The sequence below is a fragment of the Streptomyces sp. NPDC001852 genome (assembly GCF_042891825.1).
Classification (GTDB): domain Bacteria; phylum Actinomycetota; class Actinomycetes; order Streptomycetales; family Streptomycetaceae; genus Streptomyces.
In genome coordinates, this window is the sequence record NZ_JBIATN010000005.1 from 241,801 (window position 1) to 356,308 (window position 114,508).

Consider the following 114,508-nt stretch of genomic DNA (forward strand, 5'->3'; position numbering starts at 1 on the left):
CGGACCCCATGGGCTGGGCGCCTCGTAGAACTCGTACGTGTACTCCGTCCACGACGTGTAGACATAGCGATTCAGCGGTTTGTCGTAGACGACACCGCCCTGGCCGAGCACGCTCAGATCCCTGGCCCGCCCCGCTGTGCCGACGTTCTGGTAGATGCGGTGGTCGTCGTGGAGCACCGAGACGCGCTGGTCGATGTCGGCGGTCCACTGCGGGGTGCCTCCGCTGTCGCCGGCGTAGAACCGCCAGGCCGACCGGTCCTGGATCGAGGTGGCCGGCACCCGGGCCAGATACAGGTCGGCCGGATCCGGGTCGGGGTCGTAGGTGTCGCGCCAGTTGTAGTCCAGACCGTAGGCGTAGACGTATCCGTCGGGGCTGTTCGCGTTGTCCTTGCCGTAGTCCAGGAACATGACCGTCGTGAACTTCTGGTCCGAGAACATCGGCGTGGTCTGGTCGGACGTCCACGTGGCGCCCTTGTCCGTCGACCTGACGATCGTCGCGCTGGGCGCGTTGTCCAGCGTGCCCTGCTTGAGGTCCTGGACGGCGAGGTACAGGTCGCCGTTCACGCAGACCATGCCGGTCGGCTTGCGGTAGTACTGCGTGGGGTCGCCCCAGATCCGTCCGATCTGGTCGCCCGCGGCGAGCTGAGTACCACTCAGGTTCCCGGGCATCCCGCTGATCCGGGCCGCGCCGATGTCGTGCCAGGTGTCGCCGAAGCCCAGGCCGTCGCCGTATGCGGCATAGACGTTGTCGTCGTTCGACCAGCAGGACGGCCACAGGTCGCCGTGCTCCCGGTTGTCGCCGGTCGCGGGCGCTCCGACGGTCGCGCCGGCATCGACGCTCACGGTGGAGAAGTACGTGCTCTCGGGGGCGTTCGCCGGTCCACCGGTGTCGGCGTGAACGGCGGGTGTGGTCAGCGTCGCCACGGCGGCCAGCCCGGCCACCATGGTGATCAGGGCTCTGAGTTTTCGCACAGGCCAACTCCTCGTGGGTCGGAGGGGGAACCGGGAACCTGCTCGGAATCGCCGAAGGCCGAACCGGGCACGATGAAAGCCGCCGTGGAGCCCCCGCCACCGCGTTGCCGGACTCCTCGCCGGGCGTGGTGGGGGTGCGGCGGCGGCCGCCGCCCGTGACGCGCCCGAGAACGATGCGGCCGCCGCCACCCCCGCACCGGTTCGCTCGCTCACGTGCGCCGCCGGCGGGGCCGCGACACGGCTACAGCGTCACGTCCCCGCACAGGTGCACCTCGACGCCCAGCTCGGCGAAGAGGGCGGCCTTGGCGCGCAGTGCTTTGTCGGCCGTCTCCGCGTCGGGCGCGTAGGCCACGTTGAGGTGGTTGGCGCGGTGGCGGGCCATGAACTGGTCGCGGCTGACCCCGTGCAGCACCGCGTGCATGATCGGCCACTGCGGGGTGGTGGCCGTGAGGCGGCGTCGGGTCTCCTCCTCCGGCAGCTCGACCGCCGTGGCCCGGCCGAGGTCGACATGCAGCCGGCCCTCCATCAGGAACACCCGGGACCAGACGATCTCGCCCGGCTTGGAGACCCCGCTGAGCGTGCCGCCGCCGAGCGGGAAGTACATCGGGGGCTGCCGCATGCTGTACGACTTGTGGTAGCCGCCGTTGTGGGAGGCGGGCACCGAGCCGGAGATCTCGAAGACCCACACGAACCGGCCGTCGTACTCCTCGCCCCAGCGGATGTCGTGCAGCGTGGTGGCCGGGTCGAGGCCCATGGCCGTCCAGATGCGGTTCGTGACCAGCGAGTCGACGGCCACGCCCTCGTCCACCTCGTTGAAGTGCGGCAGCGGGGCGCCGGCGTACAGCTCGCGGGCACCGTCCCGGCTGAACACCGGGGGGCGCTGGACGTTGTTGAGCAGGCCCTCGGCGAGGTCGCTCGCCGGGACGGTGTCCTTCAGACCCTGCTGGTACTGGATGCCGACCGCGTCGAGTCCGAAGTCGTCGGCGATGCGCAGTGCCGCTATGTACATGCTGAACTGGCTGAGCAGCTGGGCGTCGGTGAGTTCGGTGGCCTCGTCGCTGCCGGTGTGGAACCGCAGGCCGGCGTGGTCGAGCCAGGCGCGGACCGCCTGCGCCTCCTCGTCGGTGACCTTCTTCATCTCGGCCACCAGCGCGCTTTGCGACAGCCGCTCCTTGTAGATACCGAGCGGGTTGAGGAACTCGTCGTCGATGATGGCGTTGTACATGCCCATGCAGCCCTCGTCGAAGACGCCGATGATCGCCTTGTCCTCGCGCAGCTGCCGGGCCAGGGCCACGCCGAGTTCGGTCTCGGGGTCCTCTGGCAGGGGCGGCAACGGCCGGACATGGCTGGTGTCGTGGGTGAGGATGCCGGTCTCCAGCCAGGTGCGCAGGCCGTCGCGGGCCCAGTCGTCGCCGAAGTCCGCGCTCCACAGCACGGAGTACGCGCGCCCGGCCTTGGTGAGGCTGCCTGCGAGGTTCAACAGGCCCACCAGGCCCGGGAATTCGCCGCTCCAGTTGGCGACGACCAGGATCGGGCCCCGGTGGTCGCGCAGCCCGGCCAGGACGTGGTGGCTGTACTGCCACACGCCCTCCACGACGATCAGCGGCGCGTCCTTCGGCAGGGTCTGGAACACCTCGATGCCGGCGCGCTGGTTGTCGATGAAGCCGTGCCCCCTGGCCGGGTCGAAGGCATGCCCTCGGCGGACACGCCACCCGAGGTCGGTCAGCGCCGCGGTGAGGTCCTTCTCCAGCTTCTCCTGGGTCGGCCAGCAGGTGACATTGGCGGCGGGCCGCAGGTCACCACTGGCCACGGTGTAGACGGTATGCGGCTCGACGGCCGCCGGCCGGCTCGGGACGGGCAGGGTGTACGTGGTCATGGGATCTCCGTTGGGGTTGCGTATGACGGGCGCCCCCCCAGCCGACAGCGCGGGGACGGCACCTTCGCAGCGGACCGAGTCGGGTCCGGTGCCTTTCCAGCCGACCGGGTCGGGTGGTGGGTGGGCAGGGGCCGGGGTCCAGGGGGCGGAGCCCCCTGGCGGGGTTCAAGGGCGGGGCCCGGTGGCCTGGACTCGGAAGGGCTCAGCGCTCCTGCAGCGGGGCAAGGGCATGCACGGTCGCCGAAGTCTCCCGGTACAGCCGCCGGTACAGGGCGTACATCTCGTCGTACCGCAGTCGATGCTCCGCACGCGGTGTCACCGTCTCCCGTACCGGGTTCCAGTCGTCGATCCCGGCGTCCCCGACGAGCTGTGCCGCGAGCAGGGCACCGCCGTAGCTCGCGCCGATCGTCGTGCTGCGAAGCTCCTGCGGCCGTCCGGTGATGTCGGAGACGATCTGGGTCCACAGCGCGCCCTGGGTGCCGCCGCCGACGGCGACCACGCGGCGGATGTCGCCGCCCGCCTCCTCGATGACCTCGATGTTGTGACGCACCCCGAATCCGGTGGCCTCCAGCGCGGCCCGGTACAGGTCGCCGCGAGTGTGGGAGAGGGTGAGCCCGGCGATCACCCCGCGGGCGTCCGGGTCCATGATCGGAGTGCGCTCGCCGGAGAAGTACGGGAGCATCAGCAGCCCGCCCGCGCCCGGCCCCGACTCGGCGGCCAGGCGGGTCAGTTCGGCGTGGTCGCCGGCGGCGAACAGATCGCGCAGCCAGTTGGTGACCGCGCCGGAGGTGGCCATGCCGCCGGCCAGGTTACGGGTGCCGGGCAGGGCGCCGACCGTGCCCCACAGCGACGGGCTGGTGAGGGGCTTGGGCACGGTGTGGATCAGGAACATGGTCGTGCCATACATGAGCATCAGGTCACCGGTGTGCTGCGCACCGACACTGAGAGCTTCCGCCCAGGCGTCGATGGTGCCGGTGGTGACGGGGATCCCGGCCGGCAGTCCCGTCGCCGCGGCGGCTTCGGCGGTCACGGTGCCGGCCGCCTCGCCGGACCAGCGCAGCGGCGGCAGCTCGATGCCGGGGGCCACCTCGGCGGCCCAGGGGGCGTACCACTCACCCGCGAGCGTGTCGTACAGCGGGGTGCACTGGCTGGCCGAGTGGTGGTCCAGCACATAAGCGCCGGTGAGCCGGTGGACCAGCCAGGAGCTGGGCATGTACAGGCGCCGGGCGCGGGCGTACGGCTCGGGCTCCTCCTCGGCGACCCAGGCGATCTTCGGACCGGCGGCCTGGGTGGTGAGCGCGGAGCCGCACCGGCGGATGATCTCCTCGGCACCGAGCCGTTCCTCGATACGGCGCATCTGCCGGACCGAGCGGGTGTCGACGCCGTAGAGGATCGCGGGGCGCAGCGGGGTGTCGTGCTCGTCGGTGAGCAGGACGCAGGGGCCCATGCCGCTGACCCCGACGGCGAGCACCGTGGTGTCGCCGGGGCCGGTGAGCTCGCGGGCGATGTCGGCGAACTCGCGCCACCAGACGGAGGCGTCCATCTCGAAGCGGCCGGGGCCCGGCCTGGTGGGGGTGTGCTCCCGCACGGCCGAGCGGATCAGGGTGCCGTCGAGGCCGACGAGGACCCCCTTGCTGCTCGATGTGCCGATGTCCAGACCGATGACTGCGTTGCGAGACTTGCGAGGCATGACGCGCAGGCTGGCAGAAATCGATTTCATCGTCAAGAGTGCGCGCGCAGTCGGGTCTTATGGCCGAGAAGAGCCGCTGTAAGTCGCACAAACCGCGCAATCCCGAAGTCGAGAAGTCGCAAACGTGCGCTCGGATCTCACCCCTTGACACCCCCTGAGGGCGGCCCTACTTTTCGCTGAAATGGATTTCACAGAGCTGAGGGCACAGACACGATGACGACCTCTGGACTCGACGGCATCTCCCGCAGGACCCGTGCCGTGAGCCGTTCCATCAGCGCCGAGAACTTCACCGGTGCCACGTCCGGCGGCGGCCGGGCCACCGAGGGCACCGGCGCGGTCGCGGCGAGCAGACTGGGGCCGGGCTGGAAGATCTCCCCGAGCATCGACATCGCCGCCGGCGAGACCGCGGTGCTCGCCGACATCGAGGGACCGGGCACCGTCCGGCACCTGTGGTGCACCACCGACCCGCACACGGCCTGGCGCGGCACCCTGCTGCGGATGTACTGGGAGGGAGAGGACAGCCCGGCCGTCGAGGTCCCGCTCGGTGACTTCTTCTGCAACGGGTGGAACACTTTCAGCCAGGTCTCGTCCGTTCCCGTCGCCGCCAATCCCAACGGCGGTTTCAACGCGTACTGGCCCATGCCGTTCCGCCGCCGCGCGCGCATCACCCTGGAGAACCTGACCGCCGACAAGGTCACCCTCTACTACCAGATCGACTACGAGCTGGACGAGGTCGGCGAGGACGCCTCCTACTTCCACGCGCAGTGGCGGCGCAGCCACCCGGTGCCGTACGGCGAGGTGCACACCCTGCTCGACGGGGTCACCGGCGCCGGCAGCTATGTCGGCACCTACCTCGCCTGGGGCGTCAACAGCCCCGGCTGGTGGGGCGAGGGCGAGTTCAAGTTCTACCTCGACGGCGACGAGGAGTTCCCGACGATCTGCGGCACCGGCACCGAGGACTACTTCGGCGGCGCCTGGAACTTCGACGTCCCCGGGCAGGGCTACACCGCCTACACCACCCCCTACCTGGGCCTGAACCAGATCCTGCGCCCCGACGGGCTCTACCGCAGCCAGCAGCGGTTCGGGATGTACCGCTGGCACGTCCTCGACCCCGTCCGCTTCTCCCAGGACCTGCGCGTCACCGTGCAGAGCCTCGGCATCGGCCCCGGCCAGGGCAACGGCCTGCCGCACCGTTACCGGCACACCAGCGACGACATCGCCAGCACCTCGCTCTTCTACCTGGACGCCCCCAGCTCGCCTTCCCGTCCGGCCACTCCCGACCTGCTGACCCTCGAAGTCGACTGACCGCACCCCCGTTCCCCGTCCGCCACCCCCCTCTTCTCTTCATCCGGCCCCATCCCACTCCGACAGGAGCGCACGCATGCTCCAGCACGGCAACGACGCCGGGCGCCCGGCCACCACGTCACGCCGGCGTTTCCTCACCGCGGCGGCGGGCACCGGCGCGGCCCTCGCCGCCCCGGCCCTGCTCACCGGTTGCGGCACGGCACAGGCGAAGGGGGGAAACCTCCAGTTCTGGAACTTCTACGGCCCCCAGCGCTCGCCCGATCCCGCGATCAACGCCCAGTCCAAGTGGTTCGTCGACATGGTCGCCACCTGGAACCGCACCCACAAGCAGCAGATCGACCTGGTCTATCTGCCGCAGCCCACCTACCTCAACGGCTTCAAGCTGCCGTCCGCCTTCGCCACCGGCGAGGGCCCGGACATCTTCCTGCTCTCGCCCGGCGACTTCCTGCGCTATTACAACGGCGGTGTCCTCGCCGACCTCACCCCGCACATGGACAAGGCCGCCATCGACGACTACGGCTCCGCGCTCGACAGCCGCAAGGTCGACGGCAAGGTGTACGCCCTGCCCATGGAGATCGAGCCGCTGGCCATGTTCTACGCCCAGGACGTGTGGGAGAAGGCCGGCCTGTCCGAGGCCGACATCCCCACCACCTGGGACCAGATGCTCGACATCGGCGACAAGCTGCGGACAAAGACCCGGGCGGGCCTCGTCTTCGAGACCCAGCCCGGCTACTACCAGAACTTCACGTGGTACCCGTGGATGTGGCAGGGCGGCGGCGATGTCATGGACCACCAGGGCAACGTGGTCTTCGACTCCAAGGCCACCCGCCAGGCCCTCGCGCTGTGGCAGGACGCCGTACGCCACGGCATCGCCCCGCGGACGGTGCCCGCCGCCGACGACGTGATAGGCGGCTTCAGGGGCGGCAACGTCGCCATGTGGCAGCAGGGCATCTGGAACGTCTCCAGCTTCAAGGCGTTCGCCCCCGAGTACCGCTACGGCGTCTTCAGACTGCCCGTCCCGGCGGGCGGCAGGTACGTCACCACGCTCGGCGGCTGGTCCTTCTGCGCCAACGCCCAGGGCCGCAACCCCGAGGCCGCGGCCGAGTTCTGCGTCTGGGCGCTCGGCTCCATGAAGGACGACTCGGTCAACCGGATGGTCGACTGGTGCGTCGGCGCCAAGTCCGACGTGGCGCCGCGCGCCAGCGCCCTGGAGCGGGGCGCCGCGAAGGGCGGCTACGACTCCGAGATCATGAAGAAGTTCAAGGACGAGATCTTCCCCGGCGGACGCGCCGAGCCGCGCTACCCCCCGGTCGTCTACAAGGCCATCTCCGACGCCATCCAGGGCACCATGCTCGCCGGCCGCGGGGTCGCCGGTGAGGCCGAGAGAGCCGCCCAGTCCATCGCTGCCTACACCAAGAGCTACAAGGGGGCGAGCCTGATATGAGCAGCGTCGCCGCACAACAGCGCCGGCGGACCGCCGCCCCGGCGGAAACGTCCGCCTCCGCGGAGAAGCCGCGACTGAGCCGCAAGCACCGCGAATGGCTGGCCGCGGGCCTCTTCCTGGCGCCCGACGTCCTCGGGCTCCTCGTCTTCGTCGCGATCCCGATGGTGCTCTCCGTCGCGCTGAGCTTCTTCCAGGTCAGCGGCTTCGGCTCGTACCAGTGGATCGGGCTCGGCAATTACCGGCGGATGATGCACGATCCGCTGTTCTGGGACTCGATGAAGATCACCGGCGAGTACGTCGTGATCCTCGTCCCCGTCCTGTTCTGCGTGAGCCTCGGCCTCGGCCTGCTGGTCAAGCAGAAGCTGCCCGGCGTCGGCGCCTTCCGCACCGCGCTCTTCCTGCCGTACGTGATCAGCCTCGTCGTGGTCGGCGTGCTGTGGAAGTTCCTGCTCGACGAGCAGACCGGTGTGGTCAACCGGGCCATGCGGGCGGCCGGTCTCGACGGCGAGTCCTGGCTCGGCAGCCCCTCGCTGGCCCTCGGCTGTGTCATCGCCGTCATGGTCTGGGTCATGATGGGCTACTACATGATCATCTTCCTGGCGGGGCTCCAGGAGATCCCCAGGGAGTTCTACGAGGCCGCGAAGCTGGACGGCGCGGGTCCGTGGACCACCTTCCGCACCATCACCTGGCCGCTGCTGCGTCCCACCAGCTTCTTCGTCCTGCTCATGTCGACGGTCGCCGCCATCACCGGAGGCCTGGACCTGATCTTCGTGCTGACCAACGGCGGCCCCGCCAACGTACTTCACTGGCGATCTTCTACATCTACCAGCAGGCCTTCGGATTCGGCGAGTACGGCTACGCGTCCGCCATGGGCTCGTTCCTGGTGCTGATCATGGTCGTGATCTCCGCCGTGATCTTCAAGTTCACGAGAGGCGGGAGGTTCGACGATGGCGAGTGAGGCCCTGACGACCCGGGCGGGCCGGGCGACCCCGACGGGCCGGCGCCGGCCGCGCTCCGCACGCGCGGGACTCACGGCCCTGGCCGTCGTCCTGTCCCTGATCAGCATCTTCCCGGTGCTGTGGATGGTCACGTCGTCCTTCAAGACCCGGGCCACGGTCACCGACGGAAACCTGATCCCGAGGGACTTCACCTTCGACAACTTCGTCTACGTCTTCACCGAGGTCCCCTTCGCCCGCTACCTCTGGAACAGCTTCTTCATCTCCGCGGTGATCACCGTGGCGGCGCTGTTCTTCCACTCCATGGCCGCCTACGCGCTCGCGCGGCTGCGCTTCCCGGGCCGTGAGAAGCTCTTCGGCGCGATCTTCGCCACGCTGCTGGTCACGGCCCCGGTCGTGCTGATCCCGCTGTTCCTGGTGGCCCGCGAGCTGGGCCTGCTCAACAGCTACGCCGGCCTGATCATCCCGGCCGTCTTCAACGCCTTCGGCATCTTCCTGCTGCGCCAGTTCTACCTGGGGCTGCCCAGGGAACTGGAGGAGGCGGCGATCGTCGACGGCTGCGGCCACTGGCGGGTGTACTGGAACATCGTCCTGCCGATGTCCCGGCCCATCCTGTCGGCCCTGGCGATCTTCTTCTTCCTCGCCAACTGGAACGCCTTCGTCTGGCCGCTGGTCGCCACCAACGACCAGTCGCTGACGGTGGTCCAGCTCGGCATCGCCTCGTTCCAGAACCAGTACACCTCCAACTGGAACTACATCCTGGCGGCTGCCACGGTCGCGGCACTGCCCATGCTGGTCCTGTTCTTCGTGTTCCAGCGGCAGATCGTGGAGTCGATCAAGACATCCGGACTGAAGTAGCTCCGGACGGGCGAAGAAACAGCCCCGGACGAACCAAAAGGGGCGCGGTACCGGCCACTTGACCGGTACCGCGCCCCTCCGCACGTTGCTGCGGCTCACGGCCCGGCGGTGCTCTCCCGCACCTGGAGCCTGGTGCGCAGCACCACGGTCTGCAGCGGCGACGGCTTGCCCTCGATGCGCTGCAGCAGCAGATCGGCAGCGGTACGGCCCAGTTCGTACGAGGGCAGTTCCACGGCGGTCAGGGACGGCCGCAGCAGCGACGCCCACGGCACGTCGCCGAAGGACAGCACACCGAGGGACGGGGGAGTGCGCCCGACCTCGCGCAGCGCGTCCAGGACACCGATCGTCATGAGGTTGTTGGCGACGAACACCGCGTCCGGCGGCTCGGGCAGCGCCAGCAGCTCGCGCATCGCGGCCCGGCCGCCCTCGACGCGGAAGTCGGCGTGCCGTACGTAGGCGTCGCCGGCCGGGACGGCATCGGGCGCGGAGTAGACCGCCATGCGGTACCCGGCCAGGCGTTCCTCGGAGGTGGAGGCGCCCCGGGGGCCGGTGATGCAGGCGATCCGGCGGTAACCGGCCTGCAGCAGATGGCGGGTGGCCACCTCGCCGCCGTGCTGGTTGTCCACCTGCACCGCGTCCACCTCGGCCTCGTGCGGCCGCCGGTCCACGGCGACCACGGGCACGCCCCGGGCGAGCAGCGGCCCCAGGTCCGTCTCGTCCTGCGAGGCCGCGGCCACGATCACGCCGGCCATCTGCTCGCCGAGGGCGACCTCGAGGTAGCGGCGCTCCTTGTCGGTGTCCTCGTCGGAGTTGCACAGGACGACCGAGAGGCTGGTGCGCTGCGCGGCGTCCTCGACCCCGCGGGCGAGCGAGGTGAAGAAGGGGTTCTCGATGTCCGGGATGATCAGCGCGATCACGCTGGAGCGCTGCTTGCGCAGCGACCGGGCCACCCGGTTGGGCGCGAAGCCGAGAGCGGCGGCGGCCTGCTGGACGGACAGGGCGCGTTCCGGTGTGACCTTGCCGCCGTTGAAGACACGCGAGACCGTCGCCGGGGACACCCCGGCGGCTCGCGCCACGTCATGGATCGTCACCACTTGAGTGCGCATCCTTTCAGCCGTGTGTGCCACCACCCTACCCCGTGTCTGAAAAGGATTTCATCCGAATCGGGTCCGCGCCAGGGAACGGTCAGCCTGCGGACATGGGGGCGCGGAGACGGATGGTGCACTGACGGCACGGCGTCCCCGAGTTCGACGTACGCAAGAGCATGCTCTCCCGGCCCGCCGCCGCCTCGGACGACAGCTTCGGGCGTCGGCCGCGGCGGATGAGGAGGAGTTGCCGATGACCTCGCACCAGCGGCCCGCTTCCGCACCCCCTGCCCGAAGCGGCCTTCCGCGACGTGTACCGCCGGTTGCGGGAGCAGGTCCCGGACGGCGAGGACGGGCGGCGCGGCGCGCTGGACCTGCTGACGCCGGAGCGGGTGGTGGCGGCCGCCGCCGAGGTCCGGTGCGGGCGCACGGTGTCGCCGGCCGCGCCCGTCGAGACCCGGTCCGGGCCCGACAGTCCGGCTGCGGCACCAACTGCAGCAGATGCTCGGCCGAGCATCGGTGCGGTCAATCCCTGCCTGACGGCCATCGCCGACGCCCTCCGCGTGGGCGACCACCTGCTGGAGCGGCTCCGCTGACCCTCCGGCCGCGCCCGGGAAGCCGACCGGGCGAAGATCCTCGGCCGGGCAGCCCAACCCGGTCCACCCCGGCATGCCGCCACCCCTCGGCGGTGCTTGTCTGATGCCCGGACCTCCGGGCGACGGGCCCGGCGGACGCGGGCACGCAGTGGAGGAGCAGGGCATCGTGAGTTCCACCGAGGGTGCACCGCAGGGCGTGGTCCCCACCCACCTGCTGCGGGGGCAGAAGGCGCTGGTGACCGGCGCGAACTCCGGGATCGGCAGGGCGACGGCCGTCGCCCTGGGCCGGGCGGGGGCCGATGTCGTGGTGAACTACGTGGCCGGCCGCGACGAGGCCGAGAAGGTGGTCGAGGAGATCACCGCGTTCGGGGTCCGGGCGGCCGCCTACGAGGCGGACGTCTCCGACGAGCAGCAGGTCGTCGCCATGACGGACCGGATGGTCCAGGAGTTCGGCACGATCGACATCCTGGTCGCCAACGCGGGACTGCAGCGGGACGCACCGGCCACCGACATGACCGTCGCCCAGTGGCAGAAGGTCCTGGACGTCAACCTCACCGGGCAGTTCCTCTGCGCCCGCGAGGCGACCAAGGAGTTCCTGCGCCGCGGGGTCGTCCCCGAGGTGTCGTGTGCCGCCGGGAAGATCATCTGCATGAGCTCGGTCCACCAGGTCATCCCCTGGGCCGGCCACGTCAACTACGCCTCCTCCAAGGGCGGCGTACAGATGATGATGGCCACCCTCGCCCAGGAACTCGCCCCGAAGCGCATCCGCGTGAACGCGGTCGCCCCGGGAGCCATCAAGACCCCCATCAACCGCAGCGCCTGGGAGACACCGGAGGCACAGCAGGACCTCATGCGGCTGATCCCGTACAGACGGATCGGTGACCCCGACGACATCGCCCACGCCGTCGTCGCCCTCGCGTCCGACCTCATGGACTACGTCGTGGGCACCACCCTGTACGTCGACGGCGGGATGACACTCTTCCCGGGCTTCGCCACCGGCGGCTGACCCACCCCATCCCGCGCCGCCCGGAGACCACCTCACATGCACACGGTCCTGCTGCCGGCGGACGTGCCGCCGCAAACGCTGCCGGCCAGGTCGATGACGGCCTTCACCCCGGCCTCGCACATCGCGGCTCGCGGACCAGGCGGGCGGGCCGCGGTCGCCCGAGGAGACCCCGGAGACGGACACGCCGTACGGGCCGCGCTCCGCCGGGAGCAGGCTGTGATCGCCGGGGTCGTCGCGGCCGTCCTGCTGCTCGCCGTCGCCGCCTACGCCTGCGGCGGCGGCACCGACTACGGAGCCGGGTTCTGGGACCTGACCGCGGGCGGAGCGGAGCGCGGTGAGCGCCCGCGCCGGCTGATCGACCACGCGATGGAACCCGTCTGGGAGGTCAACAGCGTCTGGCTGATCTTCGTGCTGGTCATCATGTGGACGGGTTTCCCGGTGCTCTTCCAGCGCGTGTTCACCACCATGTGGCTGCCCCTGGCACTGGCCGCCGTCGGCATCGTGCTGCGCGGCGCCGGCTTCGCCCTGCGGGGGCCCGTACGGCGGCCGGCCGGACGGCGCCTGTACGGTGCCGTCTTCGCCGTCTCGTCGCTGCTGACGCCGTTCTTCCTCGGCGCCGCGGCCGGGGGAGTGGCCTCGGGCCGGGTGACCGCCACGGCGACGGCGTCGACCGATCCCTGGGCCAATCCGACCTCCCTGCTGTTCGGCCTGCTCGCCATTGCGGCCACCGGATGCTCCGCGCCGTCTTCCTCGCCGCGGACGCCCGGCGCTTCAACGCGCCCGATCTGGACCGGTACTTCCGCAGGAGGGCACTCGGCGCCCCCGCCGCCGTCGCCGTGCTCGCCGTCATCACCCTGTTCGTCACCCACGGGGCCGCACCTCATGTGTGGCACGGGCTCACCCACGGCGTGGGTCTCCTCTTCGTCGTCGTCGCGGTACTGGCCACGCTCGCCACCGCATGGCTGCTGGCACGACCCTCCGGAGCCTGGTCCCGGGTCACGGCGGTCGGCGTGGTCGCGCCGGCCGTCATCGCCTGGGGCATGGCCCAGCGCCCCTACCTCGTCCCGACCTCGCTGACCGTCGCCCAGGGCGCGGGCGCGCACAGCACACTGCGCTGGCCGGCGTTCGTCATCCTGGTCGCCGTCGTACTCGTCTTCCCCGCGGTCGCCCTGCTGTACTGGCTGGACACCCGCGGCGAGCTCGAGCGCCTCACCGACACCGACCTGCGGCGCGGTGCCGTCACCGACGAGGGCTGACCCGGCGGGGGGCGGGGGGACACGCTCGTCCTCCTCGGGCCCACACCGCCGGAGGGCTGACGGGCCGGGACTACCGCCGGTTCAGAGCCTCGTTCAGGGTGATGGCCGAGTCGATGAGGGCAAGATGGGTGAACGCCTGGGGGAAATTGCCGAGCTGACGGCCCGTCGGATCGATCTCCTCGGAGAACAGGCCCAGATGGTTGGCGTACCCCATCATCTTCTCGAACACCAGCCTCGCCCTGTCGGTCCGTCCCGCGCGCGCCAGGGCATCGACGTACATGAACGTGCACAGCGAGAAGGTGCCCTCCGAGCCACGCAGGCCGTCGGGCGAGGCGTCGGGGTTGTAGCGGTAGACCAGGCTGTCGCTGACCAGTTCCCGCTCCATGGCGTCCAGGGTCGACGCCCACATCGGATCCGCCGGCGTGAGGAACCCGACCGTCGCCATGCGCAGCAGCGAGGAGTCCAGTACCCCACTGCCGTAGCGCTGGACGAAGGCCTGCCGTTCCTCGCTCCACCCCTTGGCCATGACCTGCTCGTACACGGCGTCCCGCTCGGCCTGCCAGCGTCCGGTCGCCGCCGGCCACCCGTTCGACTCCGCGAGGCGCAGCGCGCGGTCGAACGCCACCCACGACATGACCCGGCCGTAGGTGAAGTCCTGGCGACCGCCGCGGGTCTCCCAGATCCCCTCCTCCGCCTGGTCCCAGTGGTCGGCGAGCCAGTCCAGGTCCTCCCGCATCGAGGTCCATCCCCTGTGCCCGACCTGGAAGCCGTGCCGGTGCGCGAAGTAGATGCTGTCCAACGCCTCGCCGTAGATGTCCAGTTGGAGCTGTGTCGCGGCGCCGTTGCCGATCCGCACCGGCGCGGAACGCGCATAGCCCTCCCAGTGGTCGAGGATCTGCTCGTCCAGGTCGGAGGAGCCGTCGACCTTGTACATGATGTCGAGCGGGCCCGTGTTCCCGGTGCTGCCGACCCGTTCCCTGACCCGGTCGCTCAGCCAGATGATGAATGCCCGGGCCTCGTCCGTGAAGCCCAGTCCCAGCAGGGCGTACACGGAGAAGGAGGCGTCCCGGATCCAGGTGAAGCGGTAGTCCCAGTTGCGTTCGCCGCCCAGCTGCTCCGGGAGGGCCGCGGTCGGGGCGGCCACCACGGCGCCGCTGGGGGCGAAGGTCATGAGCTTCAGCGTGATCGCGGAACGCTCCACCACCTCCCGCCAGCGACCGGTGTAGCGCGACTGCGCCAGCCAGGAGCGCCAGAAGGCAGCCGTCTCGTCGAAGAGCCCCCGGTGTTCTTCGTCGACTACCTCGCGGGGCGGCCCCTCGGCGCCCATCTCCAGCATCAGCCCGCGCTGTTGGCCGGCCCGAAGGGTCAGCGAGAGGTGCAGGTCGGCATCCCGGTCCGTGAGAACGTCCATCAGCCGGTCGTCGTCCGGTTCCCGGATCGGGTGCACGGTGAGTTCGGTGCCGTCCTCCGCGACGAAGACCGCTCCGTGCTGGGTGATGCGCAACTGGTGGGACCTGCGTCCGTAGTCGAACCGCGGGGCGATCTCCACGTCGAAGGTCATGCTGCCGCGCACACAGCGGACCAGGCGGACCAGCCGGTGGCGGGAGGTGGCCGTCGTACCGGTGACGGGCATGAAGTCGAGCACCTCACCGGCGCCCGCCTCGGTCATGAACCGGGTGACCAGGATCGCCGTGTCGGGCAGGTACAACTGCTTGGTCGCATGGGTCCGGTGGGCCGGCCGGACCGTGCAGTGCCCGCCCTTGTCCTTGTCCAGAAGCGCCCCGAACACACTCGGCGAGTCGAACCGCGGGCAGCAGAACCAGTCCACCACTCCCTCGGTGGTCACCAGCGCCGCGGTCTGCAGATCGCCGACCAGGCCGTGGTTCTCGATCAGCGGGTACTCGTCCATCGGGGCGTCCCTTCCGGTGTGCGATTCACCCGAACGCCCCCTTCGATCAGCCTAGGCCGGGGCTCCGGCGAGGGCCTGCCGGAGGGCACCTCACCGAGCGCCCGTTTCGGTCCAGGACCGCGACGGCGTTCCCCACCGTGCGGGTCCGGCGGATCTGGCGGATAGTGAAGGAAGGACGACGTCCCCGGCAGCTCCCCGTACTTGAGGAGGCTCGATGCCTTCTTCACGGTCGCTGGCCGCGCTCATCGGCATCGCGTCGCTCGGCATCGCGCTCAGCGCATGCCAGGACCAGGCGTCCGGTCAGGTAGTGGCGCGAAGCGGTGTCAGGCTCGTGGAGACCGTCTCCAACCCGTCGATCCACGGATGTCACCGCTTCTCCGAGGGCGTGACCCACGTCAACAACCAGACACAGAGCAGCCTGCTCCTGTACACGACACCGGACTGCACCGTACCGCCGGGTGGGCAGAGCACCTACCTGGACATCGGTGCGACGGACCAGGCCGTCAGTACCGCGGGCCTGTGGCGCAGCTTCTCCTTCGCCCCCGAATGAGCCGAACTCCGGTCGGTACGGCGCCGGCGCGCGGTCTGCCGGTGCGTCGCGGGGGTGTGGTCAGCGGCCGGGAACGGGCAGGAGACCCTCCGTGTACTGGGCGCGCCCGTGGCCGAAGGACCAGTCCTGGGGTCCGTTGGCGATGATCTGGAACCGGTCCCGCTCGGGGGCAGGCTCGCCCTTCGTCAGAGGTTGATCATGTGTCCCGCGAGGCCGTGCAGGGCGTCCTGCACCGACTCGCTCAGCGTGGGATGTGCGTGGACGTTCCTGATCAGCTCGTTCACGGTCAGGTCCCACTTCTGCGCCAAGGTCAGTTCCGGCAGGAGCTCGGTGACGTCGGGGCCGATCAGGTGGGCGCCGAGCAGTTCGCCGTAGCGGCCGTCACCGACCAGCTTCACGAATCCGGCGGTGTCGCCGAAGCCGTGTGCCTTGGCGTTGGCCGTGAAGGGGAACTTTGCCACGCGGACGTCGAAGCCCTGGGCGCGCGCCTCGCTCTCGGTCCAGCCGAAGCTGGCGATCTGGGGCCGGCAGAAGGTGGCGCGCGGGATCATGCGGTAGTCCAGTTCCATGGTCTCGGCGCCTGCGATGCTTTCGGCGGCGACGATGCCCATCGCCTCGGCGGCGTGGGCCAGCATCAGCTTCGCCGTGACGTCGCCGATCGCGTAGATGTGCGGCCGGCTGGTGCGGCAGTGCCCGTCGACGTCGATGGCACCCCGGTCGGTGAGCCGTACCCCCGTGCTGGACAGGCCGTAGCCGCTGGTCCGGGGCTGGAATCCCGTGGCCTGCAGCACCTTCTCCGCCTCCAGGACCTGCTGCCGGCCGCCCTGTTCGACCAGCACGCGGACTCTGTCCTCGTCCTCCTCGATGGACTGCACGCGTGCCGAGGTCAGGACGTGGATGCCCTGGCGTTTGAAGCGTCTGGTGAGCTCGGCCGAGACCTCCTCGTCCTCCAGCGGCGCGATGCGGTCGAGGAACTCGACCAGCGTGACCTGAACGCCGTAGGAGCGGAGCAGGGTGGCGAACTCGAGGCCGATGGCGCCGGCGCCGGCGATGACCATGCCGGCCGGAAGGCTGTCGGCGAGGATCTGCTCCTCGTAGGTGACCACGCGCCTGCCGAGCGCCGTACCGGGGAGCAGCTTGACGGTCGCACCGGTGGCGATGATGCAGGAGCGGAAGGAGAGCGTCGCCTCGCTGCCGCTCATCCGCACCTGCAGCGTGTGCGGGTCGAGGAAGGTGCCCTGGCCCTCGAACTGGGTGATCCCGTTCTTGCGCATGAGGTAGGTGACGCCCTTGGCGCGTCCCTCGGCCACCACCCGGCTGCGCTCGTACGCGGCCCGGTAGTCCAGGGTGACGTCGCCGCTGATCTTGACCCCGAACTTCTCCGCGTCGTGCAGGAACAACTGCGCGACCTCGGCGTTGCGCAGCAGCGCCTTCGCCGGGATGCAGCCGATGTTCAGGCACACGCCGCCCCAGAACCGGGCCTCCACGATGGCGGTACGCAGTCCCAGCTGTGCGCAGCGGATGGCGGCCACGTATCCGCCGGGGCCGGCGCCCAGAACCACGACATCGAAGTCACTGTCCGTGCTCATCCCTCCACCTTAGGAGCGTCGGCCGTCGCGGTCGCGTCGGTGCCGACGTGGCCCACGTGCACACCGACGACCGGCGTGCCCGGTCCCGCAGTGGCGGAGGCGCGGCCGGCGTGAGCGCGCCTTCGCCCGAGGGCGTCAGGCGACCGTGAGTGTGATCGCTCCGGTGTGGGTCGTGCCGGACGTGACCGTGGCCGCGGTGCCGTCGACCGTCATGGTCACGGACCTGCCGGCCGGGGCCCGCACGGCCGAGTCGCCGTCGAGGGCGAGCCGGGTCAGGTACGAGTGCCGGTGACCGTCCACGTCGAGCCGCCGGTCAGCTGCGCGATGGCGCCGTTGTCCACGGCCGCCTGCACGGTCGCGTCCTCGAAGGTGAGGACCATGTTCTTGCCCTTGCGCATGGTTTCCCGGCCAGTCGACCCCTGATTGCCAAGTCCCTTGTCCCATAACGCCGGAGTGCGATGCCGGCAGCGTAGGGTGGGCCTTTGGCCGGAACAAGGAATGCGCCGGGAAAGGTCTATCGGTGCTTCACAGCCGCCGGACGCGCAGCACGCCGGTCAGCATCGGGAGAGTGAACTCGCCGCGGGCCGTCCCCGGTCTGCTCGCGAGGAATGCGCGGATCCGGCCCAGCGTGACGTCTCGTTCCCGGTCCGGCACGACCAGCACTCCCGCGCGCGTCGCGATGGTCGCGACGAGAGAGTCAGCGGTGCGGCGCTGCCCGCGCGGGAACTCGGCCTGCTCCGGCGAGCCGAATCGCGCGGCCACGCCAGTCCCGGGAAGGTGCATGCCGGACGTCTCGGCGCGCCAGGCGACAGGCGTGTCCCGTGGGCCGACGGCCGCGCTCCCGCTGACCCGCGCGAGCCCGGAATCCCAGTCGACCCGGTCGTCCATGAGGTTCCACAGGCCGGCCAGGACGCCGCTGGGCGCGAGGACCCTGGCGATCTCGGGCCCCGCGACCGCCATGTCGAAGTGCATGGAGTTGCCGGCCAGCACGGCATCGACAGAGGCGTCCGGCAGCGGTATCGCCTCGGCAATGCCCGACAGGGCACGGACGTCCGGCAGCGAGCGGCGCAGCTCGGCCGGCATCCCCGGGTCCGGCTCGACCGCGATGACTTCGGCACCCAGTGCGACCAGCGTGGCGGTCAGCTTGCCGGTCCCGGCGCCGAGGTCGAGCACGCGCGGGCCGGGCGCGGGTTCGAGCGCCCAGCGCACCGCGGCGGGCGCGTAGTCCGGTCGGTGTTCGGCGTATGCGACCGCCGCCGCGCCGAACGACGAGGCGTGAAGCAGCCGTTCATCCTGATCCACAGGGTGACGCTGGCGGTGCCGCTTGCGTTCGGCCACCCCGCCTCACCGCCTCGGCACGCCGGTGACGACAACCGGTAGTTCCTTGATGCCGGGACTCGGTGTATCGCGGGCGTATCGAAAATCGCATACGGCACCGCAACCGCCCTCCGCCTCCAATGAGAGGCATGAACCATGAGGCATCCCTGTCAGCACCGCCCCGCCGCACGGGCAGGATCGTGCTCTTCGGCCTGGCGATCCTCGGCGTGGCGAGCGCCGTGTTCGTCGTGCGACGGCCGCTCATGATGTCCGCTCCGAGGTGCATGGCCGGGCGGTGGCACGGCTGCTTCGACACGTTCAACGGTGTGGTGCTCATGACGTTGGTCACGCTGCCGTTGGCCGCACTGGTGGTGTGGGCTCTGGCGTGCCGTCGGCGTGCCGCCGGCATCACATGGGCGTGGCGGAAGTCGCTGGCCGAGGTGGGCATGGTCCACGGGACGGTGCCGTTCCTGTGGATGACCATGATGCCGGGCGCCGGGGCCGGCACCGCCCCCCGCCGGGTGAGCCTGGTGCCGCTGCGGGACCTGCTCACGATGGGCACGGGCGAGATCGTCGGCAACCTGCTGGTCTTCGCCGCGCTGGGATTCTTCGCCCCGATGCGGTTCACGGCGCTGGCCTCCCTGCCACGGGTCCTGGCGCTCGGGGCGGGCTGCTCGGTCATGGTCGAGACCGCGCAGTACGTTCTGTGGCTGGACCGGGTGTCCTCCGTGGACGACGTACTGGTCAACACCGTCGGCGCCGTGCTGGCCGCGCTGGCGTCGCGTCGCTGGTGGCGCACCACGGCACAAACGCCGTCGGACCAGCCTCGCCCCGCGCCGGCACCGGCGGGCTGAGCCGCGTGTCCGGTGCACTGCTTAGGCTTCCGACATGCGCGTACTGATCGTGGAGGACGAGCCCTATCTGGCCGAAGCCGTCCGTGACGGTCTGCGGCTGGAGGCGATCGCCGCCGACATCGCCGGCGACGGCGACGCCGCCCTGGAACTGCTCAGCGTCAACTCCTACGACATCGCGGTCCTCGACCGCGACATCCCCGGCCCCTCCGGCGACGAGGTCGCCCGGCGCATCGTCGCCTCCGGCAGCGGCATCCCGATCCTGATGCTCACCGCGGCGGACCGGATCGACGACAAGGCGTCCGGGTTCGAGCTCGGCGCCGACGACTACCTCACCAAACCGTTCGAGCTGCGGGAACTCGTCCTGCGGCTGAGGGCGCTCGACCGCAGACGCGCGTACGCCCGGCCGCCGGTCCGCGAGATCGCGGGCCTGCGCCTGGACCCCTTCCGCCGGGAGGTCTTCCGCGACGGACGCTACGTCGCACTCACCCGCAAACAGTTCGCCGTGCTCGAAGTCCTCGTCGCCGCCGAAGGCGGTGTCGTCAGCTCCGAAGAGCTGCTGGAGCGGGCCTGGGACGAGAACGCCGACCCCTTCACCAACGCCGTGCGCATCACCGTCTCCGCACTGCGCAAACGGCTCGGCGAACCATGGATCATCGCCACGGTGCCGGGTGTCGGCTACCGGATGGACACCACCCGCCCCGGAAGTACGCATGCGTAGACGCCCAGGGCTCAGTGTCCGGCTGAAGCTCACCCTCAGCTATGCCGGGTTCCTCGTCGTCGCCGGGGCCCTCCTGCTGGCCGTGGTGTGGGTGTCCGTGCTGCGCTATGTGCCCGACACCCCCAAGGGCCTTCTCGGCATCTCGCCCAACCGCTACCTGCTCGAGCACACCTTCGCCTCCGCCGCCGCTGTGGCGATGGTCTTCCTGCTCGGATTCGGCCTCCTGGGCGGATGGTTCCTCGCCGGCCGGATGCTCGCACCGCTCACACAGATCACGGAGGCGGCACGGACGGCCGGGAGCGGGTCGCTGTCCCACCGGATCCGCATGAAAGGCCGCCAGGACGAGTTCCGTGAACTCTCCGACACGTTCGACACCATGCTCGAACAACTCGAGTCGCACGTCGCCGAGCAGCAGAGGTTCGCCGCGAACGCCTCCCACGAACTGCGCACCCCCCTCGCCATCTCGCAGACGCTGCTCGACGTCGCCCGCAAGGCCCCGACGCGGGACCAGGGCGAACTCATCGAACGCCTGCAGACCGTCAACACGCGGGCGATCGGTCTCACCGAGGCCCTCCTGCTGCTCAGCCGCAGCGACCGCGGAGACTTCCCCCGTGAACGGGTCGACCTCTCCCTCCTCGCCGAAGAAGCCGCCGAAACGCTCCTTCCCCTCGCCGAACAGCGTGGGATCACGCTCGACGTCACCGGTGGGGCGGCCCGGACCAGCGGCTCCGCGGACCTGTTGCTCCGGATGGTGACGAACCTCGTCCAGAACGCCATCGTCCACAACGTCCCCGCCGGCGGCACCGTGACGGTCCACACCGAGACGCGGGGCGACGCGGGCGTGCTGCGAGTCGAGAACACGGGCCGTCGGCTCCCGCCGGAACTGGTACCGACCCTCACCGAACCCTTCCAGCGCGGAACGGAACGCGTCCGCACCGACGAGCACGCCGGCATCGGCCTCGGCCTGGCCATCGTGCACAGCATCGTCCGCGCCCATGCCGGGACCCTCGACCTCGCTCCCCGCCCCGCCGGCGGCCTCCTCGTCACGGTTCGGCTGCCCGACCCCCGTTCGTGACCGGTGTACGTCCGACGGTCACAGGTACCGGGCCAGGAACTGGACGCCCAGGCTGGTGGCGGACACCACGAGCCACAGGCAGCCTCCGAGCAGCAGGGGTGCGGGGCCGGTCCGGCGGAGCTTGGCGGGTTCGGTGGACAGGCCGATCGCGGACAGGGCGACGGTGATCAGGAAGACGGCGAGTGTGCTGAGCGGGGCGCGGGCGGCGGACGGGACGAGACCGGCGCTGTTCACGGCAGCCAGGACGAGGAAGCCGGCGAGGAACCACGGCACCAGCCGGCCGACGCGCACCGGGCCGGGCGGAACGCCGGGTACGCCGACGTCGGCCGCCGCGTCCGCCGTCCGCGCGCGTCGGCGGGCGAGGGCGGCGAGGCCCAGGCAGATCGGGATGATGAGCAGCGTGCGGGCCAGCTTGACCACCACCGCGTAGTCGGCCGCGGGGCCGCCGTAGGTGGTGGCGGCGGCCACCACGGACGACATGTCGTTGACCGCGGTGCCGGCGAACAGGCCGAAGGCGTGCTGGCCCATGCCCAGCAGATGCCCGAGGGCGGGGAAGGTCAGCACCGCGGCGATGTTGAAGACGAAGATCGTGGAGACGGCGTAGGCCACCTCCGCCTCGGCCGCGCCGATGACCGGCGTGACCGCGGCGATGGCGGAGGCGCCGCAGATGCCGGTCCCCACACCGATCAGGGTGCGCAGGTCGCGGACGACACCGAGGCGGCGTCCGATCCCGTACGCCGCCGCCAGGCAGACGGCGAGGGTCACGATCATCACCGGCAGCGAGCCGATACCGACCCGCAGCACCTGTCCCAGGGACAGCTGCGCGCCCAGTACCACCACCGCGGCCTGGAGCACTCCGCGCCCGGCGAAGGTGATGCCGGGCTCCATCCGGGCACCGGGGCGCACCGCGACCGCCACCAGTACGCCGAGCACGATTCCGCACACCGGCCCGCCGAGGACGGGGACCAGCCGGCCCAGCGCGGTCGCGACGAGGGCGACGCCGACGGCGAGGGCCAGCCCGGGCAGTCGGGCGGCAAAGCCGGGGAACCGGGCGGCGACGGCGGCGCCGGGCCTTCGAGCGGTGGCAAGGCGGGTGGTCCCCGACGGGGAGAGGCTGGCGTCCTTCATGATCACCACTTTGGTCGGCGCCCTGCCGGCCCTGTAGCCCCTGATCGGGCAAGAGGTCATAGCCCATCTGCATGAGTTGCATGAGTCGGCCATACGCTGGGGCTGTGACAGAGTCCTCCGTGCCGGATCCCCGTACCGTTTCCCTCCCTTTGCGCACGCCCGACCTGGAGTCGCTGCGGCTTCTCGTCCTCGTGGCCGACCTGGGCAGCCTCGGCCGGGCGGCCGAGCGGCTGCGGATCTCCCAGCCGTCCGCCAGCCGACGGCTGTCCACGCTGGAACGCGGGCTGGGACTGGTGCTGGTCGACCGGACCCGTCGCGGATCCCGGCTGACGCTGGCCGGACAGGTCGTCGCCGCCCATGCCCGGCGGGTCCTGGACGAGCTGGACGACCTGCTCGCCGGGGCCGTCAGGCTGCGCGACCGGCGGGAGGCCGAACTGCGCGTCGCGGCGAGCCTGACCATTGCGGAGTACCTGCTGCCCGCCTGGATCAGCGAGCTGCGCGCTCGCCGGCCGGAGCTGTACATCGGGCTGCAGGTGACCAACAGCGAGCACGTGCCCGAACTGGTCGAGTCGGGCGAGGCCGACATCGGGTTCATCGAGGGGCCGCGCCTGTCCCGTGTGATGTCCACGCGGCAGGTGGCCGAGGACCGGCTCGTCGTCGTGGTCGATCCCGCTCACCCCTGGGCACGGCGACGCGAGCCGCTGTCGGCGCAGGAGCTGTCCCGTGCGCCGCTGGTACTGCGGGAGAGCGGCTCCGGCACGCGGCAGACCCTGGACCGTGCCCTGCATCTGGCCGGGTGTGAACGCGTCCGGCCCCTGGTGGAGCTCGGCTCGACGGCTGCCGTGCGCGGCGCGGTGATCGCCGGCACCGGCCCGTCCGTCCTGAGCGAGCTGGCCGTCCGCGGGGACATCGCCGAGGGCCGGCTGATCGGCGTCGAGGTGGAGGGCGTCGACCTCACGCGGGACCTGCGCGCGGTCTGGCCGACCGGGCGGCGCCTGGTGGGCCCGGCAGCGGAACTGGTCGCGGTGGCCCGCCGGGCGGTCGCGGGCGAGCGGCCGGCCCGCCCCGCAAAGGTCTGTGCCGTCCGAGGCGGACCCTGAACCGCGGGGGTTTTCTCCCTCAGGTCGACTCTGACACCGCCGACACGGCAACCCAGGAGATCACGGCCGGCCCTCCTCCGCTCCGCGGGCGCAACCAGTGTCGACGACGCCGTCCAGGCGCTGGGCAGCGAGCAGCGGCGCGAGCGGCACACTGGGCATGGTCATCGTGACCACGTCGCCCGGCCGGACACCCCCGGTCGTGCAGAACGCCGGCGAGCCGGGCGCTCGCCTCGTCGAACTGCCCGTACGTCAGGAGTCTCAGTGGGCGCGCGGTGACGGACGGCGCAGCCCGGACCTGCCGTGCGCAGGCGCCGGGGGCGGACGACATCGCGTGGGACGACTCCCCTGCGTGTCGAAGTCCTCGTACCGCGAGCGGGCGTGCAACACCATGTGGTTGTCGAGTACCTGCAGATCACCGGGCTGGAGATCCAGTTCCAGCCGGACGGCGGGTGAGGCTGCCGTCGTGTCGATGAAGTCGTGGAGCTCCCTGTCGGCGGCGGCACGGGTGCCGTCCGGGCCACCACCCCGGGCACTGCGTGCACCGCTGTGCGCCGCGCCGGCCGTTGCCCTGTGCGGCCGCGCCGGGACACCGCTCTCACCCGCGCTGGGTGAGGCGAGAACCCCCGCGCTGCCGGAACCCTGGCCCTGGCGGGCGTGGACGCCTGCCGGGCGCACAGGCGCGCAGTCGTGGGAGGTCCCATGCACCCGTATCCCCCCATAGCGGAGCACGGCATGATCGGCGATCTGCAGACAGCGGCCCTCGTGTCCTCCGACGGAACCCTCGACTGGTGGTGCACGCCCCGCTTCGACTCGCCCAGCGTCTTCGCGTCACTCCTGGACAGCGAGCGCGGAGGACACTGCCGTCTGGCCGCCGAGCTCCCGAACGGCGACGGCATGACCACCCGGCAGCTGTACCTGTCCGACACGGCCATCCTGGTCACGCGGTTCATGGGGCCCGGCGGCGTCGGCGAAGTGGCCGACTTCATGGTGCCCATCGAAGTGCCGGCGCCCGAGGACACGCACTGTGTGGTCAGGGTCGCCCGTGTCGTGCGGGGCAGCATGGCCTTCACCTTCGCCTGCCGCCCACGCTTCGACTACGGCAGAACCCCCGGCACGCTCGCCCGCGCCGACGATCGTTCCGCGGTCTTCCGCGGACCGGGCACCGACCTGCACGTCCAGTCGACCACCGGATTCCCGCTCGTCGCCGCCGAAGGCGACGTCAGCGCCCGCTTCACCCTTTCGGCCGGCCAGGCCGCCGCGGCCGTGCTGACCAGCACGGCAAGCGGCGCTCCCGTCCCTCGCAGCCCTTCCCTCGAAGAGGTCGCCGACGCATTCGAGACATGCCGTACGTACTGGCTGTCGTGGCTGCGTGCCTGCACGTACCGCGGCCGATGGCAGGGCGTCGTCAACCGATCGGCGATCACGCTCAAGCTCCTCACCTACCGCCCCACCGGGGCGCCCATCGCCGCCGCGACGATGGGACTGCCGGAACAGATCGGCGGTGAGCGCAACTGGGACTACCGCTACACATGGATCCGTGACGCCGCGCTCTCCGTCAGGGCACTGATCGACTTGGGATTCCACGAAGAGGCGCAGGCTTTCCGCCGCTGGCTGCGCGACCGCATCGAGGCCGGGCCCACCGCCTCCGGCGACCCCCTGCAGATCATGTACCGGGTCGACGGCGACCCCCACCTGACCGAAGAGGTCCTCGACCACTTGGAGGGCTATCAGGGGTCGCATCCGGTGCGGGCCGGAAACGCCGCCGCCGGTCAGTTGCAGCTCGACATCTACGGCGAGGTCTCGGATGCCCTGGTCGTCGGTGGCGACATCGGCGCGATCCGTGGGTGGAAGGCGCTCAGCGGCGTCCTGGACTGGCTCGCCGACCACTGGGACCGACCGGACGAAGGCATCTGGGAAACCCGCGGGGGACGGGAGAACTTCACTTTCAGCCGGCTGATGACATGGGTGGCCTTCGACCGCGGCATCGATGCGGCCACCCGCTTCTCCCGCCCGGCCGACGTCGGTTGCTGGACCCGCGCCCGGGACGCGGTCTTCGAGCAGATCCTGGAGCACGGCTGGCACGACAAGCGGCGGGCCTTCGTACAGCACTACGACACCGACGTCCTGGACGCCTCACTCCTGCTCATGCCGAAGGTCGGCTTCCTCACGCCGCGAGACCCCGACTGGCTCAGCACCCTCGACGCCATGGACGAGGAACTGGTCAGCGACAGCCTCGTCTACCGGTACGACCCCGTCGCATCCCCCGACGGCCTGCGCGGTTCGGAGGGGACCTTCAACCTGTGCAGCTTCCTCTACGTCGAGGCCCTTGCCCGCAGCGGCAGGCTCAACGAGGCCCGGCACGCCTTCGACAAGATGCTCACCTACGCCAACCACGTCGGCCTGTTCGCCGAGGAGATCGGTCCCTCGGGTGAACAGCTCGGCAACTTCCCCCAGGCGTTCACCCACCTCGCTCTGGTCACCGCGGCCATGGCGCTCGACCAGGAACTGGGCAAGGCCGAGACCCGGCCCCCGACCGGCGATCACCGGCATCCGGCGACCCATGGCCTCACCACGCCCCCCGAGGACGCGACCGGGGGCACGAGTGGTTGAGACGGCCGCGCGGAAGGAGCCGGCAGGACACGGGCGCGTCCTGGCCGCCCTGGCCCTAGCCCAGTTCATCTGCAGCTTCGCCGGCTCCAACATGAACGTGATGATCAACGACATCAGCACGGACCTGCACACCACTGTCCAGGGCGTACAGGTGGCGATCACAGTCTTCCTGCTGGTGATGGCAGCGCTGATGATCCCCGGCGGCAAGCTGACCGACCGTTACGGCCGCAAGCGCTGCTTCCTGACCGGCCTCGTCGTCTACGCTGCCGGCGCCCTGCTGAGCGCGGCATCCCCAGGGCTCGGCGTCCTGATCCTCGGTAACTCGATACTCGAAGGCGTCGGCACAGCGCTGCTCATCCCGCCCGTCTACATCCTCACGACTCTTCTGTACCCGGACGTGACCTCCCGTGCCCGCGCCTTCGGGGTCATCATGGCGCTGGGTGGCATCGGCGCTGCCGCCGGGCCGCTGATCGGCGGACTCATCACCACAGGCTTGAGCTGGCGCGCGGCCTTCGTGTTCCAGGCCCTGGTCATCGCCGTGATCGTCGTTCTCAGCCGCCGCATCGACGATCCGCTCCCGCCCGATCCGACCCGCTCCTTCGACACCATGGGAGCGGTCCTCTCCGCCGCCGGTCTCGTTCTCGTCGTCATGGGCATCCTGGCCGCTGACAACAACATCTGGCTCACGATCGCCCTGCTGGTCCTCGGCGTACTCGTCCTGTGGTGGTTCCTCCGCTCCGTACGCGCCAAGGAAGCCTCCGGGCAGGAGCCACTGCTGTCGCTCACCCTGTTCCGCAACCGCACGTCCAACCTCGGGCTCATCACCCAGAACATCCAATGGCTCATGCTCCTGGGCTCGTCCTTCACGGTGGCGGCCTACCTCCAGGTCGTACGCCACTACGACGCCATACAGACCGGTGTCATCTTCACCGCGGCCACGCTGGGGCTGCTGGTCACGTCGCTGTCCGCCCAGCGACTGGCCGAGCGGCGTTCCCAGCGCACGCTCATCATGGCCGGCTTCGTCGTCTGCATCGTCGGCGTAGCGGTTCTGATCGCCCTGGCCGCCGCCTTCTCGACCGCCTGGGCCTTCGCCCCCGGACTCCTGCTGATCGGGCTCGGTCTCGGCGTCATGCTGACCCCGTCGGTCAACGTCGTGCAGTCGAGCTTCCCGGAGCAGCAGCAGGGGGAGATCTCGGGCCTGTCCCGCAGCGTGTCCAACCTCGGTTCCTCCTTCGGCACGGCCATAGCCGGCACCATCCTGGTCTCCGGGCTGACCAGGGGCGCCTACGCCGCTGCGATGACCGCACTGGCCGTCGCAGGGCTCGGCGGCCTCGCCGCGGCAGCGCTTCTCCCGCGGGGGACGAGTGCATGCCACCTCACCCGTTCCGGGTGAGGTGGCATGGGCTTTTGACGTGCGCAATCTATAGGTGGCGGAGCCGATGTCCGAGGACCGTAGGGGAGTGACGACCATGGGCTCGCAGATGAACCTGGCGTACGACTACCCGCTGCTGAGCGCCTTCTGGACCGTCCTGTGGATCGGCTTGTGGGTCATGTGGTTCTTCCTGCTGTTCAGAATCGTCCTCGACGTCTTCCGCGATGACGATCTGGGCGGGTGGGGGAAGGCCGGCTGGCTCACTTTCATCATCGTGCTGCCGTTCCTGGGTGTTCTCGTCTATCTGATCGCCCGTGGGAAGGCCATGGGCCGACGCGGGGTGGCGTACGCGCAGGCGCGGCAGAAGGAGTTCGACGCCTATGTCCGCGAGGCGGCGAGCGGTGCGCGGCCCAGCAGCGCCGACGAACTGGCGAAGCTGTCCGCGATGCGGGAACACGGCGACATCACGGAGGAGGAGTTCGTCCGTGCGAAGGAACTGGTCCTGAGCGGCGGCCGTGGTGGTGTCTGACCGCGTCACGGGCCTTTCGACACCGTTGGATCTCGCTGGTCCGACGAAGCATGCAAGGAGGCAGGTCATGAGTGCGACACACGCAGCCCGCCCGGAGTCGGCGAAGCAGCAATGGGCCAGCGGTCTCATGCTGTTCGGCGCCGTCATGCTGATGATCTGCGGAGTGCTCGACATCTTCCGCGGCATCATGGGCATCGCCCAGGACAACGTGTTCGTCACGACGTACGGATACGTCTTCCAGTACGACCTCACCGGCTGGGGCTGGATCCACCTCATTCTCGGGGCGGTCGCCTTCGTGGTCAGCCTGGGCCTGTTCCAGGCGGCGACGTGGGCTCGGGTCGCCGGCGTGGTCATCGCCGGATTCCTCATCCTCGCCGACTTCCTCGCCCTGCCGTACTACCCGTTGTGGTCGATCGTGTCGATCGCGATCTCCGGATTCGTGATCTGGGCGCTGTGCGTCGTGCGGACCGAGCGACCCACGGCCGGTTTCCGATAGGCCGAGGCGCCCGTTGCCCGGCACGTCTCCCGCAGCATGAGGCGAACGCCCGTGGCGTGGGCCCGCCTGGTCCTCCTCGCCCTCGTGGGCAGCGTGCTCGTGCTGCTCGTCACCGCACGGCTGAAAGGCCGGCTCTGGGTGCTCATCGGCGTGGCGGCTGCGGCCCTCACGGCCGCCGGTCTGTGGTGCGTCCTCGCCCACCCCGGAGTTCGCACTCACCCCGACGGGGCCCTCCGCCGCGCGCCGCCGTGAGCCCAGGCCGGTGCCGGCGGCGCTGCATCCGTGGGTCGTGATGAACCCGCGCTCCGGCGGGGGCAAGGTGGACCGCTTCCACCTGGTCGAGAAGGCGAGGGCGGAGGGCGCCAGTGTCGTCGTGCCGGATCCGGCGCGCCACCAGGACGTGGCGGACCTGGCCCGCCGTGCGGTGGCCGAGGGAGCCGATCTGCTCGCGGTGGCCGGCGGGGACGGCACCCAGGCCCTGGTCGCCGAGGTCGCGGCCCGGCATGGCGTGCCCTTCATGGTGATCCCGGCCGGAACACGCAACCACTTCGCCCTCGATCTCGGTCTCGACCGCGACGATCCGTCTGCCGTGGTGCGCGAACCCTCCTACAGGGACGCCAAGTTGCGCACGGCGCTGGAGGAGCTGCCGGCCCTCTTCACCGGCCCCCGGACACCACGGCTGCGCGTGCGTGCCGGGCACACGCGGATCGGGGGACTGCAGGCTCTGCTCGTCAGCAACAACCCCTACCGACCCGTGGCCGTCGACTCGGCGCATCCCGGACTACGGGAGAGCCTCGACTCCGGACGTCTGGGGGTGTTGTGCGTGCGCGTCGACGCCCGCCGGGCGGCCCGGCTGGCGACCCGGCTCCTGGGGTTCGGGCGGTCACCGGGCGTGACCCGGCTGACGGCCTCCGAAGCAGTCGGTTCAGCACCGGGGCTCGAACGTGTGGAGGGTGTCCTGGCCCGGGCGGACGATGCCGTAGGTGCTCTCCGGAACCCTGTTCCAGGCTCCCGGGAGGTCGCCCAGGGGCTCGGAGACGACAAGGCGGGTCTCGTCCGAGATCTCCCGCAGGAACGAGGTGTCCGGGTGGAGCGCGCGCAGGGCGTCCACCTTGGTGCTGAAGTACAACGACCGTGAGGCGCCCTCGCTGGAGTAACGGAAGGCCCACAGACTCTCACCGTCGGCCACGGCGACCGTCATCTGCAGGGGGTGTTGCACGCCGTACCGGTGACCCGTGCTCTCGACCAGACCGGCCATGCGCGCCACGGCGTCCGGCGGATCGTCCGCGAGGCCGAACGTCAGGGCGAGGAAGAACATGAGCTCGGAGTCCGTGGACCCTTCGATGTCGGGGTAGAGGACGGGGTCGACGGCCAGCGCGAGGTCACGCCTGAGCCGGTGGAACTCGCGGATCACGCCGTTGTGCATCCACAGCCAGCGGTCCTTCCGGAAGGGATGGCAGTTGGTCTGCTGCACGGCTGTTCCGGTCGTGGCCCGGATGTGGGCGAAGAACAGCCCCGAGCGGACGTGGTGGGCGACCTCCTGGAGGTTCCGGTTGTTCCACGCCGGGCCGACATCCCGCACGACAGCAGGCGTGTCAAGGCCCGGGCTGTACCAGCCGACCCCGAAGCCGTCGCCGTTGGTGGTCTCCACCCCCAGGCGGGAGTGCAGGCTCTGGTCGATCAGGCTGTGTTCCGGCTGGAACAGGACCTGGCTGAGGAGAACAGGCGTACCCGAGTAGACGATCCAGCGGCACATGTCCGAACCCACCTCCCTACGGCGGCGGACGGGCCCCGGCTGTGCGGTGTGCGCCGCAGGGGACGCTGTGGTCGGAAGAGGGTGATGCCGCCTGTGTGGTCCAGCCGGGTCACCACAAGTATGGGCTGCTCCGACGGTTGCGGCACGCCCAGGTGGTTCCGTGGATCGTCCGGGCTTGTCAGTGCTGCGAGCGAACGGCGCGATGCTTGGCGAACTCGTGTCCGACGACGGCACCGAGGTGGATGACCACACCCACCGCCACAAGCCAGGACAGAATGACCATGACGACGCCCACAGGGCCGTATTTCTGGTTGTTGGCCACGATCGTCTCGGAGAAGAAGCGAGAGGAGAACCACCCGAGGCCGGTCCAGGCGACGCCGGTGGCCACAGCCGCAGGCAGGAGGAAGCGCCAGGTGACCGCTCCGGTGAGCAGCAGTCGCATGGTCCCCCACCAGAAGAACAGCGCCAGGACGAAACCGGACAGGCTGCTCAGCTGCGGTCCGAGTGCTGCGCCGATCCCGGCCCGGGCCGCGCCGTAGGCGACCAGCACCGTCAGCCACGCGAGCTGGGCCCCCAGGTCCCGCCACCAACGCGGGGGCACGTCGAAGAGGAACTGGTACCAGCCCTGCAAGGTGCCGGCTACGGCGACCGCCCCCGCGATCAACAACAGAGCGCTCATCAGCGTGAGCGTGACCGAACCCGGACTGGGTTTGAAAAGACCGGCCAGGGCCTGCGCCGCCTGCTCGTTCAGCCCGAGCCATCCCGCCATGACCTGCGCGGCGTCCTGGCCGAACGCAGCAGTGACAAGGATCAGGAACGGGAAGAAGCAGAGGAAGGCGAGCGACGCCAGCTGGAACGAATGGCTGAAGAAGTCCGCCGCGCTGAGGCGTCCCCACAAACGTCCCGCCGCACTTGCCTCGAAGCGCCCGCCCGCCGCCTGCCATGCGCGGCTCAGCCGAGTCCAGTACGGGGGACTGCCGCGGCCTTTACCTGGTGATCTCCGCCAACCTTCCACATCAGGCAGTACACCGTGCCGAGCGGCTGGTGTCGCGCAGGCTCGATGGGCACCGGCCTGCAGGCGTCCTTACCCGCTCCCGCCGAGGGTGGCGAGCTGGGGGCCTTCCTCATCGACGCGCTCGTACGTCAGGGTGGTGTCACCGTGGCGGACGGCGACCTGTCGCTGTCCCCCCGCAGTCCGGTTGCGGCGGCCCCCGCATGTGAGAGGCATGATCGCTGAACACGGTCGGCGCGGCATCGGGTGGAGTCGCCGACGTCTCGGACCTTTGCGTCGTCATGCACCGCCGGCTTTGTCGCCCTGCAGGCGTCGGCAAGACGATCACGACAGCATGGTTCGAGGCTCAGACTTATCGGTCTGGTCATCTCTCGTCGCGCCGCACCCCTCGGCTCGTGGACGGCTTCGAGCGGATGTGTGGGCCCGTCGGTGCTACGGCGAGGTGGGCAGGTGCGGGGAGCGGAGGACGAGCAGCGTGATCTCGCTGGGGGCGAAGACGCGGAAGGGCGGGCCCCAGAAGCCGGTGCCGCGGCTGGTGTAGAGGAGGGTGCGGGTGCCGTGGTGGCTGAGGCCGGCGAGGGCGGGCTGGTCGATGCGGACGAGGTGGTGGAAGGGCCAGATCTGGCCGCCGTGGGTGTGGCCGGAGAGCTGGAGGTCGATGCCGGCGGCTGCCGCCCGGTCGACGAACTTGGGCTGGTGTGCCAGGAGCAGGACGGGCAGGTCGGGGTCGGCGCCGCTCAGGGCTCCGGCGAGGTGGGCGCGGTGGCCTGCCAGGCCGGACGACTCGGCGGTGACGTCGTCCACCCCGGCGACCACGAGGGTGTCGCCTCCGCGTTCGAGCAGCAGATGGCGGTTGCGCAGCGGTTCCCAGCCCAGCTCGTCCATCAGGTCGACCCAGCCCTGGGCCTGGCTGTAGTACTCGTGGTTGCCGGTGACGTACACGCGGGCATGCGTGGCCCGCACGGTTCCGAGGGGGACGGCCTGGGCGCGGCGGCGTTCGGCCGTGCCGTCCGCGATGTCGCCGGTGTGGCAGACCAGGTCGGCCTCCAGAGCGTTCACCGTCTCGCACACCCGCGCCGACCAGCGGGCGCGGTCGAGTGGGCCGTAGTGGGTGTCGGTGATGAGGACGACGCGGAGGCCGTCCAACCCGGCACCCAGTCGCGGGAGTTGCACGTCGAGTCGGCGCACGCGTGGCACGCGGCGGGCCTCGGCGTACCCCCAGCCGAGCAGCACCGCGGTGACGCCGAGGACGGCCCAGGTGACGATCCGGGCCCGGTCCTGGCTCTCGCCGACGCCGGCCACGGTCAGGGCGAGCCGCAACAGGACGCCGAGCAGAACGGACCAGGTGAACAGCACCCAGCTGGTGCCCAGCAGGGTGTCACCGACGATCGCCGCCCGGTCCTGCTGACGTGGGCCGTGGCCGCGCATCATTGCGAGCGGCATACCGATGAGGCCGAGGGTGAACAGCGCGGTGCCGGCCGGCGTGACGGGCAGCGGCCAGTGCTGGCCGGTGTACAGGAGCACCCAGCAGGGCACGGCCCACAGCAGGACGGGGGCGATCCGGGGGATGTAGCGCATCAAGTGGTGCAGTCGGCTCTGCCGCGGAGCTTGCGCTTCACCCTCGGCGGGCCGGGTGCTGCTGGTCTCGGTCACGCTTCCCCTCCCTGACCGGGCAGACGTCTCGCGCACTGTATCCGGTCAACCCTGGGGGCCGACCGGACGGGCGTTCACGGGCGACCTCTCTGGGCATGAACCGCCGTCAGGGTTCCGTCCGCGGGCACGCTGTTCATGCACGCGGAGAGCGGCTGTCACACATTGATTCGTCAGGTGCTCCTGGGCCGCGGGCGGGCCGTGACGCCGACTCGTACGGGTTCCGTCTCCCATCGTCGAAGGCTCCCGTGAAGACCCCGGGCGCGACCGCCGGGCCCACCAACACCTTCTCCGAGATCTCGACCCACGCGGACTGCAACAGCGGTCTCGTCTCCGGTGGTGGCATTGGCCAGGCCATCGGCACCGGTACGTCGTCCACCGGCAATCACGTGAACGGCACCGAGCCCAGCTCGGACGGTTCCACCGAGTACACCGGCACCGCTGGCCTCGTCGGCACCGACAACACCCACCGCCTTCGCCAACGCCTTGTACGACGCGACGGGCATCCGCTTCACCGGGCGAGTCCTCACTCTGACCGCGACCTTCATTGCCTCCCGCTCGACCCCTCCACCACGAACGGAAGCTCGCCCCGGACCGGGCGCGGACGCTTCCCCGAGGCGGACGAGGTCGTCGTCGACACAACGAGCGGCTGCGGAAGGCCGGCGTCACCGAACGGGAACCGGCCCGCCTGTGGTCGCCCATCGGACTCGGCCTCTGTGCCTCAAGTGACGGGGATCTCGATGCGCCCAGGGCCGCTGATTCATACCCTGATCCCATTCGCTGGTCGGGGTCGGGCGGGCGTAGACCGGGAACTTCGGTCGTTTACTGGCGCTCCGTCAGCAAAGTCCGCGAGCGGTCAGCGTAAAGCGCTCCTCGGCCGGTGGACGTCTGCCGTGGAGCGGGCTGCTGTAGGGTGCAAGAACAGCCCTTGACCTGCAATAAGCGGGCAGGGAGCGAATTTCGGGAGTTCTGAATGCTGCGTACTCTGTTCAAGTCCAAGATCCACCGCGCCACCGTCACCCAGGCCGACCTGCACTACGTGGGATCGGTGACCATCGACGCCGACCTCCTCGACGCCGCCGACCTGCTGCCGGGCGAGCTGGTGCACGTCGTCGACATCACCAACGGCGCCCGGCTGGAGACGTACGTCATCGAGGGCGAGCGCGGGTCCGGGGTGATCGGGATCAACGGGGCTGCCGCCCATCTCGTGCATCCCGGGGACCTGGTGATCATCATCAGCTACGCCCAGGTCACCGACGCCGAGGCGCGGGAGCTGACGCCGCGCGTCGTGCATGTCGACGCCGGCAACCGGATCGTCTCCCTCGGCGCCGACCCGTCGGAGCCGGTGCCCGGCTCCGACCAGCAGCGCAGCCCGCAGGCCGTCGGGGCCTGACCGACGGGCTCCGAGCGCGCGGTGGCTCCTCCTGCCGGGTGAGTGGCCGCGCGGGGGCCGGGTAGGCGGGGGAGTAGTCCAGAGGCGACGTTCAGCGACTGCCCGGAGGACGCCATGACGTACCCGCATTCCGACCCGGTCCCGCCGGGGCCGACACCGGGTCCGGGTCCCACCACACCGGACCCGTACCCGAGCCCCGTCCCGCCGCCCGAGCCGGGCCCTCAGCCCACACCGCCCCCACCGGGCCCCGATCCGACCCCACCCCCGGCACCCCCGGCCCCCGGCCCCCCGGAACCGTCACCGTCGCCGATCCCGCCGGGCCCGGAGCCGGTACCGAACCCCGAGCCAGGCCCACCCCTCACCTGACCACGCGGGGCAGCAGTGCCCCGACGAGCCGCGGGGTCGCATCGATGTGCGGCCCCGCCGCGCGGGTGCGACCAGCCACAGCGCACCCGCACACGCCGGCCGTGGGTTCCCCGCGGCCCCTCAGGCGGAAACCTCCGACCGATCCCCTCCCCACAGCGTGTGGAACGACCCCTCCCGGTCCACCCGCCGGTACGTGTGCGCCCCGAAGAAGTCCCGCTGCCCCTGCGTCAGAGCCGCCGGCAGGCGACGTGCCCGCAGCGCGTCGTAGTAGGCCAGTGCCGCCGCGAAGCCCGGCGTCGGCACGCCCTGCCGCGTCGCGGCGATCAGCACCTCCCGCCAGTCGTCCTGGGCGTCGGCGATCTCGCGCGCGAAGGTCTCGTCCGACAGCAGGCTCGGCAGATCGGCGCGGGCGTCGTACGCGGCGCGGATCCGGTCCAGGAACGCGGCCCGGATGATGCAGCCGCCGCGCCAGATCGAGGCCACCGCGCCGAGATCGATGTCCCAGCCGTACTCCTCGCTGCCCGCGGTGATCTCGTGGAAGCCCTGCGTGTACGACACGATCTTGGACGCGTACAGCGCCTGCTCCACCCGGTCCGCGAAGGCGGCCGCCTCCTCCTTGCCCAGCGGCACGGCCTGCGGGCCCGCCAGCCCCCGCGAGGCCTCGCGGAGCCCCGCGTGGCCGGACAGCGAGCGCGCGAAGACGGCCTCGGCGATGCCGGACACCGGCACGCCCAGGTCCAGCGCGATCTGGACGGTCCAGCGGCCGGTGCCCTTCTGCTCGGCCTGGTCGACCACCACGTCCACGAACGGCTTGCCGGTCGCCGCGTCCACGTGCGACAGCACCTCCGCCGTGATCTCGATCAGGTACGAGTCCAGGCGGCCCGTGTTCCACGTACGGAAGATCTCCGCGATCTCGGCGGGGGAGTACCCGGCGACCTCGCGCAGCAGCTGGTACGCCTCGCCGATCAGCTGCATGTCGGCGTACTCGATGCCGTTGTGGACCATCTTCACGAAGTGCCCGGCGCCGTCGGGACCGCAGTGCGTCACGCAGGGCGCGCCGTCCGCGGCCTTCGCGGAGATCTTCTCCAGCATCGGTCCGAGGGAGTCGTACGACTCCACCGAACCGCCCGGCATGATGCTCGGCCCGTGCAGCGCGCCCTCCTCGCCGCCGGAGATGCCCGTGCCGACGAAGTGGATGCCGCGCTCGCGCAGCTCCCGCTCGCGGCGCCGGGTGTCCGCGAAGTGGGCGTTTCCGCCATCGATGATCATGTCGCCGGGTTCGAGGAGCGGCGCGAACTCCTGGATCACCGCGTCCGTGGGCTCACCCGCCTTCACCATGATCACCAGGCGGCGCGGGCGCTCCAGCGCCGCCACGAACTCCTCGGCGGTCTCGGCCCCGATGAAGTCGCCCTCCTGCCCGAACTCCTCCACCAGCGCCTTCATCCGCGACGCCGTACGGTTGTGCACCGCGACCGTGTAGCCGTTGCGGGCGAAGTTCCGAGCGAGGTTGCGGCCCATGACCGCGAGGCCCGTGACACCGATCTGCGCTGAAGTGCTCATACCGCCTGCTCCCTAGCTGCTTCGTGACTACGGCTCCGTCAGCACGGTTCCGCGACCATCCTGACGTGCCGCCACGGCGAGTGCACATCCGACCCGCCATGCCTTCAGTACGACGCGAGACCGCCTGAAGCCTCAGCGAACGGGAGGCCCGGCCAACGAAGGTCCCTTCCCGGCCACTTGGGCGCTGCGGGAGGCCGGTTTTCCGTCTTGTCATGGCCTGTTCGGGGCGCTTACTTTTGCCCCCTCCTGACGCATGCCGAGGGGAATTCGGACATGGCCGTACGCGGCCGGCATCGCCGGTACCAGCCGAACAGGATCAACCGCGCCTCACTCACCGTCACGGCGGGCGGCGCCGGCCTCGCGATCCCGCTGGTCGCCGCCGGCCCGGCCGACGCGGCCGACGCCTCCACCTGGAACAAGGTCGCCGCCTGCGAGTCCAGCGGAAACTGGAGCATCAACACGGGCAACGGCTATTACGGCGGGCTGCAGTTCACCCGGTCCACCTGGGAGGCGTACGGCGGCACCCGGTACGCCCCGCGCGCCGACCTCGCGACCAGGGACCAGCAGATCGCCGTCGCCGAGCGGGTCCTCGACGGGCAGGGGCCGGGCGCCTGGCCGGTGTGTTCGGTGCGGGCCGGGCTGACCCGGGGGGACGCGGATCCCGGCATGCACGTCGACAGCACCACCACGCGCCCCGTGAAGGGCGCCGCGCTGAAGGACGTACAGGCGCACAGCACCCCGCAGTCGCGCGCCGGCCGGGCCGAGATGTACACGGTGGTGCACGGCGACACCCTCTCCGGGATCGCCGAGGAGCACCATGTCCGCGGCGGCTGGCGCGGGCTGTACGCCGGCAACCGCCGGACGATCGGCGCCGATCCCGACCTGATCCTGCCCGGCCAGCGACTCACCCTGCGTGGCGCGGCCACCACGGGCACCAAGTCCCCGGAGAAGAAGGCCCCTTCGGAGCACAGGCCGGCACCGCACCGGACGAAGAGCACGGGGCGTACGCTCGTCGCCCCCGTGGACGCACCCATCGGCACCGGGTACCGCGTGGCCGGCTCGCACTGGTCGAAGGGCTACCACACCGGCGTCGACTTCCTCGTGCCGACGGGCACCTCCGTGCAGGCCGCCGAGGCCGGGCAGGTGGTGGCCGCGGGGTGGGGCGGCGCCTATGGCTACCAGGTGGTGATCCAGCACGCCGACGGCCGCTACACCCAGTACGGCCACCTGTCGGCCATCTCCGTGCGGATCGGGCAGAACGTCGCCACGGGCCAGCGCATCGGCCGTTCCGGAGCCACGGGGGACGTCACCGGCCCGCACCTGCACTTCGAGGTGCGGACCGGGCCCGGCTTCGGCACGGACATCGACCCGCTCGCCTATCTGCGGGCCGGCGGGGTCAGGATCTGACGCGCGTACCGTGCCCGTGCAGGACCGGCAGTGGTGCCCCGACGCGCGTGGGCAGCGCGAGGTACGGTGCGGACAGCGAGCGGAGATCCGGCGGTTCGCCGCCGGCACCCTGCCCGCCGGGGCCCGGTCCCGGAACCCGGCGGCCGACCGGGCCCGGCACGAGCAGGTCGCGCAGCACCGGCGCGTCGGACGCGCCGCCGGCCTCGGGAAGCCCGTCCCGCTCCGGCCCGGCCTGCGCCGCCGCTCGCTGCTGGGGTACGGCGGGGAACGCTTCCGCGCCGGAGACCGGTTCCGGGCCGCCGTCCGGCAGGGCGGGCGGCTCGGCGCGCTCGATCCGCTCGGTCGTCAGCATGATCAGCCCGCCCGCCGCCACCGCCCCACAGCTCACGGCGAGGGCGGTGCCCTCGCCGCCGTGGCGGAACGTCTCGCCGAACATCAGGATGCCGACGGCGGCCGCCAGCACCGGATTGACCACGGTCTGCGTGGCCAGCGGTGCGGCCAGGCCGCCGCCCCGGTAGGAGGCCTGGGACAGCACGACACCGCCGACCGCGAACAGGGCGATCACCGCGAGGGAGGGCAGGTCGTCCCCGTCGAAGCCGTGCGTCCAGTCGACGGCGACGGTCTTGGTGAACACCGACGACATGCCGAACGCCGTGCCGGAGGCGGTGGCGAGCAGCACGCTGCGCACCGCCGGGTGCCGGTGCGCCGCCAGCCCGACGAACGTCAGCGCCACGACCGCACCCCCGGTGACCAGCGCGACCGCCACCCGCTGGCCCATGGCGAGGGAGTGGCCGTCGGAGGACCCGACCAGGGCCAGCAGACCGGCGAGGCCCACGGTGGCCATGACCGCGCCCCGCCAGGCGGTCGCACCGGCCCTGCGGCCGACGCACAGCGCCGCCATGGGCAGGGCGAAGACGATGGTCAGCGCGCCCAGCGGCTGTACCAGGCTGAGCGGGCCGTAGGCCAGCGCCACCACGTGCAGCACACCGCCGAGACCGTTGAGCGCCAGCGCCCCCCACCAACCGGCCCGCCGCAGCGGCAGGTACGCGCTGCCGGGGGAGGAGACCGCCACCTGCTCCTGCACGATCGCGCCGGCCGCGTAGGCGAGGGCGGACACGAACGACAGCAGCACGGACAACGCGAGGGCGCTCATCGGCGTCTCCTGTGCGGGCGGCGGGGGCCCTGAGCCCGGCGCGACGTACGGTCGGCTTCCATGGCCAACACTCTGCCCGGCCGCGCTCTTCCCGTCGTCGTCCCTGAGCACTCAATGCCTCCTACTGCCGATGGAGTACACCAGCCGCGCGATCATCCTTGCGATGGGTGACGGAAGACCGACACCTCGTGTCGGGGCCCGGGAACGCGCCTGATACCAGTACTGGTCGTGGACCTCGACCCTGCTCTCGCCGCCCTCCGCCCGCTCGGCGGCTTCTTCGTCCTGCGTACGCTGCCCGGCCCGGCCGGAGCCACGGACGGACCGGACCCCGGCCGACTGCCGACCCTCGCCGAGGCCTACGAACGGGTGGGTCCGGACGCGTTGGCGGTGCGGGTGGCCGTGGTCGCGGACCGGCTCCGCACCGGCGAACCACGCGTGGCCGCCTCCATCGCCCAGCAGGGCCTCGCCGCCCGGCTGTGGTCGGTGGCCCTCGGCTGTGCCGTCCGCTACGGCCGGCTGCCCGACCTCGGCCCGCACCTGCTGCGCTGGGACCCGCTCGCCGCCGCCCCCGACGACCTGTACCTGACCGAGCTGCGCCCGCGGCCCGGGGACGCCGCCGACCTCGCGGCCGCCGTGCTGCACGGACACCTGGAGCCCCTCACGCGGGCACTGACGGCCGGTTACGGCAGCGCGCCCGGACTGCTGTGGGGCAACGCGGGCTCCGCACTCGCCGGAGCCGCCCGCGAACTGGACCGCTGGGCCCGCGCGCACGGCCGTACCGATCTGGCCGACCGGGCCCGCGCGCTGACGGACGAACTCTTCGCCCAGCCCCTCCTGCGCGCCACCGGCACCCGCACCGGCACGGCGTTCCGCCGCCGCAGCTGCTGCCTGTACTACCGGGTGCCCGGCGGCGGGGTCTGCGGAGACTGCTGCTTCCCCCGGCCGCCGCGCTCTTCCCCAGGGGCCGCTTCTGGGTGACCCTGAAGGGAACCTGCCGCCGGTACAAGGGGGTTGTCGGGTGCGAGTGGGACTGCTGACACGGGAGTACCCCCCGGACGTCTACGGCGGCGCCGGTGTCCATGTGGAGTTCCTGGCCCGGGAGCTGACCTCCCTGGTCGACCTGGAGGTGCACACCTGGGGCGAGGGCCGCGGCGTGGGAGTCGTACGCCACCGTCCCTGGTCCGCGCTCGACGGCGCCAACGACGCGCTGCGCACCCTCTCCGTGGACCTGTCCATCGCCGCCGCCCTCGAGGGACGCGAACTCGTCCACTCCCACACCTGGTACGCGAACCTCGCCGGCCACGTCGCCAAGCTCCTGCACGGCGTCCCGCACGTGGTCACCGCCCACTCGCTGGAGCCGCTGCGGCCCTGGAAGGCGGAGCAACTGGGCGGCGGATACGCGCTGTCGAGCTGGGCCGAACGCACCGCGATCGAGGCCGCCGACGCGGTGATCGCCGTGTCCGGCGCCATGCGCGAGGACATCCTCGCCTGCTACCCGGCGCTCGACCCGGCCGCCGTGCACATCGTGCACAACGGCATCGACACCCGCCTCTACCTGCCCCACCACGGCACCGACGCCCTCACCCGGCACGGCATCGACCCGGCCCGCCCGTACGTCCTGTTCGTCGGCCGGATCACCCGCCAGAAGGGCGTGCCCCATCTGCTGCGCGCGGCACGGGACATCGACCCGGGCGTCCAGGTCGTGCTGTGCGCGGGCGCCCCCGACACCCCGGAGATAGACCGGGAGTTCCGCGAGCTCTTCGAGGAGCTGAGCCGGGCCCGTGCCGGGGTGTTCTGGATCCCGCAGATGCTGCCGCGCCCCGAGGTGATCCAACTCCTCACGCGCGCCGCCGTGTTCGTCTGCCCCTCGGTGTACGAACCCCTCGGCATCGTCAATCTGGAGGCCATGGCCTGCGGCACACCGGTCGTGGCCTCCCGGGTCGGGGGGATCCCGGAGGTGGTGGACGACGGCCGTACCGGTGTGCTGGTCGACGTGGACGAGGAGTTCGAGACGCGTCTCGCGCATGCCCTGGACTCCGTCCTCGGCGACCCGGAGGCGGCCCGGCGGATGGGGGAGGCCGGACGGGAGCGCGCGGCCTCGGAGTTCGGCTGGGACACGGTGGCCCGCCGCACGGCCGCGTTGTACGAGGAGATCCTCAAGCAGGCTTAGTCCCGTCCGCTCGGGGCAGCCATGGTTCAACCAGGGTGAGGGGAGCGGCCATGCGTCGTGGAGGGCCTTCCGTACTCGGGATCGTACTGGCGGGCGGCGAGGGAAAGCGTCTGATGCCGCTGACCGCCGACCGCGCCAAACCAGCCGTCACCTTCGGCGGCACCTACCGCCTCGTCGACTTCGTCCTGTCCAACCTCGTCAACGCCGACGTGCTGCGCATCTGCGTGCTGACCCAGTACAAGTCGCACTCGCTGGACCGGCACATCACCACCACCTGGCGGATGTCCAGCCTGCTCGGCAACTACGTCACACCGGTCCCGGCCCAGCAGCGCCTCGGCCCGCGCTGGTACCTGGGCAGCGCCGACGCGATCCTGCAGTCGCTGAACCTGGTCCACGACGAACAGCCCGAGTACGTGGCCGTGTTCGGCGCCGACCACGTCTACCGCATGGACCCGCGGCAGATGCTCGCCCAGCACATCGAGGGCGGCGCGGGCGTGACGGTGGCCGGCATCCGGGTGCCGCGCGTGGAGTCCTCCTCCTTCGGGGTGATCACGCCGGGGTCGGACGGCCGTACGGTGCAGCGTTTCCTGGAGAAGCCCGCCGATCCGCCGGGCCTGGCCGACGACCCCGAGACCGTCTTCGCCTCGATGGGCAACTACATCTTCACCACCAAGGCGCTCGTCGAGGCGCTGCACCGGGACGCCGAGGACGAGAGCTCCGTGCACGACATGGGCGGTTCGATCCTGCCCCAGCTCACCGTGCGCGGCGAGGCCCAGCTCTACGACTTCAACGACAACCACGTGCCCGGCGAGACCACCCGCGACCAGGGCTACTGGCGGGACGTGGGCACCGTGGACGCCTACTACGAGGCGCACATGGACCTCATCGCCGAGCGCCCCGCGTTCAACCTCTACAACCGCCAGTGGCCCATCTACACCCACTCGGGCCAGCTCTCCCCGGCCCGCTTCAACGCGGGCGGCATCGCGAGCGAGTCCATCATCAGCGCCGGGTGCCTGATCCGCGGTCAGGTCACCCGGTCGGTCCTCTCCCCGGGTGTACGGGTCGACCCGGGCGCGGTGGTCCAGGGCTCGGTGCTGCACGACAACGTGCGCATAGGCCGGGGCGCGGTGGTGCGCGGTGCCGTCCTGGACAAGAACGTCGAGGTCCCGCCCGGCGCGACCATCGGCGTCAACCCGGAGCGGGACGCGGAGCTGTACACCGTGTCCAAGGGCGGCGTGATCGCCCTGGGGAAGGGGCAGCGGGTGCCCTAGGGACAAGGCCCGCGGCATGCGGTGTGCCCGATGCGGTTCCGGCCGGATGAGCCCGGTCGGTGAGCTCGGCGCGTCGCGCGCAGCCACTGGCGCTCTGACGCCCCGTCATCATCCAGCCGGTGCCCGGCGCGACGCGTTCGCCCGATAACCGTACCTTGCCCGGTTCTGAGTCGTTCGACCTTCAGGATGCAGACATCGATGTCGAACCTGCGGAGGTCATGCGACATGAGAGGGACCCGGCGCACGCGGCTGTGCCTGGCCGGGGTGATGGCAGCGTCCACGCTGATCGCCACCCCCGCCGCACGGGCCGCCGAGCGGACCGACGGCCACCTCACCGACCTGGTCAACCCGTTCATCGGGAGCCAGGACGAGGGCAACACCTTCCCCGGCGCGGCCGTGCCCTTCGGCATGGTCCAGCTCTCCCCGGACACCGGGCACAACACCGGCTACGACTACACGCAGAACCGGATCCGCGGCTTCTCCCTGGTCCATCTCTCGGGCGTCGGCTGCCGCATCGGCGGCGACCTGCCCGTGCTGCCCACCACCGGTGACGTCACGCAGACGGACTACACCCGGTACGCGGCCGGCTTCTCGCACCAGGACGAGACCGCGAGCCCCGGCTACTACCGGGTCGACCTCTCCTCCGGCATCCGTGCCGAGCTGACCGCCACCGAGCGCACCGGCGTGCAGCGCTACACCTTCCCCGCCACCGACAAGGCCAACGTCCTGCTGAACGCGGCCCAGTCGCTGCACAAGGGGGTCTCCAGCTCCGTCGAGATCCTCGACGACCACACCGTGCGCACCGAGATCACCGGGCACGGCTTCTGCCGGGACACCGGCCCCTACACGGTCTACACGATCACCCGCTTCAGCCGGCCCTTCACCGCGTACGGCACCTGGGACGGCGCGACGCTCAGCCCCGGCTCCCGCAGCGGACCCGGCGGCGCCTACGTCCGCTTCGACACCACCAAGGACCGTAGGGTCGAGGCGACCACCGCCCTGTCGTACGTCGACGCGCGCGGCGCGGCCGGCAATCTGGCCGCCGAGGGCGGACGGTCCTTCGACGCGGTGCGCGAGCGGGCCCGCGGGGAGTGGGAGAGGCGGCTCGCCGCCGTCCGCGTCCAGGGCGGCGCCCCCGCCCTGCGCCGGACCTTCTACTCCTCGCTGTACCGGTCCTTCCTCGCGCCGAACGTCGGCAGCGACACCGACGGCCGCTACTTCGGCTGGGACCGCCGTGTCCACCGCGCCCAGGGCTTCACGTACTACCAGAACTGGTCGCTGTGGGACACCTACCGCACCCAGGTCCAGCTGCTCGCGCTCCTCGCGCCGCGCGAGACCCGGGACATGGCCCGTTCGCTCGTCGCGGTCGACGAGGACGGCGGCTGGCTGCCCAAGTGGGGGTACGGCCCGGTGGAGACGAACGTCATGAGCGGCGACCCCGTCACCCCCTTCCTGACCACGGCCTACCAGACGGGTCTGCTCAAGGGCTTCGAGGAGCGGGCCTACCGCGCGCTGAAGAAGAACGCCGACGGCGTCCCGCCGCCCACGTATCCGGGCATCGGCCGGGAGGCCAACGCCGAGTACCTCGCGCACGGCTACGCCCCGTTCGACAAGGACCGGCCGTACGCCAAGATGGGCGACTCCGACTACCACCACGGCGCCTCCGTCACGCTGGAGTACGCCCTCGCCGACGCCATGCTGGCCCAGATGGCGCGCGGCCTCGGCCACGACGCCGACGCCGCCCGCTACGCGGCACGGGCGCAGAACTACCGGAACATCTTCGACCCCGCGACCGGCTTCTTCCGCGCCCGCGACGCCTCCGGCGCCTTCACCGGCTCGGCCGATCCGGCGAGCGGCAACGGCTTCCACGAGGGCACCGCCTGGCAGTACCAGTGGCTCGTGCCGCAGGACGTGCCCGGCATGGTGCGGCTCATCGGCGGCGAGCGCGCGGCCAACGACCGGCTGGACTCGTTCTTCGCCTACGACCGCCTGCTGGCCGACCCCGGGAAGACCGCCCGCGAGGTGTGGGTGCACGGCGACGCGTACGCGTACTACAACGCCGACAAGTACAACCCGATGAACGAGCCCGACCTCATCGCGCCGTACACCTACCTGGCCACCGGTCAGCCGTGGAAGACCACCGACGTGGTGCACGCCGCCCTCACCCTCTTCACCGACGGGCCCGGCGGCATCACCGGCAACGACGACCTGGGCACGATGTCCGCCTGGAACGTGCTGTCGTCCATCGGGCTGTTCCCGATCCAGCCCGGCTACGGCACCTGGGGCCTGTCCACGCCGGTCTTCGACCGTGTCGACCTCACCCTGGACCGCCGCTACTGGCCGAGCGGCCGGCTGACCGTCGCCGCGCCGGGCACCTCCGCCACCGACCGGTACATCCAGAGCGTCCGCACCGACGGAACACCGCATGGGCAGACCTATGTGACGACGGGTGCGCTGCGCTCCCTGCGCTCGCTCGCGTTCACGGTCGGCCCGCGCCCGTCTGAGTGGGGTACGTCACGGGGGGCGGCACAACCGGTCCTGAACTGACCTCACGTATCCCTAGGTCCCGCCCCTGCCGCAGGGGCGGGACTTAATCTTCTGTTAACTGAGCGTAGCCTGATCGTACTTGACCGTAATCGGGTGACAGAGATTGACTGCGAGTGACTGCAGATCCATCCGTCGTCGACGTGAGGCACGCCCTTGACTTCCCATCTGCTCGCTCCACTCGACCTGGCGTTCTGGAACATCGAGTCCGACCGGCATCCGATGCACCTCGGCGCGCTCGGCGTCTTCGGCGCGCACTCGCCCACCGCCGGCGCCCATGCCGCCGACCTGCTCGCCGCCCGCGCCGCCGCCGTGCCCGGGCTGCGCCTGCGCATCCGCGACGTGTGGCAGCCGTTCGCCTTCGGCGGTGCCGCCCGGGAGCCCGACCCGGACTTCGACCCGCTGAACCACGTACGGCTGCACGCCCCGACCGCCGACTTCCACGCCGTCGCCGGGCGGCTCATGGAGCGCCCGCTGGAGCGCGGCCGGCCGCCCTGGGAGGCGCATGTGCTGCCCGGCGAGGACGGGATGTCCTTCGCCGTGCTGTTCAAGTTCCACCACGCCCTCGCCGACGGGCTGCGCGCGCTGAAGCTCGCGGCCGGCGTCCTCGACCCGATGGACCTGCCCGAGCGGGCGCCGCGCGCCATCGAGCCGCCGCGCGGGCTGCTGCCGGACGTGCGCAAGCTGCCGGGACTCGTCCCCGGGCTGGTCAAGGGCGCCCTGTCCGACGTGGGCCGGGCCCTGGACATCGGCGCCTCCCTCGCCCGCTCCACCCTCGGCATGCGGCCCGCCTCCGCGCTCACCTCCGCGCCGAGCGGCACCCGCCGCACCGCCGGGGTCGTGTTCGACATCGACGACGTGCACCGTGTGCGCAAGAGCGCCGGAGGCACCGTCAACGACGTGCTGATCGCCGTCGTCGCCGGGGCCCTGCGCCGCTGGCTGGAGGAACGCGGCGACTGCACGAAGGGCGTGGCACCCCGCGCCCTCATCCCCGTCTCCCGGCGCCGCCCGCGCACCGCGCACCCACAGGGCAACCGGCTCTCCGGCTACCTGATACGGCTCCCGGTGGACGAGCCGGATCCGTTCGGCCGGCTGCACACCGTGCGCACCGCGATGCTGCGCAACAAGGACGCGGGGCCGAACCGGGGTGCGGGTGCGGTGGCGCTGCTGGCCGATCACGTACCGGCGCTGGGCCACCGGCTCGGCGGACCGCTCGTCGGGCAGGCGGCCCGGCTGTGGTTCGACATCCTCGTCACCAGCGTGCCGCTGCCCGGGCTGGGGCTGCGGCTCGGCGGCCACGAGCTGAGGGAGGTGTATCCCCTGGCGCCGCTCGCACCGGGGCAGTCGCTGGCGGTGGCCATCTCCACGTATCGCGGGCGCGTGCACTACGGCCTGGTCGCCGATGCGCAGGCCGTGCCGGACCTGGACCGGTTCGCTCACGCGGTGTCGGCGGAGGTGTCGACGCTGCTGGCGGCGTGCGACGCGTGAAGCCCTTAGGGGATTCCGGGTTCCCACCCGCACCACCCGTGCGACGTTCGTCGCCGGGTGCGGGTGGCGCCTCGGGTTCGGTGCTGGTCCGTTCGGGTTTGGCGGGGAGCCGGTGCGCTCCGTAAAATTCCCCGTTCGAAGGCGGGCGCGAGTCGGAGCGCTGCGCGGTTGATCAGGGAAGCGGCAGCGCGATGACGGTGACAGAGGACGGCTCCATGGCCTCCATGGCCACGGAGGAAGTGGTCTACGGCCCCGGTATCGACCCCGAGCGGCTGGCCGTCTGCCTCAGCGTGCTGGAGGAGCTCGACACCATCGAGGTCGACCACCCGGACGCGATCAAGGTGCGCCGGGCCACCTCGCACATCTACCGGACGGTCAAGCAGCGCCGCCGCCAGGAGCGCCGGGCCGCCAAGACCGCGCACGACCGTGCCGTCACCGAGGCCACCGCAACCGGCTCCGCCGAGCGCATCGACGACGAGACCGAGGGCATCCTGCCCTCCTCCAAGGTCGAGGCGGGCAGGATCGCGGGCATACTCCAGCGCCCCCGCTCCTGCTACACCTGCAAGACCCGCTACGTCGAGGTCGACTACTTCTACCACCAGCTCTGTCCGGACTGCGCCGCCACGAACCGCGCCAAGCGCGACGCCCGCGCCGACCTCACCGGCAAGCGCGCCCTGCTCACCGGCGGCCGCGCCAAGATCGGCATGTACATCGCGCTGCGGCTGCTGCGCGACGGCGCGCACACCACCGTCACCACGCGCTTCCCCAAGGACGCCATCCGCCGCTTCAAGGCGATGGAGGACTCCGCGGACTGGCTGCACCGGCTCGAGGTCGTCGGCATCGACCTGCGCGACCCGGCCCAGGCCGTGGCCCTCGCCGAGCAGGTCACCGAGGCGGGCCCGCTCGACATCCTGATCAACAACGCCACGCAGACCGTACGCCGCCTGCCCTCCGCCTACGCCGCCCTCGTCGAGGGCGAGACCGCCCCGCTGCCCGCCGGTGAACTCCCCGCCCACCACGTCATCGGCGCCTTCAACTCCGGCGCCGTCGACGGCATCGCCGCGCTGCCCATCGGCACCAGCGGCCTGGACGCCCAGAAGGTCGCCGACCTCGCCCTCGTCGCCGGCAACGCCAGCATCGCCCGGCACCTCGAGGGCACCGCCATCGACGCCGGCGGCCTCGTCCCCGACGTCGTCGACACCAACACCTGGGTGCAGACCATCGACCAGATCTCGCCGGTCGAGCTGCTCGAGACCCAGCTGTGCAACTACACGTCCCCGTTCATCCTGATCAGCGCCCTGCGCCCGGCGATGGCGGACGCCGCGAAGAAGGCCTCCAGCGGCCGTGCGTACGTCGTGAACGTCTCGGCGATGGAAGGCGTCTTCAGCCGTGGCTACAAGGGCGCCGGGCACCCGAACACCAACGCCGCGAAGGCCGCGATGAACATGGTCACGCGGACCAGCGCCCAGGAGATGTTCGACACGGACGGCATCCTCATGACCTCCGTCGACACCGGCTGGATCACCGACGAGCGCCCGCACTACGACAAGCTGCGCCTCGCCGAGGCCGGCTTCCACGCTCCCCTCGACCTGGTCGACGGCGCCGCCCGCGTCTACGACCCCATCGTGCGCGGCGAGTCGGGCGAGGACCTGTACGGCGTCTTCCTGAAGGACTACGCGCCCGGCAAGTGGTGACCCGCCACGACCGGTGGCGGGTCGGGCACTCCGCGCAGGCCCTCCTGTGACGGACCGCCGGCCTGCCGAGGTCCCGCACCCCGGGCGTGGGAGGCCCCGCGCCCCGGGCGTCAGTCGACGGCGCCGAGCCGGGAGTGCCGGGCCGCCACCAGCTCCAGCACCGTGCGCCAGTCCTCCAGGACGCCCGCGTCAAAGCCCGCCGCACGGCCCTCCTCGTGGGCCTGCCGCAGCCGCAGCGCATCGTCGTCGGCCGGGCCCGCGCCCCCGCGCACCAGCCGGAACACCCGCTCCCCGAGCAGGGAGCGCACCGCCTCGGCCGTGGTGAGGGCCCGGTCCGGCCCGTCGCCCGGGCACAGGACCGGCCCGATGCCGCGTACCAGCCCCGCCACCTGGAGCTCCTTGTCGGCGGGGCGGCTGCGGCGCAGCAGCGCGGCGGTTCGCAGCGCGTGCTGGTGCCGTCCGGCGTACAGCAGATCCATCAGCTCCTCGACGCTGCGCAGCTCCATGCGTCAGTCCTTCCGCGAGTCAGCCGTTGCCGCTCATCAGCAGATCATGGCGAGCTTGCGACCCGGCCAACGGCACCTGAACTGCGCCACGTGTAGCCCGATCGGGTGATCGGATCCGGCGCCCGGGGGAGCGCGCCAAGGTAAATGGCCGCATATTAGGAGGCATTGGGGGGCGAAACGACTTCTGATAGTTACACCTTGTTTGCACTCCCGATCGAGCGCGAGCCCGCTCATTTGGGTAATCTGGAGGGGACGGGCAGCAGTACCGGGTCCCACCCAGACCCAGACGTCCGTACCGGCGCCACCGCGTCCGAACTGGCCTTCCATCCAGACCCGAGCGGGCGCCGAGTGCCGGAGCGCAGGCTGTCCGGCAGGCCCCCCGAGGGTGACCGACACATAAGGAGTGCGCGGTGACACCGGAGAAGACGAACAGCGATCAACGGCCCAAGGAACGCACGGAGCGCGTGGGCCGGCGCACCGGAGAACTCGGCAGCCTCGACGTGTGGGCCCGGTCCGCCCCGATCCGCCTGGCGGGCTACGAGGACGACCTCGCCGAACCCCACATCCTGCCCAGCGTGGACTGATCCCCGGGCCGGGCCCCGGCGTGCCGCGCGCATGGGCGTGACCTGACAGACCTGACAGACTCACGCCCATGCTGATCAGAGAAGCCGCGGCCGAGGACTGGCCGCGGATCTGGCCTTTCTGGCACCGGATCGTCGCCGCCGCCGAAACCTACGCCTGGGACCCCGAGACCTCCGAGGACGACGCCCGTGCGCTCTGGTTGAACCCCGCCAAGCGCGTCTACGTCGCCGAGGACACGAGCGGAGCCGTCGTCGGCTCGGCCTACCTCACCCCGAACTACGGCGGCCCCGCCGCCCGCGTCGCGAACGCCGGCTTCATGGTCGACCCCGACCGCACGGGCGAGGGCGTCGGCCGTGCCCTCGCCGAACACGTCCTCGCCGAGGCCAGGGCCCACGGCTACCGGGCGATGGTCTTCAACGCCGTGGTCGAGACGAACCCGGCCGTCCAGCTCTGGACCTCCCTGGGCTTCACCGTCCTCGGCACGGTCCCGGAGGCCTTCGAACATCCCCGGCACGGCAGGGTGGGCCTGCACATCATGTACCGGTCACTCGACCAGCCGGACGCATGAGCCGGGCGGCCGGAGCTCAGGAGCCGGACACCGGCGCCGTCCGCCGCCACGGACGCAGCGCCTCCAGTTCCTCCGCCAGCTCCAGCAGCACGGACTCCGAGCCCGGCCGCGCCACGAGCTGTACGGCGCAGGGGGCGCCCGAGGGAAGGGTGCCGAACGGGACCGACATCGCGGGCCAGCCGGTCAGGTTCCAGGGCGGGGTGAACGGGGAGTACGCGGTGTTGGCCAGCACATTGCGCAGCCAGCCGCGTTCGTGCCACGGGCCGGCCGCCGGGGAACGCCGGGCCAGGGCCGGGGTGAGCAGGACGTCGTACTCGGTGAAGAAGGGGGTCAGTCGGGCGCGCAGGCGATCACGGCTGTCCCCGGTGCGCACCGCGTGGACGAACCGCCGTCCCACCGCCGCGTGCACCCGGGTGCGCCGGGCCAGCCGCGCGGGGTCCAGGCCCTCGGCGTCCACCGCGGTCCCGGCCGTCCAGTGCCGCAGCGCGGTCACGCCGAGTGAGAGGGGATACGGCGGCTCGGCCCGCCGCACCTGGTGCCCGGCCCGCGCGAGCACCCCGGCCGCCTCCCGCACCGCGGTCGTATACGGTCTGCTCACGCCGACCCCGGCGAGCGGACTGCGCACGGCCGCGGCGATCCGCCGCCGCGGGGCCTCCGCCGTGCCCGGGAGACCCGTACCCGCCAGGACGTCCAGCATCAGTCGCAGGTCCTCGACCGTCGTGGCCAGGGGACCGTTCTCCGCCATGCCGAACCAGTCGCCGTTGCCGATGCCCGCCGGCACCACACCGTAGCCGGGCTTCAGCGTGACCAGGCCGCAGTTCGCGGCCGGTATGCGCAGTGACCCCATCCCGTCGTTGCCGAGCGCGATCGGTACCAGGCCCGCGGCCACCGCGGCCGCGCTGCCACCGGAGGAGCCGCCCGCCGTACGGGAGGTGTCCCACGGATTGCGGGCGGTGCCGTACGGCCCCTCCGTCGTGCCGAAGACACACAGCTCGGGCACGTTCGTCAGGCCCACGACCACCGCGCCGGCCGCCCGCAGCCGGGCCACCGTGACGTGATCCTCGGCGGCCGGGGTGTCGGGGGTGGCGGCGGAGCCGTCGCGGTGGGACTCGCCGCGCACCGCGAGGTTGTCCTTCACGGCCACGGGCACGCCCGCGAGCGGCAGTTCGGAGAGATCGGCCCGGGAGGCCACCTCGTCCGCCTCGGCGAGCGCCGCCCCGGCCCGCACCTTCCGGAACGCCCCGATCCGGCCGTCGAGCCGCTCGATCCGCGCGAGGTGCTCGGCGGCCACCTCCCGAGGCGTCACCCGCTTCTCGCGTACGGCGGCGGCTATCTCGGCGGCACTCCGCCCGGCCCAGTCACCCACGGGCACTCCTCGCTCGATCGTCGGCTACTCGCTGGTACGAATCACGGCGCAGGGAGAACTGTGCCCGGTCGGGCGCGATACGTCGAGACGCCGCTTCCGGCAAGGCATGCATCATCCGATCAATGCTTGAACTATGCCCTCCGGTAGGCCCGTTGACAGTCTCACGGCACCCCCACCATCATCAGACATCCGATGAATCGGAGTTAATGGGAGCCGCTCATGAGCATGTGTCCCAGACGTCTGATACTGGGCGCGGCAGCCGGCGTCACCGCTGCGGCCGCCCTGCCGCTCACCACAACCCCGGCGCGGGCCGCCGGACAGCAGGTCGCGTGGGCCACCGTCCCCGACCCGGTGCCGGTCCCGCTCGGCGCCCTCTACGACAACGACGGCATCGACACCGCCTCCGCCCGCGGCGGCGACTTCGACGGCTCCGGCTACACGTTCCCGGGCGACGAACTGCCCGCGGGCCGCATCGAGGTCGACGGCACCCCCTTCGACTTCCCCGCGTCGACGGCGGGCGCCAGGAACAACGTCGTCGCGCTCGGCCAGCGCATCGAACTGCCCCGGGGCCACTATCTGTCGGCCGCCTTCCTCACCGCCGGGAGTTACGGCGACGCGTCCGGCCAGGCCACCGTCCACTACGCGGACGGCTCCACCAGCACCGCCGGTCTCGGCGGCGCCGACTGGTACTCGGCGGGCGGCTCGCTGTCGGCGTCGTACCGCTACAAGCCGGACGGCACCAAGGACGAGCACACCGTCGGTATCGGGACGGCGGAGGTCTGGATCGACCCCCGGCGCGAGGCCGTCGCCTTGACCCTGCCGGTCACGAACCCCGCCCAGGCGAACAAGTCGTCCCTGCACGTCTTCGCCCTCTCCCTCCAACCCGTCGCCCAGGGCCGGGCGTTGGTCCTGCGCGATGCCCACGCCACCAACTCCCTGCTGGAGGCCACCGGCGCCCAGAGCGTCGAGGCCACCGTCGTCAACGCGGGCACGGTCCCGATCCTCTCCGGCGACGGCGTGTCCGTACGCGTCGACGTCCCCGGCGCCCGCACCGTAGAGCCCGCCCGTATCCACCGCCTCCACCCCGGCGAACAGGCCCGCGTCCGCATCGGCATCCGTAATGGCGCGGGCACAGCCCCCGGCACCCGGCGGGACGGCACGGTGAGCGTGCACGGTCGGGGCGCTCAAGTCGCCTCAACGCGAAGTGGGTTGACGCTGGGAGTGGCCGACTACCAGCCCACCGGGGCATCCCTCTCCGGCCACCAGGCGCCGTACTGGTTCCAGGGCGCCAAGTTCGGCATCTTCATCCACTGGGGTGTCTACTCGGTGCCCGCCTGGGCGCCGGTCGGCAAGCAGTACGCCGAGTGGTACTGGGACCAGATGCAGGACCCGGCCAATCCCACGCACGCCTACCACCGCGACACCTACGGCGAGGACTTCGCCTACGACGACTTCATCCCCCGCTTCACCGCCGAACGCTTCGACCCGCGTGCCTGGGTGGAGCTGTTCCGCGACGCCGGCGCCCAGTACCACGTCCTCACCTCCAAGCACCACGAGGGCTTCGCCCTGTGGGACACCAAGGTCTCCGACCGCAACGCGGTGAAGACGGGCCCGAAGCGGGACCTGGTGAGGGAGCTCTTCGACGCGAGTCTCCGCCACACCCCCGAACTCCACCGCGGCCTCTACTTCTCGATGCCCGAGTGGTTCAACCCCGACAACCCCTGGATGGGCCACGCGCCGCGCAATCCGTACACCCTGGAGCCCGTCCCGTACACGGGATACACGGCGGGCAGGGACTACGTGCACGACTACCAGGCCCCGCAGATGCTCGAACTGATCCACGGCTACGACCCGGAGATCATCTGGTGCGACATCGGCGGTGTGAACGACAGCCTCCATGTCCTCACCGAGTACTTCAACCACGCCAAGAACCGGGCCCGTCCGATCGACGTGACCGTCAACAACCGTTCGGGCATCGCCTTCCACGACTTCACGACGCCCGAGTACACGACGTACGCCAACACGGTCGTCGCCAAGTGGGAGTCCAGCCGGGGGCTCGATCCGTTCAGCTACGGTTACAACCAGGCAACCCCGGACGCCGCCTACATGACGGCCGAGGAGGTCGTGCACAGCCTCGTCGACATCGTCTCGAAGAACGGCAACTTCCTCCTGGACATCGGTCCGCGAGCCGACGGCACCATCGCGGAGATCCTGCAGACCCGGCTGCGGGAGACGGGCGCCTGGCTCAAGGTCAACGGAGAAGCGATCTACGACACGACCTACTGGTCGCGGATGGCCCAGCTCGGCGAGGACCTGCGGTTCACGGTCCGCCCGGACGAGGCGTTCTACATCCACTCGCTGGCCGAGCCGGGCCCGAAGCTGATCGTCGAGGCGCCGGTGCCGGTGCGGGCGGGGGACAAGGTGACCATGCTCGGCCACGACCGCCCCCTGACCTGGACCGTCACGAACGGTTCACTGGTCATCGACGTCCCGCAGGCCGCGCGGAGAGCGGGCCGGTACGTGTGGGTGTTCAAGGTGAACTGGGGGACTTGAGCGGGTGGGGCTCGGCGGTCCCGCGGACCCCGAGCCCGGTACGGGCCCCGTGCTGCCGCGCCCCGTCAGCCGTGGCACCGGTACCCCCACCGAGCGGGCCGGGGTGCCGTCCAGCAGGGCCAGCAGTTCGCGGGCCGCCGTGCGGCCGAACTCCGCGCTGTCCCGGGACAGCGCGGACAGCCGGGGGGTGACCATGCGGCACAGGGCCGAGTCCTCCCAGGAGACCACCGACACGTCCTGCGGGACCCGGAAGCCCAGTTCGGCGGCTGCGGCCACGCCGGCCACGGCCATCACGTCGTTGTCGTAGATGAGCGCCGTCGGGCCGGGCGCGTCGCCGAGAACGCGGCGGGTGACGGCGGCGCCCTGTGCGTCGGAGTAGTCCGTGGTGACCGAACGGACCTCGGTGAGCCCGCGCCGCTCCGCCTCCGCCCGTAGCGTGGCGATACGGCGCCGGGTGTGGGCCAGGTCGGGCAGTCCGGCGATGTGCACGATCCGGCGGTGGCCGAGCGCCGTCAGCTCGTCCACCACGGAGGCCATCGCCCCCGCGTCGTCCGCCCAGACCGTGGCCAGGCCGGGGTGCCGTACATCGGGTGCGCCGCCGATCACCACGGCGGGCAGCCCGAGTTCGTCCAGCAGCTCGGGGCGCGGGTCCTCGGCGCGCGGGTCGGCCACCAGGACGCCGTCCACCCGGTGCTCCGCCCACCAGCGCCGGTACACCGCGCACTCCTCGGTGACGTCCTCGGCCACCTGGAAGAGCAGGCCCAAGTGCCGTTCCGCGAGCGCCTCCTGGATCCCGGAGACGAGCTGCAGGAAGAAGGAGTCGACGCCCAGCGTGTGCGCGGGCCTGGCCAGTACGAAGCCGACCGTGGCCGCGCCCTCGCCGGACAGGGCGCGCGCGGCCGTGCTGGGGCGCCAGCCGAGCTGCTCGGCGACCCGGCGGACCCGCGCCCTGGTCGCCTCGGAGACGCCGGGGCGGCCGTTGAGCGCGAAGGAGACGGCGCTCTCGGAGACCCCGGCCCGCAGGGCGATGTCCTTCATCGTGGGCCGGCGTGCGGGGGACCGCTTGGTCGGCACGTTCCTCCCCCCTCCTGACGATGCTCGCTAATGCGCTTGAGTGTCAAGATCCTAAAGCGCATTAGTGAATGATGGCAAGACATCTTCCTTCTCTATCTGACCTGCACTAATGAAAGACCCCATTTCTTTAGTCCGGTGAATGCATTGACTTTCTTCGAACGGCGCGGGCAAGGTCTCTGGCGCCCCCCGACCGCCCGACACAGCAAGGGAGCCGTGTCACCGTGCCCATGTCCCGCAGAGCCCTCGCCGCCGCTGCCGTCGCCCTCGTCCTGCCGCTGAGCGCCTGCGGCTCGGGCGGCGCCGACGGCGGCTCGACCGACGCCTCCGGCAAGGTCGAGGGCGACATCACCTTCCAGACCTGGAATCTGCGCGCGAACTTCACGCCGTACTTCGACGGCCTCATAGCCGACTTCGAGAAGAAGTACCCCGGCACCCGTGTGAAGTGGATCGACCAGCCCGCCGAGGGCTACGCGGACAAGCTCAGCGCCGACGCCGCCGGCGGCACCCTGCCCGACGTCGTCAACGTCTCCCCGGACCTGGTCGCCCCGCTCGCCAGGGCGGGGCTGGCGATGGACCTGGACAAGGCTGCCGGCGCGTACAAGTCCGAGTATCTGCAGGGTGCTTGGGCCGGCCATCAGGTTCCGGGCATGACCGGCACGTACGCCTTCCCCTGGTACCTGAACACGGGCCCGCTCTTCTACAACAAGGCCCTGTTCGCAAAGGCCGGGATCAACCCCGACCAGCCGCCGAGGACGTACGACGAACTCTTCGCCGACGCCCTGCAGATGGCGAGGAGGAGCGGCGGCAAGGTCGCCACCCTCGCCAACGTGCCCACCATCGAGGACTTCGGCCGCTACGGCGTCACCCTGATGAACAAGCAGGGCACCGCGTTCGCCTTCAACGACACCAAGGGAGTCGAACTCCTGGCCAAGTACAAGGAGTTGTACGACGCCAAGGCCCTCGACCCGCAGGCACTGACGGCCACTCCGGAGTCCTCCGGCAAGAAGTTCCTCACCGGCGCCGTCGCCATGAACCCCGGCAGCGCCCTCGACCTCGACAACTTCAAGAAGAACGCGCCGAGCCTGTACCGGAACATCGGCATCACCGACCAGATCACCAGCACCGGGCACGTCAACATGTACGTGATGGGCGTGATGGTCAACTCCCGCACCAAGCACACCCCGGCCGCGGTCGCCTTCGCCCACTTCGTCACCGACGCGCAGAACCAGATGTCCTTCGCCAAGAAGGTCGCCATCTTCCCCAGCACCGCCGGCTCCCTGAACGACCCCTACTTCACCAAGGAGGACGGCACCGACGAGACCCGGATGCGCATCGCCGCCGCCAAGTCCCTGAAGACGGCCGTCAATTACACGCCCGTGCTGTTCAGCGACCAGATGAAGACGGCACTGCGCAACGAGGTGGCCAAGGCGCTCCAGGGCAAGGAGAGCCCCCGGCAGGCTCTTGACAACGCTGTCAACGCCGCCAACCGGCTGCTCCAGCAGGGCTGACCGGACATGGTCGCTCCCGTCCGCATCCGACGCCAGCTTCCCACCAGCCCCTGGCTGTTCGCCGCGCCCGGGCTGCTCGTCACCGGCGCCTTCGTGCTCTACCCGTTCGTCTCCACCCTGGTGAACTCCTTCACCGACCGGCGCACCCTGCTCCCGGGACACTTCGTGGGACTCGCCAACTTCCGCGAGCTGCTCCACGACGACATGTTCTGGACCGGCCTGCGCAACAGCACGCTGTACATCGCCGGGGTCGTACCCGCCCTGGTCGTCCTGCCGCTGCTGCTGGCGCTGCTGGTGCAGAGGAACATCCCCGGCATCACCTTCTTCCGCTCCGCCTTCTACACCCCGGTCGTCGCCTCGATCGTGGTCGTCGGGCTGATCTGGGTGTGGCTGCTGGACGAACGCGGACTGGTCAACTCGCTGCTGGAGACCGTCGGGATCGGCCGGGTCGGCTTCCTCAGCGACCAGTGGCTGCTCCTGCTGAGCGCGATGGCCGTCACAGTGTGGAAGGGCCTCGGCTACTACATGATCATCTACCTGGCGGCGCTCGCGAACGTGCCGCGCGAGCTCCACGAGGCCGCCGCCGTGGACGGCGCGGGACCGGTGCGCCGCTTCTTCTCGGTCACCGTGCCCGCCGTCCGCTCCACCATGGTGCTGGTCGCCGCGCTGTCCTCGGTCGCCGCGTTCAAGGTGTTCTCCGAGGTGTATCTGATGGCCGGCCCCGACGGCGGCCCAGCCGGCGAGGACACCACGCTCGTCATGCTCGTCCAGCGCACCGGCACCGGCCTGACCGGCCGCGTCGGCTACGCCTCCGCGCTCTCGGTCGTCGTGTTCGCCGTCACCGTCGCGCTCATGCTGCTGGTGCTGCGCGCCGACCGCCGGGAGGAGTCATGAGCGTCCTGGAGAAGGTACGGCCCGAGCCGCAGGTCACCGTGCGCAAGGAACCGCGCGTCACCGACGAACACGGCCGCCGTATCCGCGTCGGCGAGCTGGTCTGGCGCTATCTGCTGCTGCTCGCCGTCCTCGCCCTGACCGTCGGCCCGTTCCTGTGGCAGTTGTCCACCTCCCTCAAGGGCCCCACCGAGGACATCTACGGCTCACCGCCGAGCCTCCTGCCCGCACACCCCACCCTGCACAACTACACGCGGGTCGCCGACACCATCCCTGTCTGGGACTACGCCCTGAACTCCCTGAAGGTCGCCACCGCCAACGTCGTCACCAACTGCGTCGGCGCCTCGCTCGCCGGGTACGCCCTGGCCCGGCTGCGCTTCCGCGGCCGGCGCGTGACCACCCTGGTGTTCGTGCTGGCGATGCTCGTGCCCGTCGAGGGCATCGTCATCGCCCAGTTCACCACCATGCGCGAACTCGGCCTGAACAACACGCTCATCGGGGTCGTGCTGCCCGGCGCGATCGGCGCGATGAACGTACTGCTGATGCGGGGCGCCTTCCGCAACCTGCCGTACGAGATCGAGGAGGCGGCCTACGTCGACGGCGCCGACGTCTGGCAGCGGTTCCTGCGCGTCGCCCTGCCCTCGGTGAAGGGCACGCTGGCCGTGGTGGCGATCTTCGCCTTCATGGGTGCCTGGGACGACTTCCTGTGGCCCCTGATCGTGCTCAGCGACCCGTCCAAGTTCACCCTCACCATCGGCCTGAACTATCTGCACGGCACCTTCGCCAACGACGAACGCCTCGTCGCCGCCGGCACCGTGATCGCCGTCGCCCCGCTCATCGCGCTGTTCGCCTGCCTCCAGCGGTACTTCTTCCGCGGCGTCGGCGAGGGCGCCGTCAAGGGCTGAACACCCGTACACCACAAGGACACTCCATGCCCCCTGCCGTGCGCTTCGGCGTCAACTACACACCGAGCGAAGGCTGGTTCCACCACTGGCTCGACTTCGACCTGGACTCCGTGCGCGCCGACCTCGACGCGATCGCCGCGCTCGGCCTCGACCACATCCGCGTCTTCCCGCTGTGGCCCTACTTCCAGCCCAACCGCACCCTGATCCGCCCGCGCGCCGTCGAGCAGCTCGTGGCCCTCGCCGACGCGGCCGCCGAACGCGGCCTGCACGTCAACGTCGACGGCCTGCAAGGACACTTGAGCAGCTTCGACTTCCTCCCCGCCTGGACGCGCACCTGGCACCGGCGCAACCTCTTCACCGACCCCGACGTGGTCGAGGGCCAGGCCGCCTACCTCCGCACCCTCGCCGCCGCCCTCGCCGACCGTCCCCACTTCCTCGGCATGACCGTCGGCAACGAGGTCAACCAGTTCGCCGCCGGCCCCCACCCCGACCCCGACCGCGTCACGGCGGACGAGGCCGGGCGGTGGCTGTCGCGGATGCTGGCCGCCTGCGCCGAGGGCGCCCCGGACCGGCTCCATCTGCACGCCTCCTACGATGCCGCCTGGTACCAGGACGACCAGCCCTTCACCCCCGGACACTCCGCCCGGCTCGGGGATCTCACGGCCGTGCACTCCTGGGTGTTCAACGGCACCGCCCAGCGCCACGGGCGTACCTCCGTGCCGGCCGAGCACCACGCCGCCTACCTGGTCGAGCTGAGCAAGGCCTGGGCCGAGGAGCCGCACCGGCCCGTATGGCTCCAGGAGGTCGGCGCGCCCGCCCCGCTCGTGCCCGCCGCGCACGCGGCCGCCTTCGCCGAGGCGACGATCGGAAACGTCCTGGACTGCCCCGACCTGTGGGGCATCACCTGGTGGTGCTCCTACGACGTCTCGCGCGACCTCGCCGACTTCCCCCGACTCGAGTACGGGCTCGGCCTGTTCACCAACGACCGTGAGTCCAAGGACGTCGCCCGCGTGCTGGCCGAGGCGGCACGGCGCCCGCACACGGCCCCGGCCCCCCGCACCACGGCCCTCGTCGTCCCCGACGCCCCGGACCGCCGCTCCCTCTGCGCCCCCGGCGGAGCCGTCTTCGACGCCTTCTTCCGGCTCGTTGCCGACGGCGCCCGTCCCACCACCGTCCTCGACACCCGCGCGGACGACGAGGACCACCTCGCCGCGCGCGGCATCACCGAGGTCATCCCTCCCGACCAGGTACTCCCCACCCCACACGGAGGCACCCGCTCGTGAACCCCAGCAGACGCACCGTCCTGATCGCCGGCGCCGCCGCCGGCCTGTCCCCGCTGCCCGCCTTCGCGGCCGCCCGCCCCAGAGCCGGGGCGACCCCGCCGTACGCCTCCTACTGGTACCCGGACTCGCTCCCCGCCGGCAGCCCCGGCCCCGGCACCACATGGCGCAGCCTGAAGAGCTGGCGCGCGGCCGACGACCCCGACCTCGTCTTCAACGCCGCGTCCGTGCCGCTCGCCGCCCGCTTCGCCCCGACCCCGGCGAACACCACCGCCCGCTCCGGCCAGGCCCGCATCCAGGCCCTGGTCTCCTTCGGCCCCACGTCGAGCAACCCCTCCCAGGGCTCGGCCACCGCCGACTACTACGCCCTCACCCACTGGGCCTACCTGGACGAGCTGGTCTTCTGGGGCGGCTCGGCCGGTGAGGGCCTGATCCTCGCGCCGAACGCGCCGATCGTGGACGCGGCCCACCGGCACGGCGTCCCGGTGCTCGGGAACATCTTCCTGCCGCCGGTGGCCTACGGCGGACAGCTCCAGTGGACCCGGGACCTCGTGCAGAAGGACGCCACCGGGCACTGTCCGCTCGCCGCGCAGCTCGTCGCGGTCGCCGCGGCCCACGGCTTCGACGGCTGGTTCGTGAACGCCGAGACGGGCGGCGGGAACACCGCGCTCGGCCGGGCCATGCTCGGATTCGTCAAGGAGCTGAAGGCGCTCGCGGCGGCGCAGGGGCAGCGGGTCACCTGGTACGACGCGATGACCGTCAACGGCACGGTCGGCTGGCAGGGCGCGCTGAACAGCCAGAACCAGGCCTTCTTCCAGGCCGCCGACGACATGTTCGTGGACTTCCGGTGGAGCGCGGCCACGCTCGCCTCCTCGGGCACGAAGGCGGAACAACCGGGCCGCAGCCGCTACGAGTTGTGGGCCGGGATCGACGTCGAGTCGAACGGGTCCGACACGTCGGTGGACTGGGACGCGATCGTGCCGCCCGGCAAGCCGCACGTCGCCTCGATCGGCTTCTACCGGCCGGAGTGGACCCGCAACCACCTGCCCGCCGGCCGGCGCGCCCCGGAGGACTTCCACGCCGCCGACGACCGCTTCTGGACCGGGCGTTCGCTGGACCCGTCCCGGCCGGACGCGAGCGATCCGTGGCGGGCGCCGGCGGTGTCGGTCGCGGACCGGTCCACGGTGACCTCGCTGCCGTTCGCGACCGTGTTCAACACGGGGCACGGACTGCGCTGGTACGAGGACGGGTCCGTCACCTCGGACGCGCCCTGGAACCACCTCGGCCTCCAGGACCGGCTGCCCGCGCGGCGGTGGGTGGTGCGCACAGCGGGGGAGCGGCCGGCGGTGTCCTTCGACTTCGCCGATGCCTGGCGGGGCGGCAGCAGCGTGCTGGTGGAGGGTGAACTCGATCAACCGGTCGTGGTGGATCTGTACGCGACCCGGCTGCCGTTCGGTGTGAACACGGTTGTCGAGCTCACCTGCCGGACCGATGTCGGCGCTGTGAACGTCGAGCTGGCCGTGGCGACGGCCGAGCCGAGCAGTGCCGGGGCGACACCGCCGTACACCTATCTGGCTGTGAGCCCGGTCAACAGCGGCCTCGCTGTGAAGTCGGTCAACGGCTGGCACACCGTGACACTTCCGCTCACCGGGCTGACCGGCACGGGCGCCGGCACAGTCCACGCCCTCGGCGTCCGGCTCACCGCAACCGACGGTCCGGTGCGCTGGCGCCTCGGCGGCCTCGCCGTCCGGGACACCGTCGCCGCCCCCGCCGCCCCCACGGGCGCCCGTGTCACCGCCGCGACCGGCGGCGACCTCCGCCTCGCCTGGAACGCCGCCCCCGGTGCCGTCCGCCACTACGAACTGCACCGCATCCTCCCCGACGACACCCGCCGCTTCCTCGGCGGCACCTGCCAGCACGCCTTCTTCCTCACCGGCCTGCAGCCCGAGCAGGGGGAGAGGGCCGCACGATTCGAACTGCGTGCCGTGGGGGAGCTCTACACCACCTCGACCCCCGTCGACGTCACCCACCCCTGGTAACGACCGCACCCACCCGGAACCCGCAGGGAGCACCCCGCATGCATGACGACCGCACTCTGGTGGAAGCCCGCCTCAGGCGTGTCCTCGACGAACGCATCCGCCCCGCCGTGTACCCCGAGTCCGTCCCGCTGCAGGCCGCGGTGTGGCACGCGCCCGGCGAGCCCGTGCCGGTCGAGGAGGGACTCGCCGCCGAGCCGGAGCCCGTCGAGGTCGGCGCCCGCTGGGGTGCTCCCTGGGGCACCAGCTGGTTCCGGGTGACCGGGACCGTGCCCGAGGCGTGGGCCGGGAAGACCGTCGAGGCCCTGCTCGACCTGGGCTTCGACGAGAACATGCCCGGCTTCCAGTGCGAGGGCCTGGTCCACCGGCCCGACGGCACCCCGGTGAAGGGCCTCAACCCGCGCAACCAGTGGGTGCGCATCGGCGCCCCGGTGGCGGGCGGCGAGGAGGTGGTCCTGCACATCGAGGCCGCCTCCAACCCCGTCATCCTCGACTACCACCCCTTCCTGCCCACCCGGCTCGGCGACAAGGAGACGGCCGGCAGTGAGCCGCAGTACACCCTCACCCGCATGGACCTCGCCGTCTTCGACGAATCGGTGTGGCAGCTGGTCATGGACCTGGAGGTGCTCGGCGAGCTGATGGCCGAGCTGCCCGTGGACTCCGCGCGCCGCCACGACATCCTGCGCGCCGTCGAGCGGGCCCTGGACGCCGTCGACCTCCAGGACGTGAACGGCACGGCGGAGCGGGCCCGGCGGCAGCTCACCGGCGTCCTGGCGGCCCCCGCCGTACCGTCCGCGCACCGGATCAGCGCCGTCGGGCACGCACACATCGACTCGGCCTGGCTGTGGCCGCTGCGGGAGACGGTCCGCAAGGTGGCCCGTACGACCTCCAACATGACCGCGCTGATCGAGGACGAGCCGGAGTTCGTCTTCGCCATGTCCCAGGCGCAGCAGTGGGCCTGGGTGAAGGAGCACCGGCCCGAGGTGTGGGCGCGGGTGAAGAAGGCCGTCGCGGAGGGGCGGTTCGTGCCCGCGGGCGGGATGTGGGTGGAGTCGGACACCAACATGCCGGGCTCGGAGGCGATGGCCCGGCAGTTCGTGCACGGCAAGCGGTTCTTCCTCGACGAGTTCGGCATCGAGAACGAGGAGGCCTGGCTGCCCGACACCTTCGGCTTCGCCGCCGGACTCCCGCAGATCATCAGGGCCGCCGGATCCAAGTGGCTGCTCACGCAGAAGATCTCGTGGTCGCAGACGAACAGGTTCCCGCACCACACCTTCCGGTGGGAGGGCATCGACGGCACCCGGATCTTCACCCACTTCCCGCCCGTCGACACCTACAACTGTTCCATGAAGGGCAGCGAACTCGCCCACGCGGCCCGCAACTTCAAGGACAAGGGCCGCGCCCGGCACTCCCTGGCCCCCACCGGCTGGGGCGACGGGGGCGGCGGCACCACCCGCGAGATGGTCGCCAAGGCGTCCCGGCTGCGCGACCTCGAGGGCTCGGCCGCCGTCGTCTGGGAGACACCCCGCGCCTTCTTCGAGAAGGCCGAGGCCGATTACCCCGAACCGCCCGTCTGGGTGGGCGAGCTGTACCTCGAACTCCACCGCGCCACCCTCACCAGCCAGGCGAAGACAAAGCAGGGCAACCGGCGCAGCGAACACCTGCTGCGGGAGGCCGAGCTGTGGGCGGCCACCGCGGCCGTACACACCGGGTTCCCCTACCCCTACGAGGAGCTGGACCGGATCTGGAAGACGGTCCTGCTGCACCAGTTCCACGACATCCTGCCCGGCTCGTCCATCGCCTGGGTGCACCGTGAGGCCCGGGCGACGTACGAGCGGATCGCCGCCGGGCTGAACGACATCATCGGTGCGGCCCAGCGGGCCCTGGCCGGGGAGGGAACCCGGCACCTGGTCTTCAATGCGGCACCGCACAGCCGTCACGGTGTTCCGGCCGGCGGGGCCGCGGCGCCGCGCGTGCCGAAGGGAACGGAGGTGTCACCTCGGGCCGCGGGCGGCTACGTCGTGGGCAACGGCCTGCTCCGCGTCGAGATCGACGCCCACGGCCTGGTCGTCTCCGCGTACGACCGCGACGCCGACCGCGAGACCGTCGCCCCCGGCCGGGCCGCCAACCTGCTCCAACTCCACCCGGACTTCCCGAACATGTGGGACGCCTGGGACGTCGACGCCTTCTACCGCAACACCGTCACCGACCTCACGGACGCCGAGTCCGTCGAGACCGGCGAGGACGGGGTATCGGTGCGGATCGTCCGGAGCTTCGGCGCCTCCCGGGTCACCCAGGTGCTGTCGCTGCCGCCGGGCGAGCGGCGGCTGGTCATCGACACCGAGGTGGACTGGCACGAGACGGAGAAGTTCCTCAAGCTGGCCTTCCCGCTCGACCTGCACGCGGAACGGTACGCGTCCGAGACCCAGTTCGGGCACGTCTTCCGCCCCACGCACACCAACACCTCCTGGGAGGCCGCCAAGTTCGAGGCGTGCAACCACCGCTTCGTCCACGTGGAGGAGCCCGGCTGGGGTGTGGCGTTGGTCAACGACTCGACGTACGGCCATGACGTGACCCGCACGGTGCGCACCGACGGCGACCGCGGTACGACGACCACGGTGCGCGTCTCCCTGCTACGCGCCCCGCGCTTCCCCGACCCCGAGACCGACCAGGGCGTCCACCGCTTCCGGCACGCCCTGGTGCCGGGCGCCTCGATCGCGGACGCGGTCCGCGAGGGCTGGCGGATCAACCTGCCGGAGCGGCGGCTGACCGGCGCCCACGAGGTCGCGCCGCTGGTCACCGTCGACCATGACGCCGTCGTGATCACGGCGGTGAAGCTCGCCGACGACGGCAGCGGAGACGTGGTGGTCCGCTTCCACGAGGCCCACGGCGGACGGGCCCGGGCGACGCTCACGGCCGGTTTCGAGGTCGCGGACGCCACGGTGACGGACCTGCTGGAACGGCCGGCAGACGAGGGCGCACCGCCGGTGCGGGACGGCAATCGGATCGCCCTGGCGCTGCGGCCGTTCCAGCTGATGACCTTGCGGTTGCGCCGCCACTGACCCGAGGCGGGGCCCGCGTCGGTCCGCCGGGGGAAACGACCGGCGCAGGGCGGGGCTACTCCCCGTCCTGCCCCCCGACCTGCGCCCGCAGCCACTCCTCCACCTCGCCCACGTGGGCCGCTGCCGCCGCCCGCGCCGCCTCCGGGTCGCGGGCGGCGAGGGCGCGGTGGATGGCGGCGTGTTCGCGGCGGGTGCGGGCGAAGGCGCCCTCCTCCTGGTAGCCGCGCCAGACGCGGGCGCGGAAGGTGCGCGAGGACAGGCCCTCCAGGATGGCGGCCATGGTCGCGTTGCCCGCGGCCGCGGCGATCTCACGGTGGAAGGCGAGGTCGTGGGCGAGGATCTCCTCGGGGTCGTCGGTGGCGTTCATCGCCGCCAAGTGCTTTCCGACGGTGGCCAGTTGGTCCTCCGTGATGCGCGCGGCGGCCAGCGCGGTCGCCGTCGACTCCAGGATCCGGCGAACCTCGAGGAGCTCCACCAGGCGCGGTCCGCGGGACAGGTCCGCGACCACCCCGAAGGTCTCCAGCAGGTCGCCGGCCTCCAGCGCGGTGACGTAGATCCCGGAGCCGTGCCGGGCCTCCAGGACGCCCATCACGGTCAGGGCGCGGATCGCCTCCCGCATCGAGCTGCGGGAGATGCCCAGCCGGGCCGCCAGGTCCCGCTCGGTGGGCAGCCGCTCGCCGGGCTCCAGCCGGCCCTCGGCGATCATCGCCTTGATCTCCTCGATGGCGCGCTGGGTCACCGTGCCCTTCTGTGGGGCTTCCTCGTCCACGCCACTCCTCCTTCCCCCGGTGCGCCGAGTCTAGCCAGCGAGGTGGTCCGACCACTACAGCACGGAACCTCGAATTTCCCGTGCAGGAGGGTGTTGTCTCGGCTTATTGGTCTGATAAGTATGCGGCGTCTGCTCGAACACCCTCGACGAGGAGCCGCGAGATGCCCGCCAGCACTGTCAGGAAGCGCAGCAGGTCCCGGATCATCGGCGCGGTGGCTCTGGCCGCCGGTGCCTCGCTCATGCTCGCCGCGTGCGGCAGCACCAAGGACACCGCGAGCGCGGGCAGCGGCGGCACCGGCAGGGTCGGCGTGATCCTGCCGCTGCTGACCTCGCCGTTCTGGCAGTCGTACAACGACTACGTGCCCAGGATGGCCAAGTCCGAGGGCGTCGAGGTGCTGAAGACGGTCAACTCCAACAGCGACCCCTCCCAGCAGATCACCGACATCGACAACGAACTCACCCAGGGCGTCAGGGGACTGGTGGTCGCCCCGCTGGACAGCGCCGCCATCCAGGCCGGACTCGACCAGGCCGAGCGCAAGGGCGTTCCCGTGGTCGCCGTGGACGTCGCGCCCGACAAGGGCAAGGTCGCCATGGTGGTGCGCGCCGACAACGTGGCCTACGGCGAGAAGGCCTGTGACTACCTCGGGCAGCACGTCAGCAGCGGCAAGGTCGTACAGGTCATGGGCGACCTGGCCTCGGTCAACGGCCGTGACCGCTCCGAGGCCTTCCGGTCCTGCGTGAAGAAGAAGTACCCGAAGCTGAAGGTGCTGGAGATCCCCGCCAAGTGGGAGTCCGACACCGCCGCCGCCAAACTGGACACGCTGCTGGGCGCCAACCCGGACATCAAGGGCATCTACCTGCAGGCGGGCGGTGTCTACCTCGCGCCGACACTGCAGACCCTGAAGTCCAAGAACATGCTGAAACCGGCCGGGCAGCAGGGCCACATCGCGATCGTCTCCAACGACGGCATCCCGCAGGAGTTCGACGCCATCCGCAAGGGCGAGATCGACGCCACCGTCTCCCAGCCCGCCGACGCCTACGCCCAGTACGGCCTGTACTACATCAAGGCGGCGATGGCCGGGAAGACGTTCAAGCCGGGGCCGACCGACCACGGGTCCACGATCGTCAGGCTGCCCAGCGGCATCCTGGAGGACCAACTGCCCGCCCCGCTGGTCACCAAGACCAACGTCGACGACCCCAAGCTGTGGGGCAACACGGTCAAATGAGTGCGCCCCTCGTGGAAGCCACGGGCATCGTCAAACGGTACGGCCCCACCGTCGCCCTCGCCGACGGCCGGCTCACCGTCCGGCCCGGCGAGTCCCACGCCCTGGTCGGCCGCAACGGCGCCGGCAAATCCACCCTCGTCAACGTCCTCACCGGCCTCCAGGCCCCGGACGCGGGCACGGTCCGCTTCGACGGCGAGCCCGCGCCCCCGCTCGCCGACCGGGACGCCTGGCGCCGCAGGGTCGCCTGCGTCTACCAGAAGCCCACGGTCGTCCCGGAGCTCACGGTCGCCGAGAACCTGTTCCTCAACCGCCAGCCGACCGGCCGCGGCCTCATCAGCTGGCGCCGGCTGCGCCGGGAGGCCACCGCCCTCCTCGACACCTGGGACGTGCGCGTCGACCCCGAGGCGCGCACCGCCGACCTCAGGGTCGAGGACAGGCACATGGTGGAGATCGCCAGGGCCTTGAGCTTCGGCGCCCGGTTCATCGTGCTGGACGAACCCACCGCCCAGCTCGACAACCGCGAGATCGAACGGCTCTTCAGCCGCATGCGCTCCCTGCAGGACTCCGGTGTCACGTTCCTGTTCATCTCTCACCACCTCCAGGAGGTCTACGAGGTCTGCCAGACGGTCACCGTGCTGCGCGACGCCCGCTGGATCACCACCGCACCCGTCGCCGACCTGCCGAAGGCGGCGCTGGTGGAGGCCATGGCCGGGGAGTCCGCCGCCGAACAGGCCATCCGGCAAGGGGCGGTCGACGGCAGCGCGCCCGTCCTGCTGGAGGCGCGAGGGCTCACCTCGCCGGCGTACGACGGCGTCGACCTCAGCCTCCGCCGCGGTGAGGTCGTCGGACTCGCCGGCTCCAGCGGCAGCGGCAAGACCGAGCTCGCCGAGTCCTTCGCCGGACTCCACACCCCGACCGGCGGCACCGCCCAACTGGACGGCAGAAAGCTGCCGTTCGGGGACGTACGGGCCGCCCTGCGGGCCGGAGTCGGCTGTGTCCCCCGCGACCGGCACGAACAAGGGCTGGTGTCCGGGATGAGCATCGGCGACAACACCACGCTCAGCGTGCTGGACCGGCTCGGCCGGGCCGGATTCGTCGCCACCGACGCACGACGCCGTTTCGCCGCCGAGCTGATCGACCGCCTCGACATCCACGCCGAGGGGCCCGACCAGCCCGTGTCCGACCTGTCCGGCGGCAACGCCCAGAAGGTCGTCATGGCCCGTGCCCTCGCCTCCGAACCCCGTCTGCTGGTGCTGATCAATCCCACTGCCGGCGTCGACGTGAAGTCCAAGGAGTCGCTGCTCGCCCGCATGGACAGCGCCCGCGAGGAAGGCACCGCCGTCCTCGTCGTCTCCGACGAACTGGACGACCTGCGCCGCTGCGACCGCGTCCTCGTCCTCTTCCACGGCCGTGTCGTCGCCGAGCATCCGGCCGGCTGGCGCGACCACGAGCTGATCGCCTCCATCGAAGGAGTTGACCACGATGGCTGACACCCGGGCCGCCCCGCCGCTCGCGTCCCCGAAGACCCCGGACGCCCGCTCCGCCAGAACCGTCCTGCTCCGCCGCGCCCGCGAACTCGCCCTGGTCCCCGCCCTGTTGCTGCTCATGGTGCTCGGCGCGGTGGTCAACGACTCGTTCCTGACCGAGCAGAACCTGATCTCCATCCTCGGCGCCTCCGCCGCGCTCGCGATGGTCGTGCTCGCCGAGTCCCTCGTGCTGATCACCGGCAAGTTCGACCTGTCCCTGGAGTCCGTGGTCGGCATCGCACCGGCCGTCGGCGCCCTGCTGGTGCTGCCCGCGGGCCAGTCCGGCTGGGGCACCGGCCTCCCGGCCGCGCTCGCCGTGCTCGCGATCCCCCTGGTCGGCGCGCTCATCGGCGCCTTCAACGGCGTCCTCGTGGTGAAGTTCCGGCTCAACGCCTTCATCGTCACACTCGCCATGCTCATCGTGCTGCGCGGTCTGCTGGTCGGCGCCACCAAGGGCAGGACCCTGTTCGGGATGCCCGACAGCTTCTACTCCCTGGCCACCACCACCTTCCTCAACGTCCCGATGTCCGTGTGGCTCGCCGCCATCGCCTTCGTGGTCGCCGGGTTCGTGCTGAAGTACCACCGCACGGGCCGCGCCCTGTACGCGATCGGCGGCAACGCGGACGCCGCCCGCGCGGCCGGCATCCGTGTGGACCGGGTCATGCTCGGCGTGTACGTCGTCGCGGGCGTGCTCGCCTCGCTGGGCGGGCTGCTGCAGACCGGCTACGTCGGCGCGATCAGCGCCAACCAGGGCCAGAACATGATCTTCACGGTGTTCGCGGCCGCGGTGATCGGCGGCATCGGCCTGGACGGCGGCAAGGGCACCATGTTCGGCGCGCTGACCGGCGTCCTCCTCCTGGGCGTCGTGCAGAACCTGCTCACCCTGGCCCAGGTCCCCTCGTTCTGGATCCAGGCCATCTACGGCGGGATCATCCTCGTCGCCCTGGTGATCGCGCGGGTCACGACGGGTCGCGCCCAGGACTGACGGACAGTCAACCACTCGCTGACCGAAAGGACTTCAGTGTCCCAGGCCCCCGTCCGCGTCACCGCGGTCGACACCCACGACATCCGTTTCCCCACCTCGCGCGAGCTGGACGGCTCCGACGCGATGAACCCGGACCCCGACTACTCGGCCGCCTACGTCGTGCTGCGCACCGACGCCGCCGACGGGCACGAGGGACACGGGTTCGTCTTCACCATCGGGCGGGGCAACGACGTCCAGGTCGCCGCGATCGACGCGCTCAGGGGCCATGTGCTCGGCCGTGACGTGGCCGAGCTGTGCGCCGACCCGGGCTCGCTCTTCCGGGACCTGATCGGCGACAGCCAGCTGCGCTGGCTCGGCCCCGAGAAGGGCGTGATGCACATGGCGGTCGGGGCCGTCGTCAACGCCGTCTGGGACCTCGCCGCCCGCCGGGCCGGAAAGCCCCTGTGGCAACTGCTCGCCGACGCCGAACCCGAGTGGCTGGTCGGGCAGATCGACTTCCGGTACATCGCGGACGCGCTCACCCCGGAAGAGGCCCTCGACCTGCTGAGGCGGGGCAGGGAGGGCGCCTCGGGGCGCCGGGCACGGCTCCTGGAGCGCGGCTATCCCGCCTACACCACCTCGCCGGGGTGGCTCGGCTACGACGACGACAAGCTCGGCCGGCTCGCCGCGCAGGCCGTCGCCGACGGCTTCACGCAGATCAAGCTCAAGGTCGGCGCCGACCTCGACGACGACATCCGGCGCTGCCGGGTCGCCCGCGCGGTCGTCGGACCGGACATCCGGCTCGCCGTCGACGCCAACCAGCGCTGGAACGTGGACGAGGCGATCCGCTGGACCAAGGCCCTCGCCGAGTTCGACCCGTACTGGATCGAGGAGCCCACCAGCCCAGACGACGTCCTCGGGCATGCCACGATCCGCCGCGCCGTGGCCCCGGTGAAGGTCGCCACCGGTGAACACGTGCACAACCGGATCATGTTCAAGCAGCTCCTCCAGGCGGGCGCCCTCGACATCGTCCAGATCGACGCGGCCCGGGTCGCCGGCGTCAACGAGAACCTCGCCATCCTGCTGCTCGCCGCCAGGTTCGGCGTCCCGGTCTGCCCGCACGCGGGCGGCGTCGGCCTGTGCGAACTCGTCCAGCACCTGTCGATGTTCGACTACCTGGCCGTCTCGGGCACCACCGAGGACCGGGTCATCGAGTACGTCGACCACCTCCACGAGCACTTCGTCACCCCGGTCGTCATCCGCGACGGCCACTACACCGCACCCACCGCGCCCGGCTTCTCCGCCGCCCTGCACCCGGAGTCCATCGCGCGGTACACCTTCCCCGGCGGCACCTACTGGGCCGCCGACCCCGAGACCCAGAAGGGACAGGCCGCATGAGTGACTTCGAGGGCCTGAAGGCCCTGGTCACCGGTGGCGCCTCCGGCATCGGCCGGGCCACCGCCGACCTCCTCGCCGCCCGTGGCGCCCGGGTCGCCGTCCTCGACCGGGACCCGGCGGACGTCGACAAGCCGCTCCTCGCCTACCGCGCCGACGTCACCGACGACGCCTCGGTCCGCACGGCCGTCGAGCGGGCCGCCGAGGACCTCGGCGGCCTGGACGTGCTGGTCAACAACGCCGGGATCGGCGCCCAGGGCACGGTCGAGGACAACGACGACGCCGAGTGGCGGCACGTCTTCGACGTCAACGTCCTCGGCATGGTCCGCACCGCCCGCGCCGCCCTCCCGCATCTACGCCGGTCCGCGCACGCGGCGATCGTCAACACCTGCTCCATCGCGGCCACCGCCGGTCTGCCCCGGCGCGTCCTGTACAGCGCCACCAAGGGTGCCGTGTACTCCCTGACCCTCGCCATGGCCGCCGACCACCTCCGCGAGGGCATCCGCGTCAACTGCGTCAACCCCGGTACGGCGGACACCCCGTGGATCGGCAGACTGCTGGACGCGGCCCCCGACCCGGCCGCCGAACGCGCCGCGCTGGAAGCCCGCCAGCCCACCGGCCGGCTGGTCTCCGCCGCCGAAGTGGCGGGCGCCATAGCGTACTTGGCCAGTCCGCTGTCCGGCGCCACCACCGGCACCGCCCTCGCCGTCGACGGCGGCATGCAGGGCCTGAGGCTGCGGCCGGTGGGCCGGTGACGCGGCTCGGCCGCAGCCGCGTCGAGGTCACCCCGCTCGGCTTCGGCGCCGCGACGCTCGGCAATCTCTACCGTCCGACGGACGACGAACAGGCCCTCGACGCCGTACGGGCCGCCTGGCAGCGTGGCATCCGGTACTTCGACACCGCCCCGCACTACGGGCTCGGCCTGTCCGAACGCCGGCTCGGCGCCGCCCTGCGTGCCTACGACCGCGCCGACTACACCGTCTCCACCAAGGTCGGCCGCCGCCTGGAACCCGCCGACGGCACGGGCGACGACCTGGCCCACGGCTTCGCCGTACCCGACACCCACCACCGCGTCTGGGACTTCAGCGCCCACGGCGTCCGCCGCACGCTGGAGTCGAGCCTGGACCGCCTCGGCCTGGACCGCGTCGACCTCGTCTATCTGCACGACCCCGACGACCACGCCGAGCAGGCCTTCCGCGAGGCGTACCCTGCTCTGGAGAAGCTGCGCGCCGAAGGCGTCGTCGGCGCGATCGGCGCGGGCATGAACCAGACCGGGATGCTCACCCGGTTCGTCCGCGACACCGACGTGGACGTGGTCCTGTGCGCGGGCCGCTACACCCTGCTCGACCGGAGTGCCGGAACCGAACTGCTGCCCACGGCCGCCGCGTACGGAGTGTCGGTGGTCCTCGGCGGCGTCTTCAACTCGGGCCTGCTGGCGGACCCGACGCCCGAGTCGACCTACGACTACAGCCGCGTCACGCCGGAGTTGCTGTCCCGGGCCCTGCGCATGAAAGCGGTCGCCGAACGGCACGGCACCACCCTGCGCGCTGCCGCGCTGGCCTTCGCCTCCGCCCACCCGGCCGTCGCCAGTGTCCTGCCCGGACCCCGTTCCGCAGCCGAAGTCCACGACTGCGCCGACCAGTTCGCGGCCGCCGTCCCGGCGGGGTTCTGGCAGGAGCTGCGGGATTCCGGCCTGTTGCCCCGCGAGGAGGGCCCGTCATGAGAGTAGCCCTGCACACCAAGGTCCGCGCCGACCGGATCGCCGCGTACGAGGCGGCCCACCGCGAGGTGCCGAAGGAACTGACCGACGCCATCCGCGCCGCCGGCGCCACCTCCTGGACCATCTGGCGCAGCGGGACGGACCTGTTCCACCTGCTGGAGTGCGCGGACTACGGCCGCCTGCTCGCTGAACTGGAACAGCTGCCGGTCAACGTGGCCTGGCAGGCCCGCATGGCCGAGCTGCTCGACGTCGTGCACGACTACTCCCGCGAGGGCGCCGACGCCGGGCTGCCGGTGGTCTGGGAGCTGCCATGAACGTCGATGCCCACCACCACGTCTGGGACCTGTCCGTCCGGAACCAGGACTGGATCAGGGGTCCCGAACTCCGGCCGCTGCGACGCGACTTCAGCCTCGCCGACATGGAACCGGAGGCCCGCGCCGCCGGTGTGGACCGAACGGTCCTCGTCCAGACCGTCACCGTGCCGGAGGAGACCCCGGAGTTCCTGGCCCTTGCGGCGGAGCACCAGCTGATCGCGGGAGTCGTGGGCTGGACCGACCTCACCCGCCCCGACATCACCGACGAACTGTCCCGGCTGCGTGAACTCCCCGGCGGCGCCTTCCTGAAGGGCATCCGGCACCAGGTCCAGAGCGAGCCGGACCCGCGGTGGCTGCTGCGGCCCGAGGTCCGGCGCGGGCTGGCGGCCCTCGCCGAGGCGGGGCTCGTCCATGACCTGGTCGTCCTGCCCCACCAGCTCCCTGCCTGCGCCGAGGCCGCCGCGCTCATGCCCCAACTCACCTTCGTCCTCGACCACTTGGGCAAGCCGCCGATCGCCACGGGAGAGCGCGAACCCTGGGCGTCCGACCTGCGCGCCCTCGCCGCCCTCCCCAACACCGTCGCCAAGATCTCCGGCCTGGTCACCGAGGCCGACCCCGCCTCCTGGACGACGGCCGATCTGCGGCCGTACACGGACGCGGCCCTGGAGGCCTTCGGCCCCGGCCGGCTGATGTTCGGCTCCGACTGGCCGGTGTGCACGCTCGCCGCGCCGTACACGCGGGTCGTGGACGCCGTCCGGGCGCTCACCGCGGAGCTGACCGCCGGCGAGCGCGAGCAGATCTTCGCGGGGACCGCGACCCGGGTCTACGGCCTGTGAACGGACCACCGCGCGGGTTACCGGGGAAGTCATGAATCTCGCACGCTGGAAGGCAGCCGTAGTGGCCGGGCCGCCGACCCCACCCGCGGCTACGGCCGCTCAGCCACCTCCGCCAGCCTGATCGGCGGCAGGTACTCGCGCACATACGTCCGCTCCCAGCACGCGCCCGACTCCCGCAGCTCCTGCCAGGTGGTGTAGCGGTAACGGAACAGGCGGGCGCGGACGTACCGGGGCGGGGTGTCCGGCGGGAACGGCGAGCGGCGCAGCAGGCGCAGGGTGTCCCGGTCGTTCTCCAGCAGGCGCTCCATCAGAGGGCCGAACCAGTCGCCGGCATAGGCGGGGGACAGCGCCGCGAACCACATCAGCCAGTCCAGGCGCAGGTGGTAGGGGGCGAACTGGCGGGGCCAGTGCCGGGTGTCGCCGGGCTTGCCCCGGAACTCGTACTCCCGCCAGTCGGAGTCCTCGCGCGGTGCGTCGTCCAGCGTGCCCTCCACCACCACCTCGTAGCGGACCCGGCTGATGCTGCCGAACGCGCCGTAGGTGTTCACCAGGTGCAGCGGGTCGAAGGAGCGGTTCATGACCTGGCGGCGGGAGATCATGTTGACCACCGGGTGATAGCTCAGGAAGAGCAGCAGCGCGGCGACCGCGAGCACCAGGACCTCGTACCACAGTGGCGCCGACGGTACGGACGGTGCCGGCCCGGGAATCCGCAGCGCGGACACGGCCAGCACGATGGTGATCCAGTTCAGCCAGGAGAAGTTGCCGGACAGCACCAGCCACAGCTGGGTGGCGATCATCAGCGCGCCGGCGGCCGATGCGATCGGCTGCGGGGTGAACAGCAGAACCGGTACGACCAGTTGGGTCACGTGGTTGGCGGCCACCTCCACCCGGTGCAGCGGCTTCGGCAGATGGTGGAAGAACCAGCTCAGCGGGCCCGGCATGGGCTGGGTCTCGTGGTGGTAGTACAGGCAGGTCAGCTTGCGCCAGCACGCGTCGCCGCGCATCTTGATCAGCCCGGCGCCGAACTCCACCCGGAACAGGATCCAGCGCAGCAGGAACAGCGCGAGGATCGGCGGTGCCACCTCGTCGTTGCCGAGGAACGCGGCCAGGAAGCCCGTTTCCAGCAGCAGCGACTCCCAGCCGAACGCGTACCACGTCTGGCCCACGTTCACGACCGACAGATACAGCGCCCACGGCACCAGCCACAGCAGGATCCCGGCCCACAGCGGCAGCAGGGAGTCAGCACCGGCGAGCAGCGCCGCGGACACCGCGCAGCCGGCCCACGCGCAGCCGGCGAAGAAGCGGTCGGAGTAGTGCAGATGGAACAGGCTCGGCGCCCGTGCGAAGGGGATCCGTGCCACGAAGCGGGGGATCGGCAGCATGCCGCGCTCGCCCAGCAGCGCCCGGAACTGCAGCGCCGCCGTCAGGAACGCCACCAGGTAGAGGGCGGCCAGGGCCCGCTGGAAGACCAGCCGGCTCAGCCAGTAGTCGGGAGCGGTGAACCAGTTCACGGCTGTGCGCGCCCTTCGTCGCGGCTAGACCGCCGGTGTCGTCCTCATCATCTCCCGCCCCCGAGTTGCCGGCCAGACGGGCGCGATGCAAACAATGGGGTGGAATCACCCACAGTGATGCGGAGTGTACGGTGCGGATACCCGCCGGATCCATCGTCACGGCCTGCGCGCTCGCGGCGGCGCTCCTCGTCGCCGGCTGCGCCCGCCCCGGCGTCAAGGAGGCCCGGGTGGGCGAGGAGGTCTACCTCGTGCCCGCCGCGGCCCCGGGCCCCGACCCCTTCACCGCCTCCACGGTCACCGCGCCGGCGAGAACGGGCGGAGCAAGGGCCGATCCGGCCACCACCGGCCCGCCCGCCGCAGCGCCGTTCCCACCATCCCTGCCTGCCGGTTCGTCCCCGCCGGTCCTGCCCGCAGGTTCGTCCTCGCCTGCCCTGTCCGCCGGGCTGGTCGACGTGCCCCTGCGGGCCATGCGGGTCGTGTCCGGCGCGACCCCCGGCCTCTACGGCGGTACGGCACGCGTCGCCGGCTGCGACGTCGAACGGCAGATCGGGTATCTGACGGCGGACCGCGCCAAGGCCGACGCCTTCGCCCGTGCGGCCGGTGTCTCCACGAGCGGTCTCTCCGGCCATCTGCGCGGCCTGGCCCCCGTCGTGCTGCGCGCCGACACCCGCGTCACCGGCCACGGCTACCGTGCGGGGCGGCCGGTCGCTCACCAGGCCGTCCTCCAGGCCGGCACCGCGGTCCTGGTCGACAACCGCGGGGTGCCCCGGGTGCGGTGCGCCTGCGGCAACCCGCTGGGGTCGCCCGCGCAGGCCGCCGGCGCCTTCTGGGTCCGGGGCAGCGCCTGGTCCGGTTACCGTCCGGGTCGGGCGGTCGCGGTGACACCGGCACCCCGCGCGGTCACCAGCATCACCATCGTCAACGCCGGGACACGCACCTGGATCGAACGCCGCATCGGTCACGACGTACGCCACGACCGGATCGTCCCCGCGCCGGCCGGGGCCACCGCCGCGCCGGACGGCGCCCCCGACCCCGCCGCGCCGGGCACCGCGCCGCCGTACCCCGCTCTGCCCGGTCCGGACCGGCGGCAGAGCCCGCCGGACACCGCTCCGGGTACGACCGTCAGGCCGCCCCCGGCCGTCACTCGGACGGCGCCGGACACGCCCGCCGGGCGAAGCGCCTCGGACCCGGACACGGCCGGCCCGCGGAGTGCACCGTCACTCGGTGGCCTCCCGGAAGCCCCCGGCGGCCCGGACCCGCCCCACCCGATCGGACCGCCGGACGCGAGCGGTCCACCCAGCGCATCCGACACCCTAGGTGCATCCGACACCCCCAATGCAGCCGGCATCCCCGGCGCGCCCGTCATCCCCGGTGCGGCCGTCATCCCCGGCGTGCCCGAAACCGCGGACCTCACCGGCGGCTCAGGCCGTCCGGTGCCGGCCGCACGCGCTCCGGAGCCCACTGGAGGAACGGGTCGAAGAATTGGCTGAATCCTGGCAAGGTGGGCGCATGGCAGTTCGGGGAGCGAGTGCCTTGACACTCCCTGAGGACTGGCCCGCCCACCCGGATCCGATCCTGGCGCTCAACCGCATGGGCAGCTTCGACTGGGACCTGGACACGGGCCTGTTCCACATGGACGCCCAGGCGCACGAGGTGTTCGACCTGCTGCCCGGGGAGTACGACGGACGCCCCGAGTCCCTGGCCGACCGGGTACCGCAGCCCGAGGCGGCCCGGATGGACGCCATGGTCGCCCAGGCCATCAAGGACGGCAGGGAGAACTACGGGGGTTACTTCCGCATCCGCTGCCGTGACGGATCGCTCCGCTGGACCCACACCCAGGGTTACATCCGCCGGGACGACACCGGTCGCCCGCGCCGGGTCGTCGGCATCGTCCGCGACGCCACCGACGAACTCGCCGAGAGCGAGACACGCACCCTGCGGACCGCGCAGGACGAGGCGTTCCGCCAGCAGACCAACGTCGTCCAGGCCGTCTCCGCCGCCCTCGCCCACGCCCGCAGCGTCCAGGAGGTCATCGACACCCTCAAGGACACCCATGGCATCCGCCATCTCGGCGCGGCCAGCCTGGTGATGGGGCTGGTGGAGGCCGGCCGCATCCGGCTGGTCGCCGAGGGACCCGTCGAAGCCTCCGTCCCCGGCACGCGGGTCACCCGGATCGAGGAGCAGTACCCGATGAGCGAGGTCGTGCGCACACTCCTGCCGAGGTTCATCGAGTCCCCGCAGGAGTTCGCCGAGGGCTATCCGATCCTCTGGCCGCACATCACCGACCTGCACATCACCTCGGCCGCCTATCTGCCGCTGATCGCCCAGGCCCGCCCGATCGGCGCGATGGGGCTGCTCTACAGCGACCGGCAGGGCTTCTCCAGCGAGGAGCGCGCCGTCCTGTCCGCGCTCGGCAGCAGCATCGCGCAGAGCCTGCAGCGGGCCATGCTCTACGAGCAGGAGAAGGACCTCGCCCAGGGCCTGCAGCAGGCCATGCTGCCCCGCACCATCCCCAGCGTCCGCGGCGCCGACGTGGCCGTCCGCTACCGCGCCGGCACCGCCGTGGGCGACCTCGGCCGGGACATCGGCGGCGACTGGTACGACCTGATCCCGCTGCCCGGCGGGCGGGTCGGCGCGGTCATCGGCGACGTCCAGGGCCACGACACCCACGCGGCGGCCGTCATGGGCCAGCTGCGCATCGTGCTGCGCGCCTATGCCGCCGAGGGACACACCCCGGCGGCCGTGATGGCCCGCGCCTCCGTCTTCCTGCACGAACTCGACACCGACCGCTTCGCCACCTGCCTGTACGCCGAGGCGGACCTGTCCACCGGGGTCGTGCAGGCGGTCCGGGCCGGTCACATCGACCCGCTGATCCGGCACGGCGACGGCAGCTGCCGCCGGGTCCCGGTCGAGGGCGGGCTGCCGCTCGGGTTGTCCGCCGAGTTCGGCCGGCTGGAGTACCCCGTCTCCACCCTCGAACTCGACCCCGGCCACACCCTGCTGCTGTGCACCGACGGGCTCGTCGAACAGCCCGGCGCCGACCTCGACGACGGGATGCGCCGCCTCTCGGCGCTGGTCTCGGACGGCCCCGAGGACGTACGCGCGCTCGCCGACCGGCTGATCCAGCTGGCCGAGGAGCGGGGCGGCGACGACGACGTGGCACTGCTCCTGCTGCGCCGCCGCACCCCGGAGGCCCCGCCCGCCGGTGGCCGGCTCCAGCAGCACGTGGCACCCGGCGACCCGGAGGCGCTCAGTCAGGCCCGGCACCTGATCCGTGCCGCGGTCCGCTCCTGGGGCTACCGCGACCGCGCCGACGAGATCGAACTGGTCGCCGACGAGCTGATCACCAACGCGCTCATGCACACCGAAGGCTCCGCGATCGTGACCCTGCGGGCCCTCGACGGCGGCCACCGCACACTGCGGATCGAGGTCGAGGACTCCTCCAGCGCCCTGCCGCGCCGCCGCGAGGCGGGGGAGGACGGCGTCTCAGGCCGGGGTCTGCTGCTCGTGGACATGCTCGCCGAGGCCTGGGGCGTGGAGGCGCGCGGCGGCGGCAAGGCGGTGTGGTGCGAGTTCCGCCGCGGCTGAAGCGCCTCTTCCCGGCGGTGTCGGTACCGGATGGCACTCTGGAACCATGCCGGAACTGCCCGAGGTAGAAGCACTGAAGGACTTCCTCACCGAGCACCTGGTCGGCCGCCGGGTGGCGCGCGTGCTGCCCGTCGCCGTCAGCGTCCTGAAGACGTACGACCCGCCCGTCACCGCCCTCGAGGGCGCCGAGGTGACGGCCGTGCACCGGCACGGCAAGTTCCTGGACCTGGCGGCGGACAGCGGGCTGCACCTGGTGACCCACCTGGCCCGCGCCGGCTGGCTGCAGTGGAAGGACCGCCTGCCGGACGGCCCGCCCCGGCCGGGCAAGGGCCCGCTCGCGCTGCGCCTGGCGCTGGAGACCGGCGAGGGCTTCGACCTCACCGAGGCCGGCACCCAGAAACGCCTCGCGGTGTACGTCGTCCGCGATCCGCAGCAGATCGAGGGCATCGCCCGGCTCGGCCCGGACCCGCTCGCCGCCGACTTCGACGAGGACCGCCTCGCCGCCCTGCTCAGGGACGAGAGACGCCGGCTGAAGGGCGCCCTGCGCGACCAGTCGCTGATCGCCGGCGTCGGCAACGCCTACAGCGACGAGATCCTGCACGCCGCGAAGATGTCCCCGTTCAAGCTCGCCGCCTCCCTGACCCCGGAGGAGACCCACCGGCTCCACGCGGCGCTGCGCTCGACGCTCACCGAGGCGGTCGACCGCTCCCGGGGCCTGGCCGCCGGGCGGCTGAAGGCGGAGAAGAAGAGCGGCCTGCGGGTGCACGGCCGGACCGGCGAGCCCTGCCCGGTGTGCGGCGACACCATCCGCGAGGTCTCCTTCAGTGACTCCTCGCTGCAGTACTGCCCCACCTGCCAGACCGGCGGCAAACCGCTGGCGGACCGCAGACTGTCCCGGCTGCTGAAGTAGTCACCGGTCCGCATCGACGGACACGAGCCGCTGCCCGTCCGCGGTGCGCACGTCGTAGCGGGCGATGTCGTCCGGGTGCATCGTGGAGGAGCCGAGGGCGGTGAAGGTCCGGGTGTTGTGGCCCGGCTCCATCCAGCTGCCGACGACCTGCTCGGAGCCGTCGCGGCCCACGACCACGAGCCGGCAGGCGTGCGGTCCGGTGCCGTCCTTCACCCGCAGCAGCAGCCGGCTGCCCGTGTCCCCGTCGTCGGCGGTGACCTCGGCCCAGACCCCGGTCTTCGGATCGGTCGCCGCGGTGATGTGCGCGGCCGGCTCCACATGGCCGGCGAAGGCCACGATCCCGGGACCGGCCACGGCCAGCACCACGGAGGCGGCCAGGCCGTACAGAAAGCGCCGGCGTCGCGCCCGGTGCCGGTGCGCGACCTCGCCGAGCAGCCGGTCCAGTAGCCGGGGACCGGGCTGTGCCATGGGGTGCACAAAGCGCGGCGTGGCCCGGCGGTACAGCATCAACTGCCGCGTGGCGGGACCGAATTCGGTCACCTGTGCCGCGCACTGAGGGCACTCCATGAGGTGGTCCTCGAAGCGGAAGGCCTCCGCCTCGTCCAGCACGCCGAGCGCGTACGCGCCGACGTCGCGATGCCTTTCCAGGGACCTCATGCCGAATCCTCGTGCCGATGGGTGCGGGTGGGGTTACTCCGTGCTCCCACCCGTACGCAGCCGACAGCCGAATCACTCAAGCCACCCACAGAATCCCGGACGAGGGATTCGGAGCCGCGCGGCCCGCGGATTGGTCCGATTCCGGAAAACTTCGGAAAGCCCCGGGCGACGGGTCAGAACAGATGGATCGCGAGGTGCCCGAGGGGCAGCCCGAGCCGCCAGGCCGGGGTCCACACCTTCGGACCGTCGTCCTCGCCGGCCGGCCCGCCGCCGCCCGGCACCGCGTCCAGGTCCGGCGCGAGCAGCTCGGTCTCCTCCAGCCAGCGCCAGGCGTCCACGGCGAGGGCCAGGTCGGGGGAGCGGGTGCCGGCCCGGTCGGCCTGTTCGGCCAGCTCGGCCATGCGCTCGCGCACCCAGTCCCGCCACGGCTGGTCGTAGGCGGTCAGGGAGAGCCAGTTCTCCAGCTGGGAGATCACCCGGATGCCGGACAGCTCCCCGTCCGTGTCGGACAGGAAGACCGTGAGCGCCAGCGCGTCCCGGCCGGCCCTGAACTCGAAGGAGGTCGGCGGCATCAGATCGCCGGTGCGCAGCAACTCGTCGGCGATGTACTCGGCGTACAACCAGGCCATGGGGACGGCCAGTTCACCGCCGTCGGTGCCGTCCGTGCTCTCGTGCCCTCTGTGCAGCATCCCTTCCTGCCCTTCCTCCGGTGTGTGCGCGTCGCCCGGCCCCGCCGGGTCCGGCCGCCTGCCCGGAACGCGGATGAGGACAGCCCATTGCCCGAACGGGGGCCACAGCAAGGCGCTTTACCGAGGTTTGACCAGGGCTCCGGTTTCAGTGCAGGTCGGCCGCATAATCCGGAAGGACCCGGCGCAGCGCGCGCAGCGCGTAATGCGCGCGGGACTTCACGGTACCGGGTGGCACGCCCAGGGTCTGCGCCGCTTCCGCCACACTGGCCCCGAGGAAGTACACGAGTACGAGGACGTCACGGTGCTCCGGCGTGAGTGTCTTCACAGCCTCCCGGACATCGAGCATCGCGGCGGCCCGTTCGGCGTGATCGGCGGTCACCCGTGCGCTCTCCGGGATCTCGGCGCCGGTCTCCGGGGGCCTGGCCTCCCGGGCGCGCCGCGCGTCGATCGCGAGCCGCCGGGCGACCGTCAGCAGCCAGGGCCGTACGGAGTCGAAGTCCTCGGCGTGCAGCGCCTCGGGATGCTGCCAGGCGCGCACCAGGGTCTCCTGGACCAGGTCCTCGGCGCGCTGCCGGTCGCCGTCGCAGAGCCTGAGCAGCAGGGCGAACAGCGGCCCGCCGTGCTCGCGCTGGAGCGCGGCCAGTTCGTGCTCGGCGGTCGTCGTCCCGTGGGGCCCTGCCGCCGCCTGGTGGATCAGTGAGGTTCCGGCCGTCATGGCCGTATGGCAGCGCAGCGCACGGCCGGGGCACAGGGCGCGCGCACGGCTGAAGCGACGGACGGTCGATCGCGTCGGTGAACGGTCAGGCAAACGGTGCGGCTCGGCACCGGACGGGCTAACGACAGCGCTCGGGCCGTTTATCCGATGAGCCGGCGTCGTACCCATATGACCATCAACAGCTTTGTCGGTCATACGACCAGCCCGGGGTGAGCTGATGATCGGACGCAGACAACAGGTGGCGCTGGCCCTCACCGCCGTCCTCGCGGCCGCGGCCGCGTACCAGAACCACGAGCGGCACGAGCCCTCGCACCCGGCCCCGTCCGGAGCAGCCGCCCGCGGCTTCACCCTCGTCGCCTCCGGCGGCGTCGGACCGGAGGCGGGCGGTCATTCCACGGGGTGCCGCTGGGCCAGCGCCGAGCGCTTGTAGGAGTAGCCGAAGTAGATCACGCACCCGATCACGAACCACACGGCGAACCGCACCCAGGTCTGCCACTGCAGGAACGTGATCAGCCAGATCGAGAAGACGACGCCCAGTGCCGGCACGACCGGCATCCACGGCGTGCGGAAGGCGCGCGGCAGCTCCGGGCGCCGGTAGCGCAGCACGATCACCGCGGTGCACACCACCACGAACGCCAGCAGGATGCCGATGTTGGTCAGTTCGGCCGCCGAGCCGATCGGGACGAACCCGGCGATGACGGCCGAGCCCGCCCCGACGATCCAGGTCACCCGGGTCGGCACATGCCGCGTCGGGTGCGTCCGGGCGAACCACTGGGGCAGCAGACCGTCCCGGGACATGGAGAACCACACGCGGGTGACGCCCAGCATGAACGTGAACATCACGGTGAGGATGCCGATGATCGCGCCCACCGCGATCACGTCCGCGAGCGCGTTCAGCCCCACCGACTTGAACGCGCTCGAGAAGCCGCTCTCCGGGTCGATGTGCCTGTAGTCCTGCATGCCCGTCAGCACCAGACAGGCCGCCACGTACAGCACCATCGAGATCACCAGCGAGTAGATGATCGCCTTCGGCATGTGACGCTGGGCGTCCTTGGACTCCTCGGCGGCGGTCGACATGGCGTCGTAGCCGAACACCGCGAAGAACACGGTCGCCGCGCCGGTGAAGGCGCCGCCGATGCCGAACGGGAAGAAGGGGTGGTAGTTCGCCGTGTCGATGTGGAACATGCCCACCCCGATCACCAGCAGCACCACCAGTACCTTCAAACCGACGACGAACGTCTCGAAGCGGGCCGCGCTGCGCATGCCCAGATTGAGCAGCCAGGCGATCAGCAGGCACAGGACCGCCGCGAACAGGTCCACCCGGTGCCCGGCCCCGGTGCCCGGCGCGCCCAGCATCCAGTGCGGCAGCTTCGCGCCCATCTCCTCGACCAGGAAGCCGAAGTAGCCGGAGATGCCGATCGCCACCACCGCGACGATTGCGGTGTACTCCAGCAGCAGGTCCCAGCCGATGAACCAGCCCGCGAACTCGCCGAGCACCGCATATCCGTAGGTGTACGCCGATCCCGCCTTCGGGATCAGCCCGGCGAACTCGGCGTACGACAGCGCCGCGCAGGCGCTCGCCACGCCGGCGATCAGGAACGACACCAGCACCGCCGGGCCCGCCGTGCCGTGGGCCACCGTGCCCGCCAGGGTGAAGATGCCGGCGCCGATGATGCCGCCCACCCCGATCGCGGTGAGCTGCCAGAGTCCGAGCGAGCGGGCCAGCCGGGTGCCGTCGCCGACCTCGGTCTCCTCGATGTGTTCGATGGGTTTGCGGCGGAGAATCCCCTCACCCGCGCGGAGCCCGGCCATGCGCCTCACCTCTTCGCCGACGGCAACGGCTGACGGCGGATCATGATGGCTCAGGGGCGCCGCACTGGGAAGACGCCACGCACGGCCCGGACGGCCGTCCAGGCGCGGTCCGCGAGCCGGGCCGATCGCCGGGCGCCGAGACGGACGTGCAGTTCCGAGGGCTGTTCGCCGCGGCCCGGACCAGGATCGCCGGCACACCGGGGGCGGCCGGGGACAGCGCCGGGTGCGCCGGGCCGAGTGTCGGCAGGGCGCAGGACGGCGAAGCCGATCGGGTGGCCCGTATGCCCTCGCCGATCGGTCGGTCACCGGCAAGGCCGTCACCGGGTGCTGGCGGCGCCTCCGCTGCTGATGGGCGCCCTACGGTACGACCGTCACCGGCCAGCGCCCCGCCTTCACCAGCCGGATCGCCACCGACCCGATGATCCGGTGCCCGGCCTGCTCGGAGGCGCCGACGACCACCGCGTCCGCCTTGAGCTCGTCGGCCGCCTTCACCAGTCCGCTGTACGGGTCGCCGCGGAAGGTGTGGAACTCCCAGCGCACCTCGAATATCCCCTTGACCCGTTCGGCCGCCTGCCGGATGTAGGCGACGAGGTCCTCGGCGATCTCGTCGGTCGTCTCCGCCACCGGCGCGCCGAGCGCGGCCCCGGCGGCCAGCACCGGCTGCACGTACACCACGGCCAGCAACGCGTGCTGCCGCCGGGCGAGGCCGCCCGCGTACGCCGCGGCACGCAACGAGGAGTCGGAGCCGTCCACCCCGACCACGATCACCTTCGGCCCGTCCGTACCCCGCTCGAACTGAGAGTGCGAGGGCGAATGCGAGTGCTGTTCCGTCACGGTCGTGAGGCTATCGGAATCCACCGTTCCTGCAGAGCAGTGGTCGGCCGCCCCCGTGGTCGGAGGGACCGGTACTCGGGTGGACGAGCCGGACCGCGCCGCCGGGGCACCGGCCCCGGATCACAGTCCCTCACCGAGGTGGGCCGTGGCGTGCCGGGCCGATGGCCGGGCCTCTGCCCCATCTCCGGTCCCGGCACCCGGTCTCGGGCCCTGGCCTTGCCCCCGACTTCTTCTCCGGTCCCGGTGTTCGGGCCCCGGCCCCCGGTCCCCTGTCCGTTACCCGGCCCTGGCCCCGTCCGTACGCCCGGTCTCCGGCCCTGGCTCGGGTCGCGGCGCCCTGTCCCCGGCGCCTGCCCCCGTCCGTGCGCCCCCTCTCCGGCCTCGGCCCCTGCCCCTGGTCCCTTCTTCGGTCCCGATCCTCGATCCCCTGCCCCGGTCTTCGATTCCGGGTCTCCGGGGCCCTGCTTCTGCTTCCGGTCTCCGTCCCCGGCCCCCGACGTCCGGCAACGGTCCCCGGCGTCCGCCGTCCTCCAGTCTCCGGCCCCGGTCCCGGCGTCCGGTTTCCACCCATGGTCTCCGGCCCTGCCCTGGCCTCCTGGCCTGGTGCCCCGGTCTTCGCCCCGACCCCCTGCCCCGGCGCCCCCTCTCCGCCACTGCCCCCGCCCCGCCGCTCGCTCGTCGCCCCTGCCCCTGCCTCGGCCCCCCCGGCCCCGCCCCCGTTTCGGCACCCGTGACCCGGTCGGATCGGGTCTCCGGAACCCGGTCTTCCGGGGTCTGGTCTCTCGGACCCGGACCTCTCGGGACCCTGACCTCTTCGGGAGCCGGATCTCCCGGAACCGGATCTCCCGGAACCCGGTCTCCTGTGACCCCCGGCATCCCTCGACTGTGACCCCCGGCATCCCTCGACGGGCGAGTCGCGCGACGCCTTTTTACAGTCGGAACCATGACCGCACGCGCGGAGCCCGCCGCACGGAGGGACCCCACGGCCCCGATACGTCCGCCCGCCGGTGGACGCCTCGGCTGGGTGCCGGAGGCCTTCGCGGCGCTGTTCGCCGCCCTCGGCCTGCTGTGCGCCCTGCTCGCGCTCATCGAACCGCTGCGCCGCCTGCTCCGCCCGGTCGCCCACGCCCTCGACCTGCTGCTGGTGCCCATCAGCGCCAACCTGGCCTACGCCGTGTTCCTGTTCCTGCTGGCCGCGGCCACCGCCGCGCGCAAGAAGGTCGCCTGGTGGCTGGTCGTCGTCTATCTCGGCCTGGTCGTTCTCACCGACGCGCTCGGCGTCGCCCTCGGCCTGTTCGCCGAGTCGCTGCCCTCCCTGGTGCTGTGCGGCCTGCTCCTGATCCTGCTCGTCGTGGCCCGCGGGGAGTTCTACGCCGCCTCCCGCCGCGGCGCCGTCTGGCGGGCGCTCGCCGTGCTGCTCGGCGGGCTCGTGGTGGCCATCGCGCTGGGCTGGGCGCTCGTCATGCTGTTCCCGGGCACGCTCCCGGCGAACGAGCACCTGGCCTGGGCGGCCGACCGGGTGTGCGGCGGGCTGGTCTCGAGCAGTTCCTTCTCCGGCCGCCCGCCACGCGCGGTCACCTTCGTGCTCGGCCTGCTCGGCGCCCTCGCACTGCTCAACGCCGCCGCCACCCTCTTCCGGTCCCAGCGCCTGGAAGCCGCGCTGCACGGCGACGAGGAGCCCCGTATCCGCGCCCTCCTGGCCGCCTACGGCGAACGGGACTCCCTCGGCTACTTCGCCACCCGCCGCGACAAGGCCGTCGTCTTCTCGCCCAGCGGCAAGGCCGCCGTCACCTACCGCGTCGAGGCCGGCGTCTGCCTGGCCAGCGGCGACCCCGTCGGCGACCCCGAGGCCTGGCCGCACGCCATCGCCGCCTGGCTGGACGTGGCCCGGCGCTACGCCTGGGCGCCCGCCGTGATGGGCGCCTCCGAGGACGGCGCCCGCGCCTACGCCCGCGCCGGACTCGGCGCCCTCCAGCTCGGCGACGAGGCGATCGTGCAGGTGGCCGCCTTCGACCTGAACGGCCGGGACATGCGGGTGACCCGGCAGGCCGTGCACCGCGTCCGCCGTACCGGCGCCACCTGCCGCATCCGCCGGCACGCCACCCTCACCGACCACGAGATGAAGGAGGTCGTCGACAAGGCCGACGCCTGGCGCGACACCGAGACCGAACGCGGCTTCTCCATGGCCCTCGACCGGCTCGGCGACCCCGCCGACGGCGACTGCCTGCTCGTGGAGGCCCTCGGCGAGGACGGCAGGCTCCTCGCCCTGCTCTCCTTCGTGCCCTGGGGCCGCGACGGCGTCTCCCTGGACCTGATGCGCCGGGACCGCGCGGCGCCCAACGGGGTCATGGAGTTCATGGTCGCCGAACTGTGCGCCGCCGCCCCCAAGCTGGGCGTCCGCAGGATCTCCCTGAACTTCGCGGTGTTCCGGTCGGTCTTCGAGGAGGGCGCCCGCATCGGCGCCGGACCCGTCCTGAGGCTCTGGCGCCGCCTGCTGCTGTTCTTCTCCCGCTGGTGGCAACTGGAGGCCCTGTACCGCTCCAACGCCAAGTACAACCCCGAGTGGTACCCGCGCTTCATCTGCTACGCCGACACCGGCTCCCTCGCCCGCATCGGCCTGGCCTCCGGCATCGCCGAAGGCTTCGTCTCCGTACCGTCGTTGCGCACACTCTGGGGAAAGGGGCACCCGAAGCCCGGGCAGCGGCCCGCGACCACCCACGGGCTGCCACCCCTGACGGCGCTCGGCCTCGACGGAGGGGACCGGGCCGGACCCGCCGCACCGGACGCGGGCCTGCCCGACCAGGTCCGCGTCCGCCATCACAAGCTCGACCGGCTGCGCGCCGACGGCACCGACCCGTACCCGGTCGGCGTCCCCGCCCCCACCCACGCCCTCGCCGACGTGCCTCCCGGCGCGGAGGTCACCGTGGCCGGGCGGCTCATGCTGGTCCGCGACTTCGGCGGCATCGTCTTCGCCGTGCTGCGCGACTGGTCCGGTGACCACCAGATCGCCCTCACCCGCGACGGATCCGGTGCCCTCGCGCTCGACCGGTTCACGGCGGACAGCGACATCGGCGACCACATCACCGCCACCGGCCGTACCGCCCTCAGCGACCGGGGCGAACCCACCGTCTTCGTCACCTCCTGGCAGCTCACCGGCAAGTGCCTGCGCCCGCTGCCCGACAAACGCCGCGGCCTCGCCGACCCCGAGGCGAAAGTCCGCCGCCGCTATCTCGACCTCGCGACCAGCCCCGCCGCCCGCGCCGTGATCCGGGCCCGCTCCGCCGCCGTACAGGCCCTGCGCCAGGGCCTGCTGGACCGAGGGTTCGTGGAGGTCGAGACCCCGATGCTGCAGCAGATCCACGGCGGCGCCAACGCCCGCCCCTTCACCACCCACATCAACGCGTACGACCTGGACCTCTATCTGCGCATCGCCCCCGAGCTGTATCTGAAGCGGCTGTGTGTGGGCGGCCTGGAGAAGGTCTTCGAACTGGGCCGCACCTTCCGCAACGAGGGCGTCTCCTACAAGCACAACCCCGAGTTCACGATGCTGGAGGCCTACCAGGCGTACGCCGACTACGACGTCATGCTCGACCTCACCCGCGAGCTGATCCAGGGCGCGGCGCGGGCCGCCTTCGGCTCCGCGGTGGCCCGCAAGGACGGGCAGGAGTACGACATCTCCGGGGAGTGGCCGGTCATAACGGTGTACGGCGCACTCTCGGAGGCGCTGGGGGAGGAGATCGGCCCCGGCACCGAGCTGCTGCGGCTGCACCGGCTGTGCGACCGGGCCGGGGTGCCGTACACCGCCGACGACGGGCCCGGCGACATCGTCCTGGAGATGTACGAGCGACTGGTCGAGGAACGCACCCAACTCCCCACGTTCTACAAGGACTTCCCGACCGAAGTCTCCCCGCTGACCCGGCAGCACCGCACCGACCCACGCCTCGCCGAACGCTGGGACCTCGTCGCCTTCGGCACCGAACTCGGCACCGCCTACTCCGAGTTGACCGACCCGGTGGAACAGCGCCGGCGGCTGACCGAGCAGTCGCTGCTCGCCGCCGGCGGCGACCCGGAGGCCATGGAACTGGACGAGGACTTCCTTCAGGCCCTCGAGTACGCGATGCCCCCGACCGGCGGACTCGGCCTCGGTGTCGACCGGCTCGTGATGTTCCTCACCGGCCTGACGATCCGGGAGACCCTGCCGTTCCCGCTGGTGCGCCGCCGCTGAGGCCCGGGTCCGGGTCGGGCGCCGGGAAGCGGTGCCGGGGCAGGACCAGCAGCGCGACCACGGCACCCGTCACACACAGCGCCACGCCGAGCTCGAAGCAGTCCCGGACCGCGCCTGTCATGAAGGCCTTGTAGTCCTTGTAGTAGGTCCCGTAGGGCGAGGACCGCGGGATGCGCTGCATGGCGACCGAGACGATCCCGGCGAACAGCGACACGCCCAGGCCGGCGCCCAACTGCCGGGACGAGTTCAGACCCTGGGGCAGCGCGCCGCTCCCGGACCGGGCGAAACCGGCGGGCAGGGCGAGCACCGCGCAGCCGAAGGCGACCAGCAGCAGCGGCAGCAGCACATCGGCGAAGCGGAAGGCGTCCTCCCGGCTCAGCAGGACGAAGCCGACGGCCGCCACCCCGCAGGCCCCGGCCACCGCGGCACCGAGCCCGACGCGCGCGGCCACCCGGGGAAGGGCCAGACAGCCCAGCAGCACCCCGGCGACGGCGGACAGCAGGGCCCAGCCGACCTGCATCACGGCCAGCCCGCCGATCACCTGCAGGGCGAGCGTGAGGGCGTACAGGGCGCCGGCCAGGCCGGACGCCAGCAGCGCCACCACCGTGTACCCACCGAACGCGGCGCGCTCCCGGTTCAGCCGGGCGAGCAGTTCCGGGACCCGCTCGGCCCGGCCGAGCAGGCCCAGGGCGGACGGCAGCAGCGCGCCCCCCACCGCGATGACGACCACCGTCGTCGCGGACACGCTGTGGTCACCGAGCCAGTCCGCGAACCACGCCAGGAAACCCAGCGGGACCACGCCCAGCGCCGCCCGGCCCACCCGGGCACCGGCCCCGGGCAGGGGAGCGGACTCGGTGAGCACCACCGGGGTCAGCACCAGCAGCACCGCCCCCGCGACGGCCTGCACCCAGAACACCGTCTCGCCCCGTACCGAGGCGTCCAGCAGCATGGTGGTGGGCAGCAGCATGGCCGGTCCGGCACAGGCGACGACCGCGAAGTGCACGCTCAGCGCCCGGTCCCGGCCCGGAGCCTCCGGATGCGTGGAGTCGATCAGCGCCAGCGCGCCGGCCGTGATCACCGCCGCCGCGACACCCTGCACCGCCCGTGCCGCGAGCAGCACCTCGGAGTCCACCGTCACGGCCGGTGCCACGGCGGCCAGGCTCGACAGGGCGAGGCCGCCCATCAGCACGCGTCGCTGCCCGAACGCCTCACCCAGCGCCCCCGCGAGCACCGGCAGCGCGGCGAAACACACGCTGTACACGCTCAGCAGCCAGGTCAGGCCCTGGAAGGACAGCTGCGACCGGACCGCGATCCACGGCAGCCCCACCGTGAAGACGGTGGTGTCGAAGACGACCAGCACCTGGGCGGCCGCCAGCAGTACCACCGCAGGCCCTCTGTGCCGCAGCCCGTTCTCTCCCCCGTGCACCAACTCGGCTCGCCCCCACATCGGTTGTCGGACCCCTTGCGCGGACTGAATGACTATCAGAGCCGAGTGACCGGTTCCGCACCGGCCCCGGCGCTGGTCCGTCCGGGTGTATTCCCACTGCCGTACCGGTGTCGCTGCGGTGCGCCGGAGTCCGGTGGGGCGACTGATGGGTCATGCAGAAGGATCAGTTGCTCACACGGCGCCGGATGCTCCTGGCCGGCGCCGCCGCGCTGGGAGCGGCGGGTACCGCCGGGACCTTTCTCGCGGGCGGGGCCGGGGACGGCGCCGGGACTGCCGCCCCCGCTCCCGGACCGCAGGCCCGTCAGGCGCCCAAGTCCTCCGCCTTCCGGCTCCAGCCGCTCACCGGTGACGGACCGCCGCGTGCAGCGCCGCGCACACTGAAGGTCCGCAAGGAGCCCATTCTCCAGATCTCCGGGCGTGGCCGGAGCATGATGCTGACCTTCGACGACGGCCCCAACCCGGACTACACCCCGCACATCCTGGACACCCTCGCCAAGTACGACGTGCGGGCCATGTTCTTCGTGTGCGGCGAGTGTGTCGTCGACAACAAGAAGCTGGTGGCCCGGATGGCCGACGAAGGCCATGTGGTGGGCAACCACACCTGGACGCATCCGCTGCTGACGACCCTCAACCGCAGGCAGATCCGGTCCGAGATGAAGCGCACGAGCGACGTCATCGAGGACACCTACGGCGAGCGCCCGCAGTGGTTCCGCGCGCCCTACGGCGCCTGGAACCGGGCCGCCTTCCAGCTGGGCGCCGAGATGGGCATGGAGCCGATGGCCTGGACGGTCGACACCACCGACTGGATGGAGCCCGGCACCGACACCATCATCGACCGGGTGGAGAGCGGCGCCGCCCCCGGCGTCGTGGTGCTCTCCCACGACGCCGGGGGCGACCGGTCGCAGACCGTCGACGCCATCCGTGAATGGCTGCCCCATCTCCTCGACTCCGGGTATCACATGACCGTGCCGGACCGGCGCGTGTAACCGCTTCCAGGCTCTTCTGCCGCCCGGCCGCGGTGCATTCAGTTCACCGCGACCAGGCGGGCGAAGACGACGACGTTTCCGTCGTAACCGTTCTGCTTGGAAAATCCGCCGCCGCAGGTGATGACCCTCAGCTCCGGTGTGCCCCTCGAGCCGTACACGCGGTCGCCCGGAAACCGGCTCTTGGAGAAGACCTCGACCCCATAGGTCTCGAACACCGCGGTCTTTCCGTCCTTGCGCAGGACCTCGATCCGGTTTCCCTTCCTCAGGGACCCGAGCCCGTAGAACACGGCGGGGCCCCGGGCGTTGTCGACGTGCCCGACGATGACGGCGGTGCCCTTCTCGCCGGGGGAGACCGCGCCGGTGAACCAGCCCGCCAGGTTGGGGTCCTCCGGGGGCGGCGCGGCGACCCAGCCGGCCGCGTCCAGACTGACGGGCATGACCGGCGCGTTCACCTGGATCGCGGGGATGCGGACCCGGTCGGCGGCGGAGAACCCGAGCGATGCGTGAGCCGTGGAGAGGGCGCCCGTGCCGCTGCGGCTGTCCGGGGCCACCGCCGAAGCGGGCTGCGGCGGACCGACGTCGAACTCCCCGGAACCGTTCCGGATGAGCGCCAGACCGGTCAGCAGAACAAGCGCCGTCACGCCCCACGGGGCGCGCTTCCTCCGCCGTTCCTCCTCTTCGGCAAGCTCGAAAAGCTCGGACGCAGACATTCGCCATCCCCTCTCGACGCGGCTTCGCCACGGCCCTCGCGCATGGGAAAACGCTAAGTCCCGCGCACACGAGGGGCGATCGGGTCGAGTGGCGAACGGGTGGCCCAGGGCCCGTGCGGTGCGCCATCCGAGTTGCCATCCGTGGAAAATTTCTGACGGTCCGTGACCTGCAGCAACATCCGATTATGTGCTTTTTGCGCGGCGTGTTGGCTCACCAGGACGGACCATTCTCGACATGCGGGCGTGTTCCGCGCGCCCGAGGGTCTCTCCGGGAGGTGTTTTCTCGCCGATCGCCCGGGGACGGGTCCCGGGGGCCTCCCGCGGAGGAGCACATGCGAAACCAACGTGCCCTGGCGGCCGCGTGCACCGCGGTCGCCATGCTCGGGTTCGCCGTCCCCGTCGCCGTCGCGGACGGCACGGGCAACGGCGGCAACTTCACCATCCACGGTCACTTCAAGGACAACGGGGATCCCGAACGCGACCCGGGCCGAGGAGACGACTCCGGCCGGAGCGACGACAGCGGCAGCGGCGCCCGGAGCGACGACTCCGGCGACCGCGGCGACGACGTCCGCCGGGGTGGCGACTCCGGCGACCGCAGTGACGACTTCGGTGACAGCGAGGACGACTTCGGCGGCCGTGGCGACGGCGGCCCCCGGAACATCGTCGCCACGCCCGGCGTGCTCCCGGCCGGCGGCCGGCTCACCGTCGCCGCGGACGCCTGCCGTGGCGGCACCATGTCCTCCCGCGCCTTCCCCACCACCCAGTTCGACGACTTCCGCGACGACACCGCGAGCGGCACCATCGACGTCGACCGCGACGCCCCTCCCGGCCGGTACGACATCAGGATCCGCTGCGGGGACAGGACCCTGATCCGCCCGGCCGCGTTCACGGTGCTCGGCGGCGTCCAGGGCGGTGTCGGTGGCAGCAGGTCCAGCGGTGCCACACCGGTCGACATGGCCATCGGCGCCGGACTCGTGACCCTGGGGGTCGTCGGAGGCGGCGCGTTCTGGCTGCGCCGCCGGAACGAGAAGCGCAGTTGAGGCGCTGACACCGTCGCCCCGGCCCCGTGGGGGAGCCGGGGCGACGGCCTGCCGGTGACGGGTGTCAGCGGGCTATCCGGTGACGCCCGGGAACAGGTTCGTGAACGGTTCCGCGGTCACCGCGATGCCCCGGCTGTAGGGGGCGTCGAAGTCCCAGATGAGGAACAGCATGAACGCGATGGTCGCGGAGAACAGCCCCGCCAGGACCACCTCGCGTGTGGTCCGCCGGATCTGCAGCGCGAACACCATGCCGATGGTGACCAGCGCCCCGGTGAGCAGGCCCCACCACACCACCGGTGGCATGGTGGCCCCGGTGGAGTCGGCGCGGGCGTTGCGCGCCTGGTCGGCGGCGGTCATCTGGTCCAGCAACGGCTGGTAGGCCTGCGCCTCGAAGTCGTTCTTCGGCCGGTAGTCGGTGACGTCCTGGCGCACTGTCTGCAGCAGCCGCGCACCGCGGTGGGTGACGCGCCCGTCGTGGGACATCGTCCGCCACTCATGGTGCACGACATAGCTGACATAGGTGTTGACATCGGTGCGGATCTTGTCCCGGACGTCGGGCGGATAGACCCGGACCCGCTCCGAGATCTCGTGCAGCGCCTGGGCCTCGGACTGCACGTAGTCCTGCGCGGAGCTGCGTGCCTCCCACACGCCCGCGATGGCAAGGCCCAGGACGATGGCGTACACGACACCGATCCACATCGTCATGTACTCGATGACGTCCGGGGTCTCGCTGGGATCCTCGTCCTCGGGGGCACGCTTGTGCCGTACCAGGGTGACGACCACCACCACGGCACAGGCCGCCAGCATCGCGAGGACGAGAACAAGCCAATCCGGCAACGGATACCTCCAGAAGGTGAGCGGGGCCCGGCCCGTCAGCGCGGGCGCAGGGCCGCGACGGCGACGATCGCCGGCACGGTGATGAGCAGGACGTAGATGACCGGCGTGGTGTGGCCGGGCGTGGTGTGTGCGGTGGGGTGCGGGTGGTACGCCGGATAGCTCACCTTCGTCACCAAGGGCCGTGTGGTGGCCTTCGGCTTCGGTGGCGGCGTCGGTGCAGGGGTCGGAGTCGGGGTCGGCCGCGGCGCCGGAGGATCCGGTTGGGGCCGGGCCGGCGGCTTCGGTTCCGGCGTCGGCTTCGGTGCCGGGCGCGGCGTCGGCGTCGGCCTCGGCGGTGCCGGTTCCGGCGGCGGGGGCGGTGTCGGACTGGGGGTCGGGGTGGGTGTCGGTGTGGGGCTCGCACAGGCCGGCAGGGGCGGCCAGTGGTGGTCGCCGGCGTAGGCCGTCGCCACCGTGCCGTCCGGCCCCGTGGAGGCGTACGCACAGGCGTCGGCCGACGCGACTCCGGCCGGGCAGCCCACCAGGGTCCAGGTCAGTGTCACCAGGGCCAACACCCGCGCGACGGGCGCGCATCGGGTCACTTCGGGTCCATGCACTCGAAGATCATGGGGTGCGGAAACCGGTCGTACGCCGTAGTGCGCCCGGATTGCTCCGAAGGAGGGACATAGTGCGATCCGTGGTTTGACGCGGAGAAGAGCACCAATGGTGCGATACACACGCCCGTACGAGCCCCGTACGCCGCCACAGGTCACAGGGTTCGGCAAGGAACTCCCGAAGCATTTCCGAAGCAGCTTCCGAAGAAACTTCCGCTCCCGTTGAACGCTCCGCCCCCTTCGGTGCGTACCCATGGCCGTGCGGCGGCGCGGCATGGCGCTGCAACATCCAGGCGAATATGGGGAGTTGGACATGAAGACCTCCTGGCGGACCGCCTCACTGGTGGCCACAGCCGCTGCGGTGCTGGCGCTGACGACGGCGTGCGGTCAGGACAACGGCACCGCCCCGGCGTCGGCGGCCCAGAACGTCGGCGCCACCGCGCCCGCGGGCAGCCCGACCACCGGTGCCGGCACCGGATCCGGGAACGGTTACGGCGCCGACGGCAACCAGAGCTCCAGCTCCCCGACCGCGGCCGCCCCCGCGGGCAAGCTGACCGTCGCCGCCAACGCCAACCTGGGCAAGGTGGTGACCGACGGCTCCGGCCTGACCCTGTACCGGTTCGACAACGACACCGCCAACCCGCCCAAGTCGAACTGCGACGGGACCTGCGCCACCACCTGGCCGCCCGTGCCCGCCGGTGACGCCACGGCCGGCGCCGGCATCGACAAGTCGCTGCTCGGCGAGGTCACCCGCGCCGACGGCACCAAGCAGCTCACCATCGGCGGCTGGCCCGCCTACCGCTACGCCAAGGACGCCAACGCCGGAGACGTCAACGGCCAGGGCGTGGGCGGCAAGTGGTTCGCGCTGGCCCCGAACGGCAAGAAGGCCTCCCTGGCCGCCCTGCCCGGTCTGTCCGTCCGCAAGGACCCCAAGCTGGGCGACATCATCGTCGACAAGAACGGCATGACGGTCTACCGCTTCCTCAAGGACAAGGCCTGGCCGAAGTCCGTCTCCAACTGCACCGGGGCCTGCCTGCAGAAGTGGCCGGCCGTCGGCATCGTCAAGCCCGGGGACACCCAGGGCGTCAAGAAGAAGGGCCTGATGGGCTTCACCCGTCCCGACGGTGTGCAGCAGATGACGGTCAACTGCTGGCCGATCTACACCTTCTCCGGGGACAAGGCCCCCGGCGACACCAACGGTCAGGGCGTGGGCGGCACCTGGTACGCCGTCTCGCCCGACGGAAAGCCGGTCGGCGCGCCGGGCAACTAGATCACCTCCCCAGGGTCGATCGCCCCGCCCGGCCCGGAGCGCCACCGAAGGTCCGCCCCCTCCGCACCGCACGGAGGGGGCGGACCGTTTTGTGCGGCGGAATCCGTCACACAGCGGTGTCATACGGGCACTTGCCGCAGGCAGTGGCGGGGAACGGACGGTCAATTTCCGGTTTGGGTCGCTCCTTTGGCGGGCGATCAGTAGCCTCAGCTCGAACACCGGATCGCCTGTCCCTGTCCCCTACCCTTGGAGAGATACATGGAGCGCCCCGCCTGGGCCCCACGGAGCATCGACATCACGGTGCCGAGCGTCTCGCGGATCTACGACTACTACCTGGGCGGCTCGCACAACTTCGAGGTGGACCGGGAAGCGGCCCGCAAGGCGATGGAGTTCATGCCGGGCCTGCCGAAGATCATGCAGGCCAACCGGGCGTTCATGCGCCGTGCCGTGCGGTTCGCGGCCGGGGAGGGCATCACCCAGTTCCTCGACATCGGCTCGGGCATCCCGACGTTCGGCAACGTCCACGAGGTGGCCCAGGCGGCCGTACCGGGCGCCCACGTGGTCTACGTCGACCACGACCCGGTCGCCGTCGCGCACAGCCAGGCGGTACTGACGGGCAACGAGGGCGCCGACGTGGTCGCCGCGGACCTGCGCAAGCCGCAGGAGATCCTCTCCAGCCCCCAGGTGGAGCGGCTGATCGACCTGAACCGTCCTGTCGCGCTCCTTCTCGTTGCCATACTGCACTTCGTGGAAGACGCGGACGACCCCTACGGAGCGGTGGCCGAGCTGCGCGACGCGCTCGCGCCCGGCAGCCTGCTGATCCTCACCCATGCCTCGTACGAGGGAATCCCGCTGCCCGCCGAGCGGGCCGAGGGCGCGGTGGACGTATACAAGGACATTCGCAATCCGCTCATCATGCGCTCGCGCGACGAGATCGCGCGGTTCTTCGAGGGGTACGACATGGTGGAACCGGGACTGGTGCCGATGCCGCACTGGCGGCCGGAGTCGGCGCCGGAGGACGAGGATCCGTTCGCCTTCTCCGGATTCGCCGGAGTGGGGCGTACGGCGTGAGCGCCGAGCCGGACGGGCCGGAGGACAGACTGCGCCGGTTCACGACGATCTGGAGCCGGGCGGTCTACCCGGTGACCTCCACGTCGCTGACCCGCGCCGAGTTCGAGGAACGCCTCCTTCCGCTCGCCCGCCGGTTGAGCGGGTTGCTGCGGGCGCACGGCTTCGACGCGGACGGCGCGAAGGCGGTCGGCGCCGCCCTGGTCGGCGCGCACTGCACCGATCCCGAGGCGCTCACCCGGACCCTGGACTGCGTGGACGCCTACCTGGCGCTGTACTGCGCCGAGGACGGCCCCCAGGACGACGCACGTCTGCGCTCCTCGCGGTTGCAGCACGCGATGGCCGCCGGATATGCCGAGGCGCTGCGCGAACGCACCCTCGCCGAGCAGGAGTCCATCGCCCAGGCCGCGCTGCGCGCCCAGGGCGTGGTCGCGCAGGCGCTGCACGCCAGCGAGGCCCGCTTCCGCGCGGTCTTCGAGGGCGCCGCCATAGGGATCGGCATCGCCGACCTCGACGGCAACGTCCTGCAGGTCAACGAGGCGCTGCTGCGCATGTTCGGGCAGTCCGACCATGCCCTGCGCGGCCGTCGCGTCCAGGACTGGGTGCACCCCGAGGACGCGCCGCAGACCTGGAAGCTGTACGACGAACTCGTCCGTGGCGAGCGCGAGCACTACCACCTCGAAAAGGCCTTCAACCGCCCCGACGGGACGGTGCTGTGGACCAACCTGACGGTCTCCCTGCTGCGCGACGCCGACGGCAACCCGCAGTACCAGCTCGCCCTCATGGAGGACACCACCGAGCGCCGCCTGCTCAACCTGCGGCTGCGCTACGAGGCCACCCACGACGCGCTCACCGGCCTGCCCAACCGCAGCCTGTTCTTCGAGCGCCTGGAGAAGGCCCTGAACGCGGGCGAGGGCCAGCGCTTCGGGCTGTGCTACCTCGACCTGGACGGCTTCAAGACCATCAACGACAGCCTCGGGCACGCGGCCGGCGACCGGCTGCTGGTGGAGGTCGCCGACCGGCTGCAGTCCTGTGCGACCGCTCCCGGTGAGATGGTCGCCCGGCTCGGCGGCGACGAGTTCGTGGCCCTGACCACGGGTCCGGGCACCGAGCGCGAGGTGGACGAACTCGCCGAGCGCATCATGAACGCCCTCGTGACGCCGGTCAGCATCGACGGCCGCGACCTGCTGGTGCGCGGCAGCCTCGGCATCGTCGAGGGCCCCGCGGGCGAGCGCACGGCGGCGGAGGTCCTCCGCAGCGCCGACATCACCATGTACCGGGCCAAATCGGCGGGCGGCAACCGCTCCGAACTCGCCGACCCCGAGGCCGACGCCCGCGCCATCACCCGCCACGGCCTGACGACGGCCCTCCCCACGGCCCTGGAACGCGGCGAGTTCTTCATCGAGTACCAGCCGCTGGTCCACCTCGGCGACGGCAGCGTCCGCGGTGCCGAGGCCCTCGTCCGCTGGCTGCACCCCCAGCACGGCGTGCTCGGCCCCGACCGCTTCATCCCGCTCGCCGAGCACACCGGCCTGATCGTCCCGCTCGGCCGCTGGGTGCTGGAGGAGTCCATCCGCCAGGCCCGCGCCTGGCGAGAACGCCACGGCGAGGAGACCACCGCCGGGCCGCTGCGCATCAACGTCAACCTCTCACCGTGCCAGCTCAGCCATCCGGGACTCGTCCAGGACACGGTCGAGATCCTGGAGCGCGCGGGTGTCGCGCCGGAGGCCCTGTGCCTGGAGGTCACCGAGTCAGCGCTCATCGGCGCCGACGACGACCTGCTCAAACCCCTGCACCGGCTGGCCGAGATGGGCGTCGACATCGCCCTGGACGACTTCGGCACCGGCTACTCCAACCTCGCCAACCTGCGCCGCCTCCCGGTGCGCATCCTCAAACTGGACCGCTCCTTCACGCGGGGCATGCAGCAGTTCCCCGCCGACCCCGTCGACCTCAAGATCGTCGAGGGGATCGTCACCCTCGCCCACAGTCTCGACCTCGCGGTCACCGTCGAGGGCGTGGAAACCGGCGCCCAGGCCGAACAGCTGCGCATACTGGGCTGCGACACGGCCCAGGGCTGGTACTACGCTCGCCCGGGCCCACCAGATCGCCTGCACGACCTGGCCTTGGTGGATGCAACGGGCTGAGCCTTTCAACGAGGGGCAGCGCAGTTCCCTGAGGGGCGCGGGGAACTGCGCGAGCAACCACGACGAACGGAAAGCCCGAAACGGCGATCCAAAGGCAGACGCATCCGGCAACAAACGCCGTCACCGCTCAAGAAGCATCCGCTGCAACTCCCTCGCCGCCCGAGGCGGAGCCACATCGCTGCGGTGAGCCAATGCGATGACCCGCTGCAACCCCGGCCGCGCCAACGGAGTGACCCTCAGCCCCTGCCCCGCCCGCGTGGCAACCATCCGCGGCACCACAGCAACCCCGAGCCCCGCCCGCACAAACCCCAGCACCGCATCCATCTCACCCCCCTCGACACCGAACTCCGGCTCGAACCCAGCGGAGCGACACGCGGCGACGGTGAGCTCCCGCAGGTCGTACCCGTGCCGGAACATCACCAGCCGCTCACCCTCCAGATCGCCGATGTCCACCACCCGACCACCCCGGCCCGGGGCCGGTACCTCGGGCGACGACACGACGACCAGGTCCTCCCGCAGCAGCTCGACCGTGCTGAGCGCCGGCGACGGCGTCGGCAGCGGCAGGACGACCAGCGCGAGATCAAGGGCGCCGCGCGCCAGCTCCCGCACCAGGTCGTGCGAGCCGCCCTCCTCGATCAGGAGCTGGATGCCGGGGTAGCGGTCGTGGAAGGCGCGCAGCACATCAGGCAGCAGGCCCGTGCACAGACTCGGGGTAGCCCCCAGCCGCACCCGGCCCCGGCGCAACTGCACCAGTTCCTGCACCTCGTACCGGGCCGTGTCCGCGTCCGCCAGGATCCGCCGGGCCAGCGGCAGCAGCGCCTCACCGGCGTCGGTGAGCGTGATGTTGCCCCGGGCGCGCAGGAACAGATCCGCGCCCAGCTCCCGCTCCAGCGCCTTGATCTGCTGCGACAGCGACGGCTGGGCGACATGCACCAGCTCGGCGGCGCGGGTGAAGTGCCGGGTCTCGGCCACGGCGACGAAGTACTGGAGCTGCTGGAACTGCATGCTGGAAGGATAGCTTCCAACTATGGAAACGAGGCGGACCATGTCTTGGACTGATCGGGTCCTTCGCCCCTAGCGTGCTGGTCATGGCTCTGGCAACGCGGACGGACCGACGGCCGTCCATGGCGCGCACGATGTGGGACTCCTCCGTCGGCAAGAAGACGGTGATGGCCGTCAGCGGCCTGATCATGCTGCTTTACCTGGTGGCGCACATGATCGGCAACCTGAAGATCTACTTCGGGGCGGGCGAGTTCAACCACTACGCCCACTGGCTGCGCACCGTCGGCGAGCCCTTCATGCACTACGAGTGGACGCTCTGGCTCATCCGGATCGTCCTGGTCGTCGCCGTGGTCGCCCACGCCACGTCCGCGTACCAGCTCAGCCGCCGTGACATCAAGGCGCGGCCCAGCAAGTACGTGCACCCGAGGCCCCGGGCGAGCTACGCGACCCGCACCATGCGCTGGGGCGGGATCATCCTCGGCCTGTTCATCGTCTGGCACATCCTGGACCTGACCACCGGCACCGTGCACTCCGGCGGCTTCCAGGCCGGCCACCCGTACCAGAACGTGGTCGACACCTTCTCCACCTGGTACGGCGACGTCATCTACATCGTCGCGATGCTCGCGCTCGGCCTGCACATCCGGCACGGCTTCTGGAGCGCCGCCCAGACCCTCGGCGTCGGCAGCCGCACCCGCGACCGCGCCCTGAAGACCATCGCCAACGTCCTCGCGCTGCTGCTCACGGCCGGCTTCATCGCCGTACCCGTGGGCGTCATGACCGGAGTGGTGAGCTGACATGACCGACTACGCGAACTACACGACCGGTGCGCCGGTCACCGACTCCAAGGCCCCGTCCGGACCGATCCACGAGCGCTGGGACAAGCGCCGCTTCGAGGCCAAGCTGGTCAACCCCGCCAACCGGCGCAAGCACACGGTCATCGTGGTCGGCACCGGCCTGGCCGGCGGCTCGGCCGGCGCCACCCTGGCCGAACAGGGCTACCACGTCGTCCAGTTCTGCTACCAGGACTCCCCGCGCCGCGCCCACTCCATCGCCGCGCAAGGCGGCATCAACGCGGCGAAGAACTACCGCAACGACGGCGACTCGATCCACCGGCTGTTCTACGACACGGTCAAGGGCGGCGACTTCCGCGCTCGCGAGTCCAACGTCCACCGCCTCGCGCAGATCTCGGTCGAGATCATCGACCAGTGCGTGGCCCAGGGCGTGCCCTTCGCCCGCGAGTACGGCGGTCTGCTCGACACCCGCTCCTTCGGCGGCGTACAGGTGTCGCGGACCTTCTACGCCCGTGGCCAGACGGGCCAGCAGCTGCTGCTGGGCGCGTACCAGGCCCTCAGCAGGCAGATCGCCGCCGGGAACGTGGAGATGCATCCGCGCACCGAGATGCTGGACCTGATCGTGGTGGACGGGCGGGCCCGCGGCATCGTGGCCCGGGATCTGATCACCGGCAGGATCGACACGTACTTCGCCGACGCCGTCGTACTGGCCAGCGGCGGTTACGGAAACGTCTTCTACCTGTCGACCAACGCCATGAACTCCAACGCGACCGCGATCTGGCGGGCGCACCGGCGTGGCGCGTACTTCGCCAACCCCTGCTTCACGCAGATCCACCCCACCTGCATCCCGCGCACCGGCGACCACCAGTCCAAGCTGACCCTGATGAGCGAGTCGCTGCGCAACGACGGCCGGATCTGGGTGCCCAAGGCCAAGGGCGACACCCGCCCGCCGAACCAGATCCCCGAGGACGAGCGCGACTACTACCTGGAGCGCATCTACCCGTCCTTCGGCAACCTGGTCCCGCGGGACATCGCCTCCCGCGCCGCTAAGAACGTCTGCGACGAGGGCAGGGGAGTGGGCCCCGGCGGGCAGGGCGTCTACCTGGACTTCGCCGACGCGATCCAGCGCATGGGGCGCAAGGCGGTCGAGGCCAAGTACGGCAACCTCTTCGACATGTACCAGCGGATCACCGACGAGGATCCGTACGAGGTGCCGATGCGGATCTACCCGGCGGTGCACTACACGATGGGGGGCCTGTGGGTCGACTACGACCTGCAGACCACCGTCCCGGGCCTGTTCGCGATCGGCGAGGCCAACTTCTCCGACCACGGCGCCAACCGGCTCGGCGCCTCCGCGCTGATGCAGGGCCTCGCCGACGGCTACTTCGTGCTGCCGGCCACCATCAACGACTACCTGGCCCGCAACCCCCACCAGGACCCGGTCACCGCCGAACACCCCGCGGTCCAGGGGGTGTTGGCCGAGACCGAGGACCGGTTGACGAGGCTCCTCGCCGTGGACGGCGACCGCACCCCGGACTCCTTCCACCGCGAAGTCGGGGAACTGATGTGGGAGTTCTGCGGCATGGCTCGCACCGACGCCGGACTGCGCAAGGCATTGGAGCGCATCCCGCAGATCCGCGAGGAGTTCTGGCGGCGCATCAAGGTCCCCGGCACCGGCGAGGAGTTCAACCAGTCACTGGAGAAGGCCAACCGCATCGTCGACTACCTGGAGCTGGCGGAGCTGATGTGCCTCGACGCGCTGCACCGCGGCGAGTCGTGCGGCGGCCACTTCCGCGAGGAGTCCCAGACCCCGGACGGCGAAGCCGCCCGCAGGGACGACGAGTTCGGCTACGCGGCGGCCTGGGAGTTCACCGGCACCGGTGACGCACCCGTCCTGCACAAGGAAGACCTGGTCTTCGAGTACGTCCACCCCACCCAGCGGAGCTACGCATGAAGCTCACCCTGCGCGTCTGGCGCCAGCAGAACGCCGACGCCGAAGGAGCGATGTCCACGTACGAGGTGGACGGCATCTCGTCCGACATGTCCTTCCTGGAGATGCTGGACGTCCTCAACGAGCAGCTCATCCTGTCCGGCCAGGAACCGGTCGCCTTCGACCACGACTGCCGCGAGGGCATCTGCGGCGCGTGCTCGCTCGTGATCAACGGCGACGCGCACGGGCCGGAGCGCACCACCACCTGCCAGCTGCACATGCGGTCCTTCAAGGACGGCGACACGATCGACATCGAGCCGTGGCGGGCGGCGGCCTTCCCGGTGATCAAGGACCTGGTGGTCGACCGGTCCGCGTTCGACCGGATCATCCAGGCCGGCGGCTACGTCACCGCACCGACCGGGGCCGCGCCGGAGGCGCACGCCACGCCGGTGCCCAAGGCCGACGCCGACTTCGCGTTCGAGCACGCCGAGTGCATCGGCTGCGGGGCGTGTGTGGCCGCGTGTCCCAACGGCGCGGCGATGCTGTTCACCTCCGCCAAGGTCAACCACCTGAACGTGCTGCCCCAGGGCGCGCCCGAGCGGGAGACGCGGGTGCTGGACATGGTGGCGCAGATGGACGCAGAGGGCTTCGGCGGCTGCACGCTGACGGGGGAGTGCGCGACCGCCTGCCCCAAGGGCATCCCGCTCGTGTCCATCACGAGCATGAACAAGGAGTGGCTGCGAGCCACCCGTAAGGCGGGGAAGCGGTAGGCCCCACCGACAGGGAAACGTTCGTCGCGCAGGCGAACGGGCGGGGCCGGGGGTGGTGCTCACCGGCCCCGTCTGGTTTCCCGTGATCGTCGTACCCCGGCGTTCAACATTCCCACATCCCCTCTCCTGACACAGGTCACGCGCACGCCAACCGGCATCGGAAGAACAGGAGCGGCGGGCCGTACGCACCCGCTCGCCGCCCTCGCCGAACCGGCCCGTGACCAGGAGAGAGCCATGACCGGCGTTTCCACGCTCGACCGCCCCCCACAGCCCGCGGCACCGACCCGCTACACCGTCACCCTCGCCCGAGACGAGGACGACGTGCGGGCCGCGCAGCGGCTGCGGCACGACGTCTTCGCCGGTGAGATGGGGGCCCTGCTGGCCACGCCGCAGCCGGGACTGGACGTCGACTCCTTCGACGCCTACTGCGACCACCTGCTCGTGCGCGACACCCTCACCGGGCAGGTCGTCGGCACCTACCGGCTGCTGCCGCCCGAGCGCGCCGCGGTCGCCGGCCGGCTCTACTCCGAGGGCGAGTTCGATCTCGCCGCACTGGACCCGATCCGGCCCGGTCTGGTCGAGGTCGGCCGCTCCTGCGTGCACCCCGACCACCGCGACGGCGCCGTCATCAGTCTGATCTGGGCCGGGATAGCCCGGTACATGATCGACCGCGGGCACGAGTGGCTGGCGGGCTGCTGCTCGGTGCCGCTCGCCGACGGCGGCGCCCTCGCGACGGCGACCTGGGAGCGGGTGCGCGCCAAGCACCTGGCACCCGAGGAGTTCCGGGTACGGCCGCTGCTCCCCTGGATCCCGAACGCCGAGGCCCCGGCCGGACACAGCGAGCTGCCCGCCCTGCTGCGCGGCTATCTGCGCCTCGGCGCCCAGGTGTGCGGCGAGCCCGCGCACGACCCCGACTTCGGGGTCGCCGACCTGTACGTGCTGCTGTCGATGCGCCGGGTCAACCCGCGCTATCTGCGGCACTTCCTCTCCCTCGTGCCGGCCTGATGAGCGTCTGGCTGCCCAGCGCGCCCTGTACCCCGGGCGCCTGCGTGGAGACGGCCCGGGCCGCCACGGCCGTACCCCGGGCCGTGCTGCGGCTGACCGCGGTCGCGGTCCTGGTGCTGGCCGGGATCGTGCTGTCCCCACTCGGCGGGAGGATCCCCGCCGAGTGGGTCAGGCGGTGGTGCCGGGCGATCGTGCGGGCCATGGGGGTCCGGGTCCGCTTCACCGGCCCCGCCGCACCGGCCGGCGGGCTGCTGCTGGTCGCCAACCATGTCTCATGGCTGGACATCCCGCTGCTGACCGCCGTACGCCCCGCCCGGATGCTCGCCAAGACCGAGATCCGGCAGTGGCCGGTCGCGGGCCCGCTGGCCGCCCGCGGCGGGGCCCTGTTCATCGAACGGGACCGGATCCGCGCCCTGCCCGAGACGGTCGCCCGGATCGCCGAGGCGCTGCGCGCGGGCGCGGCCGTCGCCGCGTTCCCCGAGGGCAGCACCTGGTGCGGGCGGGCCCACGGCCGCTTCCGCCGCGCCGTCTTCCAGGCCGCGCTCGACGCCGGCGTGCCCGTGCAGCCGGTCGGCCTGCGCTACCGGCAGGACGGCGGCGGGCCGAGCACGGCAGCGGCGTTCGTCGGCGAGGACACCCTGCTCGCGTCGCTGTGGCGGGTGGCCCGCGCCCGGGGCCTGGTCGCCGAGGTGGAGATACTCCCGCTCATCCCGGCCGGCCGTCACCCCACCCGCAAATCCCTGGCGCGGGCCGCCCAGCCCGGCCGCGTCGGCGAACCGGACTGGACCCACGCCGCGCTGGTCTAGGCCAGTGCGGCGCCTGTTCTCCGCAGACGCCGCGAGGCACAGGTGTCGAACCGCCGTCGGGACCGAACAGCCGTCGGCTCAGGGCATGACCCGCGCCAGATACGGTGCCGTGGCGCTGCCCGCCGCCGCGGCCACCCGCTCCGGCGGACCCGACGCCACGATCCGGCCGCCCCGGTCACCCCCGCCGGGGCCGAGATCGATCACCCAGTCGGCGCCCGCGACCACGGTCATGTCGTGCTCCACCACCACGACCGTGTGCCCGGCGTCGACCAGCCCGTGCAGCCGGTCCATCAGGACCTCCACGTCGGCCGGGTGCAGCCCGGTGGTGGGCTCGTCCAGCAGGTAGAGGGTGTGGCCGCGCCGCCCGCGCTGCAGCTCGCTCGCCAGCTTGATCCGCTGCGCCTCCCCGCCGGACAGCTCGGTCGCCGGCTGACCGAGCCGCAGATAGCCGAGGCCCACGTCGAGCAGCGTGCCGAGGCTACGGGCGGCGGCCGGGACGTCCGCGAAGAACTCCGCCGCCCCCTCCACCGTCAGATCGAGCACCTCGGCGATGTTCCGCCCCCGGTAGGTCACTTCCAGCGTCCCGGGGTGGTAGCGGGCGCCGCCGCAGTCCGGGCAGGGCGCGTAGGTGCTCGGCAGGAACAGCAGCTCGACGCTGACGAACCCCTCGCCCTGGCAGGTCTCGCAGCGGCCGCCGGCCACATTGAAGGAGAAGCGCCCGACGCCGTACCCGCGCGCCCGCGCCTCCTCGGTGTCCGCGAACAGCTTGCGTACGACGTCGAACAGACCGGTGTACGTGGCCAGATTGGAGCGCGGGGTGCGCCCGATCGGCTTCTGGTCGACCCGGACCAGCCGGTCCACGCCCTCCAGCTCCTGCGTCAACTCGCCGATGAGCGTGGACTTTCCGGAGCCGGAGACCCCGGTCACGGCGGTGAACGCGCCGAGCGGGAACCCGGCCGTCACCGCCCGCAGGTTGTGCCGGGTCACCGGACCCACCGTCAACCAGCCGCGCGGCCCGCGTACTTCACGTGCCGGGCCGGGTGACTCGTCGAAGAGGAACGCGGCCGTCGCGGACTCCTCCACCGACGCCAGCTCGTCCGGCGGCCCGCTGTACAGCACGCGTCCGCCGTGCTCGCCCGCGCCGGGGCCCACGTCCACCAGCCAGTCGGCACCGCGCACCACCTCCAGGTGATGCTCCACCACGAACACCGAGTTGCCCGCGGCCTTCAGCCGGTCCAGCACGGTCAGCAGCGCCTCGGTGTCCGCCGGGTGCAGTCCGGCGGACGGCTCGTCCAGGACGTAGACGACGCCGAACAGCCCGGAGCGCAACTGCGTGGCGAGCCGCAGCCGTTGCAGCTCGCCCGCCGACAGGGTGGGGGTGGAGCGGTCGAGGCTGAGGTAGCCGAGGCCCAGTTCGACCACCGGCGCGATCCGCGACTTCAGGTCCTCGGTGAGGACCCGCGCGGTCTCGGTGCGGCCCTCGAGCAGGGCGGCCAGGTCGGTCAGCGGCAGCGCGGCCAGCTCGGCGATGGTGCGGCCGCCGAAGGTCACCGCCAGCGCCTCCGGCCGCAGCCGGCTGCCCCCGCACGCCGGACAGGGCGAGCTGGTCAGGAAGCGTTCCGCCTTCGCCCGCAGCGACGCCGACTTGGTGTCCGAGAACGTCTTCAGCACATACCGGCGGGCGCTCATGTACGTACCCTGGTAGGGCCGTTGGATGCGGTTGGCGTCCCGGACGGGGTGCACGGTGACGACGGGCTGCTCGTCCGTGAACAGGATCCACTCCCGATGCGCGGCCGGCAGTTCGCGCCAGGGCCGGTCCACGTCGTGGCCGAGCGCGTCGAGGATGTCGCGCAGGTTCTTGCCCTGCCAGGCACCGGGCCAGGCGGCGATGGCGCCCTCGCGGATGGACAGCGAGGGGTCCGGGACCAGCAACTCCTCGGTGGTGCCGTGCACCTGGCCCAGGCCATGGCACTCCGGGCAGGCACCGGCCGCCGTGTTCGGCGAGAACGCGTCCGACTCGAGCCGCTCCGCGCCCGGCGGATACTCCCCGGCCCGGGAGAACAGCATGCGCAGGGAGTTGGAGAGATTGGTGACCGTGCCCACCGAGGAACGCGAGGTGGGGGCGGCGCGGCGCTGCTGCAGCGAGACCGCGGGCGGCAGCCCGGTGATCTCGCCGACCCTGGGCGCCCCGACCTGGTGGATCAGCCTGCGCGCATACGGCGCGACCGACTCGAAGTACCGCCGCTGCGCCTCGGCGTAGATCGTGCCGAACGCCAGGGACGACTTCCCCGAGCCGGACACGCCGGTGAACACGGCCAGTACGTCCCGCGGGATGTCCACGTCGACGCCCTTGAGGTTGTGCTCACGGGCGCCACGGACACGGACGTAAGGGTCGTACGGCTCGTGGGGGCTGTGCATGGGGGGAGACTCTATCCGCCCCCGGGCTCTACGACTGCGGCGGGTTGTCCCGGTTCGGCCGGGTGCCGAACTCGTCCCTCAGCTTGTCCTGCCCGGCGTCGACCTGCGACTGGTACTTGTTGCCGGTGCGCTGGTCGATGTAGTCGCCGCCCTTGTCGATGCCCTTGTCGGCCATGTCCTCGTGGCCCTTGAGCATGCCCTTGATCTTGTCCATGAAGGACATGGCAGCCCTCCTCGTCGCTCGCGGCTTCCACTCCCCAGGGTCACCGGCCCCGGCCGGGTCCGCATCTCGGGCCCGTCAGCGGCAGGGCGCGAAGAGCGCGGCGAGCCACCGGTGGGAGTCCAGCAGGGCGGTGCGGTCGTAGGTGCTGGTCGTGACCAGGACCTCGTCGGCGCCGGTCTCCTTCAGCACGGTCTCCAGCTCGTGCGCGACCTGGTCCTCGGTCCCGGCGATGTGCCCGGCGAGAGAGGTCTCGTAGAAGCCCCGCTCCTTCGCGGTCATCGGGCGGCCCTCGATCTCCTCGGCCGGGGCGAGCGGCGGGAAGGTGCCGTGGGTACGGGAATACGCCATCGACCAGGCCTCCGGGACCAGCAGCCGCCGCGCCGCGTCCTCGGTGCCCGCGACCGCTACCGTCCCGGAGATCACGACGTACGGCTCCGACGCCCACGGGGAGGGGCGGAACAGGGAGCGGTACTGGTCGATGCCGCGCAGCATCTTCTCCCGGCCGCGCAGATCGCCGATCACCATCGGCAGCCCGGCGCGGGCCGCTGTCCGCGCACCCTCGCCCATGGCCAGCACGAACGGCGGCACCCGCAGCCCCTCGGCCGGACGCGCCCGCACCCCGGTCGGCGAGCCGCCCTCGAACCAGCCCAGCAGCTCGCCGAGCTGTGCCGCGAAGTCCTCGGCCACCTCCCGGTCCCGGCCGAGGGCCCTGCGCACCCCGTCGGTGAAACCGACGGAACGGCCGAGCCCCATGTCGATCCGGCCGGGGAACAGGGACTCCAGGACGCCGAACTGCTCGGCGACGACGAGCGGTTGGTGGTTGGGCAGCATCACCCCGCCGGTGCCGACCCGGATCGTGCGGGTGGCCGAGGCGACCGCGGCGGCCAGCACGGTCGGCGCGGAACCGGCGACTCCGGGCACGCCGTGGTGCTCGGACACCCAGAACCGGTGATAGCCGAGCGCCTCCGCCTCCCGCGCCAGTGCGACCGTGTCCCGCAGCGCCTCGGCGGGCGAGTGCCCCTCGCGGGTACGGGAACGGTCGAGGACGGAGAAGCGGGTCCGGGCGATCACTGTGCTGCTCACACTGGGTTCAACGCCCTGGCGACCCGGGAATTCCTGGCCCGCCGGAGCCTGGCTAAGGTGGCCCCGTGACCGACAGCAGCAGGCGTCCCCTCGCCGTGTTCGACCTGGACAACACCCTGGCCGACACCGCGCACCGGCAGCACTTCCTGGAGGCACGGCCGAAGGACTGGGCCGGGTTCTTCGCCGCCGCGCCCGCGGACCCGCCCCTCGCCGAGGGCATCGCGCTCGCCGTGGACAGCGCCCGCGAGTGCGAGGTGCTGTACCTCACCGGCCGCCCCGAGCGGTGCCGGCGCGACACGTTGGACTGGCTCGCGGCCCACGGGCTGCCCGAGGGGCGGGTGTACATGCGGGGCAACGCCGACCGCAGGCCCGCCCGGTTCACCAAGCTGGAGATCCTGCGCCGGCTCGCCCAGGACCGCGAGATCCGGGTCCTCGTGGACGACGACGAGATGGTCTGCGACGACGCCGAGCGCGCCGGGTTCACCGTCGTACGCGCCCGCTGGGCCGCGAAGTCCGCGGCGCTTCAGGAGGCTCAGGAGCGGGAGGGCCGCACCTGACGCCGGGAGCCGGTCAGTCCGCGTCCTCGATGCGGAAGCCCACCTTCAGCCCCACCTGGTAGTGCTCGATCCGTCCGTTCTCGATCTGGCCGCGGACCTCGGTGATCTCGAACCAGTCCAGGTTGCGCAGGGTCTGGTCGGCGCGGGCGATGCCGTTGCGGATGGCCTGGTCGATGCCCTCGTGCGACGTGCCGACGATCTCGGTGACCCGGTAGGTGTGGTTCGTCATGAGGGTGCTCCTCTCGTGTCACGCCGTACTCCACCGTGCCCCATCCCCGCCCGGCCCGCCCCTTGACCTCCGCATTGGTCCATACCAAAATCCAGCACACCCGTACGAGTCTCACCGCTCGTCCCCCCACGTCGGGCCCCCACCCCTGTCCGCGTTCCCTTGCCAGACAGAACAGGACCCCTCGTGAGACGTCGTCTGCTCGCCCTCGTGTGCGCCACCGGTTCCCTCGTGAGCGCCTGCGGGATGCTCCCGGGCCACCATGAACGCAAGACCGTCACCGTGTGGGTGATGAAGGACAGCGCCTCCGGGCAGTTCCTGCGGCGCTTCACCGCCGATTTCGAACGCACCCACAAGGACCTGCGTCTGGACATCCGCATCCAGGAATGGACCGGCATCGTCGACAAGGTCCGTGCGGCGCTCAAGGACGACTCCGCCGGCGGACCCGATGTCATCGAGGTCGGCAACACTCAGGTGCCGCTGTACGCCGATGGCGGCAAGCTCGCCGACCTCACGCTGGAGTCGATGCGTGACTGGGGCAAGGACCAGTGGCTGCCCGCCCTCGCCCAGCCCGGCCAGGACGGCAACGCGCAGTACGGCATCCCCTGGTACGCGGCCAACCGCGTCGTCATCTACCGCAAGGACCTGTTCGAGGCGGCCGGCATCACCCGCCCGCCGCGGACCCGCGAGGAATGGCTCGCCGACACCGAGAAGCTGAACTCCGGCGGCAACCAGGGCATCTACCTTGCCGGACAGGACTGGTACACCCTCTCGGGGTTCATCTGGGACGAGGGCGGCGACCTCGCCCGGCAGAAGGACTACAGGTGGGAGGGCACCCTCGACACCCCGGCCGCGCTGCGCGGCATGGACTTCTACCGGCGGCTGCAGGCGCTGGGCCGCGGCCCGGCGGACGCCGACGAGGAACACCCGCCCCAGGCCGGGGTGTTCGCCGGCAGCAGGGTGGCGCAGCTCGTCGCCGTACCGGGGCTCGCCCAGTCGATCGTGCGGCAGAACCCGGATCTGAAGGACAAGCTGGGCTTCTTCCCGGTGCCCGGCAGGACCGCGGCGCGTCCCGGCACCGTCTTCACCGGCGGCTCCGACCTCGTCGTCCCGGCCCGTACCAAGGACCAGTTCGCGGCGACCGCCGTCGTGGGGGCGCTCGTCGGCGCCAAGTGGGACACCGAACTCGCCCGCACCATGAACTACGTGCCCAACAAGACCACGCTGGCGAGCGCGGTCGCGGGCGAGGAGGGGGTCGCCGCCATGGCCGCGGGCGCGGCGCACGGCCGGGCGACCCCCAGCACCCCTCAGTGGGCCGACGTCGAGGCCGACAACCCGATCAAGCGGTACATGACCCGGGTACTCGAGGGCGCGGACCCGGCGACGGAGGCCCGCCGGGCCTCCGCGAAGATCACCGGGGAACTCGCGCCGGACGTGTGAGTCACCGCGCCACGCTCAACGACAGCGCGAAGCGGCCCTGTGCGTCCGTCCACCAATGGGTCAACTCAAGGCCGGCTGCCGCCAGTTCGCGGCTCACGCCCTCCTTGCGGAACTTCGCCGACACCTCGGTGCGCAGTTCCTCGCCCGCTGCGAAGTCCACGGCCAGGTCCAGCGCGGGCACCTTCACGGTCTGCGCGGTACGGGAGCGCAGCCGCATCTCGATCCACTCGTGCCCGGCGTCCCAGCGGGCCACATGGTCGAAGGTGTCCGGGTCGAAGTCGGCACCCAACTCGCGGTCGATGACGGCCAGTACGTTCTTGTTGAACGCGGCGGTCACCCCGGCCGCGTCGTCGTAGGCCCGGACCAGCACCTGTTCGTCCTTGACCAGGTCCGTGCCGAGCAGCAGCCCGTCGCCCGGCGCGAGCAGGGACCGTACGGTGGCCAGGAAGCCTGCGCGTTCGGCGGGCAGCAGGTTGCCGATCGTGCCGCCGAGGAAGGCCAGCAGCCGGGGGCCGGGAGTCGCGGGCAGGGCCAGCGGGGCGGTGAAGTCGGCGATCAGCGCATGGACGTCGAGGTCCGGACGGTCCGCGACGAGCGCCTGCCCGGCCTGGGTGAGCGCGCTCTCGCTGACGTCGACCGGGACGTACGCCGCGGGCGAGAGCGCGTCGAGGAGATAGCGGGTCTTCTCCGAGGAGCCCGAGCCGAGTTCGATCAGCGTGCGGGCACCGCTCGCCGCGGCGATCTCGCCGGACCGGCCGACGAGGATCTCCCGCTCGGCGCGCGTGGGATAGTACTCGGGCAGTTCGGTGATCTGCTCGAACAGCTCGCTGCCGCGGGCGTCGTAGAACCACTTGGGCGGCAGCCACTTGGGGCTGGCGGTGAGGCCGTGCCGGACGTCGGCACGCAGCGCGGCCTCCGTCGCGTCTTCGGGGAGTGTGCGGGTCACGTGCAGGGGGCTCACGTACAGGGCTCCTTCGATGATGGGGGCGCCGCCGCTCGAGCGGAGTCGGGAGTGGGGGAGGGCGCCGGATCCTCCAGCGGTGCGAGCAGCACGCCGGCGCGGCTCGCGGTGAGCACGGTGCGGTCGGGGACCTCCTGCCAGAGCGGGTCGTCGTCGTGGGGTTCGGAGGCGACGACCGTGCTCCGGCCGGGCTCCGTGCGGTACCAGAGGGTGTCGCCCCAGGCGGTGGCGGCGATCGTCGTGCCGTCGGTCAGCAGCAGGTTGAGCCGGGAGGCCGGGGCCGCCCGAGCCAGCTGCCGAACCGTTTCGCCGAGCGCCTGGTCCGGCTCGTCACCGCAGCGCAGCCGGTGCAGGACCAGCGCCCAGACGAACGCCGAGTCGGTGCGGGCCTGCAGCGACAGCAGCTCCACCGGGGGCAGCGCGGACACCAGCGGTGCCACCGAGTCGGGCCAGCCCGCGAGCGCGCCGTTGTGGCTGAACAGCCACCGGCCCGAGGCGAAGGGCGCCGCGGCGGCCTCGGCGTCGGCCCCCGCGAGCGTCGCGTCCCGTACGGCGGCGAGCACGCAGCCGGAGCGCACCACCCGGGCCAGGTCGGCGAAGGACAGGTCCGCCCAGATCGGCCCGGCGCGCCGGTAACGCGCCGGCAGGGGGTCGTCCTGGGCGTACCAGCCGACCCCGAAGCCGTCCGCGTTGACCGTCCCGTAGCGCTGCCGCCGGGGCGCCCACGACTGGCGGACCAGGCTGTGCTCCGGCTCCAGGAGAAGCCGGCCGAGCGGCTCCTCGGGCCCCACGTAGGCCAGATGGCGGCACATCAGACGGCCTCCGAGCGGGCGGTGCGGAACCCGCAGAAGATCTGCCGCCGGACCGGGTAGTCCCAGTTGCGGAACGTGCCCCGGCAGGCCACCGGGTCCACGGCGAACGAACCGCCGCGCAGCACCTTGTGGTCGGGGCCGAAGAACACCTCCGAGTACTCCCTGTACGGGAAGGCCTGGAACCCCGGGTACGGCAGGAAGTCGCTCGCCGTCCACTCCCACACGTCGCCGATCAACTGCCGTACGCCGAGCGGTGATGCACCGGCGGGATAGCTGCCCGCGGGCGCGGGCCTCAGATGCCGCTGACCCAGGTTGGCGTGCTGCGGCGCCGGGTCCGCGTCGCCCCACGGGTAGCGCAGGGAGCGGCCGGTGGCCGGGTCGTGCCGGGCGGCCTTCTCCCACTCCGCCTCGGTGGGCAGCCGCCGCCCGGCCCAGCGGGCGTAGGCGTCGGCCTCGTACCAGCACACGTGCAGCACCGGCTCGTCCGGCGGGACCGCCTCGGTGACCCCGAAGCGGCGCCGCAGCCAGCGGTCGCCGTCCCGGCGCCAGAACAGCGGCGCGGTGATCGCGTGCTGCCTGATGTGGGTCCAGCCCTCCGGGGCCCACCAGCGCTCGGTGTCGTAGCCGCCGTCCTCGATGAACGCCTGGTACGCCGCGTTCGTCACCGGCGTGGTGTCGATCCAGAACGGCGCCACCTCCCGGGCGTGCGCCGGGCGTTCGTTGTCCAGTGCCCACGGCTCGGTGGAGGTGCCCATCGTGAAGGGCCCGCCGGGAACGAGGACTTCGGCCGGGCCGGTGAACAGCGGGGCCGGCTCCGGATCCGGGGCGGTCAGGGCCTGCGGGCCCTTTCTGAGCTGGTGGGTGATCAACATCGTTTCGTCGTGCTGCTGTTCGTGCTGGGCGATCATCCCGAAGGCGAACCCTGCCTCGGTCAGCCGGGTGCCGTGGAAGTCCGCGCCCGCCAGCAGGTCCATGACCCGGCCGCGCACCTCGGCCGCGTAGCGGCGGGCCTCCGCGGGCGGCAGCAGCGGCAGCGAGGGCCGCTCGGCCCGCGGATGCTCGAAGGCGTCGTACAGGCGGTCGATCTCGGGCCGCATGGCGTCCCGGCCGCCGACCCCCCGGAGCAGCCACAGCTCCTCCTGGTTGCCGATGTGCGCCAGGTCCCACACCAGCGGGGACATCAGCGGCGAGTGCTGCGCGGTGAGGTCGGGCTCCTCGACGCAACTGGTCAGCAGCGTGGTGCGGTCCCGGGCCGTGGTGAGGGAGGCCAGCACCCGCTCGCGCAGCGTCTCGGTGTCCACCTCGGTCGTGTCGGTCTCGGGGGCGGTCATGTGCGGATGTCCTTCCTCCCGTGGGCGGTGCGGCCGGGCCGGTACGGGGGCAGGTCCCCGCCGTCCAGCCGGTCCAGCAGGTCGTCGGCCGGGCAGCGGCCCCGGGCGACATAGCGGTCGAGATACGCGGCCACCGCGTCGGTCACCCCGGCGGTGGCGCCGAGCCGGGGCAGGGCCTGGAGCGCCGCAGTGAAACACACGGCGGCCACCTCGCGCAGCTCCGGGTCGGCGAGGCCGAGGCGGGCCGCGTCGGTCCACAGCGGGTTGTGCGGGGCGGGCAGGTTCAGGGCCCGTTCCGCGAGGCGCTTGACGCTCCGGTACGCGGTCTCGGCGGCTGCCGGGTCGTCGAACAGCGCCGCCGTCACCGCGAGCGGCACGATCCAGCCGTCGTCGCCGGGCTGCGCGTCGATCATCCGCAGCTCCAGGTGGCCCCGCGGCCGGACCGGCGGGAACAGGGTGGTCAGGTGGTAGTCCAGATCCGCCCGGGTGGGCGGCCGGGGCGACCGGGAACGGGTCCACTCCCGGAAGGTGAGCCCCTCGGGCACCGCCCACGGCCCGCTGTCCCGGCGCACACACATCACCGGGGAGTCGAGCACGTGCCGGGCCCAGGCGGCGCGCGGGTCGCCGTCCAGCGGGGGAGCGCCCGCGCGTCCGGCGCCGATCTCCATCCACATCAGCTGCCGGCTGGACCGCCAGCCCGTGGGCTCGCGGCCGATCAGCGGGGAGTTGGCGAACGCGGCCACCAGGACCGCCCCCAGCTGATGGGCCAGCCACCAGCGGCGCCGGTACCCGAGCGGGCCCGGCTCCTCGTGGCCGGCGTCCACGCACACCTGCACGGAGGCGGAGGCACACATCATGTGCCGGCCGGCCGGACCGGTGCGGTCCAGGCAGGCCTCCATCGCGTCGTAGCGCGGCTCGTGCAGGAACCGGCGGGGGGTGTGCCAGGGGTCGTGGCCGATACCCACCAGACCGAGGCCCTCCTCGGCGAGGAAGGAGCGTACGGTGGCCAGGTCGGCGGAGACGGTGCCGACGCACTCCATCAGGGAGGCGGCGGGCGGCGAGCTCAGCTCCAGCTGGCCGCCGGGTTCCACGGTGAGCGGCGACCGCAGGGGCAGGGCCCGCAGTGCGGCGTACGCCGCCCGGAGTCGTTCGGGTGTCACGGGGAGCTGCGGCATCCGCAGCTCATGGACGAGCCACTCCAGTTCGACACCGAGTGCGCGGGGTGGCCCGGTCTTGAAGCAGATGCCCCGGACCAGGGCCTCCGCCTCGGCTTCGGCGACG

General features: G+C 71.6%; 97 protein-coding genes and 2 pseudogenes (2 of these 99 running past the window's edge). 60 read left to right on the forward strand and 39 right to left on the reverse strand.

Translation table 11 applies throughout. The annotated features are described in order from the left end of the window. The 3 genes from ACFYZB_RS11350 to ACFYZB_RS11360 all read right to left on the reverse strand — a co-directional run. On the reverse strand, positions 1-972 hold the 5' portion of the coding sequence (locus ACFYZB_RS11350) for a hypothetical protein (protein ID WP_388757037.1). It extends 687 nt beyond the left edge of the window; only the first 972 of its 1,659 coding nucleotides appear in the window; the start codon lies at positions 970-972; the stop codon falls past the left edge of the window. Positions 973-1,213: 241 nt separating this feature from the next. Continuing rightward, a complete protein-coding gene (locus tag ACFYZB_RS11355) occupies positions 1,214-2,848 on the reverse strand; it encodes a fucose isomerase (protein WP_388757040.1) in 1,635 nt (544 codons plus the stop codon). Between the two features lie 202 nt (positions 2,849-3,050). Further along, positions 3,051-4,538 carry an FGGY-family carbohydrate kinase gene (locus tag ACFYZB_RS11360; RefSeq protein WP_388757043.1) on the reverse strand — a complete coding sequence of 496 codons (1,488 nt, stop codon included), beginning with the start codon at positions 4,536-4,538 and terminating at the stop codon, positions 3,051-3,053. A gap of 213 nt (positions 4,539-4,751) precedes the next feature. Between ACFYZB_RS11360 and ACFYZB_RS11365 the strand changes: the two genes are divergently transcribed. The 4 genes from ACFYZB_RS11365 to ACFYZB_RS11380 all read left to right on the forward strand — a co-directional run bounded on the left by ACFYZB_RS11365 (position 4,752) and on the right by ACFYZB_RS11380 (position 9,101). Continuing rightward, entirely contained in the window at positions 4,752-5,843 is a 1,092-nt protein-coding gene (locus ACFYZB_RS11365) for a glycoside hydrolase family 172 protein (protein ID WP_388757045.1), read from the forward strand. Between the two features lie 76 nt (positions 5,844-5,919). Then, entirely contained in the window at positions 5,920-7,287 is a 1,368-nt protein-coding gene (locus tag ACFYZB_RS11370) for an ABC transporter substrate-binding protein (RefSeq protein WP_388757047.1), read from the forward strand. Further along, on the forward strand, positions 7,284-8,177 hold the full coding sequence (locus tag ACFYZB_RS11375; RefSeq protein WP_388757049.1) for a carbohydrate ABC transporter permease: 894 nt from the start codon (positions 7,284-7,286) through the stop codon (positions 8,175-8,177). Before ACFYZB_RS11370 ends, ACFYZB_RS11375 begins: the two co-directional genes overlap by 4 nt. Before the next feature lie 57 nt (positions 8,178-8,234). After that, a complete protein-coding gene (locus ACFYZB_RS11380; RefSeq protein WP_388757052.1) occupies positions 8,235-9,101 on the forward strand; it encodes a carbohydrate ABC transporter permease in 867 nt (288 codons plus the stop codon). A 95-nt stretch (positions 9,102-9,196) separates the two neighbouring features. On the opposite strand, the gene ACFYZB_RS11385 is transcribed toward ACFYZB_RS11380, so the two are convergent. After that, a complete protein-coding gene (locus ACFYZB_RS11385) occupies positions 9,197-10,195 on the reverse strand; it encodes a LacI family DNA-binding transcriptional regulator (RefSeq protein ID WP_388757055.1) in 999 nt (332 codons plus the stop codon). A gap of 302 nt (positions 10,196-10,497) precedes the next feature. On the opposite strand from ACFYZB_RS11385, the gene ACFYZB_RS11390 reads away from it, so the two are divergent. The 3 genes and pseudogenes from ACFYZB_RS11390 (at position 10,498) to ACFYZB_RS11400 (ending at position 13,044) form a co-directional block, all read left to right on the forward strand. Next, complete coding sequence (locus ACFYZB_RS11390) at positions 10,498-10,782, forward strand: hypothetical protein (protein ID WP_388757461.1); 285 nt, start codon at positions 10,498-10,500, stop codon at positions 10,780-10,782. Positions 10,783-10,948: 166 nt separating this feature from the next. Continuing rightward, positions 10,949-11,788: an SDR family oxidoreductase gene (locus tag ACFYZB_RS11395; protein WP_351208424.1), complete on the forward strand. Its 840-nt coding sequence runs from the start codon at positions 10,949-10,951 to the stop codon at positions 11,786-11,788. A 93-nt stretch (positions 11,789-11,881) separates the two neighbouring features. Then, positions 11,882-13,044: pseudogene (locus ACFYZB_RS11400) on the forward strand (cytochrome d ubiquinol oxidase subunit II). A 70-nt stretch (positions 13,045-13,114) separates the two neighbouring features. Here ACFYZB_RS11400 and ACFYZB_RS11405 read toward each other — a convergent pair. Beyond that, positions 13,115-14,953, reverse strand: a complete 1,839-nt coding sequence (locus ACFYZB_RS11405) for a glycoside hydrolase family 15 protein (protein ID WP_388757058.1) — start codon at positions 14,951-14,953, stop codon at positions 13,115-13,117. 214 nt (positions 14,954-15,167) lie between these two features. On the opposite strand from ACFYZB_RS11405, the gene ACFYZB_RS11410 reads away from it, so the two are divergent. Continuing rightward, a complete protein-coding gene (locus tag ACFYZB_RS11410) occupies positions 15,168-15,503 on the forward strand; it encodes a hypothetical protein (RefSeq protein WP_388757060.1) in 336 nt (111 codons plus the stop codon). A 185-nt stretch (positions 15,504-15,688) separates the two neighbouring features. Here the strand turns inward: ACFYZB_RS11410 and lpdA are convergent, their stop codons facing one another. From lpdA to ACFYZB_RS11430, 4 genes are all read right to left on the reverse strand, one after another. After that, positions 15,689-17,092, reverse strand: coding sequence for a dihydrolipoyl dehydrogenase (gene lpdA, locus ACFYZB_RS11415; RefSeq protein WP_388757063.1), 1,404 nt, complete (start codon positions 17,090-17,092; stop codon positions 15,689-15,691). Between the two features lie 135 nt (positions 17,093-17,227). Further along, a complete protein-coding gene (locus ACFYZB_RS11420) occupies positions 17,228-17,392 on the reverse strand; it encodes a hypothetical protein (protein WP_388757066.1) in 165 nt (54 codons plus the stop codon). After that, on the reverse strand, positions 17,365-17,490 hold the full coding sequence (locus ACFYZB_RS11425) for a hypothetical protein (RefSeq protein WP_388757068.1): 126 nt from the start codon (positions 17,488-17,490) through the stop codon (positions 17,365-17,367). Before ACFYZB_RS11425 ends, ACFYZB_RS11420 begins: the two co-directional genes overlap by 28 nt. A gap of 127 nt (positions 17,491-17,617) precedes the next feature. Continuing rightward, positions 17,618-18,394, reverse strand: coding sequence for a class I SAM-dependent methyltransferase (locus ACFYZB_RS11430; RefSeq protein ID WP_388757071.1), 777 nt, complete (start codon positions 18,392-18,394; stop codon positions 17,618-17,620). A 164-nt stretch (positions 18,395-18,558) separates the two neighbouring features. Between ACFYZB_RS11430 and ACFYZB_RS11435 the strand changes: the two genes are divergently transcribed. From ACFYZB_RS11435 to ACFYZB_RS11445, 3 genes are read left to right on the forward strand one after another with little or no spacing between them, the layout of a single operon-like run. Next, positions 18,559-19,263, forward strand: a complete 705-nt coding sequence (locus ACFYZB_RS11435) for a VanZ family protein (RefSeq protein WP_388757074.1) — start codon at positions 18,559-18,561, stop codon at positions 19,261-19,263. Between the two features lie 34 nt (positions 19,264-19,297). After that, positions 19,298-19,981 (forward strand): response regulator transcription factor, encoded by a 684-nt coding sequence (locus tag ACFYZB_RS11440; protein ID WP_388757078.1) that lies wholly within the window; start codon positions 19,298-19,300, stop codon positions 19,979-19,981. After that, complete coding sequence (locus tag ACFYZB_RS11445) at positions 19,974-21,056, forward strand: sensor histidine kinase (protein WP_388757081.1); 1,083 nt, start codon at positions 19,974-19,976, stop codon at positions 21,054-21,056. The genes ACFYZB_RS11440 and ACFYZB_RS11445 overlap by 8 nt, the downstream gene beginning before the upstream one ends. Before the next feature lie 18 nt (positions 21,057-21,074). On the opposite strand, the gene ACFYZB_RS11450 is transcribed toward ACFYZB_RS11445, so the two are convergent. Continuing rightward, on the reverse strand, positions 21,075-22,184 hold the full coding sequence (locus ACFYZB_RS11450) for a YeiH family protein (protein WP_388757084.1): 1,110 nt from the start codon (positions 22,182-22,184) through the stop codon (positions 21,075-21,077). A 104-nt stretch (positions 22,185-22,288) separates the two neighbouring features. On the opposite strand from ACFYZB_RS11450, the gene ACFYZB_RS11455 reads away from it, so the two are divergent. Then, positions 22,289-23,284 carry a LysR substrate-binding domain-containing protein gene (locus tag ACFYZB_RS11455; RefSeq protein ID WP_388757087.1) on the forward strand — a complete coding sequence of 332 codons (996 nt, stop codon included), beginning with the start codon at positions 22,289-22,291 and terminating at the stop codon, positions 23,282-23,284. Positions 23,285-23,542: 258 nt separating this feature from the next. Here the strand turns inward: ACFYZB_RS11455 and ACFYZB_RS11460 are convergent, their stop codons facing one another. Next, positions 23,543-24,013 (reverse strand): TauD/TfdA family dioxygenase, encoded by a 471-nt coding sequence (locus ACFYZB_RS11460; protein WP_388757090.1) that lies wholly within the window; start codon positions 24,011-24,013, stop codon positions 23,543-23,545. On the opposite strand from ACFYZB_RS11460, the gene ACFYZB_RS11465 reads away from it, so the two are divergent. The 6 genes and pseudogenes from ACFYZB_RS11465 to ACFYZB_RS11490 all read left to right on the forward strand — a co-directional run. Further along, positions 23,984-25,894, forward strand: coding sequence for a glycoside hydrolase family 15 protein (locus ACFYZB_RS11465; protein WP_388757093.1), 1,911 nt, complete (start codon positions 23,984-23,986; stop codon positions 25,892-25,894). The genes ACFYZB_RS11460 and ACFYZB_RS11465 overlap by 30 nt on opposite strands. Beyond that, positions 25,845-27,287, forward strand: a complete 1,443-nt coding sequence (locus tag ACFYZB_RS11470; RefSeq protein ID WP_388757096.1) for an MFS transporter — start codon at positions 25,845-25,847, stop codon at positions 27,285-27,287. The genes ACFYZB_RS11465 and ACFYZB_RS11470 overlap by 50 nt, the downstream gene beginning before the upstream one ends. Before the next feature lie 76 nt (positions 27,288-27,363). Then, entirely contained in the window at positions 27,364-27,795 is a 432-nt protein-coding gene (locus ACFYZB_RS11475) for an SHOCT domain-containing protein (RefSeq protein ID WP_388757443.1), read from the forward strand. Between the two features lie 67 nt (positions 27,796-27,862). After that, the gene (locus ACFYZB_RS11480; RefSeq protein WP_388757099.1) at positions 27,863-28,291 is read left to right on the forward strand and encodes a hypothetical protein; all 429 of its coding nucleotides are present in this window, start codon (positions 27,863-27,865) and stop codon (positions 28,289-28,291) included. Between the two features lie 51 nt (positions 28,292-28,342). Beyond that, positions 28,343-28,543, forward strand: coding sequence for a hypothetical protein (locus ACFYZB_RS11485; RefSeq protein ID WP_388757102.1), 201 nt, complete (start codon positions 28,343-28,345; stop codon positions 28,541-28,543). Positions 28,544-28,583: 40 nt separating this feature from the next. Then, positions 28,584-28,820: pseudogene (locus ACFYZB_RS11490) on the forward strand (diacylglycerol/lipid kinase family protein); the annotation flags it as partial. Between the two features lie 396 nt (positions 28,821-29,216). Here ACFYZB_RS11490 and ACFYZB_RS11495 read toward each other — a convergent pair. From ACFYZB_RS11495 to ACFYZB_RS11505, 3 genes are all read right to left on the reverse strand, one after another. Continuing rightward, positions 29,217-30,047, reverse strand: coding sequence for a class II glutamine amidotransferase (locus ACFYZB_RS11495; RefSeq protein WP_388757105.1), 831 nt, complete (start codon positions 30,045-30,047; stop codon positions 29,217-29,219). Between the two features lie 178 nt (positions 30,048-30,225). After that, positions 30,226-31,062: a YhjD/YihY/BrkB family envelope integrity protein gene (locus tag ACFYZB_RS11500; protein WP_388757108.1), complete on the reverse strand. Its 837-nt coding sequence runs from the start codon at positions 31,060-31,062 to the stop codon at positions 30,226-30,228. Between the two features lie 429 nt (positions 31,063-31,491). Beyond that, positions 31,492-32,712 (reverse strand): metallophosphoesterase, encoded by a 1,221-nt coding sequence (locus ACFYZB_RS11505; RefSeq protein ID WP_388757112.1) that lies wholly within the window; start codon positions 32,710-32,712, stop codon positions 31,492-31,494. Between the two features lie 970 nt (positions 32,713-33,682). On the opposite strand from ACFYZB_RS11505, the gene panD reads away from it, so the two are divergent. After that, a complete protein-coding gene (gene panD / locus ACFYZB_RS11510; protein WP_351208448.1) occupies positions 33,683-34,102 on the forward strand; it encodes an aspartate 1-decarboxylase in 420 nt (139 codons plus the stop codon). Between the two features lie 486 nt (positions 34,103-34,588). Here the strand turns inward: panD and gndA are convergent, their stop codons facing one another. Beyond that, positions 34,589-36,028 (reverse strand): NADP-dependent phosphogluconate dehydrogenase, encoded by a 1,440-nt coding sequence (gndA, locus tag ACFYZB_RS11515; protein WP_388757116.1) that lies wholly within the window; start codon positions 36,026-36,028, stop codon positions 34,589-34,591. 273 nt (positions 36,029-36,301) lie between these two features. Here gndA and ACFYZB_RS11520 point away from each other — a divergent pair, with 273 nt between their 5' ends. After that, positions 36,302-37,435 (forward strand): transglycosylase family protein, encoded by a 1,134-nt coding sequence (locus ACFYZB_RS11520; RefSeq protein WP_388757119.1) that lies wholly within the window; start codon positions 36,302-36,304, stop codon positions 37,433-37,435. Here ACFYZB_RS11520 and ACFYZB_RS11525 read toward each other — a convergent pair. Beyond that, positions 37,425-38,588 (reverse strand): DMT family transporter, encoded by a 1,164-nt coding sequence (locus ACFYZB_RS11525; RefSeq protein ID WP_388757122.1) that lies wholly within the window; start codon positions 38,586-38,588, stop codon positions 37,425-37,427. The genes ACFYZB_RS11520 and ACFYZB_RS11525 overlap by 11 nt on opposite strands. A gap of 228 nt (positions 38,589-38,816) precedes the next feature. Here ACFYZB_RS11525 and ACFYZB_RS11530 point away from each other — a divergent pair, with 228 nt between their 5' ends. From ACFYZB_RS11530 to ACFYZB_RS11555, 6 genes are all read left to right on the forward strand, one after another. Then, the gene (locus tag ACFYZB_RS11530) at positions 38,817-39,566 is read left to right on the forward strand and encodes a (2Fe-2S)-binding protein (RefSeq protein WP_388757126.1); all 750 of its coding nucleotides are present in this window, start codon (positions 38,817-38,819) and stop codon (positions 39,564-39,566) included. Between the two features lie 40 nt (positions 39,567-39,606). After that, positions 39,607-40,758, forward strand: a complete 1,152-nt coding sequence (glgA, locus tag ACFYZB_RS11535; RefSeq protein ID WP_388757129.1) for a glycogen synthase — start codon at positions 39,607-39,609, stop codon at positions 40,756-40,758. A 50-nt stretch (positions 40,759-40,808) separates the two neighbouring features. After that, positions 40,809-42,029 (forward strand): glucose-1-phosphate adenylyltransferase, encoded by a 1,221-nt coding sequence (gene glgC, locus ACFYZB_RS11540; RefSeq protein WP_388757132.1) that lies wholly within the window; start codon positions 40,809-40,811, stop codon positions 42,027-42,029. A 225-nt stretch (positions 42,030-42,254) separates the two neighbouring features. Next, positions 42,255-44,576: a GH92 family glycosyl hydrolase gene (locus ACFYZB_RS11545; RefSeq protein ID WP_388757135.1), complete on the forward strand. Its 2,322-nt coding sequence runs from the start codon at positions 42,255-42,257 to the stop codon at positions 44,574-44,576. 153 nt (positions 44,577-44,729) lie between these two features. Next, positions 44,730-46,061, forward strand: coding sequence for a wax ester/triacylglycerol synthase family O-acyltransferase (locus ACFYZB_RS11550; protein WP_388757138.1), 1,332 nt, complete (start codon positions 44,730-44,732; stop codon positions 46,059-46,061). A gap of 191 nt (positions 46,062-46,252) precedes the next feature. Further along, a complete protein-coding gene (locus tag ACFYZB_RS11555; RefSeq protein WP_388757141.1) occupies positions 46,253-47,755 on the forward strand; it encodes an SDR family NAD(P)-dependent oxidoreductase in 1,503 nt (500 codons plus the stop codon). 110 nt (positions 47,756-47,865) lie between these two features. On the opposite strand, the gene ACFYZB_RS11560 is transcribed toward ACFYZB_RS11555, so the two are convergent. Continuing rightward, entirely contained in the window at positions 47,866-48,261 is a 396-nt protein-coding gene (locus ACFYZB_RS11560) for a hypothetical protein (RefSeq protein WP_388757144.1), read from the reverse strand. 410 nt (positions 48,262-48,671) lie between these two features. Between ACFYZB_RS11560 and ACFYZB_RS11565 the strand changes: the two genes are divergently transcribed. Then, positions 48,672-48,845: a hypothetical protein gene (locus tag ACFYZB_RS11565; protein WP_351208459.1), complete on the forward strand. Its 174-nt coding sequence runs from the start codon at positions 48,672-48,674 to the stop codon at positions 48,843-48,845. A gap of 68 nt (positions 48,846-48,913) precedes the next feature. Beyond that, positions 48,914-49,411: a GNAT family N-acetyltransferase gene (locus ACFYZB_RS11570; RefSeq protein WP_388757147.1), complete on the forward strand. Its 498-nt coding sequence runs from the start codon at positions 48,914-48,916 to the stop codon at positions 49,409-49,411. Positions 49,412-49,427: 16 nt separating this feature from the next. Here the strand turns inward: ACFYZB_RS11570 and ACFYZB_RS11575 are convergent, their stop codons facing one another. After that, complete coding sequence (locus tag ACFYZB_RS11575; RefSeq protein WP_351208461.1) at positions 49,428-50,777, reverse strand: amidase family protein; 1,350 nt, start codon at positions 50,775-50,777, stop codon at positions 49,428-49,430. Between the two features lie 219 nt (positions 50,778-50,996). Between ACFYZB_RS11575 and ACFYZB_RS11580 the strand changes: the two genes are divergently transcribed. Continuing rightward, positions 50,997-53,330 (forward strand): alpha-L-fucosidase, encoded by a 2,334-nt coding sequence (locus ACFYZB_RS11580; protein ID WP_388757151.1) that lies wholly within the window; start codon positions 50,997-50,999, stop codon positions 53,328-53,330. Here ACFYZB_RS11580 and ACFYZB_RS11585 read toward each other — a convergent pair. Beyond that, entirely contained in the window at positions 53,250-54,404 is a 1,155-nt protein-coding gene (locus tag ACFYZB_RS11585) for a LacI family DNA-binding transcriptional regulator (RefSeq protein ID WP_388757154.1), read from the reverse strand. The two genes, ACFYZB_RS11580 and ACFYZB_RS11585, sit on opposite strands and share 81 nt — an antisense overlap. A gap of 221 nt (positions 54,405-54,625) precedes the next feature. Between ACFYZB_RS11585 and ACFYZB_RS11590 the strand changes: the two genes are divergently transcribed. The 6 genes from ACFYZB_RS11590 to ACFYZB_RS11615 are packed head-to-tail and all read left to right on the forward strand — an operon-like array spanning position 54,626 to position 64,086. After that, complete coding sequence (locus tag ACFYZB_RS11590; protein ID WP_388757157.1) at positions 54,626-55,912, forward strand: ABC transporter substrate-binding protein; 1,287 nt, start codon at positions 54,626-54,628, stop codon at positions 55,910-55,912. 6 nt (positions 55,913-55,918) lie between these two features. Then, on the forward strand, positions 55,919-56,806 hold the full coding sequence (locus ACFYZB_RS11595; RefSeq protein ID WP_388757160.1) for a carbohydrate ABC transporter permease: 888 nt from the start codon (positions 55,919-55,921) through the stop codon (positions 56,804-56,806). After that, positions 56,803-57,708 (forward strand): carbohydrate ABC transporter permease, encoded by a 906-nt coding sequence (locus ACFYZB_RS11600; RefSeq protein WP_388757163.1) that lies wholly within the window; start codon positions 56,803-56,805, stop codon positions 57,706-57,708. Before ACFYZB_RS11595 ends, ACFYZB_RS11600 begins: the two co-directional genes overlap by 4 nt. Before the next feature lie 26 nt (positions 57,709-57,734). Continuing rightward, complete coding sequence (locus tag ACFYZB_RS11605; protein WP_388757166.1) at positions 57,735-58,991, forward strand: glycosyl hydrolase; 1,257 nt, start codon at positions 57,735-57,737, stop codon at positions 58,989-58,991. Next, entirely contained in the window at positions 58,988-61,027 is a 2,040-nt protein-coding gene (locus ACFYZB_RS11610; RefSeq protein ID WP_388757169.1) for an endo-beta-N-acetylglucosaminidase, read from the forward strand. The genes ACFYZB_RS11605 and ACFYZB_RS11610 overlap by 4 nt, the downstream gene beginning before the upstream one ends. A 38-nt stretch (positions 61,028-61,065) precedes the next feature. Then, positions 61,066-64,086: an alpha-mannosidase gene (locus tag ACFYZB_RS11615; protein ID WP_388757172.1), complete on the forward strand. Its 3,021-nt coding sequence runs from the start codon at positions 61,066-61,068 to the stop codon at positions 64,084-64,086. Positions 64,087-64,141: 55 nt separating this feature from the next. On the opposite strand, the gene ACFYZB_RS11620 is transcribed toward ACFYZB_RS11615, so the two are convergent. After that, the gene (locus ACFYZB_RS11620; RefSeq protein ID WP_388757175.1) at positions 64,142-64,855 is read right to left on the reverse strand and encodes a FadR/GntR family transcriptional regulator; all 714 of its coding nucleotides are present in this window, start codon (positions 64,853-64,855) and stop codon (positions 64,142-64,144) included. 161 nt (positions 64,856-65,016) lie between these two features. Here ACFYZB_RS11620 and ACFYZB_RS11625 point away from each other — a divergent pair, with 161 nt between their 5' ends. The 8 genes from ACFYZB_RS11625 to ACFYZB_RS11660 are packed head-to-tail and all read left to right on the forward strand — an operon-like array spanning position 65,017 to position 72,836. Continuing rightward, on the forward strand, positions 65,017-66,081 hold the full coding sequence (locus ACFYZB_RS11625) for a sugar ABC transporter substrate-binding protein (RefSeq protein ID WP_388757178.1): 1,065 nt from the start codon (positions 65,017-65,019) through the stop codon (positions 66,079-66,081). Continuing rightward, positions 66,078-67,571, forward strand: coding sequence for a sugar ABC transporter ATP-binding protein (locus ACFYZB_RS11630; protein WP_388757181.1), 1,494 nt, complete (start codon positions 66,078-66,080; stop codon positions 67,569-67,571). Before ACFYZB_RS11625 ends, ACFYZB_RS11630 begins: the two co-directional genes overlap by 4 nt. Continuing rightward, positions 67,564-68,592 (forward strand): ABC transporter permease, encoded by a 1,029-nt coding sequence (locus tag ACFYZB_RS11635; RefSeq protein WP_388757184.1) that lies wholly within the window; start codon positions 67,564-67,566, stop codon positions 68,590-68,592. The genes ACFYZB_RS11630 and ACFYZB_RS11635 overlap by 8 nt, the downstream gene beginning before the upstream one ends. A 36-nt stretch (positions 68,593-68,628) precedes the next feature. Beyond that, positions 68,629-69,969, forward strand: a complete 1,341-nt coding sequence (locus tag ACFYZB_RS11640) for an L-fuconate dehydratase (RefSeq protein ID WP_388757186.1) — start codon at positions 68,629-68,631, stop codon at positions 69,967-69,969. Then, positions 69,966-70,721, forward strand: a complete 756-nt coding sequence (locus ACFYZB_RS11645; RefSeq protein ID WP_388757189.1) for an SDR family NAD(P)-dependent oxidoreductase — start codon at positions 69,966-69,968, stop codon at positions 70,719-70,721. Before ACFYZB_RS11640 ends, ACFYZB_RS11645 begins: the two co-directional genes overlap by 4 nt. Continuing rightward, positions 70,718-71,689, forward strand: coding sequence for an aldo/keto reductase (locus ACFYZB_RS11650; RefSeq protein WP_388757192.1), 972 nt, complete (start codon positions 70,718-70,720; stop codon positions 71,687-71,689). The genes ACFYZB_RS11645 and ACFYZB_RS11650 overlap by 4 nt, the downstream gene beginning before the upstream one ends. Beyond that, a complete protein-coding gene (locus tag ACFYZB_RS11655; protein ID WP_388757195.1) occupies positions 71,686-72,000 on the forward strand; it encodes an L-rhamnose mutarotase in 315 nt (104 codons plus the stop codon). Before ACFYZB_RS11650 ends, ACFYZB_RS11655 begins: the two co-directional genes overlap by 4 nt. Next, entirely contained in the window at positions 71,997-72,836 is an 840-nt protein-coding gene (locus ACFYZB_RS11660; RefSeq protein ID WP_388757199.1) for an amidohydrolase family protein, read from the forward strand. Before ACFYZB_RS11655 ends, ACFYZB_RS11660 begins: the two co-directional genes overlap by 4 nt. An 89-nt stretch (positions 72,837-72,925) precedes the next feature. Here ACFYZB_RS11660 and ACFYZB_RS11665 read toward each other — a convergent pair whose 3' ends face one another. Further along, positions 72,926-74,347 (reverse strand): lipase maturation factor family protein, encoded by a 1,422-nt coding sequence (locus tag ACFYZB_RS11665; RefSeq protein WP_388757202.1) that lies wholly within the window; start codon positions 74,345-74,347, stop codon positions 72,926-72,928. 131 nt (positions 74,348-74,478) lie between these two features. On the opposite strand from ACFYZB_RS11665, the gene ACFYZB_RS11670 reads away from it, so the two are divergent. From ACFYZB_RS11670 to ACFYZB_RS11680, 3 genes are read left to right on the forward strand one after another with little or no spacing between them, the layout of a single operon-like run. Further along, complete coding sequence (locus ACFYZB_RS11670) at positions 74,479-75,837, forward strand: DUF6777 domain-containing protein (protein ID WP_388757204.1); 1,359 nt, start codon at positions 74,479-74,481, stop codon at positions 75,835-75,837. A gap of 19 nt (positions 75,838-75,856) precedes the next feature. Beyond that, a complete protein-coding gene (locus tag ACFYZB_RS11675; RefSeq protein ID WP_388757207.1) occupies positions 75,857-77,935 on the forward strand; it encodes a SpoIIE family protein phosphatase in 2,079 nt (692 codons plus the stop codon). Between the two features lie 46 nt (positions 77,936-77,981). After that, the gene (locus tag ACFYZB_RS11680; RefSeq protein ID WP_388757209.1) at positions 77,982-78,845 is read left to right on the forward strand and encodes an Fpg/Nei family DNA glycosylase; all 864 of its coding nucleotides are present in this window, start codon (positions 77,982-77,984) and stop codon (positions 78,843-78,845) included. On the opposite strand, the gene ACFYZB_RS11685 is transcribed toward ACFYZB_RS11680, so the two are convergent. The 3 genes from ACFYZB_RS11685 to ACFYZB_RS11695 all read right to left on the reverse strand — a co-directional run bounded on the left by ACFYZB_RS11685 (position 78,846) and on the right by ACFYZB_RS11695 (position 80,906). Beyond that, positions 78,846-79,502, reverse strand: a complete 657-nt coding sequence (locus ACFYZB_RS11685; protein WP_388757211.1) for a zf-HC2 domain-containing protein — start codon at positions 79,500-79,502, stop codon at positions 78,846-78,848. A gap of 173 nt (positions 79,503-79,675) precedes the next feature. Beyond that, positions 79,676-80,191: a hypothetical protein gene (locus ACFYZB_RS11690; RefSeq protein WP_351208484.1), complete on the reverse strand. Its 516-nt coding sequence runs from the start codon at positions 80,189-80,191 to the stop codon at positions 79,676-79,678. Between the two features lie 145 nt (positions 80,192-80,336). Then, positions 80,337-80,906 (reverse strand): sigma-70 family RNA polymerase sigma factor, encoded by a 570-nt coding sequence (locus ACFYZB_RS11695; RefSeq protein WP_388757214.1) that lies wholly within the window; start codon positions 80,904-80,906, stop codon positions 80,337-80,339. A 217-nt stretch (positions 80,907-81,123) separates the two neighbouring features. Here ACFYZB_RS11695 and ACFYZB_RS11700 point away from each other — a divergent pair, with 217 nt between their 5' ends. Beyond that, positions 81,124-81,336, forward strand: coding sequence for a hypothetical protein (locus ACFYZB_RS11700; protein ID WP_388757217.1), 213 nt, complete (start codon positions 81,124-81,126; stop codon positions 81,334-81,336). Here ACFYZB_RS11700 and ACFYZB_RS11705 read toward each other — a convergent pair. Together ACFYZB_RS11705 and ACFYZB_RS11710 are read right to left on the reverse strand one after the other, a co-directional pair. After that, a complete protein-coding gene (locus tag ACFYZB_RS11705) occupies positions 81,294-82,718 on the reverse strand; it encodes an amino acid permease (protein ID WP_388757219.1) in 1,425 nt (474 codons plus the stop codon). The genes ACFYZB_RS11700 and ACFYZB_RS11705 overlap by 43 nt on opposite strands. 357 nt (positions 82,719-83,075) lie before the next feature. Continuing rightward, positions 83,076-83,552, reverse strand: coding sequence for a universal stress protein (locus ACFYZB_RS11710; RefSeq protein ID WP_351208487.1), 477 nt, complete (start codon positions 83,550-83,552; stop codon positions 83,076-83,078). Between the two features lie 943 nt (positions 83,553-84,495). Between ACFYZB_RS11710 and lysX the strand changes: the two genes are divergently transcribed. Then, positions 84,496-87,777, forward strand: coding sequence for a bifunctional lysylphosphatidylglycerol synthetase/lysine--tRNA ligase LysX (lysX, locus tag ACFYZB_RS11715; protein ID WP_388757222.1), 3,282 nt, complete (start codon positions 84,496-84,498; stop codon positions 87,775-87,777). Here the strand turns inward: lysX and ACFYZB_RS11720 are convergent. After that, on the reverse strand, positions 87,722-89,224 hold the full coding sequence (locus tag ACFYZB_RS11720; protein WP_388757225.1) for an MFS transporter: 1,503 nt from the start codon (positions 89,222-89,224) through the stop codon (positions 87,722-87,724). The two genes, lysX and ACFYZB_RS11720, sit on opposite strands and share 56 nt — an antisense overlap. A 152-nt stretch (positions 89,225-89,376) precedes the next feature. Here ACFYZB_RS11720 and ACFYZB_RS11725 point away from each other — a divergent pair, with 152 nt between their 5' ends. After that, complete coding sequence (locus ACFYZB_RS11725) at positions 89,377-90,210, forward strand: polysaccharide deacetylase family protein (protein WP_388757227.1); 834 nt, start codon at positions 89,377-89,379, stop codon at positions 90,208-90,210. Positions 90,211-90,248: 38 nt separating this feature from the next. On the opposite strand, the gene ACFYZB_RS11730 is transcribed toward ACFYZB_RS11725, so the two are convergent. Continuing rightward, on the reverse strand, positions 90,249-90,920 hold the full coding sequence (locus tag ACFYZB_RS11730; RefSeq protein ID WP_388757229.1) for a class F sortase: 672 nt from the start codon (positions 90,918-90,920) through the stop codon (positions 90,249-90,251). 332 nt (positions 90,921-91,252) lie between these two features. On the opposite strand from ACFYZB_RS11730, the gene ACFYZB_RS11735 reads away from it, so the two are divergent. Continuing rightward, the gene (locus ACFYZB_RS11735; RefSeq protein WP_388757232.1) at positions 91,253-91,960 is read left to right on the forward strand and encodes a hypothetical protein; all 708 of its coding nucleotides are present in this window, start codon (positions 91,253-91,255) and stop codon (positions 91,958-91,960) included. A 72-nt stretch (positions 91,961-92,032) separates the two neighbouring features. Here the strand turns inward: ACFYZB_RS11735 and ACFYZB_RS11740 are convergent, their stop codons facing one another. Beyond that, complete coding sequence (locus tag ACFYZB_RS11740) at positions 92,033-92,797, reverse strand: hypothetical protein (protein ID WP_388757234.1); 765 nt, start codon at positions 92,795-92,797, stop codon at positions 92,033-92,035. Positions 92,798-92,832: 35 nt separating this feature from the next. Continuing rightward, positions 92,833-92,973, reverse strand: a complete 141-nt coding sequence (locus ACFYZB_RS11745) for a hypothetical protein (protein WP_388757464.1) — start codon at positions 92,971-92,973, stop codon at positions 92,833-92,835. A 730-nt stretch (positions 92,974-93,703) separates the two neighbouring features. On the opposite strand from ACFYZB_RS11745, the gene ACFYZB_RS11750 reads away from it, so the two are divergent. From ACFYZB_RS11750 to ACFYZB_RS11760, 3 genes are all read left to right on the forward strand, one after another. After that, positions 93,704-94,660 carry an SCO0930 family lipoprotein gene (locus tag ACFYZB_RS11750; RefSeq protein WP_388757237.1) on the forward strand — a complete coding sequence of 319 codons (957 nt, stop codon included), beginning with the start codon at positions 93,704-93,706 and terminating at the stop codon, positions 94,658-94,660. Positions 94,661-94,918: 258 nt separating this feature from the next. Next, complete coding sequence (locus ACFYZB_RS11755) at positions 94,919-95,731, forward strand: SAM-dependent methyltransferase (protein WP_388757239.1); 813 nt, start codon at positions 94,919-94,921, stop codon at positions 95,729-95,731. After that, positions 95,728-97,872: a putative bifunctional diguanylate cyclase/phosphodiesterase gene (locus ACFYZB_RS11760; protein ID WP_388757242.1), complete on the forward strand. Its 2,145-nt coding sequence runs from the start codon at positions 95,728-95,730 to the stop codon at positions 97,870-97,872. Before ACFYZB_RS11755 ends, ACFYZB_RS11760 begins: the two co-directional genes overlap by 4 nt. 120 nt (positions 97,873-97,992) lie before the next feature. Here the strand turns inward: ACFYZB_RS11760 and ACFYZB_RS11765 are convergent, their stop codons facing one another. Further along, positions 97,993-98,877, reverse strand: a complete 885-nt coding sequence (locus tag ACFYZB_RS11765) for a LysR family transcriptional regulator (RefSeq protein WP_388757245.1) — start codon at positions 98,875-98,877, stop codon at positions 97,993-97,995. Positions 98,878-98,996: 119 nt separating this feature from the next. On the opposite strand from ACFYZB_RS11765, the gene ACFYZB_RS11770 reads away from it, so the two are divergent. The 5 genes from ACFYZB_RS11770 (at position 98,997) to ACFYZB_RS11790 (ending at position 104,176) form a co-directional block, all read left to right on the forward strand. Then, positions 98,997-99,668 carry a succinate dehydrogenase gene (locus ACFYZB_RS11770; RefSeq protein WP_388757446.1) on the forward strand — a complete coding sequence of 224 codons (672 nt, stop codon included), beginning with the start codon at positions 98,997-98,999 and terminating at the stop codon, positions 99,666-99,668. Between the two features lies 1 nt (position 99,669). Beyond that, the gene (locus tag ACFYZB_RS11775; RefSeq protein ID WP_388757248.1) at positions 99,670-101,619 is read left to right on the forward strand and encodes a fumarate reductase/succinate dehydrogenase flavoprotein subunit; all 1,950 of its coding nucleotides are present in this window, start codon (positions 99,670-99,672) and stop codon (positions 101,617-101,619) included. Then, positions 101,616-102,365, forward strand: coding sequence for a succinate dehydrogenase/fumarate reductase iron-sulfur subunit (locus tag ACFYZB_RS11780; RefSeq protein ID WP_388757251.1), 750 nt, complete (start codon positions 101,616-101,618; stop codon positions 102,363-102,365). Before ACFYZB_RS11775 ends, ACFYZB_RS11780 begins: the two co-directional genes overlap by 4 nt. Before the next feature lie 234 nt (positions 102,366-102,599). Then, a complete protein-coding gene (locus ACFYZB_RS11785; RefSeq protein ID WP_388757254.1) occupies positions 102,600-103,370 on the forward strand; it encodes a GNAT family N-acetyltransferase in 771 nt (256 codons plus the stop codon). Then, entirely contained in the window at positions 103,370-104,176 is an 807-nt protein-coding gene (locus ACFYZB_RS11790) for a lysophospholipid acyltransferase family protein (RefSeq protein ID WP_388757257.1), read from the forward strand. Before ACFYZB_RS11785 ends, ACFYZB_RS11790 begins: the two co-directional genes overlap by 1 nt. Before the next feature lie 78 nt (positions 104,177-104,254). Here ACFYZB_RS11790 and ACFYZB_RS11795 read toward each other — a convergent pair whose 3' ends face one another. The 3 genes from ACFYZB_RS11795 to ACFYZB_RS11805 all read right to left on the reverse strand — a co-directional run bounded on the left by ACFYZB_RS11795 (position 104,255) and on the right by ACFYZB_RS11805 (position 107,900). After that, positions 104,255-106,594 carry an ATP-binding cassette domain-containing protein gene (locus ACFYZB_RS11795; protein WP_388757260.1) on the reverse strand — a complete coding sequence of 780 codons (2,340 nt, stop codon included), beginning with the start codon at positions 106,592-106,594 and terminating at the stop codon, positions 104,255-104,257. A gap of 28 nt (positions 106,595-106,622) precedes the next feature. Further along, on the reverse strand, positions 106,623-106,817 hold the full coding sequence (locus ACFYZB_RS11800) for an antitoxin (RefSeq protein ID WP_388757263.1): 195 nt from the start codon (positions 106,815-106,817) through the stop codon (positions 106,623-106,625). 75 nt (positions 106,818-106,892) lie between these two features. Then, complete coding sequence (locus tag ACFYZB_RS11805; RefSeq protein WP_388757266.1) at positions 106,893-107,900, reverse strand: LLM class flavin-dependent oxidoreductase; 1,008 nt, start codon at positions 107,898-107,900, stop codon at positions 106,893-106,895. Positions 107,901-107,965: 65 nt separating this feature from the next. Here ACFYZB_RS11805 and ACFYZB_RS11810 point away from each other — a divergent pair, with 65 nt between their 5' ends. After that, the gene (locus ACFYZB_RS11810; protein ID WP_351208505.1) at positions 107,966-108,457 is read left to right on the forward strand and encodes a hypothetical protein; all 492 of its coding nucleotides are present in this window, start codon (positions 107,966-107,968) and stop codon (positions 108,455-108,457) included. A gap of 13 nt (positions 108,458-108,470) precedes the next feature. Here ACFYZB_RS11810 and ACFYZB_RS11815 read toward each other — a convergent pair whose 3' ends face one another. Next, the gene (locus tag ACFYZB_RS11815; RefSeq protein ID WP_153536743.1) at positions 108,471-108,686 is read right to left on the reverse strand and encodes a dodecin; all 216 of its coding nucleotides are present in this window, start codon (positions 108,684-108,686) and stop codon (positions 108,471-108,473) included. A 183-nt stretch (positions 108,687-108,869) separates the two neighbouring features. Between ACFYZB_RS11815 and ACFYZB_RS11820 the strand changes: the two genes are divergently transcribed. Beyond that, a complete protein-coding gene (locus ACFYZB_RS11820) occupies positions 108,870-110,123 on the forward strand; it encodes an extracellular solute-binding protein (RefSeq protein WP_388757271.1) in 1,254 nt (417 codons plus the stop codon). A gap of 1 nt (position 110,124) precedes the next feature. Here the strand turns inward: ACFYZB_RS11820 and egtD are convergent, their stop codons facing one another. The 4 genes in view from egtD to egtA are tightly spaced (each overlapping or abutting the next) and all read right to left on the reverse strand, a layout consistent with a single transcriptional unit that may run on beyond the window. Next, entirely contained in the window at positions 110,125-111,084 is a 960-nt protein-coding gene (gene egtD, locus ACFYZB_RS11825) for an L-histidine N(alpha)-methyltransferase (protein WP_388757274.1), read from the reverse strand. After that, positions 111,081-111,896: an ergothioneine biosynthesis protein EgtC gene (gene egtC / locus ACFYZB_RS11830; RefSeq protein WP_388757277.1), complete on the reverse strand. Its 816-nt coding sequence runs from the start codon at positions 111,894-111,896 to the stop codon at positions 111,081-111,083. The genes egtD and egtC overlap by 4 nt, the downstream gene beginning before the upstream one ends. Next, a complete protein-coding gene (egtB, locus tag ACFYZB_RS11835; protein ID WP_388757280.1) occupies positions 111,896-113,227 on the reverse strand; it encodes an ergothioneine biosynthesis protein EgtB in 1,332 nt (443 codons plus the stop codon). The genes egtC and egtB overlap by 1 nt, the downstream gene beginning before the upstream one ends. Beyond that, positions 113,224-114,508: the 3' portion of an ergothioneine biosynthesis glutamate--cysteine ligase EgtA gene (gene egtA, locus ACFYZB_RS11840; RefSeq protein ID WP_388757283.1), read on the reverse strand. It continues 50 nt past the right edge of the window; only the last 1,285 of its 1,335 coding nucleotides appear in the window; the start codon falls outside the window, past its right edge; it ends in the stop codon at positions 113,224-113,226. Before egtA ends, egtB begins: the two co-directional genes overlap by 4 nt.

What these genes read in the sequence shown, in the direction of transcription:
- ACFYZB_RS11355 (WP_388757040.1), bottom strand. Translation starts at nt 2,848, where the DNA reads ATGACCACGTACACCCTGCCCGTCCCGAGCCGGCCGGCGGCCGTCGAG.
- ACFYZB_RS11360 (WP_388757043.1), bottom strand. Translation starts at nt 4,538, where the DNA reads ATGCCTCGCAAGTCTCGCAACGCAGTCATCGGTCTGGACATCGGCACA.
- ACFYZB_RS11365 (WP_388757045.1), top strand. Translation starts at nt 4,752, where the DNA reads ATGACGACCTCTGGACTCGACGGCATCTCCCGCAGGACCCGTGCCGTG.
- ACFYZB_RS11370 (WP_388757047.1), top strand. Translation starts at nt 5,920, where the DNA reads ATGCTCCAGCACGGCAACGACGCCGGGCGCCCGGCCACCACGTCACGC.
- ACFYZB_RS11375 (WP_388757049.1), top strand. Translation starts at nt 7,284, where the DNA reads ATGAGCAGCGTCGCCGCACAACAGCGCCGGCGGACCGCCGCCCCGGCG.
- ACFYZB_RS11380 (WP_388757052.1), top strand. Translation starts at nt 8,235, where the DNA reads ATGGCGAGTGAGGCCCTGACGACCCGGGCGGGCCGGGCGACCCCGACG.
- ACFYZB_RS11405 (WP_388757058.1), bottom strand. Translation starts at nt 14,953, where the DNA reads ATGGACGAGTACCCGCTGATCGAGAACCACGGCCTGGTCGGCGATCTG.
- ACFYZB_RS11410 (WP_388757060.1), top strand. Translation starts at nt 15,168, where the DNA reads ATGCCTTCTTCACGGTCGCTGGCCGCGCTCATCGGCATCGCGTCGCTC.
- lpdA (WP_388757063.1), bottom strand. Translation starts at nt 17,092, where the DNA reads ATGAGCACGGACAGTGACTTCGATGTCGTGGTTCTGGGCGCCGGCCCC.
- ACFYZB_RS11425 (WP_388757068.1), bottom strand. Translation starts at nt 17,490, where the DNA reads ATGCGCAAGGGCAAGAACATGGTCCTCACCTTCGAGGACGCGACCGTG.
- ACFYZB_RS11435 (WP_388757074.1), top strand. Translation starts at nt 18,559, where the DNA reads ATGAACCATGAGGCATCCCTGTCAGCACCGCCCCGCCGCACGGGCAGG.
- ACFYZB_RS11440 (WP_388757078.1), top strand. Translation starts at nt 19,298, where the DNA reads ATGCGCGTACTGATCGTGGAGGACGAGCCCTATCTGGCCGAAGCCGTC.
- ACFYZB_RS11445 (WP_388757081.1), top strand. Translation starts at nt 19,974, where the DNA reads ATGCGTAGACGCCCAGGGCTCAGTGTCCGGCTGAAGCTCACCCTCAGC.
- ACFYZB_RS11450 (WP_388757084.1), bottom strand. Translation starts at nt 22,184, where the DNA reads ATGAAGGACGCCAGCCTCTCCCCGTCGGGGACCACCCGCCTTGCCACC.
- ACFYZB_RS11465 (WP_388757093.1), top strand. Translation starts at nt 23,984, where the DNA reads ATGCACCCGTATCCCCCCATAGCGGAGCACGGCATGATCGGCGATCTG.
- ACFYZB_RS11470 (WP_388757096.1), top strand. Translation starts at nt 25,845, where the DNA reads ATGGCCTCACCACGCCCCCCGAGGACGCGACCGGGGGCACGAGTGGTT.
- ACFYZB_RS11475 (WP_388757443.1), top strand. Translation starts at nt 27,364, where the DNA reads ATGGGCTCGCAGATGAACCTGGCGTACGACTACCCGCTGCTGAGCGCC.
- ACFYZB_RS11480 (WP_388757099.1), top strand. Translation starts at nt 27,863, where the DNA reads ATGAGTGCGACACACGCAGCCCGCCCGGAGTCGGCGAAGCAGCAATGG.
- ACFYZB_RS11495 (WP_388757105.1), bottom strand. Translation starts at nt 30,047, where the DNA reads ATGTGCCGCTGGATCGTCTACTCGGGTACGCCTGTTCTCCTCAGCCAG.
- panD (WP_351208448.1), top strand. Translation starts at nt 33,683, where the DNA reads ATGCTGCGTACTCTGTTCAAGTCCAAGATCCACCGCGCCACCGTCACC.
- gndA (WP_388757116.1), bottom strand. Translation starts at nt 36,028, where the DNA reads ATGAGCACTTCAGCGCAGATCGGTGTCACGGGCCTCGCGGTCATGGGC.
- ACFYZB_RS11520 (WP_388757119.1), top strand. Translation starts at nt 36,302, where the DNA reads ATGGCCGTACGCGGCCGGCATCGCCGGTACCAGCCGAACAGGATCAAC.
- ACFYZB_RS11525 (WP_388757122.1), bottom strand. Translation starts at nt 38,588, where the DNA reads ATGAGCGCCCTCGCGTTGTCCGTGCTGCTGTCGTTCGTGTCCGCCCTC.
- glgC (WP_388757132.1), top strand. Translation starts at nt 40,809, where the DNA reads ATGCGTCGTGGAGGGCCTTCCGTACTCGGGATCGTACTGGCGGGCGGC.
- ACFYZB_RS11545 (WP_388757135.1), top strand. Translation starts at nt 42,255, where the DNA reads ATGAGAGGGACCCGGCGCACGCGGCTGTGCCTGGCCGGGGTGATGGCA.
- ACFYZB_RS11555 (WP_388757141.1), top strand. Translation starts at nt 46,253, where the DNA reads ATGACGGTGACAGAGGACGGCTCCATGGCCTCCATGGCCACGGAGGAA.
- ACFYZB_RS11560 (WP_388757144.1), bottom strand. Translation starts at nt 48,261, where the DNA reads ATGGAGCTGCGCAGCGTCGAGGAGCTGATGGATCTGCTGTACGCCGGA.
- ACFYZB_RS11570 (WP_388757147.1), top strand. Translation starts at nt 48,914, where the DNA reads ATGCTGATCAGAGAAGCCGCGGCCGAGGACTGGCCGCGGATCTGGCCT.
- ACFYZB_RS11580 (WP_388757151.1), top strand. Translation starts at nt 50,997, where the DNA reads ATGAGCATGTGTCCCAGACGTCTGATACTGGGCGCGGCAGCCGGCGTC.
- ACFYZB_RS11595 (WP_388757160.1), top strand. Translation starts at nt 55,919, where the DNA reads ATGGTCGCTCCCGTCCGCATCCGACGCCAGCTTCCCACCAGCCCCTGG.
- ACFYZB_RS11600 (WP_388757163.1), top strand. Translation starts at nt 56,803, where the DNA reads ATGAGCGTCCTGGAGAAGGTACGGCCCGAGCCGCAGGTCACCGTGCGC.
- ACFYZB_RS11605 (WP_388757166.1), top strand. Translation starts at nt 57,735, where the DNA reads ATGCCCCCTGCCGTGCGCTTCGGCGTCAACTACACACCGAGCGAAGGC.
- ACFYZB_RS11615 (WP_388757172.1), top strand. Translation starts at nt 61,066, where the DNA reads ATGCATGACGACCGCACTCTGGTGGAAGCCCGCCTCAGGCGTGTCCTC.
- ACFYZB_RS11625 (WP_388757178.1), top strand. Translation starts at nt 65,017, where the DNA reads ATGCCCGCCAGCACTGTCAGGAAGCGCAGCAGGTCCCGGATCATCGGC.
- ACFYZB_RS11630 (WP_388757181.1), top strand. Translation starts at nt 66,078, where the DNA reads ATGAGTGCGCCCCTCGTGGAAGCCACGGGCATCGTCAAACGGTACGGC.
- ACFYZB_RS11635 (WP_388757184.1), top strand. Translation starts at nt 67,564, where the DNA reads ATGGCTGACACCCGGGCCGCCCCGCCGCTCGCGTCCCCGAAGACCCCG.
- ACFYZB_RS11645 (WP_388757189.1), top strand. Translation starts at nt 69,966, where the DNA reads ATGAGTGACTTCGAGGGCCTGAAGGCCCTGGTCACCGGTGGCGCCTCC.
- ACFYZB_RS11655 (WP_388757195.1), top strand. Translation starts at nt 71,686, where the DNA reads ATGAGAGTAGCCCTGCACACCAAGGTCCGCGCCGACCGGATCGCCGCG.
- ACFYZB_RS11660 (WP_388757199.1), top strand. Translation starts at nt 71,997, where the DNA reads ATGAACGTCGATGCCCACCACCACGTCTGGGACCTGTCCGTCCGGAAC.
- ACFYZB_RS11675 (WP_388757207.1), top strand. Translation starts at nt 75,857, where the DNA reads ATGGCAGTTCGGGGAGCGAGTGCCTTGACACTCCCTGAGGACTGGCCC.
- ACFYZB_RS11680 (WP_388757209.1), top strand. Translation starts at nt 77,982, where the DNA reads ATGCCGGAACTGCCCGAGGTAGAAGCACTGAAGGACTTCCTCACCGAG.
- ACFYZB_RS11685 (WP_388757211.1), bottom strand. Translation starts at nt 79,502, where the DNA reads ATGAGGTCCCTGGAAAGGCATCGCGACGTCGGCGCGTACGCGCTCGGC.
- ACFYZB_RS11690 (WP_351208484.1), bottom strand. Translation starts at nt 80,191, where the DNA reads ATGCTGCACAGAGGGCACGAGAGCACGGACGGCACCGACGGCGGTGAA.
- ACFYZB_RS11695 (WP_388757214.1), bottom strand. Translation starts at nt 80,906, where the DNA reads ATGACGGCCGGAACCTCACTGATCCACCAGGCGGCGGCAGGGCCCCAC.
- ACFYZB_RS11700 (WP_388757217.1), top strand. Translation starts at nt 81,124, where the DNA reads ATGATCGGACGCAGACAACAGGTGGCGCTGGCCCTCACCGCCGTCCTC.
- ACFYZB_RS11705 (WP_388757219.1), bottom strand. Translation starts at nt 82,718, where the DNA reads ATGGCCGGGCTCCGCGCGGGTGAGGGGATTCTCCGCCGCAAACCCATC.
- lysX (WP_388757222.1), top strand. Translation starts at nt 84,496, where the DNA reads ATGACCGCACGCGCGGAGCCCGCCGCACGGAGGGACCCCACGGCCCCG.
- ACFYZB_RS11720 (WP_388757225.1), bottom strand. Translation starts at nt 89,224, where the DNA reads ATGTGGGGGCGAGCCGAGTTGGTGCACGGGGGAGAGAACGGGCTGCGG.
- ACFYZB_RS11725 (WP_388757227.1), top strand. Translation starts at nt 89,377, where the DNA reads ATGCAGAAGGATCAGTTGCTCACACGGCGCCGGATGCTCCTGGCCGGC.
- ACFYZB_RS11730 (WP_388757229.1), bottom strand. Translation starts at nt 90,920, where the DNA reads ATGTCTGCGTCCGAGCTTTTCGAGCTTGCCGAAGAGGAGGAACGGCGG.
- ACFYZB_RS11735 (WP_388757232.1), top strand. Translation starts at nt 91,253, where the DNA reads ATGCGAAACCAACGTGCCCTGGCGGCCGCGTGCACCGCGGTCGCCATG.
- ACFYZB_RS11750 (WP_388757237.1), top strand. Translation starts at nt 93,704, where the DNA reads ATGAAGACCTCCTGGCGGACCGCCTCACTGGTGGCCACAGCCGCTGCG.
- ACFYZB_RS11755 (WP_388757239.1), top strand. Translation starts at nt 94,919, where the DNA reads ATGGAGCGCCCCGCCTGGGCCCCACGGAGCATCGACATCACGGTGCCG.
- ACFYZB_RS11765 (WP_388757245.1), bottom strand. Translation starts at nt 98,877, where the DNA reads ATGCAGTTCCAGCAGCTCCAGTACTTCGTCGCCGTGGCCGAGACCCGG.
- ACFYZB_RS11770 (WP_388757446.1), top strand. Translation starts at nt 98,997, where the DNA reads ATGGCGCGCACGATGTGGGACTCCTCCGTCGGCAAGAAGACGGTGATG.
- ACFYZB_RS11775 (WP_388757248.1), top strand. Translation starts at nt 99,670, where the DNA reads ATGACCGACTACGCGAACTACACGACCGGTGCGCCGGTCACCGACTCC.
- ACFYZB_RS11780 (WP_388757251.1), top strand. Translation starts at nt 101,616, where the DNA reads ATGAAGCTCACCCTGCGCGTCTGGCGCCAGCAGAACGCCGACGCCGAA.
- ACFYZB_RS11785 (WP_388757254.1), top strand. Translation starts at nt 102,600, where the DNA reads ATGACCGGCGTTTCCACGCTCGACCGCCCCCCACAGCCCGCGGCACCG.
- ACFYZB_RS11790 (WP_388757257.1), top strand. Translation starts at nt 103,370, where the DNA reads ATGAGCGTCTGGCTGCCCAGCGCGCCCTGTACCCCGGGCGCCTGCGTG.
- ACFYZB_RS11795 (WP_388757260.1), bottom strand. Translation starts at nt 106,594, where the DNA reads ATGCACAGCCCCCACGAGCCGTACGACCCTTACGTCCGTGTCCGTGGC.
- ACFYZB_RS11800 (WP_388757263.1), bottom strand. Translation starts at nt 106,817, where the DNA reads ATGTCCTTCATGGACAAGATCAAGGGCATGCTCAAGGGCCACGAGGAC.
- ACFYZB_RS11815 (WP_153536743.1), bottom strand. Translation starts at nt 108,686, where the DNA reads ATGACGAACCACACCTACCGGGTCACCGAGATCGTCGGCACGTCGCAC.
- egtC (WP_388757277.1), bottom strand. Translation starts at nt 111,896, where the DNA reads ATGTGCCGCCATCTGGCCTACGTGGGGCCCGAGGAGCCGCTCGGCCGG.
- egtB (WP_388757280.1), bottom strand. Translation starts at nt 113,227, where the DNA reads ATGACCGCCCCCGAGACCGACACGACCGAGGTGGACACCGAGACGCTG.